This window comes from Staphylococcus sp. GDY8P94P (genome assembly GCF_017892255.1).
In the GTDB taxonomy this organism is placed as follows: Bacteria; Bacillota; Bacilli; order Staphylococcales; family Staphylococcaceae; genus Staphylococcus; species Staphylococcus cohnii.
On the sequence record NZ_JAESKU010000015.1, the window covers coordinates 173,014 to 288,356 of the forward strand.

General features: G+C 32.2%; 116 protein-coding genes, 1 other RNA gene and 3 other annotated features (2 of these 120 only partly in view). Of the genes, 111 read left to right on the forward strand and 6 right to left on the reverse strand.

Annotation, left to right across the window (positions count from 1 at the left end; genetic code table 11):
• The 12 genes from KA926_RS10245 to KA926_RS10300 all read left to right on the forward strand — a co-directional run.
• A protein-coding gene (locus KA926_RS10245) for an NUDIX domain-containing protein (RefSeq protein ID WP_192946651.1) crosses the window boundary here: on the forward strand, nucleotides 1-325 show its 3' portion. The gene continues 287 nt to the left of window position 1, outside the view; the window shows 325 of its 612 coding nt (coding positions 288-612); its start codon lies beyond the left edge, outside the window; the stop codon is at nucleotides 323-325.
• Between the two features lie 12 nt (nucleotides 326-337).
• On the forward strand, nucleotides 338-1,261 hold the full coding sequence (locus KA926_RS10250) for a hypothetical protein (protein ID WP_210144260.1): 924 nt from the start codon (nucleotides 338-340) through the stop codon (nucleotides 1,259-1,261).
• A gap of 183 nt (nucleotides 1,262-1,444) precedes the next feature.
• Nucleotides 1,445-2,755: a trigger factor gene (gene tig, locus KA926_RS10255; RefSeq protein WP_107504912.1), complete on the forward strand. Its 1,311-nt coding sequence runs from the start codon at nucleotides 1,445-1,447 to the stop codon at nucleotides 2,753-2,755.
• 186 nt (nucleotides 2,756-2,941) lie between these two features.
• Entirely contained in the window at nucleotides 2,942-4,204 is a 1,263-nt protein-coding gene (clpX, locus tag KA926_RS10260; protein WP_019468482.1) for an ATP-dependent Clp protease ATP-binding subunit ClpX, read from the forward strand.
• A 271-nt stretch (nucleotides 4,205-4,475) separates the two neighbouring features.
• The gene (gene yihA, locus KA926_RS10265) at nucleotides 4,476-5,063 is read left to right on the forward strand and encodes a ribosome biogenesis GTP-binding protein YihA/YsxC (protein ID WP_107384314.1); all 588 of its coding nucleotides are present in this window, start codon (nucleotides 4,476-4,478) and stop codon (nucleotides 5,061-5,063) included.
• A 149-nt stretch (nucleotides 5,064-5,212) separates the two neighbouring features.
• Nucleotides 5,213-6,547, forward strand: coding sequence for a glutamyl-tRNA reductase (hemA, locus tag KA926_RS10270; protein ID WP_192946653.1), 1,335 nt, complete (start codon nucleotides 5,213-5,215; stop codon nucleotides 6,545-6,547).
• A 21-nt stretch (nucleotides 6,548-6,568) separates the two neighbouring features.
• On the forward strand, nucleotides 6,569-7,408 hold the full coding sequence (gene ccsA / locus KA926_RS10275; RefSeq protein WP_192946654.1) for a cytochrome c biogenesis protein: 840 nt from the start codon (nucleotides 6,569-6,571) through the stop codon (nucleotides 7,406-7,408).
• A gap of 49 nt (nucleotides 7,409-7,457) precedes the next feature.
• Entirely contained in the window at nucleotides 7,458-8,384 is a 927-nt protein-coding gene (gene hemC / locus KA926_RS10280; RefSeq protein ID WP_192946894.1) for a hydroxymethylbilane synthase, read from the forward strand.
• An 18-nt stretch (nucleotides 8,385-8,402) separates the two neighbouring features.
• Nucleotides 8,403-9,089 (forward strand): uroporphyrinogen-III synthase, encoded by a 687-nt coding sequence (locus tag KA926_RS10285; RefSeq protein ID WP_192946655.1) that lies wholly within the window; start codon nucleotides 8,403-8,405, stop codon nucleotides 9,087-9,089.
• Nucleotides 9,079-10,056: a porphobilinogen synthase gene (gene hemB, locus KA926_RS10290; RefSeq protein WP_107384319.1), complete on the forward strand. Its 978-nt coding sequence runs from the start codon at nucleotides 9,079-9,081 to the stop codon at nucleotides 10,054-10,056. Before KA926_RS10285 ends, hemB begins: the two co-directional genes overlap by 11 nt.
• A 14-nt stretch (nucleotides 10,057-10,070) precedes the next feature.
• On the forward strand, nucleotides 10,071-11,354 hold the full coding sequence (hemL, locus tag KA926_RS10295) for a glutamate-1-semialdehyde 2,1-aminomutase (protein ID WP_210144261.1): 1,284 nt from the start codon (nucleotides 10,071-10,073) through the stop codon (nucleotides 11,352-11,354).
• A gap of 225 nt (nucleotides 11,355-11,579) precedes the next feature.
• Nucleotides 11,580-12,662, forward strand: coding sequence for an AbrB family transcriptional regulator (locus tag KA926_RS10300; protein WP_192946657.1), 1,083 nt, complete (start codon nucleotides 11,580-11,582; stop codon nucleotides 12,660-12,662).
• A 440-nt stretch (nucleotides 12,663-13,102) separates the two neighbouring features.
• Here the strand turns inward: KA926_RS10300 and KA926_RS10305 are convergent, their stop codons facing one another.
• Nucleotides 13,103-13,681 carry a DNA-3-methyladenine glycosylase I gene (locus KA926_RS10305; protein WP_210144262.1) on the reverse strand — a complete coding sequence of 193 codons (579 nt, stop codon included), beginning with the start codon at nucleotides 13,679-13,681 and terminating at the stop codon, nucleotides 13,103-13,105.
• Between the two features lie 58 nt (nucleotides 13,682-13,739).
• Nucleotides 13,740-13,981 (forward strand) — a binding site (T-box leader).
• Between the two features lie 40 nt (nucleotides 13,982-14,021).
• On the opposite strand from KA926_RS10305, the gene KA926_RS10310 reads away from it, so the two are divergent.
• The 8 genes from KA926_RS10310 (at nucleotide 14,022) to KA926_RS10345 (ending at nucleotide 22,566) form a co-directional block, all read left to right on the forward strand.
• On the forward strand, nucleotides 14,022-16,652 hold the full coding sequence (locus tag KA926_RS10310) for a valine--tRNA ligase (protein ID WP_210144263.1): 2,631 nt from the start codon (nucleotides 14,022-14,024) through the stop codon (nucleotides 16,650-16,652).
• Between the two features lie 11 nt (nucleotides 16,653-16,663).
• Nucleotides 16,664-17,926: a bifunctional folylpolyglutamate synthase/dihydrofolate synthase gene (locus KA926_RS10315; RefSeq protein WP_210144264.1), complete on the forward strand. Its 1,263-nt coding sequence runs from the start codon at nucleotides 16,664-16,666 to the stop codon at nucleotides 17,924-17,926.
• Between the two features lie 209 nt (nucleotides 17,927-18,135).
• On the forward strand, nucleotides 18,136-18,810 hold the full coding sequence (locus tag KA926_RS14200) for a prepilin peptidase (RefSeq protein ID WP_419109908.1): 675 nt from the start codon (nucleotides 18,136-18,138) through the stop codon (nucleotides 18,808-18,810).
• Between the two features lie 134 nt (nucleotides 18,811-18,944).
• On the forward strand, nucleotides 18,945-19,793 hold the full coding sequence (locus KA926_RS10325) for an aldo/keto reductase (protein ID WP_210144266.1): 849 nt from the start codon (nucleotides 18,945-18,947) through the stop codon (nucleotides 19,791-19,793).
• Nucleotides 19,794-20,029: 236 nt separating this feature from the next.
• Entirely contained in the window at nucleotides 20,030-20,851 is an 822-nt protein-coding gene (locus KA926_RS10330) for a squalene/phytoene synthase family protein (protein ID WP_210123447.1), read from the forward strand.
• A 188-nt stretch (nucleotides 20,852-21,039) separates the two neighbouring features.
• A complete protein-coding gene (locus tag KA926_RS10335) occupies nucleotides 21,040-21,282 on the forward strand; it encodes a hypothetical protein (RefSeq protein ID WP_210144267.1) in 243 nt (80 codons plus the stop codon).
• 228 nt (nucleotides 21,283-21,510) lie between these two features.
• Complete coding sequence (gene radC, locus KA926_RS10340) at nucleotides 21,511-22,188, forward strand: RadC family protein (protein WP_107384772.1); 678 nt, start codon at nucleotides 21,511-21,513, stop codon at nucleotides 22,186-22,188.
• A gap of 105 nt (nucleotides 22,189-22,293) precedes the next feature.
• Entirely contained in the window at nucleotides 22,294-22,566 is a 273-nt protein-coding gene (locus KA926_RS10345; RefSeq protein ID WP_210144268.1) for a hypothetical protein, read from the forward strand.
• Between the two features lie 57 nt (nucleotides 22,567-22,623).
• Here the strand turns inward: KA926_RS10345 and KA926_RS10350 are convergent, their stop codons facing one another.
• Complete coding sequence (locus KA926_RS10350) at nucleotides 22,624-22,803, reverse strand: hypothetical protein (RefSeq protein WP_107384774.1); 180 nt, start codon at nucleotides 22,801-22,803, stop codon at nucleotides 22,624-22,626.
• 146 nt (nucleotides 22,804-22,949) lie between these two features.
• Between KA926_RS10350 and KA926_RS10355 the strand changes: the two genes are divergently transcribed.
• The 24 genes from KA926_RS10355 to KA926_RS10470 all read left to right on the forward strand — a co-directional run bounded on the left by KA926_RS10355 (nucleotide 22,950) and on the right by KA926_RS10470 (nucleotide 46,839).
• Entirely contained in the window at nucleotides 22,950-23,408 is a 459-nt protein-coding gene (locus KA926_RS10355; protein ID WP_210144269.1) for a DUF4930 family protein, read from the forward strand.
• Nucleotides 23,409-23,475: 67 nt separating this feature from the next.
• Nucleotides 23,476-23,634: a hypothetical protein gene (locus tag KA926_RS10360; protein WP_210144270.1), complete on the forward strand. Its 159-nt coding sequence runs from the start codon at nucleotides 23,476-23,478 to the stop codon at nucleotides 23,632-23,634.
• Between the two features lie 463 nt (nucleotides 23,635-24,097).
• Nucleotides 24,098-24,940: a rod shape-determining protein MreC gene (gene mreC, locus KA926_RS10365; RefSeq protein WP_210144271.1), complete on the forward strand. Its 843-nt coding sequence runs from the start codon at nucleotides 24,098-24,100 to the stop codon at nucleotides 24,938-24,940.
• Entirely contained in the window at nucleotides 24,940-25,464 is a 525-nt protein-coding gene (mreD, locus tag KA926_RS10370; protein ID WP_210144272.1) for a rod shape-determining protein MreD, read from the forward strand. Before mreC ends, mreD begins: the two co-directional genes overlap by 1 nt.
• Before the next feature lie 29 nt (nucleotides 25,465-25,493).
• Nucleotides 25,494-25,567, forward strand: a sequence feature (ribosomal protein L21 leader region).
• 12 nt (nucleotides 25,568-25,579) lie between these two features.
• Nucleotides 25,580-25,888, forward strand: coding sequence for a 50S ribosomal protein L21 (gene rplU / locus KA926_RS10375; protein WP_019468505.1), 309 nt, complete (start codon nucleotides 25,580-25,582; stop codon nucleotides 25,886-25,888).
• Nucleotides 25,889-25,890: 2 nt separating this feature from the next.
• Nucleotides 25,891-26,211 carry a ribosomal-processing cysteine protease Prp gene (locus KA926_RS10380; protein ID WP_107384778.1) on the forward strand — a complete coding sequence of 107 codons (321 nt, stop codon included), beginning with the start codon at nucleotides 25,891-25,893 and terminating at the stop codon, nucleotides 26,209-26,211.
• Nucleotides 26,212-26,222: 11 nt separating this feature from the next.
• On the forward strand, nucleotides 26,223-26,507 hold the full coding sequence (rpmA, locus tag KA926_RS10385; RefSeq protein WP_019468507.1) for a 50S ribosomal protein L27: 285 nt from the start codon (nucleotides 26,223-26,225) through the stop codon (nucleotides 26,505-26,507).
• A gap of 130 nt (nucleotides 26,508-26,637) precedes the next feature.
• Nucleotides 26,638-27,930 (forward strand): GTPase ObgE, encoded by a 1,293-nt coding sequence (gene obgE / locus KA926_RS10390; RefSeq protein WP_210144273.1) that lies wholly within the window; start codon nucleotides 26,638-26,640, stop codon nucleotides 27,928-27,930.
• Nucleotides 27,931-27,941: 11 nt separating this feature from the next.
• Nucleotides 27,942-28,397 carry an ACT domain-containing protein gene (locus KA926_RS10395; RefSeq protein ID WP_210144274.1) on the forward strand — a complete coding sequence of 152 codons (456 nt, stop codon included), beginning with the start codon at nucleotides 27,942-27,944 and terminating at the stop codon, nucleotides 28,395-28,397.
• 12 nt (nucleotides 28,398-28,409) lie between these two features.
• Nucleotides 28,410-29,012, forward strand: coding sequence for a Holliday junction branch migration protein RuvA (gene ruvA / locus KA926_RS10400; RefSeq protein ID WP_210144275.1), 603 nt, complete (start codon nucleotides 28,410-28,412; stop codon nucleotides 29,010-29,012).
• A gap of 33 nt (nucleotides 29,013-29,045) precedes the next feature.
• Nucleotides 29,046-30,047, forward strand: coding sequence for a Holliday junction branch migration DNA helicase RuvB (gene ruvB / locus KA926_RS10405; RefSeq protein WP_107384782.1), 1,002 nt, complete (start codon nucleotides 29,046-29,048; stop codon nucleotides 30,045-30,047).
• Between the two features lie 2 nt (nucleotides 30,048-30,049).
• Nucleotides 30,050-31,075, forward strand: coding sequence for a tRNA preQ1(34) S-adenosylmethionine ribosyltransferase-isomerase QueA (queA, locus tag KA926_RS10410; RefSeq protein ID WP_210144276.1), 1,026 nt, complete (start codon nucleotides 30,050-30,052; stop codon nucleotides 31,073-31,075).
• 24 nt (nucleotides 31,076-31,099) lie between these two features.
• Nucleotides 31,100-32,239: a tRNA guanosine(34) transglycosylase Tgt gene (gene tgt, locus KA926_RS10415; protein WP_210137455.1), complete on the forward strand. Its 1,140-nt coding sequence runs from the start codon at nucleotides 31,100-31,102 to the stop codon at nucleotides 32,237-32,239.
• 17 nt (nucleotides 32,240-32,256) lie between these two features.
• Complete coding sequence (gene yajC / locus KA926_RS10420) at nucleotides 32,257-32,517, forward strand: preprotein translocase subunit YajC (RefSeq protein WP_019468514.1); 261 nt, start codon at nucleotides 32,257-32,259, stop codon at nucleotides 32,515-32,517.
• A 319-nt stretch (nucleotides 32,518-32,836) separates the two neighbouring features.
• Nucleotides 32,837-35,113 (forward strand): protein translocase subunit SecDF, encoded by a 2,277-nt coding sequence (secDF, locus tag KA926_RS10425; protein WP_210144277.1) that lies wholly within the window; start codon nucleotides 32,837-32,839, stop codon nucleotides 35,111-35,113.
• A gap of 549 nt (nucleotides 35,114-35,662) precedes the next feature.
• Nucleotides 35,663-37,939, forward strand: a complete 2,277-nt coding sequence (gene recJ / locus KA926_RS10430; protein WP_210144278.1) for a single-stranded-DNA-specific exonuclease RecJ — start codon at nucleotides 35,663-35,665, stop codon at nucleotides 37,937-37,939.
• 15 nt (nucleotides 37,940-37,954) lie between these two features.
• Complete coding sequence (locus tag KA926_RS10435; RefSeq protein WP_107384787.1) at nucleotides 37,955-38,473, forward strand: adenine phosphoribosyltransferase; 519 nt, start codon at nucleotides 37,955-37,957, stop codon at nucleotides 38,471-38,473.
• Between the two features lie 308 nt (nucleotides 38,474-38,781).
• Entirely contained in the window at nucleotides 38,782-40,971 is a 2,190-nt protein-coding gene (locus tag KA926_RS10440) for a RelA/SpoT family protein (RefSeq protein ID WP_181187618.1), read from the forward strand.
• 13 nt (nucleotides 40,972-40,984) lie between these two features.
• On the forward strand, nucleotides 40,985-41,437 hold the full coding sequence (gene dtd, locus KA926_RS10445) for a D-aminoacyl-tRNA deacylase (protein WP_210144279.1): 453 nt from the start codon (nucleotides 40,985-40,987) through the stop codon (nucleotides 41,435-41,437).
• Nucleotides 41,434-42,309: an N-acetylmuramoyl-L-alanine amidase family protein gene (locus tag KA926_RS10450; RefSeq protein ID WP_210144280.1), complete on the forward strand. Its 876-nt coding sequence runs from the start codon at nucleotides 41,434-41,436 to the stop codon at nucleotides 42,307-42,309. Before dtd ends, KA926_RS10450 begins: the two co-directional genes overlap by 4 nt.
• A gap of 341 nt (nucleotides 42,310-42,650) precedes the next feature.
• On the forward strand, nucleotides 42,651-43,913 hold the full coding sequence (hisS, locus tag KA926_RS10455; protein ID WP_210144281.1) for a histidine--tRNA ligase: 1,263 nt from the start codon (nucleotides 42,651-42,653) through the stop codon (nucleotides 43,911-43,913).
• A 12-nt stretch (nucleotides 43,914-43,925) separates the two neighbouring features.
• A complete protein-coding gene (gene aspS, locus KA926_RS10460; protein WP_210144282.1) occupies nucleotides 43,926-45,692 on the forward strand; it encodes an aspartate--tRNA ligase in 1,767 nt (588 codons plus the stop codon).
• Between the two features lie 61 nt (nucleotides 45,693-45,753).
• A non-coding RNA gene (gene ssrS / locus KA926_RS10465) (6S RNA) lies at nucleotides 45,754-45,944 on the forward strand.
• A 127-nt stretch (nucleotides 45,945-46,071) separates the two neighbouring features.
• Complete coding sequence (locus KA926_RS10470) at nucleotides 46,072-46,839, forward strand: tRNA threonylcarbamoyladenosine dehydratase (protein WP_210144283.1); 768 nt, start codon at nucleotides 46,072-46,074, stop codon at nucleotides 46,837-46,839.
• Between the two features lie 75 nt (nucleotides 46,840-46,914).
• Here the strand turns inward: KA926_RS10470 and KA926_RS10475 are convergent, their stop codons facing one another.
• Nucleotides 46,915-48,195 (reverse strand): replication-associated recombination protein A, encoded by a 1,281-nt coding sequence (locus KA926_RS10475; protein ID WP_210144284.1) that lies wholly within the window; start codon nucleotides 48,193-48,195, stop codon nucleotides 46,915-46,917.
• Nucleotides 48,196-48,281: 86 nt separating this feature from the next.
• Here KA926_RS10475 and cymR point away from each other — a divergent pair, with 86 nt between their 5' ends.
• From cymR to KA926_RS10490, 3 genes are all read left to right on the forward strand, one after another.
• Nucleotides 48,282-48,701: a cysteine metabolism transcriptional regulator CymR gene (gene cymR / locus KA926_RS10480; RefSeq protein WP_210144285.1), complete on the forward strand. Its 420-nt coding sequence runs from the start codon at nucleotides 48,282-48,284 to the stop codon at nucleotides 48,699-48,701.
• 131 nt (nucleotides 48,702-48,832) lie between these two features.
• Entirely contained in the window at nucleotides 48,833-49,015 is a 183-nt protein-coding gene (locus tag KA926_RS10485; RefSeq protein ID WP_040030019.1) for a CsbD family protein, read from the forward strand.
• A gap of 35 nt (nucleotides 49,016-49,050) precedes the next feature.
• Nucleotides 49,051-49,212, forward strand: coding sequence for a hypothetical protein (locus KA926_RS10490; RefSeq protein ID WP_019469421.1), 162 nt, complete (start codon nucleotides 49,051-49,053; stop codon nucleotides 49,210-49,212).
• Between the two features lie 79 nt (nucleotides 49,213-49,291).
• On the opposite strand, the gene KA926_RS10495 is transcribed toward KA926_RS10490, so the two are convergent.
• A complete protein-coding gene (locus KA926_RS10495; RefSeq protein ID WP_210144286.1) occupies nucleotides 49,292-50,293 on the reverse strand; it encodes an LLM class flavin-dependent oxidoreductase in 1,002 nt (333 codons plus the stop codon).
• Between the two features lie 286 nt (nucleotides 50,294-50,579).
• On the opposite strand from KA926_RS10495, the gene sal reads away from it, so the two are divergent.
• From sal to holA, 33 genes are all read left to right on the forward strand, one after another.
• On the forward strand, nucleotides 50,580-52,211 hold the full coding sequence (gene sal / locus KA926_RS10500) for a Sal family ABC-F type ribosomal protection protein (RefSeq protein ID WP_210144287.1): 1,632 nt from the start codon (nucleotides 50,580-50,582) through the stop codon (nucleotides 52,209-52,211).
• Nucleotides 52,212-52,271: 60 nt separating this feature from the next.
• The gene (locus KA926_RS10505) at nucleotides 52,272-53,414 is read left to right on the forward strand and encodes a cysteine desulfurase family protein (protein WP_210144288.1); all 1,143 of its coding nucleotides are present in this window, start codon (nucleotides 52,272-52,274) and stop codon (nucleotides 53,412-53,414) included.
• Nucleotides 53,415-54,527 carry a tRNA 2-thiouridine(34) synthase MnmA gene (mnmA, locus tag KA926_RS10510; RefSeq protein ID WP_210144289.1) on the forward strand — a complete coding sequence of 371 codons (1,113 nt, stop codon included), beginning with the start codon at nucleotides 53,415-53,417 and terminating at the stop codon, nucleotides 54,525-54,527.
• A gap of 179 nt (nucleotides 54,528-54,706) precedes the next feature.
• Entirely contained in the window at nucleotides 54,707-55,390 is a 684-nt protein-coding gene (locus tag KA926_RS10515; protein WP_481906364.1) for a tetratricopeptide repeat protein, read from the forward strand.
• A gap of 4 nt (nucleotides 55,391-55,394) precedes the next feature.
• The gene (gene recD2, locus KA926_RS10520) at nucleotides 55,395-57,782 is read left to right on the forward strand and encodes an SF1B family DNA helicase RecD2 (protein WP_210144291.1); all 2,388 of its coding nucleotides are present in this window, start codon (nucleotides 55,395-55,397) and stop codon (nucleotides 57,780-57,782) included.
• A gap of 33 nt (nucleotides 57,783-57,815) precedes the next feature.
• Nucleotides 57,816-58,004: a binding site (T-box leader), on the forward strand.
• Nucleotides 58,005-58,081: 77 nt separating this feature from the next.
• On the forward strand, nucleotides 58,082-60,712 hold the full coding sequence (gene alaS, locus KA926_RS10525) for an alanine--tRNA ligase (protein WP_210144292.1): 2,631 nt from the start codon (nucleotides 58,082-58,084) through the stop codon (nucleotides 60,710-60,712).
• A 67-nt stretch (nucleotides 60,713-60,779) separates the two neighbouring features.
• The gene (locus KA926_RS10530; protein WP_019469413.1) at nucleotides 60,780-61,040 is read left to right on the forward strand and encodes an IreB family regulatory phosphoprotein; all 261 of its coding nucleotides are present in this window, start codon (nucleotides 60,780-60,782) and stop codon (nucleotides 61,038-61,040) included.
• A 3-nt stretch (nucleotides 61,041-61,043) separates the two neighbouring features.
• Nucleotides 61,044-61,472, forward strand: a complete 429-nt coding sequence (gene ruvX / locus KA926_RS10535; protein ID WP_019469412.1) for a Holliday junction resolvase RuvX — start codon at nucleotides 61,044-61,046, stop codon at nucleotides 61,470-61,472.
• 16 nt (nucleotides 61,473-61,488) lie between these two features.
• Nucleotides 61,489-61,815: a DUF1292 domain-containing protein gene (locus KA926_RS10540; protein ID WP_107384957.1), complete on the forward strand. Its 327-nt coding sequence runs from the start codon at nucleotides 61,489-61,491 to the stop codon at nucleotides 61,813-61,815.
• 720 nt (nucleotides 61,816-62,535) lie between these two features.
• On the forward strand, nucleotides 62,536-63,177 hold the full coding sequence (locus KA926_RS10545; RefSeq protein ID WP_210144293.1) for an O-methyltransferase: 642 nt from the start codon (nucleotides 62,536-62,538) through the stop codon (nucleotides 63,175-63,177).
• Nucleotides 63,174-64,097, forward strand: a complete 924-nt coding sequence (locus tag KA926_RS10550; protein ID WP_210144294.1) for a peptidase U32 family protein — start codon at nucleotides 63,174-63,176, stop codon at nucleotides 64,095-64,097. The genes KA926_RS10545 and KA926_RS10550 overlap by 4 nt, the downstream gene beginning before the upstream one ends.
• A 14-nt stretch (nucleotides 64,098-64,111) precedes the next feature.
• Entirely contained in the window at nucleotides 64,112-65,380 is a 1,269-nt protein-coding gene (locus KA926_RS10555; protein WP_210144295.1) for a peptidase U32 family protein, read from the forward strand.
• The gene (udk, locus tag KA926_RS10560) at nucleotides 65,380-66,003 is read left to right on the forward strand and encodes a uridine kinase (RefSeq protein WP_210144296.1); all 624 of its coding nucleotides are present in this window, start codon (nucleotides 65,380-65,382) and stop codon (nucleotides 66,001-66,003) included. The genes KA926_RS10555 and udk overlap by 1 nt, the downstream gene beginning before the upstream one ends.
• A 25-nt stretch (nucleotides 66,004-66,028) precedes the next feature.
• Nucleotides 66,029-66,505, forward strand: a complete 477-nt coding sequence (greA, locus tag KA926_RS10565) for a transcription elongation factor GreA (protein WP_019469406.1) — start codon at nucleotides 66,029-66,031, stop codon at nucleotides 66,503-66,505.
• A 284-nt stretch (nucleotides 66,506-66,789) separates the two neighbouring features.
• On the forward strand, nucleotides 66,790-67,521 hold the full coding sequence (gene pxpB / locus KA926_RS10570) for a 5-oxoprolinase subunit PxpB (RefSeq protein ID WP_210144297.1): 732 nt from the start codon (nucleotides 66,790-66,792) through the stop codon (nucleotides 67,519-67,521).
• Complete coding sequence (locus KA926_RS10575; protein WP_210144298.1) at nucleotides 67,511-68,518, forward strand: 5-oxoprolinase subunit C family protein; 1,008 nt, start codon at nucleotides 67,511-67,513, stop codon at nucleotides 68,516-68,518. Before pxpB ends, KA926_RS10575 begins: the two co-directional genes overlap by 11 nt.
• Entirely contained in the window at nucleotides 68,518-68,952 is a 435-nt protein-coding gene (locus tag KA926_RS10580) for an acetyl-CoA carboxylase biotin carboxyl carrier protein (RefSeq protein ID WP_210144299.1), read from the forward strand. Before KA926_RS10575 ends, KA926_RS10580 begins: the two co-directional genes overlap by 1 nt.
• A 20-nt stretch (nucleotides 68,953-68,972) precedes the next feature.
• On the forward strand, nucleotides 68,973-70,331 hold the full coding sequence (locus KA926_RS10585) for an acetyl-CoA carboxylase biotin carboxylase subunit (protein WP_210144300.1): 1,359 nt from the start codon (nucleotides 68,973-68,975) through the stop codon (nucleotides 70,329-70,331).
• Nucleotides 70,331-71,089 (forward strand): 5-oxoprolinase subunit PxpA, encoded by a 759-nt coding sequence (gene pxpA / locus KA926_RS10590; protein WP_210144301.1) that lies wholly within the window; start codon nucleotides 70,331-70,333, stop codon nucleotides 71,087-71,089. The genes KA926_RS10585 and pxpA overlap by 1 nt, the downstream gene beginning before the upstream one ends.
• A gap of 3 nt (nucleotides 71,090-71,092) precedes the next feature.
• Nucleotides 71,093-72,325 carry an NRAMP family divalent metal transporter gene (locus KA926_RS10595; RefSeq protein ID WP_210144302.1) on the forward strand — a complete coding sequence of 411 codons (1,233 nt, stop codon included), beginning with the start codon at nucleotides 71,093-71,095 and terminating at the stop codon, nucleotides 72,323-72,325.
• 296 nt (nucleotides 72,326-72,621) lie between these two features.
• Entirely contained in the window at nucleotides 72,622-73,308 is a 687-nt protein-coding gene (gene mtnN / locus KA926_RS10600; RefSeq protein ID WP_210144303.1) for a 5'-methylthioadenosine/S-adenosylhomocysteine nucleosidase, read from the forward strand.
• A gap of 18 nt (nucleotides 73,309-73,326) precedes the next feature.
• Nucleotides 73,327-73,854 carry a YqeG family HAD IIIA-type phosphatase gene (locus KA926_RS10605; RefSeq protein WP_210144304.1) on the forward strand — a complete coding sequence of 176 codons (528 nt, stop codon included), beginning with the start codon at nucleotides 73,327-73,329 and terminating at the stop codon, nucleotides 73,852-73,854.
• Nucleotides 73,855-73,863: 9 nt separating this feature from the next.
• Entirely contained in the window at nucleotides 73,864-74,961 is a 1,098-nt protein-coding gene (gene yqeH, locus KA926_RS10610) for a ribosome biogenesis GTPase YqeH (protein ID WP_419109909.1), read from the forward strand.
• Nucleotides 74,962-74,973: 12 nt separating this feature from the next.
• The gene (gene aroE / locus KA926_RS10615) at nucleotides 74,974-75,771 is read left to right on the forward strand and encodes a shikimate dehydrogenase (protein WP_210144306.1); all 798 of its coding nucleotides are present in this window, start codon (nucleotides 74,974-74,976) and stop codon (nucleotides 75,769-75,771) included.
• A gap of 12 nt (nucleotides 75,772-75,783) precedes the next feature.
• Nucleotides 75,784-76,074, forward strand: a complete 291-nt coding sequence (gene yhbY / locus KA926_RS10620) for a ribosome assembly RNA-binding protein YhbY (protein ID WP_210144307.1) — start codon at nucleotides 75,784-75,786, stop codon at nucleotides 76,072-76,074.
• On the forward strand, nucleotides 76,074-76,646 hold the full coding sequence (gene nadD / locus KA926_RS10625; protein WP_210144308.1) for a nicotinate (nicotinamide) nucleotide adenylyltransferase: 573 nt from the start codon (nucleotides 76,074-76,076) through the stop codon (nucleotides 76,644-76,646). The genes yhbY and nadD overlap by 1 nt, the downstream gene beginning before the upstream one ends.
• Nucleotides 76,636-77,220, forward strand: a complete 585-nt coding sequence (gene yqeK, locus KA926_RS10630) for a bis(5'-nucleosyl)-tetraphosphatase (symmetrical) YqeK (protein ID WP_210144309.1) — start codon at nucleotides 76,636-76,638, stop codon at nucleotides 77,218-77,220. The genes nadD and yqeK overlap by 11 nt, the downstream gene beginning before the upstream one ends.
• Nucleotides 77,221-77,574: a ribosome silencing factor gene (gene rsfS, locus KA926_RS10635; protein ID WP_210144310.1), complete on the forward strand. Its 354-nt coding sequence runs from the start codon at nucleotides 77,221-77,223 to the stop codon at nucleotides 77,572-77,574.
• Nucleotides 77,575-77,576: 2 nt separating this feature from the next.
• Nucleotides 77,577-78,302 carry a class I SAM-dependent DNA methyltransferase gene (locus KA926_RS10640; protein ID WP_210144311.1) on the forward strand — a complete coding sequence of 242 codons (726 nt, stop codon included), beginning with the start codon at nucleotides 77,577-77,579 and terminating at the stop codon, nucleotides 78,300-78,302.
• A 49-nt stretch (nucleotides 78,303-78,351) separates the two neighbouring features.
• A complete protein-coding gene (locus KA926_RS10645; RefSeq protein ID WP_210144312.1) occupies nucleotides 78,352-79,068 on the forward strand; it encodes a helix-hairpin-helix domain-containing protein in 717 nt (238 codons plus the stop codon).
• Nucleotides 79,069-79,149: 81 nt separating this feature from the next.
• Nucleotides 79,150-79,611 (forward strand): ComE operon protein 2, encoded by a 462-nt coding sequence (locus KA926_RS10650; RefSeq protein ID WP_210144313.1) that lies wholly within the window; start codon nucleotides 79,150-79,152, stop codon nucleotides 79,609-79,611.
• 2 nt (nucleotides 79,612-79,613) lie between these two features.
• Nucleotides 79,614-81,830, forward strand: coding sequence for a DNA internalization-related competence protein ComEC/Rec2 (locus tag KA926_RS10655; RefSeq protein WP_245335859.1), 2,217 nt, complete (start codon nucleotides 79,614-79,616; stop codon nucleotides 81,828-81,830).
• 75 nt (nucleotides 81,831-81,905) lie between these two features.
• The gene (gene holA, locus KA926_RS10660) at nucleotides 81,906-82,880 is read left to right on the forward strand and encodes a DNA polymerase III subunit delta (RefSeq protein WP_181187603.1); all 975 of its coding nucleotides are present in this window, start codon (nucleotides 81,906-81,908) and stop codon (nucleotides 82,878-82,880) included.
• 225 nt (nucleotides 82,881-83,105) lie between these two features.
• Here the strand turns inward: holA and rpsT are convergent, their stop codons facing one another.
• Complete coding sequence (rpsT, locus tag KA926_RS10665) at nucleotides 83,106-83,357, reverse strand: 30S ribosomal protein S20 (protein ID WP_019469386.1); 252 nt, start codon at nucleotides 83,355-83,357, stop codon at nucleotides 83,106-83,108.
• Nucleotides 83,358-83,677: 320 nt separating this feature from the next.
• On the opposite strand from rpsT, the gene lepA reads away from it, so the two are divergent.
• From lepA to recO, 19 genes are all read left to right on the forward strand, one after another.
• Nucleotides 83,678-85,501 carry a translation elongation factor 4 gene (gene lepA, locus KA926_RS10670; RefSeq protein ID WP_107384904.1) on the forward strand — a complete coding sequence of 608 codons (1,824 nt, stop codon included), beginning with the start codon at nucleotides 83,678-83,680 and terminating at the stop codon, nucleotides 85,499-85,501.
• Nucleotides 85,502-85,605: 104 nt separating this feature from the next.
• Entirely contained in the window at nucleotides 85,606-86,730 is a 1,125-nt protein-coding gene (gene hemW, locus KA926_RS10675) for a radical SAM family heme chaperone HemW (protein ID WP_107384905.1), read from the forward strand.
• Between the two features lie 99 nt (nucleotides 86,731-86,829).
• Entirely contained in the window at nucleotides 86,830-87,810 is a 981-nt protein-coding gene (gene hrcA / locus KA926_RS10680; RefSeq protein ID WP_107384906.1) for a heat-inducible transcriptional repressor HrcA, read from the forward strand.
• A 30-nt stretch (nucleotides 87,811-87,840) separates the two neighbouring features.
• A complete protein-coding gene (gene grpE / locus KA926_RS10685; protein WP_210144314.1) occupies nucleotides 87,841-88,467 on the forward strand; it encodes a nucleotide exchange factor GrpE in 627 nt (208 codons plus the stop codon).
• A gap of 51 nt (nucleotides 88,468-88,518) precedes the next feature.
• On the forward strand, nucleotides 88,519-90,363 hold the full coding sequence (gene dnaK, locus KA926_RS10690) for a molecular chaperone DnaK (RefSeq protein ID WP_019469381.1): 1,845 nt from the start codon (nucleotides 88,519-88,521) through the stop codon (nucleotides 90,361-90,363).
• Nucleotides 90,364-90,500: 137 nt separating this feature from the next.
• A complete protein-coding gene (dnaJ, locus tag KA926_RS10695; RefSeq protein WP_210137418.1) occupies nucleotides 90,501-91,631 on the forward strand; it encodes a molecular chaperone DnaJ in 1,131 nt (376 codons plus the stop codon).
• 3 nt (nucleotides 91,632-91,634) lie between these two features.
• Entirely contained in the window at nucleotides 91,635-92,573 is a 939-nt protein-coding gene (prmA, locus tag KA926_RS10700) for a 50S ribosomal protein L11 methyltransferase (RefSeq protein WP_210144315.1), read from the forward strand.
• 3 nt (nucleotides 92,574-92,576) lie between these two features.
• Nucleotides 92,577-93,329 carry a 16S rRNA (uracil(1498)-N(3))-methyltransferase gene (locus tag KA926_RS10705; RefSeq protein WP_210144316.1) on the forward strand — a complete coding sequence of 251 codons (753 nt, stop codon included), beginning with the start codon at nucleotides 92,577-92,579 and terminating at the stop codon, nucleotides 93,327-93,329.
• Between the two features lie 5 nt (nucleotides 93,330-93,334).
• A complete protein-coding gene (mtaB, locus tag KA926_RS10710) occupies nucleotides 93,335-94,681 on the forward strand; it encodes a tRNA (N(6)-L-threonylcarbamoyladenosine(37)-C(2))-methylthiotransferase MtaB (protein WP_210144317.1) in 1,347 nt (448 codons plus the stop codon).
• A gap of 174 nt (nucleotides 94,682-94,855) precedes the next feature.
• Nucleotides 94,856-95,032, forward strand: coding sequence for a 30S ribosomal protein S21 (rpsU, locus tag KA926_RS10715; RefSeq protein WP_002483157.1), 177 nt, complete (start codon nucleotides 94,856-94,858; stop codon nucleotides 95,030-95,032).
• 364 nt (nucleotides 95,033-95,396) lie between these two features.
• Complete coding sequence (locus tag KA926_RS10720) at nucleotides 95,397-96,098, forward strand: NfeD family protein (RefSeq protein ID WP_210144318.1); 702 nt, start codon at nucleotides 95,397-95,399, stop codon at nucleotides 96,096-96,098.
• 6 nt (nucleotides 96,099-96,104) lie between these two features.
• Nucleotides 96,105-97,091 carry a flotillin-like protein FloA gene (gene floA, locus KA926_RS10725; RefSeq protein WP_026034799.1) on the forward strand — a complete coding sequence of 329 codons (987 nt, stop codon included), beginning with the start codon at nucleotides 96,105-96,107 and terminating at the stop codon, nucleotides 97,089-97,091.
• A 17-nt stretch (nucleotides 97,092-97,108) separates the two neighbouring features.
• The gene (locus KA926_RS10730) at nucleotides 97,109-97,765 is read left to right on the forward strand and encodes a hypothetical protein (protein WP_210144319.1); all 657 of its coding nucleotides are present in this window, start codon (nucleotides 97,109-97,111) and stop codon (nucleotides 97,763-97,765) included.
• Between the two features lie 329 nt (nucleotides 97,766-98,094).
• Nucleotides 98,095-99,042 carry a PhoH family protein gene (locus KA926_RS10735; RefSeq protein ID WP_210137412.1) on the forward strand — a complete coding sequence of 316 codons (948 nt, stop codon included), beginning with the start codon at nucleotides 98,095-98,097 and terminating at the stop codon, nucleotides 99,040-99,042.
• Nucleotides 99,043-99,504 (forward strand): rRNA maturation RNase YbeY, encoded by a 462-nt coding sequence (gene ybeY / locus KA926_RS10740; RefSeq protein WP_210144320.1) that lies wholly within the window; start codon nucleotides 99,043-99,045, stop codon nucleotides 99,502-99,504. It begins immediately after the preceding gene.
• Between the two features lie 8 nt (nucleotides 99,505-99,512).
• Nucleotides 99,513-99,851, forward strand: coding sequence for a diacylglycerol kinase family protein (locus KA926_RS10745; protein WP_210144321.1), 339 nt, complete (start codon nucleotides 99,513-99,515; stop codon nucleotides 99,849-99,851).
• 90 nt (nucleotides 99,852-99,941) lie between these two features.
• Nucleotides 99,942-100,346 (forward strand): cytidine deaminase, encoded by a 405-nt coding sequence (cdd, locus tag KA926_RS10750; RefSeq protein ID WP_210144322.1) that lies wholly within the window; start codon nucleotides 99,942-99,944, stop codon nucleotides 100,344-100,346.
• Nucleotides 100,346-101,245 (forward strand): GTPase Era, encoded by a 900-nt coding sequence (era, locus tag KA926_RS10755; protein ID WP_210144323.1) that lies wholly within the window; start codon nucleotides 100,346-100,348, stop codon nucleotides 101,243-101,245. The genes cdd and era overlap by 1 nt, the downstream gene beginning before the upstream one ends.
• Before the next feature lie 21 nt (nucleotides 101,246-101,266).
• Nucleotides 101,267-102,025 (forward strand): DNA repair protein RecO, encoded by a 759-nt coding sequence (gene recO / locus KA926_RS10760; RefSeq protein WP_210144324.1) that lies wholly within the window; start codon nucleotides 101,267-101,269, stop codon nucleotides 102,023-102,025.
• A gap of 135 nt (nucleotides 102,026-102,160) precedes the next feature.
• On the opposite strand, the gene KA926_RS10765 is transcribed toward recO, so the two are convergent.
• The gene (locus KA926_RS10765) at nucleotides 102,161-103,552 is read right to left on the reverse strand and encodes a glycine--tRNA ligase (RefSeq protein WP_019469368.1); all 1,392 of its coding nucleotides are present in this window, start codon (nucleotides 103,550-103,552) and stop codon (nucleotides 102,161-102,163) included.
• A 342-nt stretch (nucleotides 103,553-103,894) separates the two neighbouring features.
• Here KA926_RS10765 and ccpN point away from each other — a divergent pair, with 342 nt between their 5' ends.
• The 12 genes from ccpN to KA926_RS10825 all read left to right on the forward strand — a co-directional run.
• On the forward strand, nucleotides 103,895-104,518 hold the full coding sequence (ccpN, locus tag KA926_RS10770) for a transcriptional regulator CcpN (RefSeq protein WP_071560292.1): 624 nt from the start codon (nucleotides 103,895-103,897) through the stop codon (nucleotides 104,516-104,518).
• A 14-nt stretch (nucleotides 104,519-104,532) separates the two neighbouring features.
• A complete protein-coding gene (locus KA926_RS10775) occupies nucleotides 104,533-105,354 on the forward strand; it encodes a pyruvate, water dikinase regulatory protein (protein ID WP_019469366.1) in 822 nt (273 codons plus the stop codon).
• Between the two features lie 46 nt (nucleotides 105,355-105,400).
• The gene (gene dnaG, locus KA926_RS10780) at nucleotides 105,401-107,185 is read left to right on the forward strand and encodes a DNA primase (RefSeq protein WP_210144325.1); all 1,785 of its coding nucleotides are present in this window, start codon (nucleotides 105,401-105,403) and stop codon (nucleotides 107,183-107,185) included.
• Nucleotides 107,186-107,323: 138 nt separating this feature from the next.
• Complete coding sequence (gene rpoD, locus KA926_RS10785) at nucleotides 107,324-108,430, forward strand: RNA polymerase sigma factor RpoD (protein ID WP_046208153.1); 1,107 nt, start codon at nucleotides 107,324-107,326, stop codon at nucleotides 108,428-108,430.
• Between the two features lie 66 nt (nucleotides 108,431-108,496).
• On the forward strand, nucleotides 108,497-109,177 hold the full coding sequence (locus KA926_RS10790; protein WP_210144326.1) for a tRNA (adenine(22)-N(1))-methyltransferase: 681 nt from the start codon (nucleotides 108,497-108,499) through the stop codon (nucleotides 109,175-109,177).
• Entirely contained in the window at nucleotides 109,178-110,281 is a 1,104-nt protein-coding gene (locus KA926_RS10795) for a Nif3-like dinuclear metal center hexameric protein (protein WP_210144327.1), read from the forward strand.
• Nucleotides 110,282-110,544: 263 nt separating this feature from the next.
• Nucleotides 110,545-111,879 carry a DEAD/DEAH box helicase gene (locus tag KA926_RS10800; RefSeq protein WP_210144328.1) on the forward strand — a complete coding sequence of 445 codons (1,335 nt, stop codon included), beginning with the start codon at nucleotides 110,545-110,547 and terminating at the stop codon, nucleotides 111,877-111,879.
• A gap of 16 nt (nucleotides 111,880-111,895) precedes the next feature.
• On the forward strand, nucleotides 111,896-112,786 hold the full coding sequence (locus KA926_RS10805) for a deoxyribonuclease IV (RefSeq protein WP_210144329.1): 891 nt from the start codon (nucleotides 111,896-111,898) through the stop codon (nucleotides 112,784-112,786).
• Between the two features lie 174 nt (nucleotides 112,787-112,960).
• Nucleotides 112,961-113,734 (forward strand): metal ABC transporter ATP-binding protein, encoded by a 774-nt coding sequence (locus tag KA926_RS10810; RefSeq protein WP_210144330.1) that lies wholly within the window; start codon nucleotides 112,961-112,963, stop codon nucleotides 113,732-113,734.
• Nucleotides 113,731-114,603, forward strand: a complete 873-nt coding sequence (locus KA926_RS10815; RefSeq protein WP_019469358.1) for a metal ABC transporter permease — start codon at nucleotides 113,731-113,733, stop codon at nucleotides 114,601-114,603. The genes KA926_RS10810 and KA926_RS10815 overlap by 4 nt, the downstream gene beginning before the upstream one ends.
• Nucleotides 114,581-114,994: a Fur family transcriptional regulator gene (locus KA926_RS10820; RefSeq protein ID WP_107386512.1), complete on the forward strand. Its 414-nt coding sequence runs from the start codon at nucleotides 114,581-114,583 to the stop codon at nucleotides 114,992-114,994. Before KA926_RS10815 ends, KA926_RS10820 begins: the two co-directional genes overlap by 23 nt.
• Nucleotides 114,995-115,273: 279 nt before the next feature.
• A protein-coding gene (locus KA926_RS10825) for a superoxide dismutase (protein ID WP_019469356.1) crosses the window boundary here: on the forward strand, nucleotides 115,274-115,343 show its start. Its footprint extends 530 nt past the window's final position; only the first 70 of its 600 coding nucleotides appear in the window; it begins with the start codon at nucleotides 115,274-115,276; its stop codon lies off the right edge, out of view.

The following is a 115,343-nucleotide window of genomic DNA, read 5'->3' on the forward strand; positions in this document are numbered from 1 at the left end:
TGTCGGTGGTCATATGAATGACGTTAAAGGGGCCGAATCTATTAATGAAGTGCTCAGAGTGAATGCTCAGAGAGAATTAAATGAAGAAGTGGGACTTTCTGAAAGTAAATCACAAAATTTAGCATACATAGGCTTTATCAACGATGATACAAATGAAGTCGGTGAAGTTCATTTAGGTGTTGTATTTAAGATAAATGTTAATAGTAATGATGTAGAAGCAAAAGAGACAGACACTTTAAAAATTAAATGGGTCAATCATAATAAGATAGATAATTATGATGACTTTGAAACATGGAGTGCACTCATTTTACAGGCAATACAATAGAGGTGTTGATCAATGTCTGATATCATTCCATTTCCACGATCAAAGGAAAAGTTGATTAGAGAAATTAAGCAAGCTTTTAATGAAAATAATTTAGCGCAAGCCTATGATTTGTTTGAGTCATTAGAAGCTCAATTCGAACTTGATGAACAAATGGCGCTTTTAAAATGTGCGACGCTTTTTAAAATGGAACATTATTTAGAATTACGTGAAGAAGCAATCATTTTATTAAAACAAGGTATGTCAAATTATGATGATTTAATGATTTATTATGTACAAAGTTTAAATGGCTTGGGGCAATATTTTGAAGTCGTCGAAATCATTAACCAAATCATAGATGAGGTTAATGATCATAAAACTAGAATGGAACTGTTTCCAATCAAAGAATTTGCATTAAGCCAAATTGATAAACATAATGAACATGCAGCTCAAATGCTACAAAATTTTGATACATTAACACTTAAAGAACAAGTTAATATTATGTTGACGCTCATAGACCATGGTCAATATCGTTATCAAGAAACAGTCATTCATTTGTTGAATACGTTAGAACTAGCACCAAATGTCGTAAGTATTATGTTGGAATACTTGCGCTTTGCAAAAAATGATCAAACGATTTCTATTCATAAATACGGATATGAAATCAATGTGATTCCACGTAATCTTGAAGGATTAGAACAAACTTTATTCAAAGCTGAAATTATACCTAACGTACTAAAACAACTTGAAGATGGTGCAGCACAACTTGTAGAGGAAGCACTTCATTTGTTGAATAATCATGCCATTTTACTCTATCCATTAAATGTTGAAAAAATTGCAACTAAGCAAACTTGGATAGAAGGTTACACAAATTATTTCAAATCTATGGTCGGTTTAGAAAGTCTTGATGAAACGAATCATGTACTTGCATTCATCGTGTCACTAGATAATGAAAAATAGGTTGTTTTATCATTAACTCATATGAAAAGTGGGTAATGATGTTAAGAGGTAATAAAAAATTAAAATAATTTCAACTTTTTATTTATTATTCATATAAAATTCATAATTTGTGTCGAGCTTTGACGTGTGCTATAATAATGAAGTTGAAAAAATAAAATAGGATAATCATGGAGGTTTTTATACATGACAGCAACTTGGGAAAAAAAGGAAGGTAACGAAGGCGTTTTATCTGTTACTGTTCCAGCAGAAAAAGTAGACAAAGCAATTGATCAAGCTTTCAAAAAAGTGGTTAAACAAATTAATGTGCCAGGATTCCGTAAAGGGAAAGTACCTCGCCAAATTTTTGAACAACGCTTTGGTGTAGAAGCATTGTATCAAGATGCAGTTGATATCTTATTACCAGAAGCATATGGTGAAGCTATTGACGAAACTGGTATTAAACCAGTTGATCAACCAGAAATCAATGTAACATCAATTGAAAAAGGTGAAGACATGACATTTGAAGCAAATGTTGTAGTTGAACCTGAAGTTGAACTTGGTGATTACAAAGGTTTAGAAATTGAAAAACAAGATACTGAATTAACTGAAGAAGAAGTACAAGAATCAATCGATCATCAACTTGGACATTTAGCAGAAATGGTTGTTAAAGAAGATGGTGCAGTTGAAAATGGTGATACTGTAAACATTGATTTTGATGGTTATGTAGACGGGGAACAATTTGAAGGTGGACAAGCTGAAGGCTATGACCTTGAAATTGGTTCAGGATCATTCATTCCAGGTTTTGAAGAACAATTGGTTGGTGTTAAAGCTGGTGAAGAAAAAGATGTTAATGTAACTTTCCCAGAAGAATACCATGCTGAAGAATTAGCTGGTAAAGAAGCAACATTCAAAACAAAAGTTAATGAAATTAAATATAAAGACGTTCCAGAACTAAATGATGAAATTGCAAACGAATTAGATGCAGAAGCTAACTCAGTTGACGAGTATAAAGAAAACGTACGTAAACGTTTAGCTGAACAAAAAGCAACAGACGCTGAAAATACTCAAAAAGAAGAAGCTATCAACAAAGCTACGAATAATACAACAATTGACGTTCCAGAAGCGATGATTAAAACTGAGTTAGACCGCATGGTTCAAGAATTTGGACAACGTATGCAACAACAAGGTCTTAATTTAGAAACTTATTTCCAAATTTCTGGACAAGATGAGTCACAATTAAGAGAACAAATGAAAGATGATGCTGAAGAACGCGTTAAAACAAACTTAACATTAACTGCGATTGCCGATGCTGAAGAAGTTGAAGTATCTGATGCTGACATCGATAAAGAATTAGAAAAAATGAGTGAACAGTTTAATATATCTGTAGAAGATATTAAACAAACGCTTGGCAGTACTGACATCGTTAAAAATGATGTGCGTATCCAAAAAGTTATCGATATGTTAGTAGAAGAAGCGAAATTAGTAGAACCATCTAAAGATGACTCAGAAGCATAATTAAAAATATCTCAAGCATATTGTTTGTAGAAACAAAGAATAGTTGTTTAATATTGTAAACTAGTAGCAGATGCATTCAATTAATGTGTCTGCTACAATGCTTTGTGCAAAAAACTTGAGATTTATTCAAGTTGCATATTAAAATGCTATCTAGTATAGTCTTTAGGGAATAGGGGTGTAAATAGAATGTTCAAATTCAATGAAGATGAAGAAAATTTAAAATGCTCTTTCTGTGGTAAAGATCAAGACCAAGTTAAAAAATTAGTCGCAGGAAGTGGTGTATACATTTGTAATGAATGTATTGAGCTATGCTCAGAAATTGTTGAAGAAGAATTAGCTCAATCAGAATCAGAAGGACTAACAGAATTACCAACTCCTAAAGAAATTATGGACCAATTAAATGATTATGTTATTGGACAAGAAAAAGCTAAAAAATCTTTAGCTGTCGCAGTATATAATCATTATAAACGTGTTCAAAATTTAGGTCCAAATGAAGATGACGTAGAATTACAAAAAAGTAATGTTGCCTTAATTGGTCCAACAGGTAGCGGTAAAACCCTTTTAGCCCAAACTTTAGCTAAAACATTAAACGTACCTTTTGCAATCGCAGACGCTACGAGTTTAACTGAAGCCGGATATGTTGGCGATGACGTTGAAAATATATTGCTTCGTTTAATTCAAGCAGCTGATTTTGATATAGATAAAGCAGAAAAAGGTATTATTTATGTCGATGAAATCGATAAAATCGCTAGAAAATCTGAGAATACATCTATCACAAGAGATGTTTCTGGTGAAGGTGTACAACAAGCGCTATTGAAAATTCTTGAAGGTACGACTGCTAGTGTGCCACCACAAGGCGGACGTAAACATCCAAACCAAGAATTAATTCAAATTGATACTACAAACATCTTATTTGTACTAGGCGGTGCATTTGATGGTATTGATGAAGTGATCAAACGTAGACTTGGTGAAAAAGTAATTGGATTTTCTAGTAGTGAAGCATCTAAATATGATGAAGATGCTATCTTAGAACAAATTAGACCTGAAGATTTACAATCATATGGTCTGATTCCAGAATTTATTGGTCGTGTACCTATTGTTGCTAATTTAGAAACATTAGATGTAGATGCATTAAAAAATATTTTAACGCAACCAAAAAATGCTTTAGTAAAACAATATACAAAAATGTTAGAACTTGATGATGTAGAATTAGAATTTACAGACGAAGCATTGTCTGCAATTAGTAATAAAGCGATTGAGCGTAAAACAGGTGCACGTGGATTACGTTCAATTATTGAAGAAGCATTGATTGATATTATGTACGATGTTCCATCTTCTGATGGTGTTGTGAAAGTAGTAATTACAGAAGAAACAATTAATGAAGAAAAAGATCCTGAACTATACGATAAAGAAGGCAACCTTGTAAATAAGGAACAAACTTCTGCTTAACAAAACAGTTTTGAAATAAGGACTAAAGCCAACGCATCACTTTATGAGTGTTGGTGGTCCTGCAAGGTTTTATTAACGTTGATATAAACTATAATTATCAAAATTTCAAGTACGTCAACGTTAAAAATTCAAACTAAGAGGCTGAGACATTTTTAATATGTCTTAGCCTCTTTCTTTTTAAAAGCAGTATAAATCATATAAAAATACATATAAATATGTGAAATTGTGTAATATAATAATGAAGTGACTTTAATAGAAAAGAGGGTCGGGAATGAAAATAAATCCTAATGAAATTGAATTATTAATAAGTGCGGTAAAGCCTGAACAATATCCAGAAACTGGATTAAGTGAAGTTGGACTTAGTGGTCGCTCTAACGTTGGTAAATCATCCTTTATCAATAGTATGATTGGACGAAAAAATATGGCAAGAACTTCACAACAACCAGGTAAAACGCAAACGCTCAATTTTTATAATATTGATAATCAACTGGTATTTGTAGACGTGCCAGGGTACGGTTATGCAAAAGTAAGTAAAAAGCAACGTGAAGCATTTGGAAAAATGATTGAAAAATATATTTCTCAAAGAACATCTTTAAAACTTGTCATTCAGCTTGTCGATTTGAGACATAATCCGACTGAAGACGATATTTTAATGTATAATTATTTGAAGTATTTTGATATTCCGACATTAGTGATTGCTACAAAAGAGGATAAAATTGCTAAAGGCAAAGTACAGAAACATTTGGCTAATGTCCAACGAAAGCTTGAAATGGAACCTGAGGATGAAATTATAAGTTATTCTTCTATCCAAGCGAATAAACAACAACAAGTCTGGAATATAATTGAAAAATATTTATAAAAAGCTTAAAAGGTCTTTAAATTGTATAAATTATGACAACTATTTGAATGTAAATTAGAATATTTCTAATTTACGTGCGCAAGATGCTTAACTCAAATGATAATTGTGTTATAATTTACTTATTGTAATATGTATGGAGGGCGTTATAAATGCATTTAATTGCGATAAGCATTAATCATCGTACAGCAGATGTAGCACTGAGAGAACAAGTTGCTTTTAAAGATGATGCCATACGTTCAGCTAATGTTGATTTATTTGAAACTAAATCTATTTTAGAAAATGTAATATTATCAACATGTAATCGTACAGAAGTATATGCGGTTGTTGATCAAATTCATACGGGTCGCTATTATATTCAACGTTTTTTAGCGAGAAATTTTGGATTTGATGTAGAAGAGATTAAACAAATAAGTGAAGTAACAGTGGGGGACGCAGCAGTAAAACATTTATTGCAAGTTACTTCGGGATTAGATTCTGTAGTATTAGGAGAAACTCAAATTCTTGGACAAATTAGAGATGCATTCTTTATCGCTCAAGAAGAAGATACAACTGGTACTATATTTAATCATCTATTTAAACAAGCGATTACTTTCGCGAAAAAAGCACATAATGAAACAGATATTGCAGATAATGCAGTGAGTGTTTCATATGCAGCAGTTGAACTTAGTAAGAAAGTATTTGGCAAAATTAATAATAAAAGCGCATTGATAATTGGTGCAGGGGATATGAGTGAGCTGTCACTCTTAAATTTGATTGGTTCAGATGTAACTGATGTGACAATCGTTAATAGGACTGTCAGTAAAGCACAGAAATTAGCAATCTCACATAATGTTAAGTATGAATCTATGGAGGCACTACCACAACTTTTGGCACATGCGGATATTGTGATCAGTTCAACGAGTTCAGATGAGTATATCATTACAAATAGCATGATGGTTTCTATTCAATCACAACGGAAAAATGATTCACTCGTATTGATTGATATTGCGGTCCCAAGAGATATTGAACCAGGCATTGATACACATCAAGATGTCTTTAATTATGATGTTGACGATTTGAAAGGCTTAGTGGATGCTAACTTAAAGCAACGTCAAAATGCGGCTGACGAAATTTTACAAAGAATTCCAGCAGAAATTGAAGCGCATAATGAATGGGTTAATATGTTAGGTGTTGTTCCTGTTATTCGTGCACTTAGAGAAAAAGCGATGGATATTCAAGAAGATACAATGAGTAGTATTGATCGAAAACTTCCTGGTTTAACAGAAAGAGAACGTAAAATAATATCAAAACATACAAAAAGTATCATTAACCAAATGTTAAAAGATCCTATTAAGCAAGCGAAAGAGTTGAGTAGTGACAAAAAAAGTAACGAAAAATTAGAGCTATTTCAAAACATTTTTGACATTGAAGCTGAACAAGCCTATAAACCAAAAAAGAAAAAAAGTAATGTAGCTACGACAAGTCAAATTTTTAGTTTTGAATAAGCAAATGCAAATGGTGATGATATGCAAGAATTTTCGTTCATTAGATTAAATGAACTTATATTATTAATTTATTTATTTAGCATTGCTTGTTATTTTTATGATTTTTTGAAAAAACATCATAGAATTAAAATGATTGGTTTTGTTTCATTAGGGATTGTTTGGATGTTACAAACAGTCTCTTTATCTTTATATGTAAATGTAACGAAGCAAATTCCGTTAGGGAATATATTTGATGTGTTTTTTGCGTTAGCATGGCTTATTATTTCTATTTCCATAGTTATCAATGTGATTAAACAAATAAACTTATCCATATTTTTATTTAATATGATTGGTTTTTTATTCATTGCAATCAACACATTCCAACCTATGCATTATCAAAGTACCGGTGAAAAACTCAATATTATCAATGAATTGCTTATAGTGCATATTAGTTTGGCAGTAATTAGTTACGCATTATTTGCTTTTGCTTTTGTAAATTGTATCTTGTATTTGATGCAATATAATAATTTGAAACAAAAACGATTTGACCAGAAATATTTTAGAATTGGTAGTGTGGCCACACTTGAACAAGTGGTATTCTACAGTAGTTTAATCGGTTTTATTTTCATAATATTAAGCATTGTACTAGGTGCGCAATGGGGATTAAATACTTTAGGTGTAGACATCATTATAGACCCTAAAGTTATTATGTCGTCTGTCATAACATTGCTATATGGAATTTATTTGATTTTTAGAGTTAAAAAAATACTAACTAAGCATAAATTAATTTACTTTAATATCTTATTGTTTTGTCTTAGTATGATTAATTTATTTTTTGCTTCACATATATCTGATTTTCATCAATGGACAGGTATTTATTGAAGTGTAATTAAGTTGAATGAATAGACTTGTTTCTAGGAGGATGCGCATGATGCGTAAATTAGTTGTAGGTTCACGAAGAAGTAAGTTAGCTTTAACCCAAAGTAAACAATTTATTGATAAATTAAAATCAATAGATCCAAGTTTAGAAGTGGAAATAAAGGAAATCGTAACAAAAGGCGATCGAATTATAGATAAACAATTATCTAAAGTGGGTGGCAAAGGTCTGTTTGTTAAAGAAATTCAAAATGCCTTATTTAATGAAGAAATTGATATGGCAATTCATTCCTTAAAAGATGTCCCAAGTGTGATCCCAGATGGATTGACTTTAGGTTGCATACCTGACAGAGAAAATCCATATGATGCATACATTGCTAAAAATCATATTCCACTAGAAGAACTACCAAAGCAAAGTATTGTTGGTACTAGTTCGTTAAGACGTGGTGCGCAAATACTTGCAAAATATCCACATTTACAAATAAAATGGATTCGCGGTAATATTGATACACGCTTGAGTAAATTAAATAATGAAGATTACGATGCCATATTATTAGCTGCAGCTGGGCTAAAACGTATGGGTTGGTCTGATGATATCGTCACTTCATATTTAGACGAGCGTACTTTGATACCTGCAATAGGTCAAGGTGCCTTAGGTATAGAATGTCGTTCTGATGACAAGGAGTTGCTAGAACTTCTTGCTAAAGTCCACAATCAAGATGTTGCAGATTGTGTAACTGCAGAGCGCACGTTTTTAGAACGCATGAATGGTAGCTGCCAAGTACCTATAGGGGGCTATGCTAGTAAAAATAGTGATGGTACAATAGAATTCACAGGACTAATTATGTCACCTGACGGTAAAGAACGTTACGAACAAACAGAACGTGGAACTGATCCTGTAGAACTTGGTGAAAAAGTAACAGAAGTCTTAAATGCACAGGGTGCATATGAAATAATTAAAGCGCTAAACGAAGAACAATAATCGTTCGAGGTGAAAATAATGAGACCAGTTATAGTTATGACACAAACTTCTAAATTTAAACAAAATGACAAGCTTATTCTACACAAACCATTTATAGATGTAGAGCCTTTATCATTTGATTTAAATTTATTAGATGTCGACTATGACTGGCTTATTTTTTCGTCTAAAAATGCAGTGAAATATTTTCAACCATTTTTATCACAAGTGAAAGTTAAAAATTTCGCTGCAATAGGTGCCAAAACTGCAGACTATTGTAAATCATTGGGTTTAGATGTGTTATTTTATCCTTCAGATTACTCGCAAGAAGGATTTCTTAAATGCTTTCAAACTTCAAAAAACAGCAAAATTTTAATACCCTCAAGTGCTGAGGCACGGCCTTTATTGCAAAAAAGTTTAAGTCAACGAGGTTATCAAGTTTGTAAAATTGATTTATATCGCCCAGTACCACATACTAAAAATATTGAAGATGTTAAGCATATGATAAGAAATAATGAGCTAGATGTCATTACATTTGCTAGTTCATCTGCAGTAAGATATTTTTTTGAACAAAGTGAAACACCGCAATTTAATCAGTATTACGTCATAGGACAACAAACCTTAGACACTATAAAGCAATATGGTTATGATGCGGCAATATCAAATATTCAAACATTAGATTCGTTAATAAATAAAGTTGAAGAAAGTTGGGAAAATGATGCAATTTGATAGACACAGAAGATTACGTAGTAGTAAATCTATGAGAGACATGGTTCGTGAAACGCATGTACACAAAGAGGATTTAATTTATCCTATTTTCGTTGTAGAACGAGATAATGTTAAAGAAGAAATAAAATCAATGCCAGGTGTATATCAACTCAGTTTAAACTTGCTTGATGAAGAAATTAAAGAAGCATATGATTTAGGAATTAGAGGAATAATGTTCTTCGGTGTACCCAATGAAAAAGATGCTGTTGGTACAGGTGCTTATGATCATAATGGTATTGTTCAAGAAGCTACTAGAAAAGCCAAAGCAATGTACAGTGACTTACTCGTTGTCGCAGACACTTGTTTATGTGAATATACAGATCATGGTCATTGTGGTGTTATTAATGAAAAAACAAATGATGTAGACAACGATAAATCATTACCATTGCTAGTGAAAACTGCTATCTCACAAGTGGAAGCTGGTGCCGATATCATTGCGCCTAGTAATATGATGGACGGTTTCGTAGCAGAAATTAGAGCAGGATTAGATGATGCTGGTTATTACAATATACCAATCATGAGTTATGGTATTAAATATGCTTCTAGCTTTTTCGGTCCATTCCGTGATGCTGCTGAATCTGCACCACAATTTGGAGATAGAAAAACGTACCAAATGGATCCAGCAAATAGAAGAGAAGCACTAAGAGAGCTTGAAAGTGATTTACATGAAGGTGCAGACATGATGATTGTTAAACCTGCTTTGAGTTTTTTAGACATTATTAGAGATGTTCGTAATACGACAAACGTTCCGGTAATTGCATATAATGTAAGCGGTGAATATAGCATGACGAAAGCAGCTGCACTTAATGGATGGATTGATGAAAAACAAGTTGTGATGGAACAGATGATTTCAATGAAACGTGCAGGAGCGGACATGATTATCACGTATTTCTCTAAAGATATTTGTAGATATATTGATGAACAATAAGGAGGCAATTTTAAATGGGATATAATAATTCTATAGAAGCAATGAAGACAGCTAAAAATCTAATGCCAGGTGGTGTAAATAGTCCAGTTAGAGCATTTAAATCTGTAGATACGCCGGCGATTTTTATGGATCATGGTGAAGGTTCAAAAATATACGATATCGATGGCAATGAATATATTGATTATGTTTTAAGTTGGGGACCATTAATTTTAGGTCATAAAAACAAACAAGTAAATGAAAGCTTACATGAAGCGGTTGATAATGGTACAAGTTTTGGTGCTTCAACTTTAATAGAAAATAAGTTAGCAGAACTCGTTATCGATCGTGTACCTTCCATTGAAAAACTACGCATGGTATCTTCAGGTACAGAAGCGACACTGGATACATTACGTTTAGCGAGAGGTTATACTGGTAGAAATAAAATAGTGAAATTTACAGGATGTTATCATGGTCATAGTGATTCACTTTTAATCAAAGCAGGGTCTGGCGTTGCTACTTTAGGATTACCTGATTCTCCAGGTGTACCAGAAGGTATTGCGAAAAATACAATTTCAGTACCATATAATGACTTAGCGTCAATTAAAGTAGCTTTTGAAGAGTTTGGTGATGACATTGCTGGTGTTATCGTTGAACCTGTAGCGGGTAATATGGGCGTTGTACCACCAGTAGATGGATTCTTACAAGGCTTGAGAGATATCACAAATGAATATGGCTCGTTATTAATATTTGATGAAGTTATGACTGGCTTTAGAGTGGGATATCATTGTGCACAAGGTTACTTTAATGTGATGCCTGATTTAACTTGTCTTGGCAAAGTCATAGGTGGAGGATTACCTGCAGCAGCATTTGGTGGTAAAAAAGAAATCATGGATCATATTGCACCTTCAGGCAATATTTACCAAGCAGGAACATTATCTGGAAATCCGCTAGCTATGACAAGTGGTTATGAAACTTTAAAACAATTAACACCAGAGTCATATGAATACTTCAATAAACTTGGGGATATATTAGAAAATGGCTTAAAAGATATTTTTAAAAAACATAATGTACCCATTACTGTGAATCGTGCAGGATCTATGATAGGGTATTTCTTAAATGAAGGACCGGTAACTAATTTTGAAGAAGCAAATCAAAGTGATTTAGAAATGTTTAGTCAAATGTATAGAGAAATGGCAAAAGAAGGTGTATTTTTACCGCCTTCCCAATTTGAAGGGACATTCCTTTCTACTGCGCATACAGAAGCGGATATAGAAAAAACATTAGCAGCATTTGATACTGCATTGAGCCGTATTGTTTAATGTTAAGCACTTAAAATTTATATTGTTATTTCCAATTAAGTTAAAATAAATTATGTTTTAAAGGGCTCATTAATAACATTTAATTGTACTTACTTTTTAGAGTTCTTTTACCTAAATGGGGCGAGGATTCGAAATCAAATTAAGCATTTTGATTTCTAACTCGCTCCTTTTAATTTAATTAGTCATGTATGTAAATATAACGATACTAAAGAAAGTTGTGAGCGAATGAGTAAGCATTTAAAAAGTAATTTTATCGTATTAATATTAGCGCTTATTTTTAGTTTAGTACTAAATGCAGCTCATGTTTTGCTGCCTTTTATGTTTGGACCAATTATTGCTAGTATCGTTTGTATACGCTATTTACACTTAGATGTTAGATGGCCGTTTTGGTTAAGTCAAATTGGTTTAGTGCTATTAGGAGTTCAAATAGGCTCTACTTTTACAAAAAATGTTATATTTGATATCAAAGATGATTGGCTCACGATTGTTTTGATAACAATTATGTTACTTATATTAGCTTTAATTATTGCTTATTTTTTCAAAAAAATTGCTAATGTTAATACCGAAACGGCAATATTAAGTGTGATTCCCGGTGCTTTGAGTCAAATGTTAATAATGGCAGAGGAAAATAAAAAAGCGAATATAATGGTTGTTAGTTTAACTCAAACATCAAGAATCATATTTGTTGTTATATTAGTTCCATTTATATCGTATTTTTTTCAAGATTCTGGAAATCATTCAACTACTGGACGAACTACACAAGTTTTGACACAGGCTTTAACAATTCCGAATATAGCTTTACTTATTATTGCAATTGCTGTTATTTATTTTGTTATGACAAAAATAAATTTTCCAACCAAACAATTACTTGCTCCTATTCTCGTACTGATAGGATGGAACTTATTTACTGGTGTGACTTTCACACTAGATAATTACATCATTGCTGCAGCACAAATTATATATATGATTCGAATAGGTATACAAATAGCAAAGTTATTAGACCAAATGAAAGGGAGAATTGCAATAGCAATTGCATTCCAAAATATTTTATTAATATTATTAGCATTTGTCATGGTCTTGTTTATCGCAACCGTATCACATCATCAAGTGAACGAATTGTTCCTAGGTGCCGCCCCTGGAGGCATGAGTCAAATTGTTTTAGTTGCTATTGAAACTGGTGCAGATGTCGCGATGATATCTAGTTACCATATCTTTAGAATTTTCTTTATATTATTTTTAATTGCACCGATGTTAAATTATTTTCTTAAATTTAGGGAAAGACAAAGCGAAAGTAATAAAAATGATTAGCGAAATATAGCATTGTAAAATCTATTATTTTTTTACAACGATTTAATATTTATTATATTGAACAACTTATTTTTCTTTGGTATTATATAAGCGAAGTACCTCCAGTACTTCATCCTTTTGACCACTCTGCGGAGTGGTTTTTTTATACATTTAGCGTCATAATTGAAAGCAAACTAAATATACACTTATGACACTGTTTAATTTTAAAAGACTTGAATATGCTTAAAATAAAAAACATGAGCAAAAGCTCATGTCAGACTGTCGATAAACTGGACGATTTTGATAGCAGTTTTTTGTGCATGTTTTCTGTCTATATTAATTATTGATGCAAGTTTAAAAATATTTTTTAGCACACACTTTTTGGAAAAAACAATCCTATTATTCAATAAAATCTAATAAATGAGACAACTGCTCGTTAACTATATTAAAGTGGTTTATTTTTAATGAAAACCTTCGCCATTGTAAATGTTAGGGTTATAAGGGCATGCTTGTAAGTGAGCATTATATAGTCCTGCTGCCTCCAAAAATGAGAAGACAGTGACTGGACCTAAAAACTTAAATCCATACTGCTTTAATTTTTTAGAAAGTTCCGTGGCACGCTCATCTACTGTCATTCGTTCAGTTGACTGACGATAGCCTAAATCGAGTGGTTTATCATCGACATAAGACCATAAAAACGCACTAAAACTGCCATAATCTTTTTCGATTTTAAAATATCCTTCTGCTTGATTGACGATAGCCTCTAATTTTTTTCTATTATGAACAATATTGGGAAACTCCATTAACCTATCAATATCATCTGACGTCATATTTACAATTTTCGTTGGATCGAAGTTATAAAATGCTTGTTCATATGATTCTTTTTTCTTTAAAATAGTTAACCAAGATAGCCCAGCATGTTGGGATTCTAATGCCATCAATTTAAATAGTTTCAAACTATCATATATAGGATGTCCCCAACTTTCATTGTGATAATTAATGTAAACAGGATCTGTAGTGCCAAATGCACATTCATTCATAAATTTCACTCCATTTTATTGACTTATTTTCATATCCATTATACTATAATCAAGTAAAGAAATATTGTCTACTGGGAAGAGTAAATAAGCTGAAATTTAACAGAGAGTACATGGTAGCTGAAAATGTACAATTTAACTTATTGAAGGTAGCCCACATTGAACTTTAGCTGAAACTTGTCAAATCTGAGATAATAAAGTAGGTTAAAGCGTGTTTGAGCGTTAATCATAATTTTAAGTGCTTGAAATTATTATACTAATTTCTTGAATTTAGGTGGTACCACGGTAAAACCCGTCCTATTTTATAGGATGGGTTTTTATTTATTTAAGGAGGATTTTACACATGGAAATGAAACCCAAATATAATCCAAACGAAGTCGAAGCTGGACGTTATGACCAGTGGGTCAATAGCGGCTATTTTAAAGCAGCAGAAGATCATTCAAAAGAAACATATACAATCGTTATTCCACCCCCAAACGTAACTGGAAAATTACATTTAGGTCATGCTTGGGATACAACGTTACAAGACATTATAACAAGAATGAAACGTATGCAAGGGTATGACACACTTTATTTACCAGGTATGGACCATGCTGGTATAGCGACACAAGCTAAAGTAGAAGCGAAACTCAAAGAAGAAGGTTTATCTCGCCATGATTTAGGTAGAGAGAAGTTCTTAGAAAAAGCTTGGGATTGGAAAGAAGAGTATGCTGATTTTATTAGACGACAGTGGGCAAAATTAGGTTTAGGCTTAGATTATAGTAGAGAGCGCTTTACATTAGATGAAGGACTTAGTAAAGCAGTTAAAAAAGTATTTGTAGATATGTATAATAAAGGTCTAATTTATCGTGGTGAATACATCATCAACTGGGATCCAGTTGCACGAACTGCTTTATCTGATATAGAAGTAATTCATGAGGATGTACAAGGTAAGTTTTATCATTTTAAATATCCTTATGCAGATGGTAATGGCTTCATTGAGATAGCTACTACACGTCCTGAGACGATGTTAGGTGATACTGCAATCGTAGTGAATCCGAATGACGATCGTTATAAAGATGTTATAGGTAAAACTGTAATTTTGCCTATAATTGGGAGAGAATTACCAATACTAGCAGATGAATATGTGGATATCGATTTTGGTAGTGGTGCGATGAAAGTTACACCATCACATGATCCAAATGACTTTGAAATTGGTAATCGCCATGATTTAGAACGTATTACAGTTATGGATGAGTCTGGTCATATGAATGCACATGCTGGTAAATATCAAGGTATGGATAGATTTGAATGTCGTGAAGCATTAGTAAAAGACTTATACGAACAGGATTTAGTGATTAAAATTGAAGAACATGAACATTCTGTTGGACATTCAGAACGTTCTGGTGCAGTCGTTGAACCTTATCTATCTACACAATGGTTTGTTAAAATGAAACCATTAGCTGAACAAGCATTAAACAACCAAAAAACAGATAACAGAATCGATTTTGTGCCAAATAGATTTGAAAAAACATTTAATCGTTGGATGGAAGAAATTAGAGATTGGACGATTTCACGACAATTATGGTGGGGGCATCAAATACCTGCTTGGTACCATAATGAAACTGGAGAAATTTATGTCGGTGAAGAGCCACCACAAAATCAAGAAGAATGGACACAAGATGAAGATGTATTAGACACTTGGTTCTCAAGTGCACTTTGGCCATTTTCAACATTAGGTTGGCCAGATACTGAAAATGAAGATTTCCAACGTTATTACCCAACTAATGTACTTGTAACAGGTTATGATATTATATTCTTCTGGGTAGCTAGAATGATATTCCAAGGACTTGAGTTTACAGGACAACGCCCATTTAACGATGTGTTATTACATGGGTTAGTGCGTGCTGAAGATGGACGTAAAATGAGCAAATCATTAGGCAATGGTGTTGATCCAATGGACGTTATTGATGAGTATGGAGCAGATAGTTTAAGATATTTCTTAGCTACTGGTTCATCTCCTGGTCACGATTTACGTTATTCTACAGAAAAAGTTGAATCAATCTGGAATTTTATAAATAAAATATGGAATGCTGCTAGATTTAGTCTGATGAATATTGGTGACGATTTCAAAGTTGAAGATGTAGATTTATCAACTAATTTATCTTTAGCAGATAAATGGATTTTAACACGCTTAAATGAAACAATAGATACAGTTACTGATTTAAGTGAACGTTATGAATTTGGTGAGGTTGGCAGAACTCTATATAACTTTATTTGGGATGAATTCTGTGATTGGTATATAGAAATGAGTAAAATACCTATGAACGGTGAAGATGAAGCTCAAAAACAAGTTACACGTTCTGTATTAACTTATGTGTTAGATAATACAATGAGAATGTTACATCCATTTATGCCATTTGTAACAGAACAAATTTGGCAAAATTTACCACATGAAGGTGAAACGATTGTCAATGCAGCTTGGCCTAAATCAAATAATGAGTTACTATTTGATGAAAGTAAAGAAACGATGCAACAACTTGTTGAAATTATAAAATCCGTAAGACAATCTCGACTAGAAGTAGATACACCATTATCAAAAGCTATCCCAATTTTCATTCAAGCAAAAGATGAAAATATACGAGAAACTTTATTAAATAATTCAAATTATATTGATAGATTCTGTCATCCAAGTGAACTAATTATCCAAACTACAATAGCTATCCCTGAAAAAGCAATGACATCAATTACTTCTGCTGGTGAAGTCATATTACCATTAGAAGGTTTAATCGACATGGATAAAGAAATTGCACGCTTAGAAAACGAACTCGAAAAATGGGAAAAAGAGTTAGATCGTGTCAATAAAAAACTAGCTAATGAAAACTTTGTTAATAAAGCGCCTGAAAAAATTATTAATGAAGAGCGTGAGAAAAAACAAACATATCAAGAAAAATATGATGGTGTACAAGAACGAATTAATCAATTAAAAGCATAGGAGTCCTTAACATGAATTACCTAGACAGCTTATATTGGATACATGAACGAACTAAATTTGGCATTAAACCAGGTGTTAAACGCATGGAGTGGATGCTAGATAAATTAAATAATCCACAATTTAATATCAATGGTATTCATGTCGGTGGTACAAATGGTAAAGGGTCAACAGTTGCCTATTTAAGGTCAGCGCTTGTTGACAATGGATATGAAGTTGGGACCTTTACGTCTCCTTTTATAGAAACATTTAATGAACGTATAAGTTTAAATGGTGTACCAATAAGCGACGATGCCATTGTAGAATTAGTTCAAAAGGTAAAACCAGTAAGTGAAGCATTAGAAATAGAAACAGAACTTGGAACAGCCACAGAGTTTGAAATTATTACAACGATGATGTTTCTATATTTTGGAGAAATTCATCCAGTTGACTTTGTAATAGTAGAAGCAGGCTTAGGTATAAAGAATGATTCTACAAATGTATTTAAACCAATACTTAGCATTTTAACGAGTATTGGTTTAGATCATGTTGATATTTTAGGCGACACATATGTAGATATCGCCAAAGATAAAGGTGCAATTATTAAACCTGAAACGCCTGTCATATATGCTGTGAAGAATGAAGATGCACTTAAAATCATTCGCGATTTTGTAGAACAACAAAATGCAGAAGGTATTGAGTTAGATAGAGATATTAGTGTGATTTCTCAAGGTGAGGAATTTACATATCGCTATAAGAATTATGAACTAGAAACGCTTATTTTGAATATGCTTGGTGAACATCAAAAAGAGAATGCAGCATTGGCAATTACAGCATTAATCGAATTAAATGAATCTGGGTTAGTTGAATTGGATTTTAATAAAATGATTAATGGGATTGAGGCTGTGAATTGGACAGGAAGAATTGAGAAAGTTAAAGATGAACCATTGATGATTATAGATGGTGCCCACAATTTGGAAAGTGTAGAAGCACTCATAACGACGTTAAAAGACTATTATAAATTAGACAATGTCGACGTATTGTATGCGGCTATTAATGGAAAGCCTATTCACGCAATGGTTGATCAATTAAAAACAATTGCTTCTACAATGTATATTACGGATTTTGATTTTCCAAAAGCATGCACAAAAGAAGAAATTTACGATGAAATACGATTTGAACAAAAAGAAACTGTAGATGATTTCGTTCGATTTATTGAAAATTATGAAGGACAGGGCTTAGTTATTACAGGTAGTTTGTATTTCATTAGCGAAGTTAAAGCTAAAGTGAATTTCTAAACATTTAATTTGAATATAATAAAGCTAGTTATTATTTAGCACCTTAACCAAAGTTATATAATGGTTTTGTTAAATGGTAGACTAGCTTTATTTTTTGTATTTTTCTATTATTATTTGAAAAGTGATGTTTTTGTTAAAGTGCTAGACTCGTATTGTTATAATAAGCAAGAGGAGGCGAATCATTGCTTATATTATTTGTTGTTTGTCCTGTGTTATTTAGCTTTCTTTATCAATTATGTTTTGTTGAAACATTTAACTTAAAGTATTTGACAACAAGATCCAAATGTGATTTCTGTAATAAGCAATTGAGCTACAGAGATATCATACCAATATTCAGTTATATTAGACTTTTAGGAAAAACTTCATGTTGTAAACAACCGCTTAGCAGACTTTATATTTTAGGCGAGGTACTGTCATTGCTACCAGCCTTATATTTGATATTTAATCCAAGTGCAAAATCGTTATGCACTTTCTTATGCATATACTTATTTCTTCTTGTTTTTGCTCTCTATGATATACAAACTTTATCTATCCCGTTGCACATATTTTTTGTATTTGCTTTCAGTAGTGCAGTTATTATTGATGGCAACCTCTATTATTTTGTTATTACCACACTCCTACTACATATATTTTATTTTTTATTCAAAAATGCAATTGGATATGGTGATATATTAATTTGTTCGCTTTTATCATATTTAATACCATATTCCATTTTTATCAATATACTCTTTCTAACATGCTTAATAGGTAGTATATTTTCTACGATATTAGTGTTGAAAACAAAAAATCGAAAAATTAAAATACCATTTATTCCATTTATATATATAGCTTTTTGTATAGAGACAGTATTATCACATTTCAGGATTTTCGGAGGAAGTTTATGATATCAATGCTTCATTCACTCATCCATTTAGATTAAAAAAGTTCATATGTGGGTAAAACATATGTGTAATGATTTAAAATCAATTTAAGGTTGATTTGTAACATAATTTGTTAAATATTGAAAGGAAGTTATAAATTGAGTTTAAATGAAAAATTTCTATTAAATGATGGTACAATATTACCTCACATAGCATTAGGCACAGTTAATATTCAAGGTGGCAAGGGTGTTAAAGCATTAGAAAATGCATTGAATTTTGGTTATAGAGTTATTGATACTTCCACAAACTATAACAATGAAGGAATGGTAGGCGAAGCCATTCGTCGTTCTAGTATTCCAAGAGAAGAAATTTATGTTAGTGCTAAACTACCTGGTGCAGCTCATGAATATGATAAAGCAATTAACCTTATACAAGAATCACTATATAGAACGGGATTAGATTATTTTGATAAATATTTAGTTCATTGGCCTAATCCTAAACAAGGTAAATATGTAGAAGCTTGGCAAGCATTAGTTGACGCTCAAAAATATGGATTAATAAAATCGATTGGTGTATCCAATTTCATGCCTGATCATTTAGATGACATCATAGAGGCAACAGGTGTTACACCTGCAACAAATCAAATAGAAATTCATCCATACTTTAATAATAGTGAATTAATCAAAGAAAACGATAAACGTGGTGTTTTATCGGAGGCATGGAGTCCGCTTGGTCGTGAGATTAATGATGTGTTAACCAATAATACAATTAAAGATATAGCAGAAAAATATAATCGTTCTACAGCACAAGTCATTATTAATTGGGTGAATCAGAAACATGTTTTCCCTGTAGTTAAAGCTTCACAATATACTCACCAACGAGATAACTTTAATTATCTTGATTTTAAACTATCAGATGAAGATATAGCTAAAATAGATGCTTTAGATAAAGGTGAAAATGGTCGTGTTGAAGGACAGAATCCTTATGAATATGAAGAATTTGTATAATATAACAAGAGATAAATTCACATTTTAGTTTAAAACACTTTAAAGTATATTTTTTAAATTTCGTGTTTTGCTAATTTCTAAAAGCGGGCAATGGGATCGATTAACAACTGTCGATTTTATTCTCGCTTTTTAATTTATTTTAATAATTAAAGTGTAAAAATGCTATCAGTATAGCATTTGCTATTTTAAAATGTAAAAATATGATAATATCAAGAAAAGGGAGGGGAACTCATAAAATGGCAGAAAAGAAATTCCCAAAAGATGCAATGCGCGTTTTAAAAGAGACAAGCCGTACGTTTTATATTCCAATTACTTTTTTAGAAAAAGAACTAAAACATTCTGTAGCTTGTGCATATTTAGTTATGCGTGCAATTGATGAAATTGAAGATCATGAGGAAATTAACAATGATTTAAAGCATAGTTTGTTAATGCAAATTAGCGAGTTATTAAATACGCCTTTTGATTCTGAAAAATATTTAAAAATTATAGATCCAGTAAAAGATAAATTACCTGAAGTTTCAGTGAGATTAGGAGATTGGTTGGCAGCTTGCCCTGAACATACTCGGGCAATCGTTAGAGAATCTTCTAGTGAAATGGCATATGGTATGGCAAAATGGGCAAAAGCTAACTGGAGAATTAAATCTCGTGAAGATTTAGATGATTATACATATTATGTAGCAGGACTTGTAGGTGTAATGCTATCTAAACTATGGGACGTCTGTGCAAATGTTAAAACAGACAGAGATTTAGCAATAGGTTATGGGAGAGGGCTTCAAGCTGTAAATATTCTGCGAAATGAAGAAGAAGATCTTGAGGAACGTGATGTGAGTTTCGTTCCCGACGACTGGACGCGTGAAGATTTATTTGCATATGCTGAAGAAAATTTAGCAAAAGCGGATGAATATATGAAAGCAATCAATAAAAGGACGATTTTATTGTTCTGTCGTTTACCATTAGCTTTCGCACATAAAACGTTAAAAGCAATGAAAAATGGGCGTGAAAAAATGACACGTGAAGAAGTTGAAAAAACAGTAGAAGAAGTAAAAAAAGAAGAATAGTTCGATTAAAAGCATAGCTATTTTAATTTGTGAAAATTTACATTTTGAAATTTACTATGCTTTTTTAGCCTTGTAATAAAATATAGTTTATTTCATTTTTGAATTTTGACGAACTCTAATATAACTTGAGTACATTATTAAAAGGATGGGTGAAAGGGCTTGAATAAAACAACGGGAATGAATGTTTTATGACATTATCACCAGCAATTATTTATGCTGTATTGTTAGCGGTGCAATATTTTATATCTAAAACAGGAAATAAGCTATTGGGCGCCATTTTACCAACTTTATTTGTGGTTACACTTATTTATTTATATGTTAAAGATGAATTACCTTTGAATATATGGGGAACTGTAATTTTAGGGATTATAGGTCTTTTATTTTTATTTGCACAGTGGGGCAGTGCACAAAAAGGTAAAGAAACATCTTGATATAATTTATAGAACAAGCAAACTTTTATTCTGAGTTAAAACTTTTTGGCTAGAAATAAGCAATTATTAAATTAATGAGAAAATAGTCAACATGACACATCATTCGTAGTAGAATAAATACACCTCGCTTTTGAATGCTTCTTTAAAATTTGTTATTCCAATGACATTACAAAATTATTAATTTTGATACTGAAATACATCTAGATTATTCATAGGAGTTGTTGTTTATTGAGAATAAATGAACTTGCAGATCATCAAAAACCAAGAGAACGTATGTTGTGTCATGGTGCTAGGTATTTATCACATGCTGAATTATTAGCTATTCTCATTAATACAGGAAGAAAAGGCAGTTCAAGTTTAGATATAGCTAATGAATTATTAAAATCAGTAGATAGTTTAAAAGAATTAAAAACGTTATCTATTAATGATTTAAATAAAGTAAAAGGTGTGGGACTATATAAAGCACTTATATTGAAAGCAGCTTTTGAATTGGGTGAACGTATTCATTCCGGAAGTGTTGATGATAAAATTCAAATTACTAGCCCTAAAGATGTGGCAGATTTTATGATGGGTAAGATGGAACATTTGACGCAAGAAAAATTTATTGTGCTGTTCTTAAATTCTAAAAATATCATTATAAAAAAGAAAACAATATTTGTAGGTACGCTAAATTCTTCAATTGTTCATCCAAGAGAAATATTTAGTGAAGCGATTAAATGTGCGAGTAATGCAATTATCGTTTTACATAATCACCCTTCCGGTGATACAACACCTTCAAATGAAGATATTAAAACCACTGCAAGACTTAGAGATTGCGGCCAACTATTAGGTATTGATTTATTAGATCATGTCATTATAGGCGACCATGAATATTTAAGCATGGTAGAAGCGGGTTACTTTGATTAAATAACAGTGATATAAATATAATATTACTAATGATGTTTGATTAAATTGTCATCGTATACTTAACGAGCATATTATATTTGAGGCATCAAATTAGGAGGTTAAAGGATGGAAAGTATACTTTTAGTAGCGCTGTTATTGCCTGTGATTTATTTAATGCAAATGATTAAAATGAAAACTAATATGAGAATGAAACATATTTACAATACTTTATTGATTTCAACGATAGGTGTTACTATTTCCTCAACAGTACTAAGTTTTTTAAAGGATAATAATCATTCGCTTTTTAATGTGGTTTTTAGTGCGATTGTCCTTGGAGTTATTTGGGCGCTGTTATTGTGTGGTTGTTATTATTGTTATCAAGTACTTGCGAAAAAATAATCATTTGATTTATTAAAAAGCGCTTAATGGACTTCAATGTCTATAAGCGCTAAAATTTTAATTTATAAAATTGAAAAATTGATTATAATTTTCCATTAACCAAAGAATGCCTTGGTATCCTAGATAAATACATAATACAATTATGCCAACATAGATTAAAAATCTTAAAATAGATAAACCTACTCTAAATAATAAGATAACTAAGAGTGCAAGCAGGATTATAGATAAAATACTCATTGTCTATTCACTCCTTTTAATATAGTTTAATATTAATGCATGAAACATACATCGGTCTATAGTTAAGATATAAATACACCTATAGTCTGATGATAAACTTTATTAAACATACTATAATTTTGATGAATAAAATAGGAGGATGGTTCATGCGTTTCATATTTAGTATTATAAAGAATATTATAGCTATTATTGCAATTATAGTAATTGTATTTTTCGCACTCAAATATGCGCCCTTTTTGAAAGACCAAGATTGGAACCCAATTCATAATGATGAATCATCCTTAAATAATAGCGCAAATAAAGGTCATCTAACAGGTGGACAAAGCTATTCAGTAGAAGATAACGATATTTTGAATAATGTTCCACTTAGTCAAACCAAAAATATGTTTAATTGGATTGATAAGCGGGAGTTTATGTCAGTAACTGGTATCGAAAGAATGGGGTATAATGACACTTATTTAGCTGGTCAACGTGGAGATGAATTTATTATTTATAAATTTGGTTCTGAATCTATGAGAGTTTATAAAACTGAAATAGAGATGAATCAAGACCTTAATCAATTGGGCGAACATATAGAATTGAAGCCAGCTTCAAATTATGAGTAATGGGTTTGAATTCTTTTAATAAATAAGTTAGCCTTATATAAGTAATATGAAAAGGTTGGTGTTTATAATGAGTGAAAAATCTAATGAAAAAAAAGCAGACGAACAAGCAAAAGCACAAAATTTATTTGCGCGTTGGCGTAAAGAAGAAACGCTTTATAAAGAAGATGAAAAAGAATCTAATAAGTCTAATGACTCTAAAACATCATCAGATGAAGAGCAGAAATAGTATTCGTTTAGTACGAATACAGTAAATTAGTTAAATGTGTATATAAGCTGTAGTTTATGTAGCTTCTAGGTAATTTTTTAGTTCAAAAAATTAATATGATAAATAACCAGGACGAGTATTAAATCAATATGGATATGATTGATTTTAACTCGTTCTTTTTTATGAGATTGGATATTTATCAAAATGAGTAAAGTGTTGTCCTGAAAAGGAATTTTCAATGACTATTTCAAAAATTAAATGGAGCGTTTAAATTAATACTAAATAATACACTATTCTCTAAATTTATTGCTATAATACAAGTTATCACAATGTTTGAATATAAAATATAGTAAACTTATCTTCATATTAAAATTCAGAAATGAATTTTGTTTCATATTCTTTATGTTCGTGCTTTATTTCGTTTAAGTAGTAATATAAAATGATAAGAAGAAGATAAAATAGTTGGTTAATAGAGGTGTTTAGGTTGTCAAAGTTTTTTAGAAACAACAAATTGATTGTTATATTATGTGCAATCATTGTTTTTATCGCCTTGATTGGTGTTTCATTGCGATCCCAATCCCAATCACATGTTGAACAGTATGTTGGGGATACAGTAGCTTTTGGCCAAAAGGCTGTGAGTTATCCAGTCCATTTTATAACTGGATCTATCAATAGTATTTTTACCAGTGGTGATTCAAAAAAACAATCAAGTGAATTGAAACAGTTAGAGGCGGAAAATCAAAGGTTAAAGTCAGAGAATAAAAAGTACAAAAAAGAATTAGATATTGAAGATATATCTAAATTCGATCCAATTTCAAGCACAGTTCTTTCTAGAAACCCTGATCAGTGGATGAATACATTAGTCATTAATCAAGGGTCAAAAGATGGAATCAAAAATAATATGGCAGTAATGACTTCTGATGGTTTAGTTGGTCGAATCTCTAAAGTGAATCAATTTTCTTCACAAGTAGATTTAATATCAACAAACACAAGGGCAAATCGCTTATCTGTCAATATCCAACATGATGATAAAAACGTGTTTGGCCTCATAGACCATTATGATGCAAAAAAGGAAGAGCTAGTAATATCTGATATTAACAATAAAGACAGTGTTAAAAAAGGAGATAAGGTAGTTACAAGTGGATTAGCTGATCAGCTTCCAACTGGGTTATACATAGGTGAAATAGCAAAGGTTGAAAATGATGAGTATGGTTTAGCTAAAGAAGTAAGAGTGAAAACTGGTACTGATTTAGCTGATTTAAGTCATGTTTATGTTGCTAAAAGAGACCCTAATACAGTACCTGATACTGAAAGTGGTGATAATTAATGCGAACTTTTTACTACTTTCTAATAGGTATCATCCTTTTTTATATTGATACCGCAATTGCACTTGTCATACCTATGCAAATTTCTGGTAAAGAGATTATTTTTGTACCTCATTTAACGATTATGTACATCTTAATCATTAGTGTCTATAGAGGTTTTGGTGTAGCTCTGATTTTATCTACAGTATTAGGATTAATTACCGATTTATATTATGGTAGCTTTTACGGATTATATTTATTTGGCTATATTTTATTAGTCGTTATCATGGATTTTTTCTTCAAAGTATTTTATCGAGATCATTCGATGTTATTTACTATCGTATTGTTAAGTACACTCGTGTTAGAAATTTATGTAGCAGTTATTTATAGTGTTTTAGGATTAGTTCAATTTAATCTGTTTGAGTTTGTGATTTTTAGAATGATACCGACATTAATTCTAAATTTAATTTTATTAATTGTTTTGTATCCGCTAATAACTAAATTTCTCAAAAAAATCCAATTGAAGATTGACAGTGAAAGATCATAATGCTAAAATGCAGTAGTTGAGTAGTTTCTAGCTACATACAACCGCTCGGATTCAGGTTTAAGTACAAAGATGTCACCTGAGTTTGGCGTGACTTAAATTATAGGAGGTGCAAAGTATGTTTGCTATTATTGAAACAGGTGGAAAACAAGTAAAAGTTGAAGAAGGACAAGAAATTTTCGTTGAAAAATTAGACGTAAATGAAGGTGATTCTTTCACTTTTGATAAAGTACTATTTGTAGGTGGAGATTCAGTTAAAGTTGGTGCACCAACAGTTGAAGGTGCAACAGTTACTGCTACTGTAAACAAACAAGGTCGCGGTAAAAAAATTACTGTTTTCACTTATAGACGTCGTAAAGACTCTAAACGTAAAAAAGGTCACCGTCAACCATACACTAAATTAACAATCGACAAAATCAACGCGTAATTATGATTAATGTAGATGTTACATTAAATGATTCGGGTCAAGTAACAGACGTTATCATGGATGGTCATGCCGATCATGGTGACTACGGTTACGATATTGTATGTGCAGGAGCATCTGCAGTTATTTTCGGAAGCGTTAATGCTATAATGGGATTAACCTCTGAGAAACCCGACATTGACTACAGTGATGACGGTGGATACTTCCATGTTAGAAGTGTCGATACGAATAACGAAAAAGCGCAATTAATTCTTCAAGCAATGTTAGTCTCTTTGCAGACCATTGAAGAAGAGTACAAAGAAAATATTAGATTAAATTATAAGTGAGGTGCAACCAAATGTTAAAATTAAACTTACAGTTCTTCGCATCTAAAAAAGGGGTAAGTTCTACAAAAAACGGACGTGACTCTGAATCAAAACGTTTAGGTGCTAAACGTGCGGATGGTCAATTCGTTACTGGCGGTTCTATTTTATTCCGTCAACGTGGTACTAAAATTTATCCTGGTGAAAATGTTGGTCGTGGTGGCGACGATACATTATTCGCTAAAATCGACGGCGTTGTAAAATTTGAACGTAAAGGTCGAGACAAAAAACAAGTATCTGTATACGCAGCTGCTGAGTAATTTTTGTTCATGTTAACACCAGAAGTGATGACTTCTGGTGTTTATTTTTTGTCTTTATTTTCTAGTTATATAGAAAATGCTATAATATACAAGATATGTAAATTAAGTTTTATAAAAAAGAGGTGAAATCATGTTTGTTGATCAAGTTAAAATATCACTCAAAGCTGGTGATGGCGGTAATGGCATAACTGCATATAGAAGAGAGAAATATGTACCATTTGGCGGTCCAGCAGGTGGTGATGGTGGTAACGGAGCTTCAATTGTGTTCGAAGTAGATGAAGGTCTAAGAACGTTATTAGATTTCAGATACCAAACACATTTTAAAGCTAAAAGAGGTGAAGGTGGTCAAAGCAGTAATATGCACGGTAAAAATGCTGAGCATTTAGTATTAAAAGTACCACCAGGTACAATTATTAAAAGTGTAGAAACTGAAGAAGTTCTAGCTGATTTAGTAGAGAATGGACAGCGTGCTACAGTTGCAAGAGGTGGTCGTGGAGGACGTGGGAATTCCCGCTTTGCTTCTCCACGAAACCCTGCACCAGATTTTAGTGAAAACGGTGAACCAGGCGAAGAAATTGAGGTTACTTTGGAACTGAAACTACTTGCAGATGTTGGTTTAGTCGGTTTCCCTAGTGTTGGAAAATCTACATTATTATCAACAGTTTCTAAAGCAAAACCAAAGATTGGAGCTTATCACTTCACAACAATTAAACCTAATCTAGGCGTTGTTTCTACCAAAGATCACCGTAGTTTTGTGATGGCAGATTTGCCTGGACTTATACAAGGCGCTTCTGAAGGTGTCGGATTGGGTCACCAATTTTTAAGACACGTTGAGAGAACTAAAGTAATCGTGCATATGATTGATATGAGTGGTTCAGAAGGTCGCGACCCTTACGAAGATTATCAAGTTATTAATGAAGAATTAAAAGCTTATGAACATAGATTAGAAGACCGACCACAAATTGTAGTTGCTAATAAAATGGATATCCCTGATGCAGAAGATAATTTAACCATTTTTAAAGAACAATTAAATGATAAAAGTGTACGCATTATTCCCTTGTCTACAGTAATGCATGATAATATTGATGAATTATTATATGCTATAGCTGATACATTAGAAGAGGTCAAAGATGTAGATTTTAATGAGGAAGAAGAAGATTTAGGTGTTAATAGAGTAGTCTATAAACATACGCCTAGTCAGGATGCATTTACGATTACTAGAGACGATGATGCTGCTTACGTAGTGAGTGGTAAAGCTATAGAAAGAATGTTCAAAATGACTGACTTTAATAGTGATCCAGCAGTTAGACGTTTTGCGCGTCAAATGCGTTCAATGGGTATTGATGATGCATTACGTGAACGTGGTTGTGAAAATGGAGATATTGTAAGAATACTTGGTGGAGAATTTGAATTTGTTGAATAGGAGTGCTTGATATGGACAAAAATGAAAATAAAAAGTTTTATTTAATTCGTGAAGATGTGTTACCTGAATCAGTGGTTAAAACTTTACAAATCAAAGAAGTTTTGAAAAATGACCCATCATTGTCCATATTTGAAGCAGTGAAACAATTCGATTTATCTCGAAGTGCATTTTACAAATATCGTGATACGATATTTCCAGTTGACGAAAAATTAGAAGAAACAAGAGAGTTTACATTGATTTTGTATGTGAACGACATCATAGGTATGTTAGCTGAAGTTTTAAATACACTTTCTAAATTAGATTTGTCAGTGTTGACGATTCATCAAAGTATACCGATGGATGGTAGAGCTACCATTACACTATCATTAGATGGCAAAGGCACAAATTTAGAAATAGATGAAGTCATAAATGCATTAAAAAAGATTGAACATATTTCTAATGTGGAACTCATTAGTATGACGATATAAGGAAGTGTGACTGTGTACGCATATATTAAAGGAACTTTAACCGTTTTAAATCCCACGCATGTAGTTTTAGAGGCTTCAGGCGTAGGTTATGAGATTCAAACTCCAAACTCATATCGATTTCAAAAATATAAAGACCAAGAGATTTTGATTCATACTTCGTTGATTGTAAGAGAAGATGCACAGCTGCTTTATGGCTTTATTAATCAAGAGGAAAAAGATATGTTTTTAAGTTTAATTAAAGTGACAGGCATCGGTCCAAAATCAGCTTTAGCAATTTTAGCTAGTAGTTCACCAAACGAAGTAAAAATTGCAATTGAAAATGAAAATGATGCTTATTTAACAAAATTTCCTGGCATAGGTAAAAAAACAGCGCGTCAAATTGTTTTAGACCTCAAAGGTAAAGTACAAGTAACAGAGGAAGATAGCAGTCAATTGTTTAATGTGGACCAAAATAATCCGCAAGATTCTTCAATTGTAAAAGAAGCGTTACTAGCTTTAGAAGCACTGGGTTATTCTAAGAGAGAGTTAAATAAAGTTGAAAAAACTTTAGACAAGGAATCTTTTGAATCAATAGATGATGCAGTGAAGCGTGGTTTACAGTTGCTTATATCTTAAGTTTACTGAAATTTTTTGAAGGGGGAGATATAAATGGATGATAGAATGGTAGATCAGTCTATGCATGAAGATGAATCATCATTTGAATTATCTTTAAGACCAGAAAGATTACGCCAATATATAGGACAATCAACGATTAAATCAAATTTAGAAGTTTTTATAAAAGCAGCTAAAATTAGGAAAGAACCGTTAGATCATGTACTTTTATTTGGCCCCCCTGGATTAGGTAAAACGACTTTATCCAATATCATTGCTAATGAAATGGAAGTTAATATTAGAACCATTTCTGGACCGTCTATTGAACGACCGGGTGACTTGGCTGCTATTTTGTCTAGTTTACAACCTGGTGATGTATTATTTATTGATGAAATTCACAGATTGAGTAGTGTTGTAGAAGAAGTTTTATATCCAGCAATGGAAGATTTCTTTCTTGATATTGTGATAGGTAAGGGAGAAGAAGCGCGAAGTATACGTATTGACTTGCCTCCTTTTACATTAATAGGTGCTACAACCAGAGCCGGGAGTTTAACTGCGCCTTTACGTGATAGATTTGGTGTTCATCTTAGATTAGAATATTATAAAGAACATGAATTGAAAGAAATTATAATCCGTACCGCAGAAGTATTAGGTACGACTATAGATGATGAAAGTGCCATTGAACTTGCGAAAAGAAGCAGAGGTACGCCGAGAGTGGCGAATAGGCTGTTAAAACGAGTTAGAGATTTTCAACAAGTTAAAGAAGATGAATCGATAAGTATTGAAACTACAAAGCAATCTCTAGCATTATTACAAGTGGATGATGAAGGGTTAGATTATATCGATCATAAGATGATGAACTGTATCTTAGAACAATATAAAGGTGGCCCTGTAGGTTTAGATACAATCGCTGTTTCAATTGGTGAAGAACGTGTCACAATTGAAGATGTTTATGAGCCATTTTTAATACAAAAAGGTTTTATTGAACGTACACCAAGAGGGCGTAAAGCGACAGCGTATGCTTTTGAACATTTTAGTAAGAATGGAAAGAAGGAATAGTTTTGGATATTGAAGCATTTGATTATCATTTGCCAGAATCATTAATCGCTCAAACGCCTCTGAAAAATAGAGATGAGAGTAGATTGCTTGTGCTTGGTAGAAAAACTGGAAATATCGCACATAAACACTTTAAAAATATTATTGATTATATTGAATCAGGAGATACATTAGTACTTAATGACACCAGAGTGATGCCTGCACGTTTATTTGGTTTAAAAGAAGAGACAGGTGCAAAAGTAGAAATGTTGATGCTAACACAACTTGAAGATAATGATTGGGAAGTCTTATTGAAGCCAGCAAAAAGAATTAAAGTAGGCGACAAATTATCTTTTGGTGAAGGCAAAATAGTTGCTGAATGTCTTGAAACATTAGATCAGGGCGGAAGAATCATGCGTTTAAATTATGAAGGTATACTACAAGAACGTTTGGATGAATTGGGTGAAATGCCACTGCCTCCATATATTAAAGAACGCTTAGATGATCCAAATCGTTATCAAACTGTTTATGCAAAAGCATCGGGATCAGCTGCAGCCCCTACAGCAGGACTTCATTTTACTGATGAACTACTTGAACAATTAAGAGCTAAAGGTGTTAATATTGCATTTATTACTTTACATGTCGGGTTAGGTACATTTAGACCTGTGAGTGTTGAAAATATAGATGACCATGAAATGCACAGTGAATATTATCAAATGAATCAAGAAACAGCAGATTTACTAAATGCTACAAAAGCAAATGGGCACCGTATCTTTTCAGTAGGGACAACTTCTACTAGAACTTTGGAAACCATTATGCAAACACGTAACAATTTTGTAGCAGAGAGTGGATGGACCGATATTTTTATTTATCCTGGTTTTGAATTTAAAGCAATAGATGGTTTAATTACAAACTTTCATTTGCCGAAGTCAACGCTAGTGATGTTAGTTTCTGCATTTAGTTCAAGAGATTATATTTTGAACGCTTATCAACAGGCTGTCAAATCTGAATATAGATTTTTTAGTTTCGGTGATGCAATGTTAATTTTTTAGGAATGAAACGAAAGGAGTTTTTGTATGCCAGCTGTAACATATGAACATATAAAAACATGTAAACAATCTGGAGCAAGATTAGGAATCGTGCATACACCACATGGATCGTTTGAAACACCAATGTTTATGCCTGTTGGTACTAAAGCCACAGTTAAAACGATGAGTCCTGAAGAATTGCATCAGATGGAAGCAAAAATAATATTAGGAAATACATATCATTTGTGGTTGCAACCAGGAAATGATATTATCAAAAAGAGTGGGGGATTACATCAGTTCATGAACTGGAATGGTCCAATACTGACAGATTCAGGTGGTTTTCAAGTATTTAGTTTAAGTAATTTAAGAAAAATTACTGAAGAAGGTGTTGAATTCCGTCATCATACTAATGGTTCTAAATTATTCTTGAGTCCTGAAAAATCAATGCAGATTCAAAATGATCTTGGCTCAGATATTATGATGGCATTTGATGAATGTCCACCTATGCCAGCTGAATATCAATATGTAAAAGATTCAATCGAAAGAACAAGTAGATGGGCAGCTAGATGTTTACAAGCACATCAAAGACCTGAAGATCAAGCTTTATTTGGTATCATCCAAGGTGGAGAATATAAAGATTTACGTCAACAAAGCGCTGAAGAATTAGTAGCGTTGGATTTTCCCGGTTATGCTATCGGAGGTTTATCAGTTGGAGAACCGAAGCCAGTAATGTACGATATGGTTTCGCATACACAACAATTTATGCCTAAAGATAAGCCACGTTATTTAATGGGGGTGGGTTCACCAGATGCATTAATAGAATGTAGCATTAGAGGTATGGATATGTTTGATTGTGTATTACCTACACGTATTGCACGTAATGGTACATGTATGACTTCACATGGCCGTGTTACTATAAAAAATGCTAAATATGCTGAAGATTTAGGTCCACTTGATGATAATTGTGACTGCTATACTTGTAAAAATTATAGTAGAGCATACATAAGACATTTAATAAAAGCAGAAGAAACTTTTGGTATCCGTCTTACTACTTATCATAATTTACATTTCTTGCTGAAATTAATGGAAAACATCCGACAAGCTATTCGCGATGATCGTTTACTTGATTTTAAAGAAGAATTCTTTGAACAGTATGGACTAAATGTAGAAAACCCAAAAAACTTTTAAAAGGGAGAAATAACTATATGCAATTTACTTCATTGATATTACCGATATTATTATTAGTATTAATGTGGTTCTTCTTAATTAGACCACAACAAAAAAAGGCTAAAGAGCATCGTGAAATGATTAGCCAAATTTCATCAGGTCAACATGTTACTACTATAGGCGGAATTAAAGGTACTGTACGTAGCGTTGACGAAACTACAGTTGTATTAACTTTAAATGGCAATGGAACAGAAATCACTTTAGAAAAACCAGCTATTAAACAAGTTGATCCTTCATAAATAATCTTATGATTACGAACTGATATATACTATCAGTTCGTTTTTTGTTTAACAAAACCTAAAGATATTGGACTTTAAAGACATAGTTGGTGTTATAATGAAAGATAGATAAAATCAAATTTTTAAATAGCTTAAGTAATCATTACAATTGGTAACACTTACATTTAAAAAGAAGTTACAAATAAGTTAAGTTTGTTTTTACACTACATGTAATGTGTTAAAATATGTAAGGTTATTGAGAAATTTAATCGTTTAGTATATGAGAACGAAGGCGATTGAATTATGAATTTATAACATAAGCTTACAATGAGGTGTTCAAGTGAAGAAAAGTAGTAGAATAGTTGCATTTATATTGCTTGTAGTTCTATTGTTAGGCGGGATAGGACTTACATATAAAAATGTAGTTAAAAACGTCAGCCTCGGATTAGACTTACAAGGTGGCTTTGAAGTCTTATACCAAGTTGATCCCTTACAAAAGGGTGATAAAATTGATGATAAAGCTGTAAAAGCCACAGCAAAAACACTTGAAAACCGTGTGAACGTTTTAGGGGTTTCTGAACCTAAAATTCAAGTGGAAGATAAAAATAGAATTCGTGTACAATTAGCGGGTATCAAAAATCAATCTCAAGCTAGAGAAATTTTATCTTCACAAGCTAATTTAACGATTCGTGATGCTGATGACAATATCAAATTAACGGGTAAAGATATTCAACAAGGTTCAGCGAAACAAGAATTTAAACAAAATACGAATCAACCCGCAGTTACTTTTAAATTAAAAGATAGTGATAAATTTAAAAAAGTAACTGAAGAAATTTCTAAAAAAGATGAAAATGTCATGGTTGTATGGTTAGATCACGAAAAAGGTGATACTTACCATAAAGAAATGAACAAAAAAGATCCAAAATATGTGTCTGCTGCTTCAGTTGACAAACCTATCAATTCAGATAGTGTAGAAATTTCTGGTGGTTTTAAAGGTGAAAAAGGTATTGAAGAAGCAAAACAAATTGCAGATTTATTAAATTCTGGTTCATTACCTGTAGACCTTAATGAAATTTACTCTAATTCTGTAGGTGCACAATTTGGACAAGATGCTTTAGATAAAACAATATTTGCTGCAGCAATTGGTATAGCGGTAATTTATTTATTTATGTTAGGTTTCTATCGTTTACCAGGACTAGTAGCTGTTATTGCACTTACTGTTTATATTTATTTGACATTAGTTGCATTTAATTTCATTTCTGGTGTATTAACATTGCCAGGCCTTGCAGCTTTAGTACTGGGTATCGGTATGGCAGTCGATGCGAATATTATCATGTATGAACGGATTAAAGATGAACTGAAAATTGGACGAACGCTCAAACAAGCCTATAAAAAAGCGAATAAAAGTTCATTCTTAACCATAGTCGATGCGCAGCTTACAACAGTGATTGCTGCTGCTGTATTGTTCTTCTTTGGTGAAAGTTCTGTAAAAGGTTTCGCTACAATGTTGCTACTTGGCATTCTAATGATTTTTGTAACAGCAGTATTTTTATCAAGATGGTTACTTTCACTACTTGTTTCTTCAAATTTCTTCAAAAAATCATCTTGGTTATTTGGTGTCAACAAGCATCATATTGCAGATGTAAATGAAGGTAAAGAAGTTCATGATTTAAAAACACCGTATGAGCGTTGGGATTTCATGAAGCTAGCCAAACCATTATTGTCACTAAGCGTACTAATTTTAATCGTTGGTGCGGTTATACTGTTTATTTTCAAACTTAACTTAGGTATTGATTTTACAAGTGGTACAAGAGTTGATTTTGAATCGAAAGATAAAATATCTGAAGCGAAAGTGACAAAAACACTTGAGAATCAAGATTTTAAACCTACACAAGTTTCTTTAGGTGAAAATGGCAAAAATGCAACAGTACAATTCAAAAATGACTTATCTAAAGATGAAGTGTCAAAAATTAAGTACACGATTGATAAATCATTCGGTAATGATCCAACTGTTAATACCGTTTCACCAGTTATAGGTCAAGAATTAGCTAAAAATGCAATGATGGCGCTATTATATGCAGCTATCGGTATCATTATTTATATCACATTCAGATTCGAATGGCGTATGGGACTGTCCTCAGTGTTAGCACTGTTACACGATGCATTTATGATTGTGGCTGTATTCAGTCTGTTTAGATTGGAAGTTGACATTACATTTATTGCAGCTGTGCTAACTATTATTGGTTACTCAATTAATGATACGATTGTAACGTTTGACAGGGTACGTGAGAACTTGCATAAAGTTAAAGTGATTACGAAACCTGAACAAATCGATGATATTGTTAATAGATCAATTCGTCAGACAATGACGCGTTCGATTAATACAGTGCTGACAGTGATTATTGTCGTAGTTGCACTATTAGCATTCGGTGCACCAAGTATTTTCAATTTCTCATTAGCGTTGTTAATTGGTTTAATATCTGGTGTGTTCTCATCAGTATTTATAGCTGTTCCTTTATGGGGAATTATGAAAAAACGTCAGCTTAAAAAATCAGACGACAATAAACTTATTGTATATAAAGAGAAAAAATCAAATGATGAAAAAATATTAGTATAATTAATATTAAAACATGTACTAAAATAAAATAGGGTGGAGCAAAAGCGCACACTCTAAATGAAAGGCTAATCCATGGAACATGGATTAGCCTTTTTTATTGTTAATATTTGCGATTTTGACCGTGCATGCTTGCCTGGGGATATGGCTCGAGCCAGTAGTCTCTCACTCATATCATTTCCCTGGGCGTCCGCACGTTACAAAATCGTTTGAAATATTTCACAAGATACAAAATAAAAGGTTCATTTAAAACAACTCATTAACCCTAATAAATTGATGAAGTTCTTATTTTATAACCTTAATAACATGAATTAGCTTGAAATAATAAGTGATAAAGATTGGTCCTTTTTATATGGATAACTTACGATTTTGATCGTGCATGCTTGCCTGGGGATATAGCTCGAGCCTGTAGTCTCTCACTCATATCATTTCCCTGGGCGTCCACACGTTACAAAATTGTTTGAAGTTTTAAGTATGGTTGAAATAAAGGTTACCACTTTTTATTTTTCAAATTCTTTTGTATAATTGCTTGTGGAAATGAGGGAGAATAGTATGATTAAATCAAAATATAATTGGGACGTTAAATTACCTGAAGTTGAAATAGCAGAAAATATTGCAACAGATTTAAAGCTAACTCCTATTGTAAAAAAAGTTTTGGAAAGTAAAGGAATAACTGATGAAACTGATATTCGAAATCTTTTAGAAGGGGTTCAAATTACACATGACCCTTGGAAGATGAGTGATATGGATAAGGCTATTGAGCGTATCAATGTAGCGATAGATCAAAACCAAAAGATTTTAGTATATGGAGACTATGATGCGGATGGTGTCACTTCAACGACTATATTGGTTTCTACATTGAAAGAACTTGGTGCTCATGTAGGCTGGTATATACCGAACCGCTTTTCTGAAGGTTACGGGCCAAATGAATTGGCTTTTAAAAATGCTTATGATGAAGGGATATCATTAATTATAACAGTGGATAATGGTATTCAAGGGCATGATGAAATACAAATGGTTCAAGATCTAGGTGTTGATGTTATTGTCACAGACCACCATGAAATTGGTGAATCAATGCCTAATGCATATGCGATTGTCCATCCAATGCATCCTGAGTTTGAATATCCGTTTAAATATCTGTGTGGTGCAGGTGTTGCTTATAAGTTAGCTCAATGTTTATTGGATGAACCACCAGTTCATTTTCTAGGTTTGGTTGCTATTGGAACAATTGCTGATTTAGTATCCTTAACGGATGAGAATAGAACGCTGGTTCAAAATGGTTTAGCCTCATTAAATAAATATTGTCCGCCATCAATAAAAGCTATTTTAAACCAAGCTGGTTATAATGACGAAATAAATGAAGAAACTGTCGGATTTATTATAGGACCAAGGTTAAATGCTGTAGGGCGTTTAGAGGATGCTGCACTTGCTGCAGAGTTATTAATGACTGAAACAGAAGATGAAGCTATGTTTTTAGCTGAACAAGTTGAATTTTTTAATCAAGAGCGAAAAGATATCGTGTCTCAAATTACTGAAGAAGCGCTTGTAATGGCAGAAGAACAAGTACAGCAAGGTTCAAAATTCTTACTGTTAGCTCAAACAGATTGGCATGAAGGCGTACTTGGTATTGTAGCGTCAAGAATTGTTGAAACATACAGTCTTCCAACATTAATATTAAATATTGATGAAGCCCAAAACCACGCAAAAGGTTCAGCTCGAAGCATTGATCAAGTATCAATGTTTGAAATTTTAAGCGATTATTCACAGTTAATAACGAAATTTGGTGGACACCATATGGCAGCTGGGGTCACAATGCCTATAGAAAATGTTCAACAATTACAGAGTAGTTTAAATGAATGGATGGCACAATTAGCAGAAACAACTTCACTTGAACCACGTAAAAAAGTTGATGTAACTATTTCAGAAAGTGATATTACTATACAAAATATTAAAGATATTCAAAGATTGCGACCATTTGGTACAGATTTCACTAGTCCATGCTTCGAATTACAAGACGTCCTTGTTCAACAGGTAAAAGGTATTGGTCAAGAAAAAAAACACTTAAAACTCGTTATTGGCGAAAGTCAATTACAAGCAATCTTTTGGCAAAGCGGTCACTTAGTAAAAGAATTGGGTGTGCAACAACCTATCAATGTAATTGGAACATTACAAATTAATGAATGGAATGGATTTCAATCTCCTCAATTTATGATTGAAGATTTAGCAAGTCATAATTTACAGATTTTAGATTATAGAAGCAAAAACAAAGTAAATGAATTAAATGCAGATGCTGAGAATGTTGCTTACTTGATTCATCAAAGAAGTGAAAAGTTAGGTGAAAATTATCACTATTATGGTGATGAAATTATTAATAAGTATGATAAATACGTCTTTAGAGATTTGCCGACATCCATTAATGATTTAAAAACAACATTAAAAACAGTTGAGATATCCCAAATTTATCTCGTGTTAAATCATGATAGATCGATATACTTTGAAGGTATGCCAAAAATGGAAACATTTAAACAATGTTTTAAAGCACTTGCAGCTAAAAAAGAAACAAATTTAGCTAATGAAGGTGTACAACTAAGTAAATTTTTAAAAATTCAACCACATATACTTAAATTTATCTTGAAAGTTTTCTTGGATTTAGAGTTTATTCAAGTTGAAAATGGTATAATTAAATTAAATAATGTTTCAACAAAACGTGATATTGCTTCAAGTAAATATTATCAAAGTCGTATCGACAGAATTGAAGTTGAAAAGTTATTGCTTTATGAGGATTTTAATCGTTTGAAGCAATGGATAAAGGATGAATTGGTAGAATAATAGGAGGAAGTTTGTATGGATTTAAAACAATATGTATCTGAAGTATCAGACTGGCCACAACCGGGTGTTAACTTCAAAGATATTACAACGATAATGGACAATGGCGAAGCTTATGGTTATGCCACGGATCAAATAGTTAAATATGCAAAACTACGAGACGTTGATGTAGTTGTAGGACCGGAAGCTAGAGGATTCATCATTGGTTGTCCTGTTGCATATTCAATGGGTATCGGCTTTGCACCAGTGAGAAAAGAAGGCAAACTTCCTAGAGAAGTCATTCGTTATGAATATAATTTGGAGTATGGTACAAACGTATTAACTATGCACAAAGATGCAATTAAACCAGGGCAACGTGTGTTAATTACAGACGATTTATTAGCTACTGGCGGTACGATTGAAGCGGCTATTAAGTTAGTTGAACAATTAGGTGGTATTGTTGTAGGTATTGCATTTATTATAGAATTAAAATATTTAAAAGGTATTGAAAAAATTAAAGATTATGACGTAATGAGTTTAATTTCATACGATGAATAATCACATTTATAATTAAAGAAATTTTATAGCCAAATGAAAACATTTAAAATGATTTCATTTGGCTTTTTATATTTATAAATAGTTTTAATAATTCGTTAACTTAAATTATCTTTTATTTGTATTAAAAAATTAAAATTCAGCTACATTTTGCCAATTGTCTTATGTACGCATTTATTTATTTAATAACATGTAGTATTATATAACTATTATACATAATTTGACCTAATAGCGTAAAAATACGTTACAATCGATATAAAATAATACTGGGTATCTAATCGTGATTAATATTTAGTATAGGGGTGTCTTAAGTGAACAATGAATATCCATACAGTGTGGACGAAGTATTATCCAAAGCAAAATCATATTTGTCAAAAGAAGATTATGAATATGTATTGAAGAGTTACCATCTAGCTTATGAGGCACACGAAGGTCAATTTCGTAAAAATGGCTTGCCATATATTATGCATCCCATACAAGTCGCTGGGATTTTAACTGAAATGCATTTAGATGGCCCAACCATTGTTGCAGGTTTTTTACATGACGTGATTGAGGACACACCTTATACGTTTGATGATGTAAAAGGCATGTTTAATGAAGAAATTGCCATAATCGTAGAAGGTGTGACTAAGCTTAAAAAAGTAAAATATCGTTCTAAAGAAGAACAACAAGCAGAAAACCACCGCAAGTTATTTATTGCTATCGCAAAAGATGTGCGTGTTATTCTCGTTAAATTAGCGGATCGATTACATAATATGAGAACACTGAAAGCAATGCCAAGAGAAAAACAAATAAGAATATCAAAAGAAACTTTAGAAATCTATGCACCATTGGCACATAGATTAGGGATCAATACGATTAAATGGGAATTAGAAGATACAGCACTGAGATATATTGATAGTGTACAATATTTCAGAATTGTTAATCTTATGAAGAAAAAGCGAAGTGAGCGAGAAGAATATATACAAAATGCTATTAATCGCATAGATTCAGAAATGGAAAAAATGAATATAATTGGCGACATTAATGGTAGGCCTAAACATATATATAGCATTTATAGAAAAATGGTTAAACAAAAGAAACAATTCGACCAAATATTTGATTTATTAGCTATAAGAATTATCGTTAATTCAATAAATGATTGCTATGCAGTACTAGGTCTTGTGCATACACTATGGAAACCCATGCCAGGTAGATTTAAAGATTATATTGCTATGCCAAAGCAAAACATGTATCAATCTTTACATACAACGGTCGTTGGACCGAATGGCGATCCTTTAGAGATTCAGATAAGAACTTATGAAATGCATGAAATTGCAGAACACGGGGTTGCAGCGCATTGGGCATATAAAGAAGGCAAAAAGGTTACTGAAAAAACACAAAATTTCAATAAAAAATTAAATTGGATTAAAGAACTCGCTGAAACGGATAGCACTACCACCGATGCAGAAGAGTTTATGGAAACACTAAAATTTGATTTACAAAGTGATAAAGTCTATGCTTTTACGCCAGAAAGTGATGTAATAGAATTACCTTATGGTGCTGTACCAATCGATTTTGCATATGCTGTACATAGCGAAGTAGGAAATAAGATGATTGGTGCCAAGGTTAACGGAAAAATTGAGCCGATAGATTACGTGCTCAAAACTGGTGATATCGTTGAAATTAGAACAAGTAAGCACTCTTATGGTCCAAGTCGTGATTGGTTAAAAATTGTTAAATCTTCTAGTGCTAAAAGTAAGATACGTAGTTTCTTTAAAAAACAAGATCGGTCTTCTAATATTGAAAAAGGTAAGTTTATGGTCGAAGCAGAAATAAAAGACCAAGGGTACAGAGTAGATGCAGTTTTAACGGATGATAATATTGAAGTCGTAAAAGATAAATATAATTTTTCGAATGAAGAAGATTTATTTGCCGCAGTAGGGTTTGGTGGTGTAACAGCTTTACAAATTGTTAATAAGTTAACAGAAAAGCAACGCATTCAAGACAAACAAAAAGCATTGAATTCAGTGCAAGAAGTACAAAAATCTGTGCCAATTAAGGACGACATCACAACAGATAGTGGCGTATACGTTGAGGGAATTGAAAATGTACTCATTAAATTATCAAAATGTTGTAATCCAATTCCTGGTGATGATATTGTTGGATATATCACTAAAGGGCATGGTATTAAGGTGCATCGCACGGATTGTCCTAATATCAAAAATGAAAAAGACAGATTAATTAGCGTTGAATGGGTACGCTCTAAAGATGCGACACAACGTTATCAAGTTGACTTAGAAGTTACCGCTTATGACCGAAATGGATTATTAAATGAAGTTTTACAAGCCGTTAATTCCACTAAAAGTAACTTAGTTAAAGTTTCTGGTCGTTCAGATATTGATAAAAATGCAATCATTAATATTGGTGTTATGGTAAAAAATGTAAATGAAGTCTATCAAGTTGTTGATAAGATTAAACAACTTGGAGATGTTTACACAGTAACAAGAGTTTGGAATTAGAGGTGAAATACACATGAGGATTATTGTTCAAAGAGTGAAAGAAGCATCCGTTTCTAATGGTTCAATAGATAATAAAATAAATAAAGGCTTTTGTTTGCTTGTTGGCGTAGGTAAATCGTCTACAGAAGCGGACATTGATACATTAGTAAGAAAAATTGTGAATGCCCGATTGTTTGAAGATGAGAATGGCAAACTTAATTTGAATTTACAGCAAGTACAAGGAGAGATTCTTTCTATCTCACAATTCACACTATATGCAGATGTAAGAAAAGGTAATAGACCTGGTTTTACCAATTCAATGCCGCCCGAAAAAGCAAATGAACTTTATGAAAAATTTAATGAGGCATTACGCACTTATAACATAAATGTATTAACAGGAGAATTTGGCACAGATATGCTTGTTAATATTGCCAACGATGGCCCAGTGACAATTATTTATGAAAGTCAGGATGGCAAAATCGTATGAAAACAATCAATACTTGGCTAGATAAACATAATTTAAAAAATTTCTCTACACTTATTGTTACGTTAGCATTTGTCATATTTATTTTTATGCTCATCGCTTTTTTAAATCACAATGATGAAGATGCGAGTACGATATATATAACGGAAGATACTGATTTGAGAACAGGTCCTAATGCTGTATATCCTACTATTAAACCGGCTAATCAAGGTCAAAGTTATAATAAAATTGGTAAATCCGGCAAATGGATTGAAGTTGAATCAAGTAATCATAAAGATAAAGGTTGGGTGGCTGGTTGGCATACAAATCTAGATATTCAAGCAGATGCTAATGCTAACGATAAACCACTTAAAGATAAAACAATTGTACTTGATCCTGGTCACGGGGGAAGTGACCAGGGAGCTTCAAGTAATACAAAAAAGAAGAGCACTGAAAAAGTTTATACACTGAAAACAGCGAAAGAATTGAAAAGTCTTCTTGAAAAAGAAGGCGCGACTGTAAATATGACGAGAAGTTCAGATAGTTATGTTAGTTTGGACGATCGTAATATTAAAGGTGATGCTTTTATCAGCATACATAATGATTCGCTAAAATCTTCTAAAGCTAATGGAACTACAGTTTATTGGCTTCAAGATAATCAAAAAGCACTTGCAGAAACATTAAATCTTTACATACAAAAAAAAGCGTTACTGACAAATAAAGGCGCTCGACAAGAAAACTTCCAAGTATTGAGACAGACGAATGTCCCCGCTGTTTTATTAGAGTTAGGTTATATTAGTAATCCAACAGATGAAGATATGATAACGAATCAATTACATCGCCACATTGTTGAACAAGCAGTTGTCGATGGTTTACGTGCATATTTTTCAGAATAAAAAGGTTGCATATTAATCAATAACTCGTTATTATTAGATATGAATTCTATATTAAAACCGTTATTATTCTTGACTATGCTAAATGAAACGTCAACATTTTAAATGTGTAGAGACATAATTCGAGGCTGGAAAATTATGCTTAGTAGTTTAGTTATTAAAACACAAGAAGAGGTGCTTTATGAAATTAAAGCCGTGTGACGAACGTTATCCGTATGAAGTGGGTTGATATAGCTTATTGATAAACTATATCTAACCAAATAGGGTGGCAACACGGATATTCGTCCCTTGTATAACTGTATAGTTATGCAAGGGGCTTTTTATTGTATAAAAGGAGAGGTTTTATGATAAATATTCCTAGAGGAACACAAGACATTTTACCAAGCGAAACAAAAAAATGGCGATATATAGAAGCAAAATTAGATGAATTGATGGAATTATATAATTATGAAGAAATTCGTACGCCTATTTTTGAAAGTACTGAATTATTTGCACGTGGCGTTGGTGATTCTACAGATGTCGTTCAAAAAGAAATGTATACATTCAAAGATAAAGGCGACCGCAGTATCACTTTGAGACCTGAGGGTACTGCTGCAGTAGTACGTTCATATATAGAAAATAAAATGCAGGGATTACCTAACCAACCGATTAAATTGTACTACAATGGTCCAATGTTCCGCTATGAACGAAAACAGAAAGGACGTTATCGTCAATTTACACAATTTGGTGTAGAAGCCATAGGAGCAGAAAATCCTAGTATTGATGCTGAAATTTTAGCAATGGTCATGCATATTTATCAGTCATTTGGTCTTAAACATTTAAAATTAGTTATTAATAGTATTGGCGATATTGATTCGCGCAAAGAATACAATGAAGCCTTGGTTAAACATTTTGAACCAGTAATTGGCGATTTTTGTAAGGATTGCCAAGCACGTTTGCATACTAACCCAATGAGAATTTTGGATTGTAAAGTTGATAAAGATAAAGAAGCAGTGAAAACAGCACCGCGCATTACAGAATATTTAAATGATGATTCAAAAGCATATTTTGAGGAAGTAAAACAGCATTTAAACGATTTAGACATCAAATATGAAGAAGATCCTAACTTAGTAAGAGGCTTAGATTATTATACACACACAGCATTTGAACTGATGATTGATAATCCAAATTATGAAGGTGCGATTACGACTTTATGTGGTGGTGGCCGTTATAATGGTCTACTTGAATTGCTAGATGGTCCAAGTCAAACAGGTATTGGTTTTGCACTTAGCATTGAAAGATTGTTAATGGCATTAGAAGAAGAAGGCATTGAATTAGATGTTGACCATGATTTTGATTTATTTATCGTTACTATGGGTGAAGAAGCAGACCGTTATGCAGTAAAATTATTGAATGATTTACGTAAAAATGGCGTTAAAGCGGACAAAGATTATATGGAACGTAAAGTTAAGGGACAAATGAAACAAGCTGATAGACTGAATGCCAAACATACTGTTGTTATTGGTGATCAAGAATTAGAAGAAAAAAATATTAATGTAAAAAATATGGAAACCGGAACATCAGAACGTATTGATTTAAATGAACTTGTTAACTATTTTAGAAATTAAGGAGAAGATATCATGAGTAAACGTACAACATATTGTGGTTTAGTGACTGAATCATTATTAGAACAAGAAGTTATATTAAAAGGTTGGGTACATAATCGTAGAGATTTAGGTGGACTTATCTTTGTAGATTTACGTGACCGTGAAGGTTATGTGCAAATTGTATTTAATCCAGACTTTTCAGAAGAAGCCTTGCGTATAGCTGAAACAATTAGATCTGAGTACGTTGTAGAAGTAAAAGGTATTGTAAAAAAACGTGACCCTCAAACAGTAAATCCCAAAATTGCTACAGGTCAAGTTGAAGTACAAGTTTCAGATATTGAAATTATTAATAAAGCCGAAACACCACCATTTGCATTAAATGAGGATAATCAAAATGTGGATGAAAACATAAGACTAAAATATAGATATTTAGATTTAAGACGTCAAGAATTAGCACAAACTTTTAAGATGAGACATCAAACAACACGTTCAATTAGACAATATTTAGATGGTGAAGGTTTCTATGATATAGAAACACCTGTGCTAACTAAATCAACACCTGAAGGTGCGCGCGATTATTTAGTACCATCCCGTGTTCATGAAGGTGAATTTTATGCATTGCCTCAATCACCACAAATATTTAAACAATTGTTAATGATTAGTGGCTTTGATAAATATTATCAGATTGTTAAATGTTTCCGTGACGAAGATTTACGTGCAGACCGTCAACCAGAATTTACGCAAGTTGATATTGAAATGAGCTTTGTTGATCAAGAAGACGTCATGGATATGGGCGAAGAAATGTTACAAAAAGTTGTAAAAGATGTAAAAGAAGTGGAAGTGCCGCGTCCATTCCCAAGAATGACTTATAATGAAGCAATGGCACGTTTTGGTTCTGATAAACCAGATACACGTTTTGGTATGGAATTAATTAACGTTTCAGAACTTGGTGAAATCATGGACTTTAAAGTCTTCAAAGATGCAGTAAATAACGATGGACAAGTGAAGGCAATTGTAGCTGAAGGTGCATCTGATAATTACACTAGAAAAGATATTGATGCTTTAACTGAATTTGTTAATATATACGGTGCGAAAGGTTTGGCGTGGGTAAAAGTAGTTGAAGAAGGTTTAAACGGCCCTATAGCTAAATTCTTTGAAGCAGACCATGTTGAAAAATTAAAATCGTTGACTGGTGCAAAAGCTGGAGATCTAGTGTTATTTGTAGCTGACAAACCTAATGTTGTTGCTCAAAGTTTAGGTGCGCTAAGATTAAAATTGGCTAAAGAATTAGATTTAATTGATGAAAGTAAATTAAACTTCTTATGGGTAACAGACTGGCCATTGCTTGAATATGATGAAGAGTTAAAACGTTATACTGCTGCGCATCATCCATTTACAGCACCAAAACAAGAAGATATTAATAAATTAGATACTGAACCTGAAAATGCTCAAGCTAATGCATACGATATTGTGTTAAATGGTTATGAACTCGGTGGCGGTTCTATCAGAATTCATAATGAAGGTTTACAATCAAAAATGTTTAAAGTATTAGGATTTACTGAAGGGCAAGCTAGGGAACAGTTTGGTTTCTTATTAGATGCATTTAAATATGGCGCACCACCACATGGTGGAATTGCTTTAGGTCTAGACCGCTTAGTGATGTTGTTAACTGGTCGTACGAATTTACGCGACACAATTGCATTCCCTAAAACGGCATCTGCAACTTGTTTATTAACAAATGCGCCTAGCGAAGTATCAGAAAATCAATTAGAAGAACTATCATTAAGAATTAGACATTAATTTTTACCAAGTCTTTATTCTTGCTAAATTCCAATAATGTGTTATTATACTTGCATAAGGTAGTCATCTGTCGTGTTCGTAAGTTTGCTTCATATTTGGGCCTAACACTCTTTGATCCGGGAGCCCAATAGGTTTTCTTGCAGCGCACACGCCTCTTAAGGAGGACTTGCAAAACAAGAAACAGGGCACCCACCTGTTAATAGCAGGCCGAATGATCAAGCAATTTATAACTACGGCACGCACGGACTCTATCGGTACGCAAGACTTCGGTCTTGCGTATTTTTTATATCGTTATAAATTAACAGAAAATATTGTTTTACAAATAATCAGCAAGCAAAAATGTTATGATAATAGTATTCGCTAAATAAGGAGTTTAAAAATGAAACATCAATTTTCGAGAAATGAATTGGCATACGGCCAAGAAGGTTTAGATTTATTAAAACAAAAAACCGTTGTTGTTTTAGGAGTAGGAGGCGTTGGCTCATTTGCAGCTGAAGCATTAGCTCGTACTAATATAGGCCATATTATATTAATAGATAAAGACGATGTTGATATAACGAACGTTAATCGTCAACTACATGCATTAACATCTACAATTGGTCAAAGTAAAGTAACATTAATGGAAGAGCGCATTAAATTAATCAATCCTGAATGTAAAGTCACATCGCTTCATATGTTTTATACAGAAGAAACATATGAAGACTTGTTTAATAACTATGACATAGATTATTTTTTAGATGCGAGTGATACACTTATTTACAAAGTTCATCTTATGAAAGAATGTCTTAAAAGAGGTATTTCTGTTATTTCAAGTATGGGTGCCGCAAATAAAACAGATCCTACACGTTTCCAAATTGCAGATATTTCTAAAACTTATATGGATCCAATGGCTAAATTGATACGTCGTAAATTGAAAAAGTTAGGTATATACAAAGGGATTCCTGTAGTATTCTCAGATGAAAGTCCAATCGTCATAAGAGAAGACGTCAAAGAAACAGTTGGCGATGCAAATGCCCCAACTAGAAAAGGGCAAATGCCACCATCCTCAAATGCATTTGTACCTAGTGTTGTAGGACTCATATGTGCAAGCTATGTAGTGAATGATATATTAAAAGATATACCCGTAACAAGAATCAAGGATAAATAAAGGAATTAAACAACCGCGTTTAACACAAGCACTCTTTTGTAATGTGTTAACGCGGTTGTTTGATATGGTTGTAAATTAACTTTTATTTTGTTGCGCCTTATTGATGTTGTCAAAAATTGATTTAAGCTGTTGCTCAGTTTTTGATGTTGTTTTAGGCGTATAGTAAATTTTGTTTTTTAATTTGTCTGGCAAATATTGTTGTGGTATAAAACCATTGTCATAATTATGAGGATATTTATAGCCTATTGCTCTACCCAATTCTTTGGCACCTGAGTAATGCCCATCTTTTAAATGATCGGGAATTTGTCCTACATGACCTTTTCGAATATCTGACAGTGCTGCATCGATAGCAGTGATTCCAGAATTAGATTTAGGTGACAGACATAATTCAATTACCGCTTGACTCAAAGGTATTCTTGCTTCTGGAAAGCCGAGTCTTTCAGCAGATTCAATCGCTGCTAAAGTACGTTGTCCAGCACCTGGTGAAGCTAAACCTATATCTTCATAACTAATAACTAATAATCTTCTGACAATAGTAGGTAAGTCTCCAGCTTCTATCAAACGTGCTAAATAATGCAATGCTGCATTAACATCACTGCCTCGAATTGATTTCTGAAATGCACTCATCACATCATAGTGCATATCGCCATCCTTATCACTGACAAAAGCACCTTTTTGCAAGCAATCTTTAGCATCTTCCAATGTAATATGTCTTTGATTATCAACCACCTCAGAACTGAGTACGGCTAATTCTAAAGCATTCAGCGCACTTCTAACATCTCCTTGGCTTTGTGTTGTGAAATAATTCATCGCTTCTTCATCAATGATTGGATTGTATGAAGCTAGACCACGTGTTTCATCGGTTAGCGCTCTTTCTAAGGAAACTTTTATGTCGTTATCATCTAATGGGTATAACTCAAAGATTTGTGCTCTTGATCGAATTGCAGGATTAATCGCATGATATGGGTTTGAAGTTGTAGCACCAATTAATACGATTTTTCCATTTTCAAGATGAGGCAATAAAAAATCTTGCTTCGCTTTATCTAAACGATGAATCTCATCTAATAATAGAATGACTTGTCCAGACATTTTTGCTTCTTCGACAATGAGTTGCATATCTTTTTTAGTATTAGTTACAGCATTTAGTTGGCGGAATTTAAACTGAGTACTGCCTGAAATAGCTTTAGCGATACTCGTTTTGCCAATCCCAGGAGGACCATAAAAAATCATGGACGATAATCGTTTGGTATTGACCATTCTGCGTATAATACCTTTGTCACCAACTAAATGATCCTGTGAAATGATTTCATCAATATTATTTGGTCGCATTCTTGAAGCGAGTGGTTCGTTCGTCACAATCTTTCACACCTTTCTAATATTATCTTAACGTAAAAAATGATAGAATGTTAATATATAGTATTCGAATTAAGTGAGGTTATATAATGAAAATATCAACAAAAGGTAGATATGGCTTAACACTAATGATTTCCTTAGCCAAAAAGCAAGGGCAAGGATGTGTTTCGTTAAAATCTATAGCTGAAGAAAATAATTTAAGTGATCTTTATCTAGAACAACTAGTAGGTCCATTAAGAAATGCTGGTTTAATTCGAAGTGTTCGTGGTGCAAAAGGTGGTTATCAATTGAGAGTCGCAGCTGAAGAAATTACGGCTGGTGACATTATTCGTTTGTTAGAAGGACCAATTACATTCGTAGAAAGCATTGATTCTGAACCTCCTGCACAGAAACAACTTTGGATTAGAATGAGAGACGCAGTAAGAGAAGTATTAGATAATACAACATTGAAATACTTAGCAGATTATAATGAAACTAATAATTTAGATGGATATATGTTCTATATTTAAGATGTGAATAACGTTGTAAATTAAAACATTTCTTTGACTTTAACTGAAAAAATTTAAAAAAATTTGTTTTAAATGTTTATGACTTAAGTATTGTGGTATTTAATTAATACATTGCTAAGGAGGTATTATTTATGGCAGATGAAAATAAATTCGAACAAGCAAAAGGAAACGTTAAAGAAACAGTTGGTAACGTAGCCGACAATAAAGAATTAGAAAAAGAAGGCAAAGAAGATAAAAATTCTGGTAAAGCCAAAGAAGTAGTAGAAAATGCAAAAGATAAAGCAAATGAAGTTATCGATAAATTTAAAAAATAATAATCGTTAACTAATACTAAAAAGGTGGTTATATTATGGCTGATTTCTTAAATAAAGCAAAAGAAACTGCAAAAAACGTTTCTGACAAATTAAAAGATACTGATAACGAAAAAGCAAAACAAGCATCTGAACAAATCGATAATTTCACTGGTGGCAGTGACGATAAAAAAGATGATAAAAAAGACGATAAAAAATAAAATTGTCTTAAAAGTTTAAGTTTTTTCGCTTAAATATTAAAAAGCCCAGTTTCTAATATAGGAACTAGGCTTTTTTTATTTAATTTAGCGTTGTAATCATATTTTTAAGTTTACGATATGATTCAAGTTGTGCTTCTTGATCATAAATGTAGCTAATAGCCATCAATTCATCTATTTCACCGTATTCATCTATAAATGATTGTAATTTTTGTTTGACGGTTTCTTCAGAACCAATAAGTGAACTTTGCATACGTTGTTTTGCTATTTCATACTCAGTAGGCGTGAGTAGACCTTTTAAATCGTCAGTAGGTGGTTGTACAGGTTGCATTCTTCCTCGAGTAATACTTACCATAACCTGAGCCTGTGTTGTTGCCAGATATTCTGCTTGAGCATCTGTATCAGCAACGATTGCATTTAAACAAACAATCACATATGGTTTGCTCAACACGTCTGAGGGTTCAAATAGTTCTTTATAAATTTCAATTGCTTCTTTCATTTGTTGTGGTGCAAAATGCCCTGCAAAGACATAAGGTAATCCTTTGCGTGCAGCTAAGTGTGCTGAATCAGTTGAAGAACCCAAAATATAAAGAGGAACGTTTTTATCAACTGCTGGATATGCACGGACATAAGTTTGTTGATTACCCGGTCCGAAATAAGTTGCAAGTTGTTCTACTTCTTCAGGAAATTCATAAACGCCATTGTGTTGATCTCTACGTAAAGCACTCGCTGTCATCATATCAGTACCTGGCGCACGACCTAAACCTAAATCAACACGATTTGGAAATACAGTTTCCATTGTCCCAAATTGTTCTGCAACAACAAGTGGAGCATGATTAGGTAACATGATACCACCAGAACCTACTCTTATTTTAGAAGTATGTTCCAATGTATGTTGTATTAACAACGCAGTGGCTGAACTGACAAGGTTAGGTGCGTTATGATGTTCTGCAATCCAATATCTCTCATAATCCAGTTCTTCTAAATTTTGTGCTAATTTAACCATATCGCTAATTGCATCTTGATCGGTTTGACCTTCTCTAATAGGAACGAGATTAAGCGCAGATAATTTTAAATCGTTCATTACACGATATCCTCCTTAAATATATTAATATATTGCAGTATAACAGTCTAAATAAAACTTGCGTAAGAAATTGCTCACTGTTATACTGTATGAAATTAAAAAAGTTAGGTGGACTTATTAAGACAATGGATAAATCTCATAAGAACAATCAAAACAATTTATTTAATCAAAAAAGTGATATATGGGATACGATTATGTCTTAAAAAAATGATCAGTAAAATACCTAACATAAATAATGTTCGGATTGTTAAGGCGTATCGTATCTCTTGAAAAAGAGGGAATTGGTATGTCTTTTTATTATGTTCAAAAACCATTTGAAAAATTTGGTAAAAATTTAATTAACTCTGTAGAAATTCAAATTGATAAGGGCGAACATTTTGCAATGATTGGTAACAATGGCGTAGGGAAAACAACATTGTTAGAAGCAATAAAGATGAAATATCAAGATGGAGCTTATTTAATGCATCAAAATATGTCTGTTTATGAACACTTATCAGGATTAGATTATGTAATGGCTATAAATCCTGAGTTGCTGCAGATAAAACAGAAGCTTAAAAGTAATTATAAGTATATTGCTGATTATAGTGCTTTAAATGGCTATGAATTTGAACAGAATATTATCACTCAGGCAAATCAATTAAATTTAACTGAAAGAGATTTAGAAAAACAAATTCAATATTTAAGTGGCGGCCAACAAACGAGAATAGCATTATTAAAAGCATTTATGTCAAACAAGCCATTGATTTTGCTTGATGAACCTACAAATCATTTAGATTTAGAAATGTTAGAACAACTGATTAAAAAAATACAAAAATCAAAATATACAATTATCTTTGTATCACACCAGCGTGATTTTATCGATCAAACAGCGACTCATGTCATTGAAGTAACGTCTGAAAAAACGAATAAATATAATGGTAATTATTCCAAGTACCGTGAAATTAAAGATTTAACGGTACAAACACAACAAAATATGTACGAAAAGCAACAAAAAGAAATAGCAGAACTTAATCGCACGATACAACGAATACAAACATGGCATCATTCAGCACAACAAAAAGCAAGTGTCCCTAGTCCTCTTGAGCAGAAGAAGCTCAGTAAGTTAGCTCAAAGAGCAAAGACGAAAGAAAAGCAAATGACTCAAAAATTAAATGAGAAGACGATAAATCAGCCAGATAATGAACAAAAACATTATCATTTTAATTATCAAAATCGTTTGCGTAAACGCTTTTTAATTCATTTTGAAGACTTCAATGTTGCTATAAATGAACATCATATATTTGAACATGCTCATTTTGAAATGAAACAAAACGAAAATATTTTAATTACTGGGCAAAACGGGAGTGGTAAATCACTTTTAATTGCAATGATCAGGCAAAAGATACTTCCAAATCAAGGAAATATAAAAATCACTCCTTCACTAAAAATCGGATATTTTGATCAGACAAACAAAAACTTAAATGAAGCAGAATCTCCACTTTTGATGTTATTAACTACAAATAAAATATTACGAAGTGAAGCACAAACTATTTTAGCTTCATTTGGTTTTAATGAAGAAAAAATTAATGCGCCAATTGGTCATTTATCTATGGGAGAGAAAAGTAGATTTCAATTTGTGCTACTATATTTCTCTGGTGCTAATTTATTAATTTTAGATGAGCCAACTAATTACTTTGATATTTCAACACAGAACTTAATTTTAAATATGATAAAAAGTTTTAACGGGCAGGTATTAGTTGTGACACATGATGAGTATTTTCAATCTAGATTTAAAGCGACACACTGGGAAATCAAAGATAAAAAATTATACAACTTAACGTTAAATAATACGACAAAATCAAATGTAGACGAAACATTAGCATTGTTAGATGAATATGAAATGATAGATGAAAATGGACATTTTGAAACAGACAACTAGAAAAATTAAATAGATGGTGCTATCATTGGAACATTGATAAATTTGTAAGGAGTGTCAAACATGGAAGTATATGCAGATTACGCTGCTACAACGCCAGTTAAACAGCAAGTAATAGATAAAATGATGGAAGTCTATACAACGCATTACGGTAATCCGTCTTCTATACATAGTATAGGTAGAGATGCACGTAAATATTTAGATGAGTCACGTCGTTTCGTAGCAAAGCAACTCAATGCTAAGCCGAGTGAAGTAATCTTTACAAGTGGTGCAACAGAATCTAATAACACAGCGATTAAAGGTATTGCGTATGCAAATCAAGATAAAGGCAAGCATATTATTACAACTAAAATAGAACATCATTCAGTACTCCATGTTTTTGAACAATTAGAAAAAGAAGGTTTTGATGTAACATACCTTGATGTAGATGTGGAAGGCTTGATATCGTTAGAACAATTAAAAAGTGCATTAACTGATAAGACGATACTCGTTTCAATCATGTTTGTTAATAATGAAATTGGTACAGTACAACCAATGTATGATATTGATGAAATTGTAAGTCATTCAAATGCCATATTTCATGTAGATGCGGTACAAGCAATCGGCCACTTAGACATAGATTTTCATGAATTTGATATCGATGCAATGAGTATTACAGCACATAAATTTGGCGGGCCAAAGGGTATCGGAGTTTTACTAATAAAAACAGGTACAACCATCAAGTTTCCACAATTAGGTGGAGAACAAGAAGTGAAAAGAAGAGCAGGTACAGAAAATGTTCCCCAAATTGTGGGGTTGTCTGAAGCTTTAAAACTAGCAAATCAGTATAGAGATGAAAACAATGTCCATTTGATGAATTTGAAAAACCAATTTCTTGTTTCATTACAAGAACGATCAGTTCCTTTTGAATTAAACGGCTCAATGACAGATACTACAGGTCACATCGTTAATTTGTATTTTCCATTTATTGATGTAGAAACTATGTTAACATTGCTAGATTTAGCCAATATATATGTAGCTTCTGGGTCAGCATGTACTGCAGGTTCCACATCGCCTTCACATGTTTTATTGGCAATGTATGGTGATGATACAATAGCAAATCATTCTGTACGATTTAGCTTTAATGAACAAACGACCGAACAAGAAATAAAATATTTAGTTACTGAAATTCACAAAATTTATCATAAATTCAAGGAGGAAGTTTAGTTGTCAAATAAAGATACACGTGTTGTTGTTGGCATGTCAGGTGGCGTAGATAGTTCAGTTACAGCACATTTATTAAAAGAACAAGGTTATGATGTCATTGGTATTTTTATGAAAAACTGGGATGATACGGATGAAAACGGTGTGTGTACAGCTACGGAAGATTATAACGATGTCATAGCTGTATGTAATCAAATTGGTATACCATATTATGCAGTTAATTTTGAAAAAGAATATTGGGATAAAGTGTTTACTTATTTCTTAGATGAATATAAAAAAGGACGCACACCAAACCCCGATGTGATGTGTAATAAAGAAATTAAATTCAAAGCATTTTTAGAACATGCACTTAAGTTAGGTGCAGATTATGTAGCTACAGGTCATTATGCACGTGTACGTCGCCATGAAGATGGACATGTTGAAATGTTGCGCGGTGTAGACAATAATAAAGATCAAACTTATTTCTTAAATCAATTATCACAATCTCAATTATCAAAAGTAATGTTCCCAATAGGTGATATTGATAAAAAAGAAGTTCGTAGAATTGCTGAAGCACAAGATTTAGCTACGGCTCAGAAAAAAGATTCTACTGGTATTTGTTTTATTGGTGAACGTAATTTCAAAACATTTTTATCTCAATATTTACCTGCACAGTCTGGTGAAATGCAAACATTAGATGGTAAAAAAATAGGCACACACACAGGATTAATGTACTATACTATAGGACAACGTCACGGTCTAGGTATTGGTGGAGATGGTGATCCTTGGTTTGTTGTTGGCAAAAATTTAAATGAAAACGTCTTATATGTAGAACAAGGTTTTCATCATGAAGCCCTTTATAGTGATTATTTGATTGCTTCAGATATTTCATTTGTTAACCCTGTTGATTTAGAAAATGGCTTTGAATGTACAGCAAAATTTAGATATCGTCAAAAAGATACAAAAGTTTTTGTTCAAAGAGAAAATGATGATGCGATTCGCGTAACATTTGATGAACCTGTTCGCGCAATTACTCCAGGTCAATCAGTTGTTTTATATGATAATGATGTATGTCTAGGTGGCGCTACTATAGATGATGTATACAAAACATCAGGTCAATTAAGTTATGTTGTTTAAACAAATTAATTAATTGTCTTAGAAAATAGTAAAATAACAATGATTTATTGTTAATTAAATATAAAGCTTTATAGATGAACATGTTTTGAGGAGTAAGCGTACAATATCAAATTTAAATTTTTGATTTGTCACTTACTCCTTTTTACTGTTTTTTCATTCTTAAATGTTATAATAAGATCTTGAGAGAGAGGGATAGCATGAATCAAGAACAAATTTATACGCTGATAAAACAAGGTAATTTTGAGCAAGCTTTAGCAGCACTATTTGAAAATATAGAAGCAAACCCGAATGAAGTCGAAAACTATATCAATGCAGGTATATTAATAGCTGAAGCGGGTGAAATAGATAAAGCGGAAAAATTTTTCCAAAAAGCACTAACCATTGATCCGGAAAATGGTGCTGTTTATTACAATTTAGCTAATGTCTATTACAATGAGGGACGTTATAAAGAAGCGGTTAAATTATATCAACAATCTTTGCAATATAAAGTAGACGAAATAGATACAAATTACATGATTGGTATGTCTTTTAACCAGTTAGAAGCATTTACAGAAGCACTTCCCTTTTTAATGACTGCCGCTGAAAAAGATAATCGCAATGATGTAGAAGTACAATTTCAGTATGGATTAGTATTGTGCCACTTAGAAATGTATGAACAAGCTGTTTCACAATTAAAATATGTACTCACATTAGATGAAGCCCATACGGATGCTTTATATAACTTAGGTTTAGCAACCTATATGTTAACTGAAGATACAGAAAGTGCCATCGAATATTTTGAACGTGCAGTTTCTATCAACCCAGAACATTTGATGAGTCAACATGCCATCAAAACGTTTAAATCAATCGCAGAGGAGGAGTAATTAAATGGATAACCCTACATTATTTAATAATTCAATGATTAAAGGTACTGTAGATGCTATCTTGTTTCAAAACAAAGACAATTTTTATACTGTTTTAAAAGTAGATACGATAGAATCTAATGAAGCATTTGATTCTATGCCTACAGTTGTAGGGTTTTTTCCAGAAATTGCTGAAGGCGATGTTTATACTTTTAAAGGACAAGTCGTTTCACATCCTAAATATGGTAAACAGTTAAAAGCTGAAACGTTTGAAAAAGAGTTGCCACAAACAAAAGAAGCTATAATTAGCTATTTATCTAGTGATTTATTTAAAGGTATAGGTAAAAAAACAGCCCAAAATATTGTAAATACACTTGGAGAAAATGCAATTTCAGATATTTTAAATGACTCATCTATTTTAGAAAAGGTACCTAGTTTGCCAAAGAAAAAGCAAAAACAAATCGCTGAACAAATTGCGAGTAATCAAGAAACAGAGCAAATCATTATTCGATTACATGATTTAGGGTTTGGGCCTAAACTCGCGATGGCAATCTATCAAGTTTATTTAGGCGATACACTCAATATTGTAGAAAACAAACCTTATCAATTGGTATACGACGTGAAAGGTATCGGATTTAACAAAGCAGATACTTTAGCACGAAATGTAGGTATTCAGTATAACGATGATGAGCGTTTAAAAGCTGGTTTATTATATGTATTAGAAGAAGAATGCATTAAGCAAGGACACACATACTTGCCGACACAAACTGTATTAGAAATGACACAAGAAATGCTGTCTCAACCACCAATTGAAGTGATTGAACATCAACAGTTAGAAAATATGATTCAAGTCCTTGTTGAAGATACAAAATTAGTAAAGCAAGAAAGTGAAATAGCAATTCCTAGTTTATATTATTCGGAACTTAAAAGTGTTCAAAATTTATATCGTAATTACACGTATACGAATAAATTAAAAGAAATAGAACAATCTGAATTACAATTAGAAATTGGTGAAATAGAACAACGTAATCAGGTTACATATGCAAATTCTCAAAGAGATGCGTTACAAACTGCAATCAATACTAAAATTATGCTGTTAACTGGCGGGCCAGGAACAGGAAAGACGACTGTGATTAAAGGTATTGTTGAATTATATGCAGAAATACATGGTTTATCTTTAGATTATGATGATTATCAAAACGATGACTATCCCGTTGTATTAGCAGCCCCGACAGGAAGAGCTTCAAAACGGTTGGCTGAATCTACGGGCTTGGAAGCTATGACTATACATCGGTTAATAGGTTGGAATCAAGACACACAACCAGAGGATATTTTAGATAATGAGATTTCAGCGAAATTAATTATTATAGATGAAATGTCAATGGTCGACACTTGGTTATTTCATCAATTCCTTAGTGCCGTCCCTATAGATGCTCAAGTCATATTAGTAGGTGATGAAGACCAATTACCTTCTGTAGGCCCAGGTCAGGTTTTTAAAGATCTTATTGATTCTAAAGTAATTCCCAGAGTGAATCTAACTGAAGTTTACCGACAACAAGATGGATCCAGTATCATAGAATTAGCACATAGAATGAAATTGGGTGAACCTATCGATATTACACAAAGGTTTCACGATCGTAACTTTATCAACTGTTCAACAGATCAAATACCTTCAGTAGTTGAAAAGGTGGTTTCAAGCGCTGTAAATAAAGGTTATGATATGAGTGATATACAAGTATTAGCTCCGATGTATAAAGGTTCAGCGGGTATAAAAAAATTAAATGCTGTATTGCAAACAATTTTAAACCCTAAAGAGAAAGAAACACGTGAAGTTGAATTCGGGGATGTTGTCTTTAGAAAAGGAGATAAAGTACTACAACTAGTAAATAGACCAAGTGATAATATATTTAATGGTGATATTGGAGTGGTTGTTGGTATATTTTGGGCAAAAGAAAATGCCTTAAATAAAGATGTGATTGTCGTTGATTTTGACGGAAATGAAATTACTTTTGTAAGGCAAGATTTATTGGAATTAACACATGCATATTGTACGTCTATTCACAAATCACAAGGTTCCGAATTTCCAATCGTTATTATGCCTATGGTTAAGCAATATTTTAGAATGTTGCAAAAACCGATATTATATACTGGACTAACAAGAGCTAAGCAATCATTGGTATTTTTGGGGGACCCACAAGCTTTCGAAATCGGTTTAAATACTCATGGTCAAGTGAGAATGACACAGCTTTGTACGTTCTTAAAAACGTATTTTAATAATGATGATCGTAAAGATGAAGATGAAGTTGATGATACGTTTGATTCGACGACTGTTTTAACAGAAGAAAATATATATAAAATTAATCCTATGATTAATATGGGAGATATTTCGCCATATGATTTTGTTCAACATTGACAACGTAGGTTAAAGTAAATACAATATAATTGATTGTGCATAAAGATGAGTAAACTATGGTAGTCGACAAGAGATGTACTGGCTGGTGAAAAGTACAGATAGCATAGTTGAAAGCTACTTTATGTTAAATAATAAATATACTTATTTAAAGTGATAAGCGAAATGAGTAATCATTATTAATGCTTATAACTAGGGTGGTACCGCGAAACGTTCGTCCCTTTTGATAGGATGGACGTTTTTTATTTTCTTTTTTATCAAATAACTGATATAACTTGAGTTGAGATGGAGGAATTTTAAGTATGAAAAACTTAAAAGCAAGTGAAATTAGACAGAATTTTATTGATTACTTTGTTGAACAAGGGCATATGGTTGAACCTTCTGCACCATTAGTACCTATAGATGATGATTCTTTACTATGGATTAACTCTGGTGTTGCGACATTAAAAAAATATTTTGATGGCAGAGAAACACCTAAAAAGCCTCGTATTGTTAATTCTCAAAAAGCGATAAGAACCAATGACATTGAGAATGTCGGCTTTACAGCTAGACATCATACTTTTTTTGAAATGTTAGGTAATTTTTCAATTGGTGATTATTTTAAAAAAGAGGCTATTGAATTTGCTTGGGCATTTTTAACGAATGAAAAATGGATGGCTATGGATCCAAAACGATTGTATGTAACGATACATCCTGAGGACAGAGAAGCCTATAAAATATGGAATGAAGACATAGGTTTAGAAGAGAGTAGAATTATTCGTATAGAAGGAAATTTCTGGGATATCGGAGAAGGACCTTCAGGCCCTAATACTGAGATATTCTATGATCGCGGTGATCAATTTGGACAAGATGATCCTGCTGAAGAAATGTATCCAGGCGGTGAGAATGAAAGATTTTTAGAAGTTTGGAATTTAGTATTTAGTGAATTTAATCATAATAAAGATCATACGTACACACCATTACCAAATAAAAATATTGATACTGGTATGGGGCTTGAAAGAATGGCATCTATAGCGCAAAATGTTCGTACAAATTACGAAACCGATTTGTTTATGCCAATCATTAATGAAGTAGAAAAAGTTTCAGGTAAAAAGTATCTTGAAAAAGATACTTATGATGTAGCATTTAAAGTCATTTCTGACCATATACGCACAATTTCATTTGCAATCGCTGATGGTGCATTACCAGCAAATGAAGGACGAGGTTATGTGTTGCGTAGGCTTTTACGTCGTGCTGTAAGGTTTAGTCAATCATTAGATATTAATGAACCATTTATGTATAAATTGGTTGATATCGTTGCAGATATCATGGAACCTTATTATCCGAACGTTAAAGAAAAAGCTGATTTCATCAAGCGCGTAATCAAATCGGAAGAAGAACGTTTCCATGAAACACTGGAAGAAGGTTTAGCGATATTAAATAATTTAATTGCAAAAGCAAAATCAACGACAAATGAAATCAGTGGTAAGGATGCATTTAAATTATATGACACATATGGTTTTCCAGTTGAACTTACTGAAGAAATTGCAACACAAGAAAACCTTTCTGTTGATATGAATACTTTTGAAGATGAAATGCAAAAACAACGTGATAGAGCTAGACAAGCCCGTCAAAACTCTCAATCTATGCAAGTACAAAGTGACATATTGAAAAAAGTAACAACAGAGAGTCAATTTGTAGGTTATGATGTCATGGATCAAAAAACGTTTATTACCGATATCATTTATAATGGAGATTTCGTAAACGAAGCTGAAGCTGGAGAAATCATTTACTTTATTTTAAAAGAAACACCATTTTATGCAGTGAGTGGTGGACAAGTTGCAGATGAAGGTACAATAAGTAATGAACAGTTCGAAATCAAAGTTACTGAAGTAACCAAAGCACCTAATGGACAAAATTTACACAAAGGTGAAATTCAATTTGGAACTGTTAAAAAGAATGAGGAAGTGCTTGCTAGTGTAAACCATGTTGAACGAAGAGATATTAAAAAGAATCACAGCGCCACACATTTATTACATGCTGCATTAAAAGAAGTACTTGGAGATCATGTCAATCAAGCAGGTTCACTTGTTGAAGCGGAGAGATTAAGATTTGATTTCACGCACTTCGGACCTTTAACTCAAGATGAAATAGATCACGTTGAGCGAAGAGTTAATGAAGAAATTTGGAATAGTATAGATGTGAATATACAAGAAATGCCTATTGCTGAAGCTAAAAAATTAGGTGCGATGGCATTATTTGGTGAAAAATATGGCGATGTCGTTCGAGTTGTCAATATGGCACCTTTCTCCATTGAATTATGTGGAGGTATCCATGTTAATAATACTTCTGAAATAGGTTTGTTTAAAATAGTGAGTGAATCGGGTACAGGTGCTGGTGTGAGACGTATAGAAGCATTTACCGGAAAATCAGCATTTCTATATTTAGAAACAATACAAGAACAATTTAATGCGGTGAAAGCACAAGTTAAAGTGAAATCAGATGATCAAGTTTTAGAAAAAGTTATCCAAATGCAAGCGGATGAAAAAGAATTATCTAAGCAACTTGAACAAAGAAATAAAGAAATCACTACATTGAAAATGGGTGATATTACAAATCAGGTAGAAGAAATTAATGGATTTAATGTACTTGCAACTGAAGTTGAAGTCGCAAACGCAAAAGCGATTCGTGAGACAATGGATGACTTTAAATCTAAGTTGCAAGATGCTATTATAATTTTAATCAGTAACATAGATGGCAAAGTGTCTTTAGTAGCTACAGTACCAAAAGAATTAACAGATAGTGTAAAAGCTGGTGACATTATTAAAAACATGGCACCAATTGTAGGTGGTAAAGGTGGTGGCCGCCCAGATATGGCTCAAGGTGGGGGCACTCAACCTGAAAACATAACAGAATCATTACGTTTCATTAAAGATTACATTAAATCTCTATAAGTTCTACGTTTTGTAATGTAGAATTAACAATAAGTACTTTTTAGTCGATACGAAGGAGTGTTACAAAATGGAAAATTTTGATAAAACAATGAAATTTAATTATGATGAAATTCCAAAAGAAGATGTCAAAACAGTACTTCAAAATGTCTATAACACACTGAATGAACGTGGCTACAATCCTGTAAATCAAATTGTCGGTTATTTATTATCAGGTGATCCTGCTTATATTCCACGTAATAATGAAGCTAGAAACCAAATTCGTCGTATTGATCGCGACGATATCATGGAAGAATTAGTTTCAAATTATTTACAAGAGAACTCAAAGTAATTAATGCTAAAACATAAAATTTTAGGTTTAGATGTAGGAAGTAAAACTGTTGGCATTGCTATAAGTGATCTCATGGGTTGGACAGCTCAGGGATTAGATACACTCCATATAAACGAAGATAAGAATGAACTAGGTATAGACAGACTAGTAACGATCATAGAGAAAGAAAAAGTTGGTACTGTTGTCATAGGTTTGCCAAAGAATATGAATAATTCTATTGGATTTCGAGGCGAAGCTTCGTTACAATACAAGGAGCAACTTCAGGAAGCATTGCCATCTGTAGAGATAATCATGTGGGATGAGCGTTTAAGTACCATGGCTGCAGAACGTTCTTTACTTGAAGCAGATGTTTCTAGACAAAAACGAAAAAAAGTAATAGATAAAATGGCTGCAGTATTTATATTACAAGGCTATTTAGATTCTATACAATAAAAAGGAGCGTTTTATAATGACTGAACACAACCATGAATCTGAATTAGAAATTAACAACCAAGAGGAATTATTAACTTTGTTTGATGAAGATGGAAACGAAGTACTTTATCGAAAAGTATTAGAATTTTTCCATCCTGAATTCAAAAAAGAATATGTGATTCTTGCTGAAGAAGGTGCAGAATCAGATGATGATGATTTAATCGAATTAGTACCAATGATAAATGAGCCTGATGTAGATGGTGAAGGTGGAAAATTCTTACCAGTTGAAACTGATGAAGAATGGGATATGATTGAAGAAGTCGTTAACACTGAAATGGACGACCATGATCATAACCATGAATAATATTTGGACAACACTAAAAATATGCATTGATATTTAAAGTGTGAATCTGAATCACAAAATGATTCAATATTGTTTACGCTTTGTCTTAGGTGACAATGTGTTTTTACCTGTAATTTTACAAAAGCTAATGTGTAAAAAATATGGTCATTATGTGTTAATATCAATCAAGCTGAAATTTAAAAATTTCAGTTAATACTGTCGACAAAGTTTCTGACTTTGTTGGCAGTTTTTTTCTATTCATTATGTCGGCTGCTGACTCATCCTGAAATCTGAGACTAGTGCTTTTTTACTCCAAGAGACAACACAAATCACTACAATATTTTACACAAAAAATTATAATATATAACCATTGCACAATTGTGGTGTTTATTCTGTTGGATAATTTAATCGATATATGAGATGAAAATATAATAATTTCGATTTCTGTATTAGTTTCTTATACGCATTTATTATGTGAAATTGATGTAGTATTCAATATAGCTATATAAACAAGTTGGTTATCACAATTTACACTTATAATATATATGGCTTTGTGGTAAAATATATAAAGTTAAAATTAAATTTATGAGATAATTTCAAAGAATTATATAAAAAGTAGTTCGTAATATAAGAACATATAGCCGTTTTTATTAATTGAAATACAATCAGTCACAATCATTGGCTGATTTATTTTATTTGTCAAAAACACTTTGAAATATTTACATTGAAGGAAGTTTTGAAATGGATAATAATCAATCATATTTATTAGAATTGCACAAAGAGAATGATATTGCTATAGAACAACTTAGACCATATGCTGTGGAACATCATGTTCCAATCGTGGATAGGCTAACTTTAGATATGATTAAACAACTGATCAGAATACATAAACCCAAGCGTATTTTAGAAATAGGCACTGCAATTGGCTATAGTAGTATGCAATTTGCTTCTGTTTCTAAGGAAATAAAAGTGGTTACCATTGAGCGTGATGTCGATATGCAATTAAAAGCCAAAGAAAATTTTGCGAAATTTGGATATCATACGCAAATAGAGTTAATTGAAAAAGATGCTTTAGAAGCTTTTGAAAACATCCAACATGAATCATTTGATATGATATTTATTGATGCTGCGAAAGCACAATCAAAAAAGTTTTTTACTTTGTATGCGCCTTTACTCAAAGAAGGTGGAATAATAGTTACAGATAACGTTTTGTATCATGGTTTTGTTTCAGATATTGCTGTAGTGAGAAGTAGAAATGTCAGACAAATGGTAAAAAAAGTACAAGAGTATAATGAATGGCTGATGGTTCAACCTCGTTTCACAACTAATTTCTTAAATATAGATGATGGTCTAGCTATTTCGATTAAAGGAGAATCAAAATGACAGAATTATTAGTAACGCCAAAATCTGTTAAACATATTGAAGCATTAATTAAAAAAGGTGCAGATGCTTTTGTAATCGGTGAGCAAAAATTTGGTTTAAGATTAGCAGGAGAATTTAAAAAAGAAGCATTGGTGGAAGCAGTGACATTAATACATAATCACGGGAAAAAGGCCTATGTGGCAGTAAATGGTATATTTCACAATTATCATTTAAATGCATTGAAAGCATATATTGACTTTTTACATGAGATAAAAGTTGACCGTATTATATTTGGTGATCCAGCGGTAGTTATGTATGTAAATGAACAAGAAAATCCAATTCCATTAAATTGGGATGCAGAAGCATTAGTCACAAATTATTTCCAATGCAACTATTGGGGAAAAAAGGGGGCGCAACGCGCGCAACTAGCTAGAGAATTAAGTTTAGATGAAATATTAAATATAAAACAACATGCAGATGTAGAGGTTGAAGTACAAGTACATGGTATGACTTGCATGTTCCAATCAAAACGCATGTTATTAGGCAACTATTTTACTTTCCAAGAAAGACAAATAAAAATTCATCGAAACAAAGTAGCTAATGAGTTGTTATTATATGATGAAGAACGAGATAACAAATATCCTGTTTTTGAGGATTACAATGGAACACATATTATGTCGCCCAATGATATATGTTTGATTGAAGAGTTAGATCAACTTTTAGCAGCCAATATTGATGCATTCAAGATTGACGGTGTATTACAAACTGAAGAATATATCAATGTTTGTACAGAACAATATAGAGAAGCTATTGATTTATTCAATGAAGATCCAGAGGCTTATGATGATGAAAAATTTATGCTCGTAGATCCGATCGAAGCTATTCAACCTGAGCATCGTCCGTTTGATGAAGGATTCTTGTATAAGCAAACAGTCTATTAAGGGAGGTTTAAATAATGAAATTATTAGAAAAAGTTGAAGGCAATACTAATAATAAGATTAAAAAACCTGAACTACTCGCTCCAGCAGGTAATTTAGAAAAACTCAAAATCGCAGTACATTATGGTGCAGATGCAGTGTTTTTAGGTGGACAAGCGTATGGTTTAAGGTCCAATGCGGATAATTTTACGATGGAAGAAATTAAAGAAGGTGTGACATTCGCACAGCAATATGGGGCGAAAATTTACGTTACGACTAATATTATTGCACACGATGAAAATATTGCGGGTTTGGATGAATATTTAAAAAATTTAGAGTCAGCCGGTGCCACTGGTATTATTGTTGCGGATCCACTTATCATTGAAACATGTAAGCGCGTAGCACCGAACTTAGAAATTCATTTATCAACACAACAATCACTTTCAAATTATAAAGCTGTAGAATTTTGGAAAAATGAAGGTTTAGATCGTGTAGTATTAGCACGTGAAACAGGTGCTATGGAAATGAAGGAAATGAAAGACAAAGTAGATATTGAAATTGAATCATTTATTCATGGCGCAATGTGTATTGCGTATTCTGGTAGATGTACATTAAGTAATCACATGACAGCTCGAGATTCTAATAGAGGTGGTTGTTGTCAAAGCTGTAGGTGGGATTATGACCTATTGGAAATTGATAAAGATGGTGATTTAGATTTATATTATGATGAAAATGCAGTGACACCTTTCGCAATGAGTCCAAAAGATTTGAAACTTATTGAGTCAATCCCTAAAATGATGGATATTGGTGTGGATTCACTTAAAGTTGAAGGACGCATGAAATCAATACACTACATTGCAACTGTTGTATCTGTATATCGCAAAGTCATCGATGCTTATGCAGAAGATCCTGATGATTTTAAAATTAAGCCAGAATGGTTAGCTGAGCTGGAAAAATGCGCTAACAGAGACACTGCTTCTGCATTTATTGAAGGCACACCTGGTTACGAAGAGCAAATGTTTGGGCAACAAAATAAAAAGAACTCAGCTTATGATTTTTGTGGATTAGTTCTTGGTTATGATGAAAAAACCAAACTCGCTACGATTCAACAACGTAATAAATTTGAGCCTGGGGAAGAAATAGAGTTTTTTGGTCCTGAAATTGATACATTTAGACAAGTTGTTGACACTATTTATGATGAAGAAGGTAACAAACTTGATGCTGCACGACATCCATTGCAAATTGTGCAAATTGAAGTTGATCATCCAATTTATACCAACAACATGATGAGAAAGGAAATTGGATAATGAAACGTACGACTATTATTGGAATCGCTGGTGGTTCTGGTTCAGGTAAAACATCAGTCACAAACGAAATTATGAAAAATTTAGAAGGCCATAGTGTTGCATTATTAGCACAAGACTATTATTATAAGGACCAATCGCATTTAAGTTTCGAAGAACGTTTAGAGACCAATTATGATCATCCTTTTGCTTTTGATAATGACTTATTAATAGAAAATTTAAACGATTTGAGAAATGGTAAACAGATTGAAGTACCAACATATGATTATACAAATCATACTAGAAGCGATGAAACGATTGCATTTGAACCAAAAGATGTTATTATCGTAGAAGGCATATTTGCGCTTGAAAATAAAACGTTAAGAGATTTAATGGATGTCAAAATTTATGTTGATACTGATGCAGACTTACGAATCTTACGTCGCTTACTTCGCGATACAGAAGAAAGAGGTCGTACAATGGATTCTGTTATAAATCAATATCTAAATGTAGTTCGACCAATGCATAATCAATTTATAGAACCTACAAAAAGATATGCAGATATTATCATTCCCGAAGGTGGAAGTAATAAAGTTGCGATCGATATAATGACGACAAAAATTCAGACTTTAGTAAGTAAACAATAGTATTTTAGTAAAGGAAGATGACAATATGGAAAACCAAAAACAATACCCTATGACGCAAGAAGGTTTCGAAAAGCTAGAAAATGAACTAGAAGAGTTAAAGACAGTTAAGAGACCAGAAGTCGTTGAAAAAATAAAAGTAGCTCGTTCATTCGGAGATTTATCTGAGAACTCTGAGTATGATGCTGCTAAAGATGAACAAGGATTCATCGAACAAGACATACAAAGAATTGAGCATATGCTACGTAATGCACTTATAATCGAGGATACAGGTGACAACAATCAAGTACAAATTGGTAAAACTGTGACTTTTGTAGAATTACCAGGTGAAGATGAAGAAGAATATCAAATAGTTGGATCTGCTGAATCTGATGCATTTAATGGTAAAATCTCAAATGAATCACCAATGGCTAAAAGTTTAATTGGTAAAAAATTAAACGAAGAGGTTCGTGTGCCACTACCAAATGGTGCAGAAATCAATGTAAAAATTGTAAATATCAAGTAATATTAAAATCCCCTTAACAACTAATGTTAGGGGGATTTTACACTTTATAAATAAAAATATATACTTCTCTTCAACTATTTGATAAATTTATATCATTGATACAATTATTGAAATATTAAGATAATTTAGGGTTAATTTGTATTAAACAATAGTAGTTTATTATCACCAATTATAACTATTTTTAATTAAACATAGTCTGTCAGTTAATGATACAATTATAATGTTGTACACATATTAATGTTTGAAAAATAGTTTAATGTATATAATACAAAGGGGGAAAAGTGTTGGAATATAAATTAATCAATGAAGAGACAATTATGATTTACTTTAAACAACAAATTGATCCTTCGACATTTAAGGAAGTACAAAAAGTTGAAAAGTACATTAAAGATCAGCAACATGAAGCTATAATTGAAGTGATACCTTCTTATCGTGCAATTATGCTACATATAGATATTACTAAACAAAGTTTAGCGAAAGTTGTTAATGAACTGAAACTAGAACAATTAAGCAAACTGGATTTTGATGAAAATTTAAATAAAGTAAAAACCATTAGTTTACCGGTACTTTATGGTGGGAATTATGGACCAGATATTCAAGAAGTAGCTACACATAATCAATTATCAATAGAAGAAGTAATTAAGTTACATACAGAGAATACATATTTAATTTATATGCTTGGGTTTATGCCAGGTTTTCCATTTTTAGGAGGATTAAATTCAAAATTAGCTACTCCTAGAAGAGAAGAACCAAGAACAAGTATTCCTGCAGGTTCAGTTGGTATTGCGAATAATCAAACAGGATTATATCCAAAGAAATCTCCAGGAGGTTGGCAAATCATCGGTCGTACGCCAATTACGGTATTCGATATTTTAAGAACGCCTATGTGTTTATATGAATCCGGTGACTATATAAAATTCTATTCTATAGATGAATCTACGTTCGAACAGATTGTTGAAGCACAACAAGGTGAATTTGATATTGAGAAATGGGTGAAAATTCAATATGAGTATTAAAATTATTAATCCAGGTTTATTTAGTACGATTCAAGATTTAGGAAGAATCGGCTATCAAGACCAAGGATTTTCTACTGCAGGTGTTTTGGATCAATATGCATATAGAACTGGGCTAGCGTTAATTGGTAATGAAGGGCCAGCGATTGAATGTACAATTATTGGCCCAACGATTGAATTTTTAGAAAATAATACTTTTGTATTAATAGGTGCTGAGTTTAACGCGACCGTTAACGATGCAACTATTGATGAATCTACTGTAATAGCAGTAAAAAAAGGCGACGTTTTGAAAGTTGGACAAGTCACTAATGGGGCAAGAGGATACTTATTATTTGGTAAACCTTTGAAAATTCAAAAAGTTGCAAATAGCTATGCCACTCATACACGAAGCCAAATTGGTGGTTTTAAAGGGCGTTCATTAAAATCTGGTGATGTAATAGAGTGTAAAAATAATCATTCGTATACACGTAACCTTGGTTTGAGTTTACTTACTGATGTTTCAGAGAGTAAAGAAAACACTATTCAAATCATTGAGGGGCCTCAAATTGAAAGCTTTAGCCAAGAAGACCAAGAAAAGCTGGTAGCCAATGAATTTAAAATATCAGAAAAGTCAGACCGCATGGGCTATCGATTACAAGGTGAAACGATTTCACCAAACACATCGGCAGATATAATATCAGAACCTGTTGCCTTAGGCAGTATACAAGTTCCAAATGATGGTAATCCTATTATTTTATTAAATGATAAACAAACAGTAGGTGGCTATACAAAAATAGCAACCGTTTGTGCATCTGATTTACATAAATTAGCTCAAATGCAACCCAATGATACGATTCGTTTTGAATGGACCACAATCGATGAAGCAGTTAAAAAATTAGAACAACAAGAAGAAGCATTTAAAAATACAATCAACAGTATTTATGAGCAACCTATTTTTGATGTTACGCAGTTGAGAGATACATCTATACGCATTAATCATTTATTGAAAGGGGAATTATAATGAATTTTGAAAAAGTAGAACAATTAATTAAAATCGTAAAAGATAACGGGGTTAAAAAATTTAATTATAAAGATTATGAAAATGAAATAACTATTGATTTTACAGATAATACATCTGCATCACCTGCGCAACAACAATTAGCTTCAAATAATGAATCAACTTTAAATGAGCAAGGTATATCAAATGAAGAACAATCAAATCAAGCTGTCAAATCACCTATGGTCGGTACGTTTTATTTACAAGATGAAAAAGAATTAACAAATCCACTCATTCGTGAAGGTGATGAAATTAAAAAAGGAGATACTATTGGTTACATAGAAGCAATGAAAGTAATGAATGAAGTAAAAAGTGATGTGGATGGTGTTGTAGACGCAATACATGTCAATCACGGTTCAAATGTTGAATATGATCAAACGATTATAACTGTGAAATAAGTTTAAAGGGGGTATTTGAATTGTATCGTTGTTTAATTGCAAATAGAGGAGAAATTGCTGTAAGAATTATTCGCGCATGTAGAGAAATGGATATTGAAACTGTGGCTATCTATGCTTTAGGGGATGAGTCAAGTCTACATGTAAGTTTAGCTGATCAAGCGATATGTATTGGAGAAGCCAATGCTTTGGATAGCTATTTAAACCAAGACAGAATTATTAGTGCTGCAAAAATAAGTGGTGCAAATGCAATTCATCCAGGGTATGGTTTTTTATCAGAAAGCACTTCATTTGCTAAAAATGTTGAAGAAAATGGTATTTATTTTATAGGACCAACTGATCAAACCATGGAAATGATGGGTGACAAAATAACAGCACGACAAACAGTTGATCAAGCGAATGTACCAATCATACCTGGTTCTACTTCTGCAGTAGAGACAATCGAAGAAGTTAAAGAAATAGCGCATGACATTGGTTATCCACTTGTATTAAAAGCTGCTAGTGGTGGTGGCGGTAAAGGTATACGAATTGTCAAAGCTGAAGAAGCTTTGGAAAAGTCATTTAAGGAAGCAAAAAGTGAAGGACAAAAATATTTTAATGATGATCGCGTATATGTGGAAGCATTTATACCTGTAGCTAAGCACGTGGAAGTACAGGTGCTAGGAGACGGTAAAGATAATTACATACACTTAGGTGAGCGTGATTGCTCAGTTCAGAGAAAAAATCAAAAATTAATTGAAGAATCACCTTGTGCTGCATTATCCGATAATATGAGAGCCTCTATGTGTAATGATGCTGTAAAAGTGGCTAGAGCATCTAATTATAGAAGTGCAGGTACTATCGAATATTTAGTGACAGAAGATGCTTATTACTTTATTGAAATGAATGCGCGTATTCAAGTTGAACATACAGTAACTGAAATGAGAGCGAATCGTGATTTACTACACGCTCAGCTTTATTTAATGAAGCATGGTTCATTGCCATTCAATCAAGATGAGGTACTATTTGATGGACATGTCATTGAAGCGAGAATCAACGCAGAAAATCCTCTGAAAGGATTTCAACCTTCTCCAGGCAAAGTAAAAGCATTACATTTGCCACAAGGATTTAACGTACGTATCGATAGTTTGCTTTATCATGGTTATACGGTATCACCAAATTATGATTCTCTTGTAGCGAAAGTTATCGTAAAAGCACCTAATAGAGCTTCAGCAATAAACAAATTAAAAGTAACATTGGATGAAATGGTAATTGATGGTTTTACTACAACAGCTGATTTCTTATATGCAGTTTTATCATATCCACAATATGCTAACGGTGATGCAAAAGATGTAGATATTAAATTCTTAGATAGACATCAAATAATTAAGGAGGAAGCATAATGAAAGTTGATTTGAACTGTGATTTAGGTGAAGCTTTTGGAAATTATTCATTCGGTGGAGACGATCAAATTATTCCGTTAATTACGTCAGCAAACATTGCATGTGGTTTTCATGCTGGTGACCAACATGTCATGAATCAAACGGTAGAACTAGCTAAAGCAAATGGTATTGGCATAGGTGCGCATCCTGGTCTTCCAGATTTACAAGGATTTGGCCGTAGAAATATGGACTTGTCACCTAAAGAAATTTATGATATCGTCATTTACCAGCTCGGTGCATTAAGTGGATTCTGTAATGTTCACCAAGTTAGAATAAACCACGTAAAACCGCATGGTGCACTGTATCAAATGGGTGCACGTGATAAAGCAACCGCACATGCGATTGCTCAAGCTGTATATGATTTTGATGAATCATTAATTTATGTTGGATTATCAAATACACTACTTGTTACAGAAGCGCAAGCTGTTGGTTTAACTACTGCTTCAGAAGTGTTTGCAGATAGACGTTATGAAGATGATGGTCAATTAGTGAGTAGAAAAGAAAGTGATGCTTTAATAACTGACACAGAAGAAGCTATTGAACAAGTTGTCAAAATGGTTAAATCACAAAAAGTAATTACGAAAAATAACAAGGAAATTGATATTCAAGCAGATACAATTTGTGTTCATGGAGATGGTGAACATGCACTAGAATTTGTTACAAAAATAAGAGAAAGATTATCGAAAGAAGGCGTTTCTATATCTAAGCTGGGAGGCTAACACATGGGAGAAAAATTAAAAACAGAATCGAAGGATTTTGAATTTACAAAAAATCATAAAAGGTTATTATTAGGTTCTGTATTCTTAATGGCTACATCTGCAATTGGACCTGCATTTTTAACTCAGACAGCAGTATTTACTGCGCAGTTCACTTCAAGTTTTGCTTTTGCAATTTTATTATCAATATTGATTGATATAGGAGCGCAAATTAATATTTGGAGAGTGTTGGTCGTCACAGGTAAACGTGGTCAAGAAGTAGCTAATGAAATATTTAAAGGATTGGGTACTTTTATATCGATATTAATTGCAATAGGTGGACTCGCATTTAATATTGGTAATATTGCAGGTGCTGGATTAGGATTAAATGCAATTTTTGGCTTAGATGTAAATATTGGTGCAGCTATTACAGCAGTATTAGCAATACTTATTTTTGTAAGTAAAAGTGGTCAAAAAATTATGGATGTTGTCACGATGTTTTTAGGTGTTTTAATGATTGTAGTTGTTGCATTTGTAATGTTTAAAGCAAACCCGCCATATGCTGACGCAGCTAAACATCTTGTGATGCCGGAACAACCTCTAGCACTTGTTTTACCTATTATCACATTAGTAGGTGGAACAGTTGGCGGTTATATTACATTTGCTGGTGCACATAGAATATTAGATTCTGGCATCCGTGGTAAACATTATTTGCCATTTGTAAACAAAGCGGCTATTTCAGGTATATTAACAACAGGTGTGCTTAGAGCATTATTATTCTTAGCGGTACTTGGTGTAGTTGTTACGGGCGTAACTTTAAATGATACAAATCCACCAGCTTCAGTATTTGAGCATGTATTAGGACCAATTGGTCGAAATATATTTGGTGTTGTATTATTTGCTGCAGCAATGTCTTCAGTTATTGGATCAGCATATACAAGTGCGACTTTCTTAAAAACATTGCATAAGTCGATCTATAATAAAACTAATATTATTGTAATTTCATTTATAGTCATTTCAACTTTTGTTTTTCTATTCTTAGGAAAACCAGTAACATTATTAATCGTTGCAGGTGCTTTAAATGGACTTATCTTACCTATTATATTAACGACAATACTTATTGCTAGTAAACGAAAATCAATCGTAGGGGATTATCATCATCCAACATGGATGCTTTGGTTTGGTATTTTAGCTGTTTTAGTCACAGTTGTTACAGGTATATATTCACTGCAAGGATTGACACAATTAATAGGTAGTTAACAATGTAATTATAGTTACAAAGTAACCATTCTCTAATTCTTATGCTTATAATAAGGACCTAGAGAATGGTTTGTTTTATAGTTATACTTACATTAAATAAACATTGTCATTTCCTATTAAAATAAAAAGCAATGTATTTACATGTTAAATCAAATTGATAATGCGAAAATTCGCATAAATTTCTTACGATAAATAATGAAATATAAATTTGATATAAATATGATTCAATCGTCGAGCTATCAGTTTAAATGTGGTAGAATAACTAAGGTTAGGATTTTAAATTGAGGTGAATAACAATGATCGGTATTATTGGAGCTATGGACGAAGAAGTAGCAATCTTAAAAAATAAACTTGTGAATTTAGAAGAGATTAATATTGCACATGTATATTTTTACAAAGGTTATATAAATGATAAAGCAGTCGTATTAACTCAAAGTGGCATTGGTAAAGTAAATGTAGCCATTTCAACAACATTATTAATAGAAAAGTTCAAACCTGATTTAATTATTAATACAGGTTCTGCAGGTGCATTGGATAAATCATTAAATGTTGGTGATATTGTAGTAAGCGATATGGTTGCTTATCATGATGCTGATGCTAGAGCATTTGGTTATCAGTTAGGACAAATACCACAAATGCCTGCACAATTCGTAGCAGATAAATCATTGATTGACAAAGCGACACAAGTAATTACAAATCAACAACTCATTGCTAAGGTAGGCTTGATTGTAAGTGGTGACAGTTTTATTGGTACAAAAGACCAACGAATGAAAATTAAAACAAATTTCCCTCAAGCGATGGCTGCAGAAATGGAAGCAACTGCGATTGCACAGACTTGCTATCAATTTAATTTACCATTTATTATCACACGTGCAATATCAGATTTAGCAGATGGAGACGCTGGTATCACATTTGATGAATTTTTAACAAAAGCAGCAAACTCTTCTAGTACAATGGTAGAAAATTTAATTAAAAATATATAAAAAAGGTGAATTGAAATAATGGGTATAATAAAGAAATACTTTATGCCAAATGAATATGTGCAATCTATTTTTCAAATTGATATAGATAAGCTTGCAGAATCTGGCGTAAAAGGTATCATTACTGATCTAGATAATACACTAGTGGGATGGGATGTTGCTGATCCTACAGAAGCAGTTAAAATTTGGTTTGAAGAGGCAAAACAAAAAGGCATTACGATTACAATTGTTTCTAATAATAATGAAAAAAGAGTTGGTAGCTTTTCTAAATCATTAAAAGTAGATTATATTTTTAAAGCAAGAAAACCAAGAGGGCGTGCATTTGATCGTGCAATGCATTCTATGAGTTTAGACCCATCAGAGATAGTGGTAATAGGTGATCAAATGTTAACGGATGTATTTGGTGGTAACAGACGTGGCTTATTTACTATTATGGTAGTACCTGTCAAACAAACAGATGGCTTAATTACTAAATTTAATCGTCTTATTGAACGCAGATTATTACAACATTTTAGAAAAAAAGGATATATAAAATGGGAGGAAAATTGATTGAGTGAAGTGGATGTATTGAAATGCATAGGTTGTGGTGCCCCTTTACAGTCTGAAGATTCTGATGCACCGGGTTATGTTCCAGAACATAACTTATTTCGTGAAGATGTTGTGTGTAAAAGATGTTTTAGACTAAAAAATTATAACGAAGTTCAAGATGTAGGTTTAGATAGCGATGACTTTTTAAATTTACTTAATGGCTTAGCAGATAAAAAAGGCATAATAGTAAATGTTGTGGATGTATTTGATTTTGAGGGTTCATTTATCAATGCAATTAAACGTATCGTCGGCAACAAAAAAATTATTCTTGTAGCGAATAAAATAGATCTTTTGCCAAAACAAATAAATAAACGTCGTGTAAAAGAATGGTTGAAGAAAACAGCTAAAAAATATGGACTTGATGCTGAAGATGTCGTGCTTATTTCTGCAGACAAAAATGAAGGTATTGAAAATCTATTAACTTCTATTAACAATATCAGAAACGATGAAGACGTATATATTGTAGGAACTACAAATGTAGGTAAATCAACTTTAATTAATAAATTAATAGAACGCAGTGTAGGAGAAAAAGATGTTGTTACAACTTCAAGATTTCCTGGCACAACGTTGGACATGATTGATATTCCACTTGATGAAACGACGTTTATGTATGATACACCAGGAATTATTCAAGCGCACCAAATGACACATTTAGTATCTGAACATGAACTAAAAACAATTATGCCTAGAAAAGAAATTAAACAACGTGTTTATCAGCTTAACGAAGGACAAACATTATTTTTCGGTGGACTTGCACGTATAGACTATATTAGTGGCGGAAAAAGACCGTTAGTCTGTTACTTTTCTAATGATTTAAATATTCATAGAACAAAAACAGAAAAAGCTAATGAATTATGGCGAAATCAATTAGGATCTGTATTAGCACCACCTCATAATCCTGAAAATTTTGATTTGAGAAATGTTAAAGCCGTAAGGTTAGAAACTGGTAAAGAAAAACGTGATGTAATGATTTCTGGATTAGGCTTTATTACGATAGACGCAGGTGCAAAAGTCATTGTACGCGTGCCAAAAAATGTTGATGTTATTTTAAGAAATTCAATTATGTAAGGTGTGTAAAATATGAAATATGCAGTAATAGGCCACCCAATTGATCATTCTTTATCTCCAGTGATGCATAATGCTAATTTTGAATCTTTAAATTACAATGCAGCATATGAAGCAATTAATATTCCTGAAGATAAATTCCATCTAATAAGAGAAATTATTTCAGATAAAGCACTTTCTGGTTTTAATGTAACAATTCCGCATAAGGAACGTATTATACCTTTTTTAGATGAAATTGATGAACAATCAGAAACTGTAGGTGCCGTGAATACGGTTAAGATAGAAGATGGTAAATGGATTGGTTATAATACAGATGGTATAGGTTATGTTAAAGGATTGCAACGCGTGTATCCAGATCTAAAACATGCCTATATCTTAATTTTAGGTGCAGGCGGTGCTAGTAAAGGCATTGCGAATGAATTAACAAAATATGTACAACCCAAACTTACTATTGCAAACAGATCTTTAGACAGATTTGAACAATGGAATTTGAATGTAAACAAAATTCGATTATCTGATGCTGAATTAGCATTATCCGAATTCGATATTATCATCAATACGACACCAGCAGGAATGAACACAAATCAAGAAATACCAATTAGTTTGAAGCATCTAGAGTCTGATACGTTAGTGAGTGACATTGTGTACGTACCCTTTAAAACACCAATCTTAGAACAAGCTGAAGTCCAAGGTAACCCAATCTATAATGGCTTGGATATGTTTGTTTATCAAGGTGCAGAAAGTTTTAAAATATGGACAGATATAGAACCGGACGTGCAAGTTATGAAACGCACAGTTTTAAATTATTTATAAAAGGAGCATTTTATGTTAACAGGTAAACAAAAGAGATTTTTGAGAAGTAAAGCACATAATGTTGACCCAACTTTCCAAATCGGAAAATCTGGTGTTGGTGAAAATATGATAGAACAATTAAATGATATTTTAGAAAATAGAGAATTAATAAAAATACATGTATTACAAAATAACTTTGAAGACAAAAATGATTTAGCGCAAACTTTAAGCGATGCAACTCATAGTGAAATTGTTCAAGTAATCGGGTCTATGATTGTCTTGTATAAAGAATCACAAGATAATAAACAAATTCAATTGCCATAATGTCTAAAACGATAGTCTTATATGGTGGGCAGTTTAACCCGATTCATACAGCTCACATGGTTGTTGCTAGCGAAGTGAATCATGTTATTAAACCAGATTTGTTTTACTTTATTCCAAGTTATATGTCACCGCTCAAAGCGCATGATGATTACTTAGATGCGAAATATAGAATTGATATGATCCATTGTGCAATTAATGAACTTGGGTTTGGATCTGTTTATTTAGACGAAGTCGAACGCAAGGGACAAAGTTACACGTATTTTACAATTAAACATATTTTAGAAAAACATCCAAATGCTAAACTATATTTTGTTATAGGCACTGACCAATATATTCAGTTAGAAAAGTGGTATGAGATTGAAAATTTGAAATCAATGGTAACCTTTGTAATTGTGAATCGTGGTAAAACAAAGCAAGAAGTTTCAAATAATATGATAGCAATTAATATTCCACGCATAGATATAAGTTCAACACTCATCAGGGAAAGAGTAAAAGAACATAGTAATATTCAAACGCTGGTGCCTCAAAGTGTAGAGAAATATATCAGAGAGGAAGGATTATATGAAATTTGATGAAGCTGTCTCCCTAGTTAAAGACAAATTACCTGAGAAAAGATATAATCATTCACTAAGAGTAGCAGAAACTGCTGTTAAATTAGCTGAACAGTATGATGGGGATAAAGTCAAGGCAGAACTCGCAGGTATATTACATGATTATAGTAAGTACGATGATTTGGGATCTATGTATCAGATTGTTAGACAAAATGATTTGGATAGTAACTTGTTGAGTTACGGATCAGAAATCTTACACGGTCCAGTCTGTGCTGTTATAATGGAGCAACAATTTGGTGTAAACGATGAAGAAGTGTTACTTGCTATTAAAAATCATACAACTGGTCGTGCTCAAATGACTAAAACAGAAAAATTAGTTTTTATCGCAGATTATATTGAACCTGGTCGTCAAACCCCAGGCGTTGAAGAAATTAGAGATTTAGCATACAATCAAGGTAGCTTAGATAAAACCATTTATGAAATATCTAAGCGAACTGTTTTATATTTAATCACGAAAGATATTACCGTTTATGATGCCACGATTGCTTGCTTGAATTATTACAATTATAGTGACGAAAGAGTAAAGGATGATTAAATGAAATCAGATCAATTATTAAATTTAGCTGTCAATGCAACTGAGAATAAAAAAGCAGAAGATATTATTTCTTTAAATATGCAAGGTATTAGCGATATGACTGACTATTTTATCGTATGCCACGGCAATAATGAAAGACAAGTTCAATCCATCGCACGTGCAGTTAAAGATGCTGCAAATGAAGCGGAAATCGAAGTAAAACGAATGGAAGGCTTTAATGAAGCAAGATGGATTTTAATTGACTTGGTCAACGTAGTAGTACACGTATTCCATAAAGATGAACGTGATTATTACAACTTGGAGAAATTATATCGTGATGCACCATTAGAATCTTATGGACAGGCAGTTTATTAATAATGGCTCAATATGAAGAAATGAGCTATTACTATGATCAATTAACTTTAGATCAGCCATACGAATCATGGCTTGATATTGTAAATTATTATGCTAAAAACAAATCAACTATCTTAGATATTGGTTGTGGTACAGGCAGTTTCACCTCAAAATTAAACGACTTTGATAATATAACGGGTATGGATTTAAGTGTTGATATGCTTTCGATAGCAATGCAAAAATCCAGTGAAGTGAATTGGATAGAAGGTGATATGACAGAATTCGACCTTAACCAACAATATGATGCAATAACCATTTTTTGTGATTCTTTAAATTATTTAACAGAATATGGAGATGTGTTATCTACTTTTCAGCGAGTATATCATCATCTAGAGCCGAATGAGGGTGTATTTATGTTTGATGTCCATACTGAACACAAGATGAATACATTATTCAATAATCAAAGTTATATTGATGAAACAGAAAATGTATTTTTAGCTTGGGAAGCGATTCGTGGCGAAGAACCCTTAAGCGTATGGCATGATATGACATTTTTTATAAAACAAGATGATAACTTATATAAAAGATTTGATGAGTCACATTACCAAAAGACTTATTCAAAAGATGTTTACACTAAAATGTTAGAATCATGTGGTTTTAAACATATAACGACATTTGTTGATTTTGAATTTGAAAACCAGAATGACAATCAAGAAGGAGAGCGCTTGTTCTTCATTGTTAAAAAATAAAAAAGTAAAATCACTCCTTTATACGTGTAAACTATAAAGGAGTGATTTTTTGTTACCATTATGGGAATTGTTTAAAGAAAGATTTAGTCAATTTAATTCTACAATAAAGGTTTGTGTTATGCTATTTATAATAGTGACTGTAGCCTTTACTTTATCATTTTTGATAAACCGTGATAACGAACAAATGAAAAAAAGTAATGATATGACACCAATAGAATTGCCAGAGCATAACCAATCCATACCAAATGAAAAAAGTGAACATTCATCGAATAAAAATGAAACACTAAGCAATGACCATACCAAAGATTCGTTTGTTTATGTTGATATCAAAGGTGCGGTTAAATATCCGAATGTTTATAAAATGAGAAATAATGATCGAGTTAAACAGTTGTTGGATAAAGCTATCGTTTCAGAACATGCTGATTTAACGAACATTAATTTATCGGAACGATTAATAGATCAGAAAATGATATATATTCCTAAAAAAGGGGAGCATGCTCATTTACAAGCTCAGAATCAATTGAATAAAAGTGAAACCGCCACAAATTTTTCAGAAAAAAAAGATGCTGATGGCGCAACTGTAAATTTAAATACTGCAAAAGAAAGCGAGCTTACCAGTATACCGGGAATAGGAAAAGTCAAAGCTAAAGCTATCATTGAATATCGTGAGCAAAACGGTAATTTTAAATCTATTGATCAGTTGAAAGAAATTAATGGATTCGGTACTAAAACAATAGAAAAATTAAGTTCATATTTAACAATCTAAAATTTTGTTGTATTTTTTCGAAAATCGATTTAATCTATAAATATCACATTAAAAATTTACATAAATTGGAGGTTTAGTATCATGGATCGTATTAAATGGGAAGAATACTTTATGGCGCAAAGTCATTTATTAGCGCTGCGTTCTACATGTCAAAGATTGTCTGTAGGAGCAACGATTGTAAAAGATAATAGAATTATAGCCGGAGGGTATAATGGTTCTGTGTCTGGAGAAGTACATTGTATTGATGAAGATTGTCTGCTGGAAGATGGTCATTGCATTCGTACGATACACGCAGAAATGAACGCGTTGCTACAATGCGCAAAACAAGGGGTGTCAACAGAAGGAGCAACGATTTATGTTACACACTTTCCGTGTTTGAATTGCACAAAGTCAATTATTCAAGCTGGTATTAAAACGATTTATTATGCTGAAGACTATCATAATTATCATTATGCTTTAGATTTGTTAAAACAATCAGGTATTGTGTATAAAAAAATTGCATTTAATCAAGAACACGTAGCACAATATTTAATAAATAAATAAAATTGATTTATTATGCTTTAGCTTATTTGGCTGGTAACTTGCTACTATTTAATAAATTTTTATCTTTTATTTTAATACTTGGGCTAGTCATAATAATGAAAAGAAAAAGCTTTAGTTTAATTCATTTTATCATGATAGTTATCATATCTTTAAGTAGTTTTATGATGTTTCAAAATGACTTGAGATCAGAAAAAGAATACCATTCTTCAATGATAAATAAAGTATTTCAAGGAAAAGCTAAGTTAATCACAAAACCCCATTTGGAGCATCGTATACTTAAAGGTAAAGTTAAAATAGATAAAAAGCTTTATACTTACATTTATAATATACATGCATCAAAAAATATAGAAATAAAAAATGTTTCTGATTTTTTGTTCCAAAAAACTTGTGAGGTACACGGACAGTTTAGAACATTAAGAAACGATACAAGACCTAATCTTATTTTTATTATTCAAAATATTCACCTTTCAAGTTGTTACGAAGACACAAGCACTTTTTCTGATACTTTAAATAAACATAAAGCGTTTATTTATGAAAAAATGCAACAATGGAAAATAGCTTTCCCTGAAAAAACAATTGCATTAATTACAGGCGATACATCGCTTATGAAAAAAGATGATTTAGATATAATTAAAAAGATTGGCATTGCGCATCTACTTGCTATTAGTGGAACACATATAGCTATTATTATTGCAATCATATGTTATATCCTTAACAGGATAAAATGTCCATTGTTTTTAACCAAACTAATATTAATCATATTATTACCTATTTATTGCATGTATACAAATATGTCTCCAAGTGCTGTGAGAGCAATATTTATGAGTTTGTTTATAATCATATTTCCAAAATATATTATAAGGAATTCAATGAACATTTTAGGATTTTTATTCATATTTTTAACGTTTTTAAATCCCTCGTTAATTTATCATGTCGGATTTCAACTTTCCTTTTTAATCACTTTTTCAATCCTTTTTGCCAGTCCATTACTAAAGAATTTAGGTATTGTTCGATCTTTGTGCTATATCACGTGGATTGCACAATTAAGCTCATTTATCTTAAGTTGTATCCATTTTCATCAAATTCAATGGATTGGTCTAATATCAAACATCTTTTTTGTTCCATTCTATTCTTTCATATTATTTCCCTTCGTTATTTTTCTTACTTTTATCATACATTTGCCAATAAAACCTTTATTTATAATCAACTTATATAATCAATTAATTGTTTTGCATGATAAAGTGGTCGGATTTTTTGATAAACTTAACCTTTATCAATGGTATATTCCCAACTTAAATAATCTCCAAATAACTATAATATGTCTCATTTCGTTTCTATGTTTAGTTTTATTCGTTCATAAATGCTATAAATTTATGATAATCACTTTAATTACCTTATATATTGTCTCTACAATTCTACCTCAAGTACGCGACTACCAACTTACAATGTTGGATGTAGGACAAGGTGACGCCCTGTTATTTGAAACTAAATTACACGAATCATTATTAATCGATACAGGCGGTAATTTTAATTCGACACAGAACTTTGCGAATCACAGTATTTCAAAATATCATATCTTACCAACATTAAAACGACATAATATAAAAAAGATAGATTACGTTGTGGTTACACATCCACATCTTGATCATATCGGTGAACTAGATTATTTAACAAAAAGTTTAAAAATTAAAAATATCATTATCAATGCAAATAGTTTTAAAATTAAAGAACTAAATCATTTAAAAAATACTTGTTTAAAAAAGGATATCAAGTTAATAGATTTCAAAAATAAACCACAATTTTTTATGAATAAAGCGAAAGTTAATCTATTAGATGCTACAATTTCCAATTCTGATAATTTAAATGAACAATCAATCATTATATTAATACAGTACAAAAGTTATAAAATCTTATTAATGGGAGATGCAACAAATAATAATGAAGAGAATTTAATACATAAATATCATTTATATAATGTTGATATTTTAAAAGTTGGACATCATGGCAGTCGTACGAGTACAAGTAATAATTTATTGAAAGCAATTAGACCTAAAATAGCTCTCATTTCAGTAGGTGAAAAAAATAAGTATAGACTTCCCAATCCTCAAATTATCAATAGATTAAAATCTTTTGACATTAAAATATTTCAAACAAATATCAACGGAGAAGTGAACATATTATTTAAAAACCAAATAGAAATTCACTCACAATTTAATTAAAATTTTTAATTAGTGAGAAGCTATGACGCGTGTTATAATTATAAAACGTGTAATAGAAATGAAAGGGTGCTAAGAATGAGCAGCAATATAATAACGATATATGGTGAAGTACCTGAACTAATTGAAAAAAAAGCTTCTGAAGTCATTGAACAATATTTAGATGCACCAAAAGATGAATTCAATTTCGTTAAATATAACTTATATGAAAATGATTTAGCTCCAATTATTGAAGAAACGCTGACAATGCCTTTTTTCTCTAATAAAAAGGCTGTTCTAGTACAAAATGCATATGTATTTACTGGTGAGAAGCCACCTAAAGAGTTAAATCATAATATTGATCAACTAATAGAATTTATAGAAAAATACGATGGTGACACTTTAATATTATTTGAAGTAAATCATTCTAAACTAGACGAAAGAAAAAAAGTTGTTAAATCTTTGAAAAAACATGCACAAATTAAAAAAATAGAACAAATGTCAGAAGAAGAAATAAAGCATTGGATAAAAAGTCAACTGCATGAAAATTATAAAGATATTAAACAAGATGCACTAGATTTAGTTATTGAATTAACTGGAGTTAATTTTAATATTGTTAAGCAAGAAATAGAAAAACTTATTTTATTTTTAGGTGATAGAACGACAATTAACAAAAATGATGTTCATCAAATTGTTAATAGGAGTTTGGAACAAAATGTTTTTTTGCTCACTGAATATATCCAAAAAAATAAGAAAACAAAAGCTATTCAATTGGTTAAAGACTTAATAGCGATGAAAGAGGAACCTATAAAATTATTAGCTCTAATTACGAGTAATTATCGACTTTTCTATCAAAGTAAAATATTAGGACAAAAGGGTTATAGTGGTCAACAAATTGCTAAAACAATCAATGTTCATCCCTATAGAGTAAAGTTGGCTTTAAATCAAGCAAGACACTACGAATTAGAAAGTTTATTAAATATCATTGATAATTGTGCAGAAACAGATTATAAATTAAAGTCATCTTATATGGATAAACACCTTATACTTGAACTGTTTATTTTATCCTTATAAATTAGGCGTTTTTAGTTTTAACTAACCGTCATACTGCATATAATGTTGTCGATGAATTATAACGTAAGTATCTACAATGTTTAATCTTATAAAACCATATATAGAGAGAAAAAAGCCCAGAAGAGATTTCACTTATTGCAAATCATTTCTGGGCTAAATTTATGAAGCATGAGTTCGATATATTTAAAAAATAAAAAAAGTTCAAGCGTAGGCTTGAACTTTAAATTATTTAGCAGCTGTCATTAAAGATGATTTAATTCTAGCAGCTTTGTTAGAATGTATTAAGTTGCGTTGAGCAGCTTTATCTACTTTTTTCAATGCAAAGCTTACTAATTCAGCTTTATCGTCAGCATTAGTGTCGATTGCTGTATGAGCTCTTTTCACAGCTGTACGCATTGCATTTTTTTGTGAAATATTACGTTCTTCAGTTACATGAGTAGTATTAACACGTTTAATTGCAGATTTAATGTTTGGCATGTCTGTCACCTCCTAAAAGTGTGATCTTCGCTATCAAAAATTAATTTGATTACAACAAGAAATATTTTATCAAAACAACCAGGTTTCTGCAATCATTTATTTATATTAAGACGCGTAAAGTCGCGATAAATGGTACAATAATAATTATAATGACAAAAGGTATACATAAAAATAGTTACATAGACGATAAAATATACACATAACTTTAAAATTTACTATTAATTTTATCAAGTTTGCAATTAGTACATAAAAACGTTATTATATCAAAGAATGTCATACATATTTACGGGCTAGAATTATGAAAGTGAGACTGATAATACATGGATAAAGAAAATCGTTTAAGCAAGCGTGAAAATATAAGAAACTTTTCTATTATTGCACATATTGACCATGGGAAATCTACATTAGCAGATAGAATTTTGGAAAATACTAAATCTGTTGAATCACGTGAGATGCAATCACAGTTATTGGATTCTATGGATTTAGAGAGAGAACGCGGTATAACAATAAAGTTAAATGCTGTGCGTTTAAAATATGATGCAAAAGATGGTGAGACTTATACGTTTCACTTGATCGATACACCTGGACACGTAGATTTTACATATGAAGTTTCTAGATCATTAGCTGCCTGTGAGGGGGCTATATTAGTTGTAGATGCTGCGCAGGGCATAGAGGCTCAAACATTAGCCAATGTTTATTTGGCACTAGATAACGATTTAGAGTTATTACCAGTTGTAAATAAAATTGATTTACCAGCAGCAGAACCTGAACGTGTAAAGCAAGAAGTAGAAGATGTAATAGGGCTAGATAAAGATGATGTCGTATTAGCCAGTGCAAAATCAAATATTGGCATTGAAGATATATTAGAAAAAATTGTAGAAGTGGTACCACCACCGCAAGGAGATCCAGAAGCGCCGTTAAAAGCATTGATTTTTGATTCAGAATATGATCCGTATAGAGGCGTTATTTCTTCAATTCGAATAGTTGAAGGAACTTTGAAAACGGGTGATGAAATTAAAATGATGGCTACAGGAAAATCTTTTGAAGTTACCGAAGTAGGTATCAATACACCTAAACAATTACCAGTTAGTGAGCTAACGGTAGGGGATGTAGGTTATGTCATTGCCAGTATTAAAAATGTAGATGATTCACGTGTCGGAGATACGATTACACATCTAGATCGTCCAGCAGCAGAGCCGTTAAAAGGTTATAAAAAAATGAATCCGATGGTTTTCTGTGGTTTATTCCCTATAGATAATAAAGATTACAATGATTTACGAGAGGCATTAGAAAAGTTGCAATTAAATGATGCTTCATTAGAATTTGAACCTGAGTCATCTCAAGCATTAGGTTTTGGATATAGAACAGGTTTCTTAGGTATGTTGCATATGGAAATTATTCAAGAACGTATTGAACGTGAGTTTGGAATAGAACTAATTGCTACAGCACCATCTGTGATTTATGAATGTATTCTTAAAAATGGTGATGAAATCTCTGTTGATAATCCAGCATATATGCCTGAAAGAGATCAAATTGATACGGTATATGAACCTTTTGTAAGAGCGACAATGATGGTACCAAATGATTATGTCGGTGCAGTTATGGAATTATGTCAACGTAAACGTGGACAATTTATTAATATGGAATATTTAGATGATATTCGTGTCAATATTATTTATGAATTGCCACTTTCTGAAGTTGTATTTGATTTCTTTGATCAGCTTAAATCAAATACAAAAGGCTATGCTTCTTTTGATTATGAATTCATTGATAATAAAGAAAGTGACCTAGTCAAAATGGATATATTACTAAATGGAGAGAAAGTAGATGCACTTAGTTTTATAGTTCATAAAGATTTCGCATATGAAAGAGGAAAAGCGTTAGTTGAAAAGCTAAAAACGCTTATACCTAGACAACAATTCGAAGTACCTGTACAAGCAGCAGTTGGACAAAAAATAGTCGCCCGTACAAATATAAAATCAATGGGTAAAAATGTCTTATCTAAGTGTTATGGTGGAGATATTAGTCGTAAGAGAAAACTATTAGAAAAGCAAAAAGCTGGTAAGGCAAAAATGAAATCAGTTGGTAATGTTGAAATACCACAGGATGCTTTCCTTGCAGTGCTTAAGATGGACGAAGATTAATATTATTACTTAATAAATATTGGGGCCTTAAATCCATTCGATTTATGCCCCGGTTTTTTTGTTATGTTAATCTATTTTATTTAACGAAAGAAGGTCATCTCAAAATGGAAGTGAAAAGTGCTTATATCCATATTCCTTTCTGTGTCAAAATTTGTACTTATTGCGATTTCAATAAATATTTTATACAAAATCAACCAGTGGATCAGTATTTAGATTGCTTAATAAACGAAATGAAACAAAGTAAAGTTAGATCTTTAGAAACAGTTTTTGTCGGTGGTGGCACACCTACTGCTTTATCATATGAGCAACTTGAGAAATTATTGACTGCAATTACAGAAATCTTTGAAATTAAAGGAGAATTTAGTTTTGAAGCGAATCCGGATGAATTAACATTAGAAAAAGTACAATTGTTAAGGGATTATGGTGTAAATAGATTGTCGATGGGCGTTCAAACATTTAAACCTGAATTGTTAGAGATATTAGGACGTTCTCATAAGACTGAAGATATATACAGAGCCGTATCGAATGCAAGACAAGTTGGGATACCTTCTATAAGTTTAGATTTAATGTACCATTTACCACAACAAAGCTTAGAAGATTTCAAAGATAGTTTAGAAAAAGCGTTATCGATGGATATTGATCATATTTCAAGTTATGGCTTGATTTTAGAGCCTAAAACTCAGTTCTATAATATGTATCGTAAAGGGCAGCTAAAAATCCCAAACGAAGATGTCGGAGAAGAAATGTACGAATATTTATTAAAGAGGATGCATGAGACTGAGTTACATCAATATGAAATTTCAAACTTTGGTAAAAAAGGACATGAATCAGAACACAATAAAGTTTACTGGAAAAACGAAGGCTATTATGGATTTGGAGCCGGGGCAAGTGGTTACGTAAATGGCGAACGTTACAATAATGTAAATCCCGTGAATCATTATATAAAAAAGATACAAAATAACGAAAGACCTATTCTTGACGCAGTATATCCAACAGAAAGTGAACAAATGGAAGAAGAGATGTTTCTAGGTTTAAGAATGAACCAAGGTGTAAGTAGAAAACGGTTTAATCAAAAGTTTAATAAAACGATTGATGACGTTTATGACGAAGCGATTAAAGATTTAAAACAGAGAGAATTAATTTATGATACAGGTGACTATATTTCTTTAACAGAGAGAGGTAAAGTAATTGGAAACCTAGTATTTGAAGCGTTTTTACTGAATGTTTAATTTTTTAAAAAAACTGAAGCTTTAACATTGACTTACTTTGACCAATTTGATAAATTATAATTAGCACTTGAAACAAAAGAGTGCTAATGAGGTGAAAACATGATTAGTGATAGACAATTGAGCATTTTAAATGCAATTGTTGAAGATTATGTTGATTTAGGTCAACCAATTGGTTCCAAAACACTGATTGAAAGACATAATTTAAATGTTAGTCCTGCCACTATCAGAAACGAAATGAAACAACTAGAGGAACTTCATTTAATAGAAAAAACACATACTTCATCAGGACGTTCTCCATCAGAGTCAGGCATCAGATATTATGTGAATCAATTATTGCAACAAACATCTCATCAACAACACAAAAAAATACAACGTTTAGGAGATTTACTGGTTGAAAATCATTATGATATTTCCTCAGCTTTGAGTGAATTCGCGAATGAACTTTCAATCGCTTCTCAGTATACAACGTTGGTAATGCGTCCAAATCACAAGAAAGATATTATTAATAACATTCACTTGATTCGAGCAAATGCATATTTAGTAATCATGGTCGTTGTTTTTACATCTGGCCATGTTGAACACTTACATTTAGTATCCAAAGCACGTTTATCGAGTGATGAATTGACAAATATAGCTAATTTTGTGACTGCAAAATATAATGCGTTAAATCAACAACGCTTGGAAAATGAACTAAATGCCTTTGCAAAGTCAGATTTTGAAAAAGATTTTATAAAGGACATGTTAGATACAATAGATGTTCATTTTGATAATCAAAGTAATGGCATTTACATGGGTGGAAAGGTTAAACTAATTGATGCACTAAACGAATCAAACGTTTCTTCTATTCAACCTATATTGCAGTATATTGAATCAAACAAAATTACTCAGCTACTTGATGAAATGTCAAATTCATCAATTAATGTTAAGATTGGACAGGAAATCGAATCAAGCTTGAGCGATATTTCTATTGTCACTACAGAGTATCACATTGACGATAGACTTAAAGGTCAAATTGCGGTTATCGGACCAACGGCAATGAATTATCAGAATGTAATACAATTACTAAATACGATTTGGTAATTAAGAATTGTATTGGATGGAGGGCAGAAAATGACAGAAAAAAATGAATCAGTATTCGATGAAAACGAAAAGACTGAAGATATCAATCAAGAAACACCAAACAATCAAACAACTTCAGTTGAAGATGCTGATGAAATAGCTAACGAATCACAAGATAATCTGCAAGAGGAAAATTCTGAAGATATTGAGGCAGATATCGATCCTAAAGATGAAGAAATTCAACAATTAAAAAATAATGTTCAAGAAGAAGAAGAAAAATATTTAAGATTATATGCTGAATTTGAAAATTATAAGCGTAGAATCCAAAAAGAAAATCAAACGATGAAAGCATATAAAGCTCAAGATGTTTTAAATGACATTTTACCGACTATAGATAATATAGAACGAGCTTTACAAATTGAAGGCGAAGATGAGCAATTTAAATCATTACAAAAAGGTGTAGAAATGGTTTATGAAAGCTTGTTGAACGCATTGAAAAATAACGGTTTAGAAAAAATTGAGGCTGAAGGTCAACAGTTTGATCCAAATGTACATCAAGCTGTAGTACAAGAAGATAATCCTGATTATGAATCAGGTCAAGTTACTCAAGAACTACAAACTGGTTATAAATTGAAGGAACGTGTTTTAAGACCTTCAATGGTTAAAGTAAATCAATAAGTTTATTGATGAAAATACCGAATTTTTTAAACAAACAGGAGGAATTTATTTATGAGTAAAGTAATAGGTATTGACTTAGGTACAACAAATTCATGTGTAGCAATCTTAGAAGGTGACGAACCAAAAGTTGTTCAAAACCCAGAAGGTGCTAGAACAACACCATCTGTTGTAGCATTTAAAAATGGTGAAACTCAAGTAGGTGAAGTTGCTAAGCGTCAAGCAATTACAAACCCTAATACAATTCAATCTATCAAACGTCATATGGGTACTGAGCACAAAGTAGACGTAGAAGGTAAATCATACACACCACAAGAAATATCTGCGATGGTATTACAAAACCTTAAGAGTACTGCAGAAGATTACTTAGGTGAAAAAGTAGAAAAAGCAGTTATCACTGTTCCTGCATATTTTAATGATAGTGAACGTCAAGCTACAAAAGATGCTGGTAAAATTGCAGGCTTAGAAGTTGAACGTATTATTAACGAACCAACAGCAGCAGCATTAGCTTATGGTTTAGATAAAACAGAACAAGATCAAAAAGTCTTAGTATTTGACCTAGGTGGCGGTACATTCGACGTATCTATCCTTGAATTAGGTGACGGTGTATTCGAAGTACTTTCAACTGCAGGTGATAATAAACTAGGTGGGGACGACTTTGACCAAGTTATTATCGATTATTTAGTTGCAGAATTTAAAAAGGAAAATGGCGTAGACCTATCACAAGACAAAATGGCATTACAACGTCTAAAAGACGCAGCTGAAAAAGCTAAAAAAGACTTATCAGGTGTTTCTCAAACACAAATCTCATTACCATTTATTTCTGCAGGTGAAAATGGTCCACTACACTTAGAATTAAGTTTAACACGCTCAAAATTTGAAGAATTAGCTGATTCATTAATCAGAAGAACAATGGAACCAACTCGCCAAGCTATGAAAGATGCAGGTATCAGTAGTTCTGATATCGATGAAGTTATTTTAGTTGGTGGTTCAACAAGAATTCCTGCAGTTCAAGATGCTGTGAAAAAAGAAGTAGGTAAAGATCCTCACAAAGGTGTTAACCCAGACGAAGTAGTAGCAATGGGTGCTGCTATCCAAGGTGGCGTTATCACTGGTGATGTTAAAGATGTAGTATTACTAGACGTAACACCTCTTTCATTAGGTATTGAAATAATGGGTGGACGTATGAATACATTGATTGAAAGAAATACTACTATCCCTACATCTAAATCACAAGTTTATTCAACGGCAGCAGATAATCAACCAGCAGTTGATATTCACGTATTACAAGGTGAACGTCCAATGGCTTCTGACAACAAAACACTTGGCAGATTCCAATTAACTGATATTCCACCAGCTCCACGTGGTGTACCACAAATCGAAGTAACTTTTGATATCGATAAAAATGGTATCGTTAATGTTACTGCAAAAGATTTAGGTACAAATAAAGAACAAAATATTACGATTCAATCAAGTTCTTCACTTTCTGATGATGAAATCGATCGTATGGTGAAAGATGCTGAAGAAAATGCTGAAGCAGATAAACAACGTCGTGAAGAAAGTGATTTAAGAAACGAAGCAGATAGCTTAGTATTCCAAGTTGAAAAAACAATTACTGATTTAGGTGAAAACATCAGTGAAGATGATAAAAATAATGCAGAAGAGAAAAAAGAAGCTTTAAAATCTGCGCTTGAAGGCGAAGATATTGATGACATTAAAGCTAAAAAAGAAGAACTAGAAAAAGTAGTTCAAGACTTATCTGCTAAAGTTTACGAGCAAGCTGCTCAAGCACAACAACAAGCACAAGGTGAACAAGCAAGTGGTTCAGATGATAGCAATGTTGAAGATGCTGATTTCACAGAAGTAAATGATGATGATAACAAAGACGACAAAAAATAAGTTTAGTTATTAATTGCTATTGAAAGCAGAATATGACACAATTGCTTAGCCAAATTAAGTCAAAGTCAATTGAACATTGGCTTTGACTTTTTCCTTTTTAATAAGTAATTTAATCAAACGTAAAAGGAGAGATAAAAGTGGCCAAAAGAGATTATTATGATATCTTAGGCGTCAGTAAAGATGCTTCTAAAGATGAAATAAAAAAGGCTTACCGTAAATTATCAAAAAAATATCATCCTGACATCAATAAAGAAGAAGGTGCAGACGAAAAGTTCAAGGAAATTTCAGAAGCATATGAAACGTTAAGTGATGAAAACAAGCGTGCAAACTATGATCAATTTGGTCATGATGGACCACAAGGTGGATTTGGCGGCCAAGGATTTGGTGGTCAAGACTTTAGCGGTTTCGGCGGCGGTTTCGAAGATATATTCAGTTCATTCTTCGGTGGTGGACGTCAAAGAGATCCGAATGCACCTAGAAAAGGTGATGACCTACAATATACAATGACTGTTACTTTTGAAGAAGCTGTATTCGGTACAAGCAAAGAGATTTCAATACGCAAAGATGTAACTTGTCATACTTGTGATGGTGAAGGTGCAAAACCGGGAACTAAGAAAAAAACGTGTCATTACTGTAATGGTTCAGGACATGTTGCTGTAGAACAGAATACAATATTAGGTAGAGTTAGAACTGAAAAAGTTTGTCCAGTATGTAGTGGTTCTGGTCAAGAATTTGAAGAACCTTGTCCGACATGTCACGGAAAAGGAACCGAAAACAAAACAGTTAAAATTAATGTTACAGTGCCAGAAGGTGTAGATAATGAACAACAAATAAGATTAGCAGGTGAAGGTGCGCCAGGAGAAAATGGTGGACCACAAGGTGATCTATACGTTGTATTTAGAGTTAAACCTTCTGAAACATTCGAAAGGGACGGCGACGATATTTACTTTTCACAAGATATCAGCATCGCACAAGCAACACTTGGTGATGAAATTAAAGTCCCAACTTTAAAAGGTCATGTTATGTTAACAATTCCTGGCGGAACACAATCAGGAAAACAATTTCGTCTTAAAGAAAAAGGTGTAAAAAATGTTCATGGCTATGGCTATGGTGATTTATTTATCAACGTGAAAGTTGTTACACCTACTAAGATAAATGAACGTCAAAAAGAATTGTTAAGAGAATTTGCTGAAATTGATGGTGAATCATTAACTGAGCAACCGTCAAATTTTAAGGATAAAGCAAAAAGATTCTTTAAAGGAGAATAAAATATGAACTGGACTGAAATATCAATCACTGCAAATCATGATGCCATACCAATTATTTCTAATATTTTAGAAGAATTTGGATCAAACGGAGTTGTTATCGAAGATTCATTAGATCTTCGAAATGATTTTGCTGACAAATTTGGTGAAATTTATGAACTAAATCCTGATGATTACTCAGTTAACGGCGTAAGAGTTAAAGCATATTTTAATGAAATAAAATATACTCAGGATTTTAAAAATGATTTGATTCGAAAAATTAAAAGTATTGAATCTTTGGACGCAAAAATATTTGAATATCAACAACAAACAATTCAAGAACATGATTGGGAAAATGAATGGAAAAATTATTTTCATCCGTTTAGAGCTTCTGCTAAATTTACAATTGTTCCAAGTTGGGAAACATATCAAAAAGAAGACGAAAATGAAATGTGTATTGAGTTGGATCCAGGTATGGCTTTTGGTACAGGTGATCATCCAACGACAAGTATGTGCTTGAAAGCTATTGAAACTTTCATGAAGCCAGATGATTCAGTGATTGATGTTGGTACAGGTTCAGGCATACTTAGCATTGCATCATATTTATTAGGAGTAGAACGCATAAAAGCGATTGATGTAGATGAAATGGCCATTAAAGTTGCGAAAGAAAATTTTGAAAAAAACAATTGTGTTAAAGCTATTGAGGCTGCGCCAGGCAATTTACTTACAGAAGAAACTGAAAAGTTTGATGTCGTTATTGCAAATATTTTAGCTCATATTATTGAAGAAATGATTGAAGATGCTTATAATACGTTAAATAAAGATGGTTATTTTATAACTTCTGGTATTATCACAGAGAAACACGAAACAATTTTAGTACAGATGAAGCGTGTAGGGTTTAAAATCATTTCTATTAATCATGAAAACGGTTGGGTATGTATCGTTGGACAGAAAGTGAGCGATTAAGCAATGCAGAGATATTTTATTGACCAAAACGCTGATATAAATCAGCGTTTTTTTATTACAGATCAAAATGATATACATCATATTACAAAGGTAATGCGATATCAAATTGGTGACCAAATTATTATTACTTTTTCAGATCAAAGCGTTTATAAATGTAAAATCGAAAATATAACTATGGCACAAATTGAAATTACTTTAATGAAAAAAATAGATATCGATTCTGAATTACCACAACATATAACAATTTGCAGTGGGTTAATTAAAGCGGATAAGTATGAATGGATGATACAAAAATCCACAGAGTTAGGTGCAAGTCAATTTATCGCTGTTGGTATGCAAAGATCCGTTGTAAAACTAAATGAAAATAAAGTTATCAAGAAGTTAGAACGTTGGCAAAAAATTATAAAAGAAGCTGCTGAACAAAGTTATAGGTTAATTATTCCAGAAATAGAGTATAAGTCGAATTTAAAAGAAATTTATGATATTATAAATGAATATGATTATGTATTGATTGCTTATGAAGAATCTGCTAAGTGTGGGGAAAAAAGTACTTTTAAGGCAGTTGTTCAACAATTTGAACCTGGTGATCGTGTGTTAATCATTTTTGGGCCTGAAGGTGGCTTGTCTGAATCAGAAATTAAGTTATTTGGTAGTTCAGCATACCAAGTCGGTCTAGGGCCTAGGATATTAAGAGCTGAAACTGCACCGTTATATACTTTAAGTGCTGTAAGCTTTCAAAAAGATTTATTGGGGTGATATTTATGTCAACAGTTGCATTTCATACATTAGGATGTAAAGTGAATCATTATGAAACAGAGGCAATTTGGCAATTATTTAAAGAAGCAGATTACAACCGTGTTGATTTTGAAACAAATGCTGATGTGTTTGTTATTAATACGTGTACGGTAACTAATACGGGTGATAAAAAAAGTAGGCAAGTCATTAGACGTGCTATAAGACAAAATCCAGAGGCAGTGGTATGTGTAACTGGTTGTTATGCACAGACATCTCCTGCTGAAATTATGGAAATACCTGGCGTAGATATTGTGGTTGGCACTCAAGATCGGACGAAGTTAATCGGTTATATCAATGAGTTTAAAAAAGAAAGACAACCCATTAATGGTGTGGGAAACATCATGAAAAATCGTACATATGAAGAATTAGAAGTTCCATACTTTACAGATAGAACAAGAGCCTCGTTGAAGATACAAGAAGGGTGCAATAATTTTTGTACTTTCTGTATTATTCCTTGGGCTCGTGGCTTAATGCGATCTAGAGACCCTGAAAAAGTGATAGAACAAGCAACTACACTTGTAAATTCAGGATATAAAGAAATTGTTTTAACTGGGATTCATACAGGTGGATATGGTCAGGATTTAAAAAATTACAATTTAGCACAATTATTACGTGACTTAGAAACTGTAGATGGCTTAGAGCGTATTAGAATTTCATCGATTGAAGCAAGTCAATTAACAGATGAAGTTATTAGTGTAATTGAGCAATCAAACAAAGTTGTACGTCATCTTCATATCCCATTACAATCTGGGTCTGATTCAGTGTTGAAGAGAATGAGAAGAAAATATACTATGGCTCATTTTTCAGAGCGATTGACTCGTTTACATGAAGCACTACCAGGTTTAGCAGTCACAAGTGATGTCATTGTTGGTTTCCCAGGTGAAACTGAAGAAGAATTCCAAGAAACATATGATTTTATTGTTGAACACAAATTTTCAGAATTACATGTATTTCCTTATTCTTCAAGAATTGGCACACCAGCTGCTAGAATGGACGACCAAGTTGATGAAAATATTAAAAATGAGCGTGTACATCGCTTAATTCATTTAAGTGATCAGCTTGCTAAGACGTATGCATCAAAATTTGATCAAGAAGTACTTGAAGTTATTCCAGAAGAAGTTGGCAGTGAGCCAGGGACATTAATAGGTTTTGCTGATAATTATATGAAAGTTCAATTCGCTGGCGATGAATCTCTAATCGGTGAACTCGTAAAGGTAAAAATCACTCAACCTGATTACCCAATCAATCAAGGTGAATTACTAAGAGTGGTACATCATGCTACCAATACAACAGAACATTCTGTTACTGTATAAAATTTAATTGATAATGATTCAATGCAAACACCTCTACATGGTGTAAAATGAATCATGAAATTAAAATTTTACTAATTGACCACATTAATCAGATATATTATACTAATTAATACATGGTAATTACCGTGTAATGATTATAAAGTTTCGTTGATATTTGGAGGGAGGGAAATACACATGTCTAAAACAGTAGTCAAAAAGAACGAATCACTTGAAGATGCGTTACGTCGTTTCAAACGTACAGTTTCTAAAAGCGGTACAATTCAAGAAGTACGTAAACGTGAATTTTACGAAAAACCTAGCGTTAAACGTAAAAAGAAATCAGAAGCTGCACGTAAACGTAAATTCAAATAATTAATTGTTTCGTTGACTCCCTCAACACCAACATTAATTATAAACCATAATAGCCTTAGTTGTTCATACAGCTAAGGCTATTTTTATTTATTAACTTAGATAAATGAACTACACTATATATTCCTATTTATGATTTTCATAAGCATTAGAAAATCTAATACTTAGTTTAAAAATTACCATAATCACGTTAATTAAGCATTAATGTTGTACATCTCGTGCAGCAGGTTGAAATTGATTATTTTTCTGGGAATATCATTTAATAACAAATGAATAATATTATGATTTTTATTGTGTAAACGGTATAATCATATATTTATTTCATGTATAATTAAATTGAGAGTGAGGTGATAAAGTGATTCCTTCGATGAGCAGTATACATATTATCTTTTCAACCAAACTTGTTGAAAACGGAAACTGGATAGACAATGTTTCTAACTTTATTGTTAGTCCAATAGGTGCTTTGATATTAACTTGTATTATCTTCTTAGGTTTTTTGTACCAGTTATATTCAAATAGAATAAATATTGTCGGAATTATATCAACATTAGCATTATTCATTTTCTTTTTAGGATTTTTTGTAAAAGGAGATGTCAACTTTTATTCTGTTGTTTTATTCGCTATTGGTGTGATATTTGTTATCATTGAATTATTTGTAGTGGGTGCAATTATTGGCATTATAGGTATGGCGTTAATCGTTTTTAGTATTGTTACTTTAGGTGATAATCTAGTGTACATGATTGCTAATGTTGTCGTAGCCTTAATATTATCAATCATAGAGTGGGTGATACTTGTGAAATTTTTCAAACGTAAAATACCGTTTTTAGATAAAGTTGTATTGAAGGATTCTACAAATGCAGAAGCAGGTTATACATCACATGAAGATCGCTCTCATTTAGTTGGAGAAGTTGCAACTACATCTACAGATTTGAGACCAGCAGGAATTATTATTTATAACAATGAACGTATCGATGCAGTTTCAGATGGTTCTTTTATATTACGGAATAAACAAGTTACTATTCTGGAAGTTGAAGGTACTCGAGTTGTTGTGAGAGAAATAGAAACATAAAGGAGAATGAGTATGATTGGAATTTTAATTATAGCAGTTATAGTCGTAATTGCATTATTGTTATTATTTTCTTTTGTACCTGTTGGATTGTGGATTTCAGCAATCGCAGCGGGTGTAAAAGTAGGCATTGGTACCCTAGTAGGTATGAGATTACGTAGAGTTTCTCCACGTAAAGTAATATCACCTTTAATTAAAGCTCATAAAGCAGGGTTAAACTTGACAACGAACCAACTTGAATCACATTATTTAGCAGGTGGTAACGTTGACCGTGTTGTTGATGCAAATATCGCTGCACAAAGAGCTGATATTAATTTACCTTTTGAACGTGGTGCAGCTATAGACTTAGCAGGACGTGACGTGTTAGAAGCAGTTCAAATGTCTGTAAATCCAAAAGTAATTGAGACACCATTTATCGCTGGTGTTGCAATGAATGGTATCGAAGTTAAAGCAAAAGCAAGAATCACAGTACGCGCGAATATTGCAAGATTAGTCGGTGGTGCTGGAGAAGAAACGATTATTGCACGTGTTGGTGAAGGTATTGTTTCTACAATTGGTTCTAGTGAGCACCACACACAAGTGCTTGAAAATCCTGATAATATTTCTAAAACGGTTTTAAGTAAAGGTTTAGATTCAGGTACAGCTTTTGAAATTTTATCAATCGATATTGCAGATGTAGACATTAGCAAGAACATTGGTGCAGATTTACAAACTGAACAAGCGCTTGCTGATAAAAATATCGCACAAGCAAAAGCCGAAGAACGACGTGCAATGGCAGTAGCACAAGAACAAGAAATGAAAGCAAAAGTACAAGAAATGCGCTCTAAAGTTGTTGAAGCGGAAGCAGAAGTTCCACTAGCTATGGCTGAAGCATTACGTTCAGGTAATCTTGGAGTGAAAGATTATTATAATCTGAAAAATGTTGAAGCAGATACTGGTATGAGAAATTCTATTAACCAACGTACAAAAAAAGAAGATGATGAATCACCGGAATAATAAATAGGGGTGATTAAATGAATATAGGTATTATTATCTTTGTAGTATCTGTCATTTTTACGATAATTGGTGCTATTAACGATGATAGTCATAAAAAGCGAAAAAAACAACAACCGCCAGCTAATAAACAGCCGAATCAGTCTGAAACACCACCAAAAAAACGTGGTTTCCTTGAAGAAGTTGGAAAAACATTTTCTGAGTTAGAAAAACAATTTAATGATGGTCCTTTTACTCAGGAAGAACATACACCAAAGCAGAATAAACCTGCTGAAACACGAGCTGAAAAGATGGAAACTGAGATGCCTCAACAAGAAACATCAACGGTTCCTAAACATAATGAAACCGAAGCTGAAAAAGTAAAACGTGAACAAAAGCAACAAGATGATACACTTCAAAAAGAGCTTGAAGCTGATTTAATGGGCAAAATGGAAGACGTACGTAATGAAATCGATCGTGAAACTGAGAAAAAAATACAAAGAACTGAGAAAAAAGCACGAGATATCATTTCTGATAAATATTTATCAGAGAGAACTAAGCGCTATCGTTTAAAACAGTTAATGAATGCGCATTCTGTTCAAAGCTCTGGCACAAATGCTCAATATAGATTTGCTGATGATGAAGTTGTTAATGGTATTATTTGGTCTGAAGTATTAGAAAGACCAAAAAAATTATAAATTTATTTAAACTCAACTTATAAAGTTAGATTTTTGACTTTGTAAGTTGAGTTATTTTTAATTTCAAAATATATAGTTAATTTTTATAATATACTTTCTTAATACTCTGGTTTACATAAAAATAACAATTTATGTTAATTTTTAATTCACTTTGAAATAATATGAGAATATTTCATGATATAATAACATTGAAGTTGCAGTATGATTTATTCAAATTGTTAATTTTATAATAATGCTTATTTCATATCATGCATCATGATTATTTTTGTAACTTAAAATCTAATAGGATAAAATAATAGAAACGAATATATTTGTAAAGGAGCAACTATATGCCTGGAATTATTCAAATAGATGACATCAATGAAGCACAAGCACTCATTGGTAATAATGATGAAAATCTTAAATCAATTGAAGAAGGATTTGATGTCATAATACATGCTCGAGGACAAGAAATAGCCGTAAAAGGTGAAAAAGTTGAGCATGTAGAACAAGCAGAATCAGTACTGATTAATTTATTAAAAGTAATACAGCAAGGCGTAACTATATCGCTCAAGGATGTAGAAGCCGCTGTTAAAATGGCAAAAAATGGTACGATTCATTACTTATTAGATTTATATGATGACGAAATTACTAAAGACGCGTTTGGTAAAACGATACGGGCTAAAACTATGGGACAAAGACTTTATGTCAATGCAATGTATCATAATGACTTAGTATTTGGCGTTGGACCAGCAGGTACAGGGAAAACATTTTTAGCCGTCGTTTATGCCGCTAAGCAACTGCGAAAAGGTAATGTCAAACGTATTGTGTTGACAAGACCTGCAGTAGAAGCTGGTGAATCATTAGGGTTTTTACCTGGTGATTTGAAGGAAAAAGTAGATCCTTATTTGCGCCCGTTATATGATGGTTTAAATACTGTTTTAGGAAGAGAACAAACTGCTAGATTTATCGAGCGTGGCGTTATAGAAATAGCACCATTAGCATATATGAGAGGGAGAACGCTTGATGATGCATTTGTTATTTTAGATGAAGCGCAAAACACTACCCATGCTCAGATGAAAATGTTCTTAACAAGGTTAGGTTTTGGTTCGAAAATGGTTGTAACTGGTGATAAGACACAAATTGACTTACCTAAAGGTGTTAAAAGTGGCCTTAAAGAAGCAATAGCAAAGTTACACAATGTTAAAGGGCTAAGTATCCATCATTTAGACCAAAACGACGTTGTTCGTCATCCACTTGTAAGTAAAATAATTGATCGTTATGAGGGAGAAGAATAAATGTTTACAATAGATTTTAATGATCATACTGAATTAGTTGATAACAACTGGTTTAAGCAAATAGACGATCTTCTTACTTTTGCAAAAGAGCAAGAAGGAATAGAAAACGATGCTGAATTATCTGTGACATTTGTAGACAAAGCAGAAATTCAGCAAATTAATAAAATGTATCGAGATAAAGACAAAGTAACAGATGTAATATCCTTTGCTTTAGAAGAAGATGAACCCGAAATTAGTGGTTTAGACATACCTAGAGTACTTGGAGATATTATCATATGCACTGAAGTTGCTCAATCACAAGCAGATGCATATGGACATTCGTTTGAAAGAGAACTTGGCTTCCTCGCCCTTCATGGTTTTTTACATTTATTAGGATATGATCACATGGATGAAGCGGAAGAAAAAGAAATGTTTGGTCGTCAAGATGAAATTTTAAATGCCTACGGGTTGCCAAGAGATTAGAGGTAGTTATGAAACGTTTTAAATATGCTTTTCAAGGCTTAATGGTTCTCTTTAGTAAAGACAAAAAGTTTTTAATCCATATTATTTTTGCAGTTATTGCAATTTTTCTTAGTATTTATTTAAAAATAAATACAGTTGAATGGATTTTAATCCTCATTGCTATAGGATTCGTGTTAACATTTGAAACCATAAATACAGCACTTGAATATGTAGTGGATTTGATTACAGATGAATATCATGACTATGCAAAGAAAGCTAAAGATACAGCAGCTGCTAGTGTTATGCTTGCTTCAATAATTGCGTTGGCAATTGGACTTATCGTTTTTTTACCATATTTTATAAAATAAACAATACGATTTTTAATCTATCTATATTCTAAGCAACAGTTAGTTTGAAATAATAATACAAAATTAAAAATTGAATAGGAGTGTTAAATTATGGCATACCAACCTGATTATTTTAAGGAAGTAAGAAAAGCACAAAGTAATGCTTATGCACCATACAGTAAATTTAAAGTAGGTGCATATTTAATTACAAAAGATGGTAAAACATATCACGGTGCAAATGTAGAAAATGCCGCTTACCCATTAGGTATTTGTGCAGAAAGATCAAGCCTTGTTGCAGCTATTGCTGATGGATGCCGACCTGGCGATTTCGAATCGATTACTGTAACCGTTGATGCAGAATCACCTTCTTCGCCTTGTGGTTCTTGTAGACAAGTGTTAAAAGAGCTTTGTGATGATGAAATGCCTGTATATATGACCAATCATAAGGGTGACATGATTCAATCTACAGTTAGTGATTTATTACCTCTAGGATTTTCTGGAAAGGATTTAAACTAATGACAGCACATAAATCAGGATTTGTAACAATTATTGGTAGACCTAATGTAGGTAAATCTACCTTTGTTAATCGCGTCATCGGACATAAAATTGCTATTATGTCTGATAAAGCACAAACGACAAGAAATAAAATTCAAGGTGTAATGACTCAAGAAGATGCACAAATTATATTTTTAGATACGCCAGGTATACACAAACCTAAACATAAATTAGGTGATTATATGATGCGTGTGGCGACTAACACGTTATCGGAAATTGATGCTATTATGTTTATGGTCAATGTTAATGAAGATATTGGTCGCGGTGATGAATACATTATGGAAATGTTGAAATCAGTTAAAACACCAGTATTTTTAGTGTTAAATAAAATTGACTTAGTACATCCAGATGAACTTATGCCAAGAATAGAAAAATATAAAAAATATATGAACTTCACTGAAATTGTTCCTATATCTGCATTAGAAGGATTAAATGTTGAGCATTTTATCAATGTTATTAAATCTTATTTACCAGAAGGGCCCAAATACTACCCGGATGACCAAATTTCCGATCACCCTGAACAGTTTGTAGTGAGTGAACTTATCCGCGAGAAAATATTACATCTTACAAATGAGGAAATTCCACATGCGATTGGAGTCAATGTTGATCGAATGATTAAAGAAGATGAAGATCGAGTGAGAATAGAAGCTACTATTTTTGTGGAACGCGATTCACAAAAAGGGATAGTTATAGGTAAAGGTGGCAAAAAACTCAAAGAAGTTGGGAAAAGGGCACGCCAAGATATTGAAGGGTTATTAGGCTCTAAAGTGTATTTAGAATTATGGGTAAAAGTTCAAAAAGATTGGCGAAACAAAGTTAACTTTATTCGTCAAATGGGATATTTAGAAGATCAAGATTAATTTGAGAGTCGGTGAGCTAAAATGTTAATCAAACAAAAAGGTATTATTATTAAAACAATTGATTATGGCGAATCCGATAAAATCATCACAATTTTAAATGAATATGGTGCAAAAATTCCACTTATGGTTCGACGCGCCAAAAAGAGTAAGAGTGGTTTGCAAGCTAATACGCAACTATTTGTGTATGGCTTGTTTATTTATTCCAAATGGAAAGGCATGGGAACTTTAAGTTCTGTAGATGTCATCGACCAAAATTACCATTTGCGATTAGATATTTATGAGAGTAGTTACGCTAGTTTATGTACTGAAACGATAGATCGATCCATTGAAAATGATGAACTGTCGCAATTTAGTTACGAGTTATTACACTTTGTATTAGCTAAAATTAAAAGTGGTGTATCTGCTCAATTGATGTCAGTCATCGTATTGATTAAATCAATGTCAAAGTTTGGCTTCAGCGCAATATTTAATCATTGCGTTGTCACAGGTGATGACGACCAATCTAAGCTCATTGGCTATAGTTTTAAATTTGATGGTGCAATTTCAAATCATGCAAATCAACAAGATCCAAATGCGTTGCTACTGTCCAATAAAACACTTTATTTATTAGATGTGTTACAAAACTTACCGATAAGTAAAATGAGCGCTTTAAGTATTCATCAAGATATCGTTGATGAGATGTCGCAATTGATGATAATGTTATATAGTGAATATGCTGGCATGTATTTCAAAAGTCAAAAACTTATTAATCAATTACAAAGATTAGATAATTCAAATTAATTCTATAAATAGGGTCAAGGTCAATCAATCATTAAATTTTATAAATAATAAAAACGTCAATTTCTATACAATTTATAGAAATTGACGTTTTTCATTTAGTTCGACCATTTTTAAGGGTCAATAGATATATTGAAATTAAAATTTAACTTTTTCTGTTAAGAAACTTTCTAATTCAGCAATCGGCATACGTACTTGTTCCATCGTATCTCTGTCACGTACCGTTACTTGCTGGTCTTCTAGTGAATCGAAATCAAATGTTATACAGTATGGTGTGCCGATTTCGTCTTGACGACGGTAACGTTTACCAATTGATTGTGATTCATCAAAGTCAATTGCAAAGTTTGCGCTTAACTGTTCAAATATTTTAATTGCATCACCAGATAATTTTTTACTTAATGGTAAAACAGCAGCTTTATATGGTGCTAATGCAGGATGGAAGTGTAATACAGTTCTTGAATCTTTACTACCTTCAACACCTTCTTCTGCATATGCATCACAAAGGAATGCTAAAGTAACTCGATCCGCACCAAGTGAAGGTTCGATACAATATGGTAGGTATTTTTCACCAGTTTCTTGGTCATGATATTGGAAATCTTCACCAGAATGTTCACTATGTTGTTTTAAATCATAATCTGTTCTACTTGCAATACCCCATAATTCTCCCCAACCAAATGGGAAACGATATTCTATATCAGTTGTTGCATTTGAGTAGTGTGATAACTCGTCTGAATCATGGTCACGTAAACGCGTTGCAGATTCACTTAAATTTAAATCTTTTAACCATTGGCTTGCAAAAGTTTTCCAATAATTTTGCCACTCTATTTCTTCACCAGGCTTACAGAAGAATTCTAATTCCATCTGTTCAAATTCACGTGTTCTAAAGATGAAGTTACCAGGTGTAATTTCATTACGGAATGACTTACCAATTTGGCCAATTCCGAATGGTAATTTTTTACGCATTGTACGTTGAACATTTTTGTAATTGACGAAAATACCTTGTGCAGTCTCAGGACGTAAGAAAATTTCATTTGTTGAATCTTCCGTAACACCTTGGAATGTTTTGAACATCAAATTAAATTGACGAATATCTGTCCAATTTGCAGTGCCACTTACTGGACAAACAATACCTTCTTCATCAATAATACGTTTCATTTCATCGAAACTTAGACCATCAGCAACGAAATTTTCATCGCCTTTTTCATTTGCCATATAATCTTCTATTATTTTATCTGCACGATAACGAATTTTACTGTCTTTATTGTCTATCATTGGATCATTAAAGTTACCTAAATGCCCAGACGCTTCCCATGTTTTTGGGTTCATTAAAATTGCTGCATCGATCCCAACGTTATATGGAGATTGCGTGATAAATTTTTGCCACCAGGCTTTTTTAATATTGTTTTTTAATTCAACACCTAATGGACCATAGTCCCATGTATTTGATAAACCACCATAAATGTCACTACCAGGGAATACAAAACCTCTATGTTTTGCTAACTGAACGATTGTTTCCATATCTTTTGCCAAAAAAACCACTCCTTTTAACATAAAAAACGCCCCAAGACAAAGAAAAAGCCAAAAAACTTAATCATTGTCTTGGGACGAGTTAATTAATTTTAATCACATATAATTTATGTGTTTTTAATAAATTTTAATAACCCGCGGTTCCACCCAATTTAGTGTGTACACTCGCTTTTGAAACTTCATTTGAAATTGTAGCCAATTGTTTTGTTAAGCTTTCACCATCCTTAACTCGCTTTAAATACAATTTTAATGTATTGGTTGATTATTAGCAAGTAAATATATGTATTTGTAGCAATTTATAATTCAATGTATAATTAAATGTAATGAGTAAAGGGGTGAAGTCTTATAGAACTGAGTAAAAGACAACAACAAATTGTTGATATTGTCAAAAATAATGGACCTATTACTGGTGAACATATAGCAGAACATCTTAGTCTTACTAGAGCGACCTTGAGACCAGATTTAGCAATACTCACAATGTCTGGTATTTTAGAAGCTCGTCCACGTGTAGGCTACTACTATTCTGGAAAGCCAAAAAATAAATTAATTGCTGATCAATTAAAACAATATATTGTTAAAGATTACGCATCACACCCTGTAGTAGTAAAAAATGAAATGTCTGTTTATGATGCAATTTGTACGATATTTCTAGAGGATGTTAGTACGTTGTTTGTTATAAATAATGAAGGAGATTTTATAGGCGTTTGTTCTCGAAAGGATTTATTACGTGCGTCAATGATAGGTAAGGATATACATACGATGCCTGTTAATATTATAATGACACGTATGCCTAATTTAAGCTTTGTACTTGAAGACGAGCGTGTAATATTTGCTGCAAATTTAATGATTGAAAAAGAAATAGATTCTTTACCAATTGTGATTAAAAAAGAAAATGGAAAATATGAAGTTAAGGGCCGTATATCTAAAACAACAATTACAAAAATATTTGTCTCTTTACTAAATGAATAGGTGGTATGTATTAAATGGAAAATATTAAAATTATTGTTGCTTCTGACTCAGTAGGTGAAACTGCTGAACTTGTAGCAAGAGCTTGCATTTCACAATTTAACCCAAATCAATGTGAAAGTGAAATAAGTAGGTATCCGTATATTGAAGCTTTAGAAAATGTAGATGAAGTAATCTCAGTTGCAAAAGACACTGAAGCGATAGTTGTTTATACATTAGTGAAGCCAGAAATAAGAAAGTATATGGAAGCGAAAATAAAAGAATTTCAAATTAAATCTGTAGACATTATGGGTCCACTGATGAATATATTATTAGATAAAATTGATGAACAACCTTATTTTGAACCAGGACTTGTGCATCAATTAGATGAAGCATATTTTAAAAAGATTGATGCTATAGAATTTGCAGTAAAATATGATGATGGTAAAGATCCAAAAGGTTTAGATAAAGCTGACATCGTTCTATTAGGCATATCTAGAACTTCAAAAACGCCTCTATCACAATATCTTGCACATAAAAGTTATAAAGTGATGAATATCCCAATTGTGCCAGAAGTAACACCACCAGATAATTTATTTAACGTTGACACTTCAAAATGCATTGCATTAAAGATAAGTGAAGACAAATTAAATCGCATCAGAAAAGAAAGATTAAAACAATTAGGCTTAGGAGATAGTGCAAGATATGCTACAGAGCAACGTATTGTAGAAGAACTAAATTACTTTAATGAATTAGTTGAAAAAATTGGCTGCCCTGTGATAGATGTTACTGATAAAGCGATTGAAGAAACTGCAAATGATATTATTAGTATCATTGAGCAAAATAGTTTCTTAAAATAAGAAATTCTATTATAATATGATAACTACTGTCTAATAGGTGATAATTTTGCGAATTGAACAAGCAACAATTAATGAAATTAAAGAAAAAACGGATATTCTCGATTTAGTAAGTGAATATGTTAAATTAGAAAAAAGAGGACGCAATTACATTGGGTTGTGTCCTTTTCATGATGAAAAAACACCATCGTTTACTGTTTCTGAAGATAAACAAATTTGCCATTGCTTTGGTTGTAAAAAAGGAGGGAACGTCTTTCAATTTACTCAAGAAATTAAAGACGTTTCTTTTACTGAAGCAGTAAAATTATTAGGTGAGCGTGTAAATATTGAAGTTGAAACGCCTCAGACAGCGTCAGATCAACATCCTAATCATCAAATTGCTTCTGAAGATTTGCAAATGATTGAAATGCATGAATTAATGCAAGATTATTATCATTACGCCTTAAAGAAAACTGTTGAAGGTGAAGCAGCGTTAAATTATTTAAAAGAGCGTGGTTTTACTGATGAACTCATAGATAGTCGGAAAATAGGCTATGCGCCTAAAAATGCAAATTTTTGTCATGACTTTTTACAGAAGAAAGGTTATGACATTCAACTAGCATATGAAGCGGGTTTATTGTCTAGAAACGAAGAAAATTTCAGCTATTATGATCGTTTCAGAGATAGAATTATGTTCCCATTAACAAATGCACAAGGACGAACTGTTGGTTATTCAGGGAGAACATATACAAATCAAGAGCCAAAATATCTTAACAGTCCTGAAACACCGATATTTCAAAAAAGAAGATTATTATACAACGTTGATCAAGCCAGAAAAGCGATTCGAAAAAATGATGAAATTATTCTACTCGAAGGTTTTATGGATGTGATAAAAGCCGATTATGCAGGATTACATCAAGTTGTAGCAAGTATGGGAACACAGATTTCACAAGAACATATCGCATTTATGAAAAAACTTACTTCAAATGTGACGCTGATGTTTGACGGAGATTTTGCTGGTAGTGAGGCCACTTTAAAATCTGGACAAATATTGTTACAACAAGGATTTAATGTGTTTGTAGTACAACTTCCGAAAAACATGGATCCAGACGAGTATATTGGAAAACACGGTGCAGATGCGTTTAATTATTTTGTTGAACATGAAAAAAAAGCATTCATTCTTTATAAAGTGCACATGCACCAAGAGGAAATTGAAAATAATGATTTAGCATATGAAAGGTATTTAAAAGAAATCACGAATGATATTTCATTAATGAAGTCCTCGATTTTGCGTAAAAAAATATTGCAAGACGTGTCAGAATTGTTTAAAGTAAGCATGGACAGTTTAAATATTGAAGTAGGACAACGTGAAGATTATTATCAACCACAATCATATCAATTTCCTAGTGTGCCACAATTCACTAATTTAAATAAACTAGAAAAGGCAGAGCGTGCTTTATTAAAACATTTTATGAATGATAAGGATATTTTCTTGAATTATCATAAATTACTTCAATCAGAAGACTTTACAAATCAGTATTTTAAGCGTATATTTAATATTTTACATGAGTTTTATTCTGAGAATGATACGTTTAATATTAGTGATGTTTTACAATATATCGATTCAAATGAAATTAAAGAAGCATTTATATCATTGGATAACTATATGATAAATGAAGAACCTTATGAACATGAAATCGATGATTATTTAAACACACTTTTAACAAATAGAAATGAAGAAACGATTGAATCGCTTAATCATAAGTTACGGGAGGCTTCTAGATTAGGTGATTTAGAGTTGCAGAAATATTACCTAGAAAAAATTGTAGACTTCAATAAAAATAGAATGAATTAAATTAAAAATGAATATATCTGTATATTATTGGGTTTAACAACTTGCATAAATCGTATGAATTATGGGTAGATAATATTAAGATTATCTATCAAATGATATCACGGTTTCAAGTTGATATTATATTCGGGAGGCCTTTTCATGTCTGGAAATAAAGTTACACTTAAAAAGCAAACAATTGACCCATCTCTAACTTTAGAAGATGTAAAAAAACACTTAATTGAAAAAGGTAAAAAAGAAGGGCATCTTAGCCACGAAGAAATTGCAGAGAAATTGCAAAACTTCGAGATGGATTCTGATCAAATGGATGAACTATTTGATCAATTAACAGATAACGATATCAGTTTGGTAAACGAAAAAGATAGTTCTGACAAAGATGCTAAATTAAATCCTAATGATTTAAGTGCTCCTCCAGGTGTTAAAATTAATGACCCTGTACGTATGTATCTTAAAGAAATCGGACGTGTCGATTTATTAAATGCGCAAGAAGAAATAGAATTAGCTAAAAGAATTGAACAAGGTGATGAAGTCGCTAAATCAAGATTAGCTGAAGCAAACTTGCGTTTAGTAGTCAGTATAGCCAAAAGATATGTTGGCCGTGGCATGCTTTTCTTAGATTTAATTCAAGAAGGTAATATGGGCTTAATTAAAGCAGTTGAAAAGTTCGATTTCAATAAAGGATTTAAATTTTCAACATATGCAACTTGGTGGATACGTCAAGCAATTACACGTGCAATTGCAGACCAAGCTCGTACAATACGTATTCCAGTGCATATGGTAGAAACAATCAATAAATTAATCCGTGTACAAAGACAACTATTACAAGATTTAGGTCGTGATCCAGCTCCAGAAGAAATTGGTGAAGAAATGGATTTACCACCTGAAAAAGTAAGAGAAATATTAAAAATAGCTCAGGAACCAGTTTCATTAGAAACACCAATTGGTGAAGAAGACGATAGTCACTTAGGTGATTTTATTGAAGACCAAGAAGCTCAAAGTCCATCTGATCATGCGGCTTATGAATTATTAAAAGAACAACTGGAAGATGTCTTAGATACATTAACTGACAGAGAAGAAAATGTACTACGCTTGCGTTTTGGACTTGACGACGGAAGAACACGTACACTAGAAGAAGTTGGTAAAGTCTTCGGTGTTACAAGAGAGCGTATTCGTCAAATTGAAGCTAAAGCATTGAGAAAATTAAGACATCCGAGTAGAAGTAAACGTCTTAAAGACTTTATGGACTAATTTTTCAGCTCTTTTGTACCTTGTCGTACAAAAGAGCTTTTTACATTTACATAGAGGAGCGCTTTTATGGTTACATTAAATGAAAGATTAAAAAAAGTGAGTACATTTATAATAGGAGATTGCTTAGCAGATATTGGTTCAGATCATGCATATCTTCCGATTTATGCGATTGAAAATAATTTAGTCAAAAATGCAATTGCCGGAGAAGTAATCAAAGGTCCATTCGAAGCTTCGAAAAAGAATGTTGTAGAACATGATTTAGTAAATCATGTTGATGTTAGATTAGGTGATGGATTATCGATAATACAGTCGAATGATCAAATCAATTCCATTACAATTTGTGGTATGGGTGGGCCACTAATAGCTAAAATCCTTGAAGAAGGTAAAAAAAAATTAACCACACATCCGAGGCTTATTTTACAAAGTAACATACAATCTAGCGCGATTAGAAATTTGTTAGAATCCATGCATTATAATATTATTGAAGAAGTAATTTTAGAAGAAAAAGGTCATATCTATGAAATAATCGTAGCAGATTTTTGCGAACAACAACCACAAACACTTACTAAATCGGAATTAAAGTTTGGACCGATTTTATTAAAAAAGAAACATGAATTATTTTTTAAAAAATGGGAAAGAGAACGACAAGCATTGCAAAAAATCAAAAGTCACTTGGACTCTGAAAAACATAGTGAGCGATTAAATGAAATTAACAACGAAATCAATTTAATTAATGAGGTGTTGTAAATGAAAGTTAAAACGTTACTTCAAATAATAAATCAACATGTACCATTTAAAACTGCAGAATCATGGGATAATGTTGGCTTGTTAATCGGAGATGAATCTGCTGAAATTTCAGGTGTTTTAACCGCTTTAGATTGTACGAATGAGGTCGTTGATGAAGCGATAAATCATGATTTTAACACTATTATTTGTCATCATCCACTCATATTTAAAGGTGTTAAAAATATCATTCATCAAGATGGTTATGGCGCTATTTTACGAAAGTTAATTAAAAATGATATAAATTTAATTGCTTTACATACAAATCTAGATGTTTACCCAAAAGGTATTAACGCGATGTTAGCAGAAAAACTTCAATTGAATAATCAACATATCTTGAACCCAGAAATTTTAAAATATTATAAAGTGCAAGTGTTTATACCAGAAACAAATCTTAAATCATTTAAAGATGCTTTGAGTGATGCAGGTTTAGCTGAAGAAGGAAATTATAAATATTGTTTCTTTGAGAGCCCAGGAAATGGGCAATTCAAACCCACTGGTAATGCTCAACCACATATTGGTACATTAGATGAAATTGAAGAAGTTAACGAATTTAAATTAGAATTTATGATTGATGAAAACCAAAAGCATTTAGCAGAACAATTAATTAAAACGAACCATCCATATGAAACGCCAGTTTTTGATTTTATAGAAATGGAAAAAGAAGCAAATTATGGTTTAGGTATGATTGGAGAATTAGAATCTGAGATGGATGCACCTACTTTTGTGAAGCATGTCAAAACACAATTGGAAATGCCAAGTGTTAGATTTATTGGAAATTTAAAGCAAGCGATTAAAAAGGTTGCGATTATAGGTGGTTCGGGTATTGGATTTGAGTATCAAGCGGATCAACAAGGCGCAGACATTTTTATAACTGGTGATATCAAACATCATGATGCCTTAGATGCAAAAATTGCGGGTATTAACTTATTAGATATTAATCATTATAGTGAATATGTAATGAAAGATGGTTTGTGTGACTTATTAATTAATTGGATTAAACCAGATGATATTACTTTTGAAATTAAGGCATCTAAACTCAACACGGATCCGTTTAATTATTTATAATCGTTATTGATATAACTAGAAGAAATAAAATTTCATTAATCCTTCCGACTAAAAATAGTTGAAATTTGGAAAAGATAATTATTTAAAATTTTATTTCAGTCAACGACTACTATTTACTTTAGGCTGAGGCATTACTTTATGTCCCAGCCTCTCTTACTTTCAAACTATATTTACCATCAACGGTTAGAGAAAAAAATAATTAGTTCAAAATCGTTTGTGAATGCTTTATAATAGAAAAGATGAAGATTTAAGGAGGCCAAATCATGGCAAATCACCCATTTGATAAGTTTAATTTAGACCCTAGTTTAATTGACGCGGTACGAAATTTGAACTTTAATCAACCTACAGAAGTACAAAACAGAGTAATTCCAAAAATATTAAAACAAGTAAACTTAATTGGACAATCACAAACAGGCACTGGCAAATCCCACGCCTTTTTATTACCATTAGTACATTTAATAAATGTCGATGTTAAAGAACCACAAGCAATCATTGTTGCACCAACAAGAGAATTAGCACAACAATTATTTGATGTTGCTAGCCATTTAGCTGATTATAAAGGTGGCTTATCTGTTAAACTTTTCATTGGTGGCACTGATATTGAAAAAGATAGACAACGCGCTAAGAACCAACCGCAACTTATTATAGGTACGCCAACACGGATAAACGACCTAGCTAAACATGGGGATTTGCATGTGCACTTAGCTTCTTATTTAGTTGTGGATGAAGCTGACTTAATGATTGATTTAGGATTAATAGAAGAGGTAGACCATATTGCTACACGCTTAGATGAACAATCTCATATAACTGTGTTTAGCGCTACAATCCCTAAATCATTACATCCATTTTTAAATAAATATTTAGAAAATCCTGAATATGTTGAAATTGAAAATGTTCAAAAGAATAACAAAAACATTGAATTCTTTTTAATTCCAACAAAGGGAGAGGCAAAGATAGAAAAAACGATAAAACTCATAGATATTTTAAATCCATATCTATGTATTATATTTTGTAATAGTCGTGATAATGCAAACGAACTTGCAGACCAGTTAAATGCTGCGGGATTAAAATTAGGTATGATTCATGGTGGTTTAACTCCTAGAGAGCGTAAACAACAAATGAAACGTATTCGTAACTTAGAATTTCAATTTGTTATCGCAAGTGATTTAGCTTCACGTGGGATAGATATTGAAGGCGTAAGTCATGTCATTAACTTTGATGTACCAAATGATATTGATTTCTTCACGCATCGTGTTGGACGTACTGGTAGAGGTCAATATAAAGGTGTTGCAATTACCCTATACAGCCCTGAGGAAGAAGAAAACATCGCTTTAATAGAACAAAGAGGTTATCAATTTGAGAATGTTGATATAAAAAACGATGAATTGACACCAATAAAGGCACACAATACACGACAATCACGTAAGAATAAAGATGATCATTTAACAAACGAATTAAAAAACAAAGTGAAGAGAAACAAGAAAAAAGTAAAACCTGGCTATAAGAAAAAATTCCAACGTGATCTAGAACATTTAAAACGTCAAGAGCGTAAAAAATTCAGTAAGAAACAAAATCGTCAAGCCAGAAAAAATAAATAAAGGATTGGTGACTACTATGTTATTAGGATCTCACGTATCTATGAATGGCAAGAAAATGTTAGCAGGTTCAGCTGAAGAAGCACATAAATTCGGTGAATCTACTTTCATGATTTATACAGGTGCACCACAAAACACAAGAAGAAAGCCTATAGAAGAATTAAATATTGATCAAGGTCAAGAATTGATGCAAACTTATGGGCTTTCAAATATTGTAGTGCATGCACCTTATATTATAAATATTGCGAATACTGTTAAACCTCATGTGTTTAATTTAGGTGTTGAATTTCTACAAAGTGAAATTGAAAGAACTCAAGCAATAGGAGCTAAAGATATAGTATTGCATCCAGGTTCACATGTAGGAGAAGGTGCAGATGCTGGTATTAATAAGATCATAGAAGGACTAAATGAAGTACTTACAAATGATAATAATGTACGCATCGCACTTGAAACAATGGCTGGTAAAGGGTCAGAAATTGGAAGAAATTTTGAAGAAATCGCTCGAATTATAGATGGCGTTAAGCATAATGAACGTTTATCTGTGTGTTTCGATACTTGTCATACACATGATGCAGGCTATAACGTAAAAGAAGATTTCGATGGTGTATTAAATGAATTTGATAAGATTATTGGTATCGATAGAATAAAGGTTGTTCATGTAAATGATAGTAAAAATGATATTGGCGCACATAAAGATAGACACGAAAATATAGGCTTTGGTTATATCGGTTTTGATGCTTTAAATTATATCGTTCATCATGATACATTCAAAGATATTCCCAAAATACTTGAAACACCATATGTAGGTGAAGATAAAAAGAATAAAAAACCACCGTATAAATTTGAAATTGAAATGCTTAAACAACAACAATTTGACCCTGAGTTAAAGGATAAAATTTTAATACAATAACACTTTAAAAACTGGATAATAACCAAATAAAGCACTGAATAAAATAATGTTTTGAAGGATGGAATAGTAAACTCAATTTATAATTGGGCTCTATTTCATCCTTTTTGTTAATTCGTAAACATTACTATTTACATAATTGTTAACAAGTTGTATAGTATAGAACGAGGTGAAAAGATGACTACTCCAGTGTTCGAATTAAAAAATATTGATTATTATTTTGAAAACAAAAAAGTATTAGAAAACATAAACATTAAAATTAATAAAGGTCAATTTTTGGCTATAGTTGGACCAAATGGTGCTGGTAAATCAACTTTGCTAAAAATTATATTAGGACTTTTACCTTTGCAAAAAGGTGAAATATTTGTAGATGGCAAAGCATATAATGGAAAGCAATCTTTATATAAAATTAGTTATGTTTCACAAAAAGCCCAAGCATTTAAAGCGGGCTTTCCTGCGAGTGTCAAGGAAGTTGTTATGAGTGGGCTTACAAAACGTAAAAAGTTATTTCAATGGTTCAATAAAAATGATGAACATAAAGTGGTGGCCGTATTAAATCGTTTGAATATAGGTCATTTAATTAATAAAAATATTGCAGAATTATCGGGTGGGCAACAACAACGTGTATTAATAGCGCGAGCTTTGATTAGCAACCCCTCAGTACTTATACTAGATGAACCGACTAACGGTATAGATGCAAAACACGTTAGTGAATTCTATGAAACATTAGAGACATTAAAAAATGAAGGAGTAACAATCATTTTAGTTACCCATGATATAGGTGTTGTAGCAGATACCGCTACAGAAGTAGCATGTTTAAACAAGCATCTACATTTTCATGGCACAACAGAGGATTTTAAGTCGTTAGATGAAGTGGAAATATCTAAAATATATGGTCATCCTATTCAGTTTGTAGATCATCAACATAATAGGGAGTGTTGTTCATCATGATTGAGGCATTATTAAATTTTGATTTTATGAGATACTCTCTGATAAGTGGTATTTTGATTGGCTTTATTGCCCCATTGATCGGTGCATTTATTGTTGTTCGAAGGCTATCTTTAATTGCAGATGCATTAAGTCACGTTACACTTGGCGGTATTTCTTTTGGTATGTTTTTCGTGACGATTGCACCTGCACTTACATTTATTAATCCGATGTGGTTCGGGATATTATTCGCAGTCATTGGCGCATTATTAATCGAAAAGCTCAGGACATCGTATAGTAATTACCAAGAAATCGCGATACCAATTATAATGAGTGCAGGCATAGCATTAAGTGCTATTTTTATTTCATTAGCAGATGGTTTTAATCAAGAAATCGTTGGTTTATTATTTGGTTCTATTAGTGCTGTAACTATCAGTGATTTATCAACCATTATCGCAATCGTTATCATCGTATTAGCATTTATATTGTTATTTTACAAAGAGTTATTCATACTATCATTCGATGAAGAATATAGTAAAGTTATTGGTATTCCGAAATGGATACAGTTTTTATTTATCATTATAGTCGCGATGGTCATATCAGCATCTATGAGAGTAGTAGGTATATTACTAGTAAGTGCATTAATTACATTGCCGATAGCTATCGCAATGCGTATGACGAAAGGTTTCAAACAGCTTATTATATTGAGTGTGTTAATTGGAGAATTTTCAGTTATAGCAGGGCTAGTATTAGCATTTTATATGAATATTTCTCCTGGTGGCGTGATTGTTGTATTACTTGTTCTTTTATTAGCAATAATGATGTCATATCAAAAGTTCAAATTAAAAACTGTGAAAGGGGCTATTAATAATGAAAATAGACGAAGCAATTAATATTCTAAAAGCAGAAGGACACAAATATACAAATAAAAGAAGAGATATGATAAATGTTTTTATAGAAGAAGATAAGTATATTAACGCAAAGCATATACAGCAAAAATTAGATAAAGATTATCCAGGTATTTCATTTGATACGATATATCGAAATTTACATTTATTTAAAGATTTAGGTATCGTTGAGGGTACGGAACTCGATGGTGAAATGAAATTTAGAATTGCATGTACAGATCATCATCACCATCATTTTATTTGTGAATCCTGTGGTGATACAAAAATAATTGATTTTTGTCCAATTGAACAGATAAAAGCGTTTTTACCTAAAGTTGCAATCCACACCCACAAATTAGAAGTTTATGGCGTATGTGAAGCTTGCCAGCATGCTTAAAAATTCCAATGTATCTCTAAATGTAAAATAGCACCAATCGACGCTTATTACAAAAAAGTTTCCTTCTAAACATAGGTCATTAGTCTGAATTATATTGAATTTTTAAAATACTTTGTCTATTATGTTTAAAATCCACTAATATGAGATATAATAGTAAAGGAACTAAAGATAACAAATATAATTTTATGACTTTTGAATAAGTTTGTAAGCATATTCATTGTTGTAATCATTTTTAGTTGTTATGCTTTATTTACAGATTAATTAGGAGGATGATTATTTATGGCTTTTGAATTACCAAACTTACCTTATGGTTCTGACGCATTAGAACCACATATTGATCAACAAACAA

Coding starts and splice junctions, on each gene's coding strand:
- KA926_RS10250 (WP_210144260.1), top strand. CDS start 338: ATGTCTGATATCATTCCATTTCCACGATCAAAGGAAAAGTTGATTAGA.
- tig (WP_107504912.1), top strand. CDS start 1,445: ATGACAGCAACTTGGGAAAAAAAGGAAGGTAACGAAGGCGTTTTATCT.
- clpX (WP_019468482.1), top strand. CDS start 2,942: ATGTTCAAATTCAATGAAGATGAAGAAAATTTAAAATGCTCTTTCTGT.
- yihA (WP_107384314.1), top strand. CDS start 4,476: ATGAAAATAAATCCTAATGAAATTGAATTATTAATAAGTGCGGTAAAG.
- hemA (WP_192946653.1), top strand. CDS start 5,213: ATGCATTTAATTGCGATAAGCATTAATCATCGTACAGCAGATGTAGCA.
- ccsA (WP_192946654.1), top strand. CDS start 6,569: ATGCAAGAATTTTCGTTCATTAGATTAAATGAACTTATATTATTAATT.
- hemC (WP_192946894.1), top strand. CDS start 7,458: ATGCGTAAATTAGTTGTAGGTTCACGAAGAAGTAAGTTAGCTTTAACC.
- KA926_RS10285 (WP_192946655.1), top strand. CDS start 8,403: ATGAGACCAGTTATAGTTATGACACAAACTTCTAAATTTAAACAAAAT.
- hemB (WP_107384319.1), top strand. CDS start 9,079: ATGCAATTTGATAGACACAGAAGATTACGTAGTAGTAAATCTATGAGA.
- hemL (WP_210144261.1), top strand. CDS start 10,071: ATGGGATATAATAATTCTATAGAAGCAATGAAGACAGCTAAAAATCTA.
- KA926_RS10300 (WP_192946657.1), top strand. CDS start 11,580: ATGAGTAAGCATTTAAAAAGTAATTTTATCGTATTAATATTAGCGCTT.
- KA926_RS10305 (WP_210144262.1), bottom strand. CDS start 13,681: ATGAATGAATGTGCATTTGGCACTACAGATCCTGTTTACATTAATTAT.
- KA926_RS10310 (WP_210144263.1), top strand. CDS start 14,022: ATGGAAATGAAACCCAAATATAATCCAAACGAAGTCGAAGCTGGACGT.
- KA926_RS10315 (WP_210144264.1), top strand. CDS start 16,664: ATGAATTACCTAGACAGCTTATATTGGATACATGAACGAACTAAATTT.
- KA926_RS10330 (WP_210123447.1), top strand. CDS start 20,030: ATGGCAGAAAAGAAATTCCCAAAAGATGCAATGCGCGTTTTAAAAGAG.
- KA926_RS10335 (WP_210144267.1), top strand. CDS start 21,040: ATGACATTATCACCAGCAATTATTTATGCTGTATTGTTAGCGGTGCAA.
- KA926_RS10345 (WP_210144268.1), top strand. CDS start 22,294: ATGGAAAGTATACTTTTAGTAGCGCTGTTATTGCCTGTGATTTATTTA.
- KA926_RS10350 (WP_107384774.1), bottom strand. CDS start 22,803: ATGAGTATTTTATCTATAATCCTGCTTGCACTCTTAGTTATCTTATTA.
- KA926_RS10355 (WP_210144269.1), top strand. CDS start 22,950: ATGCGTTTCATATTTAGTATTATAAAGAATATTATAGCTATTATTGCA.
- KA926_RS10360 (WP_210144270.1), top strand. CDS start 23,476: ATGAGTGAAAAATCTAATGAAAAAAAAGCAGACGAACAAGCAAAAGCA.
- mreD (WP_210144272.1), top strand. CDS start 24,940: ATGCGAACTTTTTACTACTTTCTAATAGGTATCATCCTTTTTTATATT.
- rplU (WP_019468505.1), top strand. CDS start 25,580: ATGTTTGCTATTATTGAAACAGGTGGAAAACAAGTAAAAGTTGAAGAA.
- KA926_RS10380 (WP_107384778.1), top strand. CDS start 25,891: ATGATTAATGTAGATGTTACATTAAATGATTCGGGTCAAGTAACAGAC.
- rpmA (WP_019468507.1), top strand. CDS start 26,223: ATGTTAAAATTAAACTTACAGTTCTTCGCATCTAAAAAAGGGGTAAGT.
- obgE (WP_210144273.1), top strand. CDS start 26,638: ATGTTTGTTGATCAAGTTAAAATATCACTCAAAGCTGGTGATGGCGGT.
- KA926_RS10395 (WP_210144274.1), top strand. CDS start 27,942: ATGGACAAAAATGAAAATAAAAAGTTTTATTTAATTCGTGAAGATGTG.
- ruvB (WP_107384782.1), top strand. CDS start 29,046: ATGGATGATAGAATGGTAGATCAGTCTATGCATGAAGATGAATCATCA.
- tgt (WP_210137455.1), top strand. CDS start 31,100: ATGCCAGCTGTAACATATGAACATATAAAAACATGTAAACAATCTGGA.
- yajC (WP_019468514.1), top strand. CDS start 32,257: ATGCAATTTACTTCATTGATATTACCGATATTATTATTAGTATTAATG.
- recJ (WP_210144278.1), top strand. CDS start 35,663: ATGATTAAATCAAAATATAATTGGGACGTTAAATTACCTGAAGTTGAA.
- KA926_RS10435 (WP_107384787.1), top strand. CDS start 37,955: ATGGATTTAAAACAATATGTATCTGAAGTATCAGACTGGCCACAACCG.
- dtd (WP_210144279.1), top strand. CDS start 40,985: ATGAGGATTATTGTTCAAAGAGTGAAAGAAGCATCCGTTTCTAATGGT.
- KA926_RS10450 (WP_210144280.1), top strand. CDS start 41,434: ATGAAAACAATCAATACTTGGCTAGATAAACATAATTTAAAAAATTTC.
- hisS (WP_210144281.1), top strand. CDS start 42,651: ATGATAAATATTCCTAGAGGAACACAAGACATTTTACCAAGCGAAACA.
- aspS (WP_210144282.1), top strand. CDS start 43,926: ATGAGTAAACGTACAACATATTGTGGTTTAGTGACTGAATCATTATTA.
- KA926_RS10470 (WP_210144283.1), top strand. CDS start 46,072: ATGAAACATCAATTTTCGAGAAATGAATTGGCATACGGCCAAGAAGGT.
- cymR (WP_210144285.1), top strand. CDS start 48,282: ATGAAAATATCAACAAAAGGTAGATATGGCTTAACACTAATGATTTCC.
- KA926_RS10485 (WP_040030019.1), top strand. CDS start 48,833: ATGGCAGATGAAAATAAATTCGAACAAGCAAAAGGAAACGTTAAAGAA.
- KA926_RS10490 (WP_019469421.1), top strand. CDS start 49,051: ATGGCTGATTTCTTAAATAAAGCAAAAGAAACTGCAAAAAACGTTTCT.
- KA926_RS10495 (WP_210144286.1), bottom strand. CDS start 50,293: ATGAACGATTTAAAATTATCTGCGCTTAATCTCGTTCCTATTAGAGAA.
- sal (WP_210144287.1), top strand. CDS start 50,580: ATGTCTTTTTATTATGTTCAAAAACCATTTGAAAAATTTGGTAAAAAT.
- KA926_RS10505 (WP_210144288.1), top strand. CDS start 52,272: ATGGAAGTATATGCAGATTACGCTGCTACAACGCCAGTTAAACAGCAA.
- recD2 (WP_210144291.1), top strand. CDS start 55,395: ATGGATAACCCTACATTATTTAATAATTCAATGATTAAAGGTACTGTA.
- alaS (WP_210144292.1), top strand. CDS start 58,082: ATGAAAAACTTAAAAGCAAGTGAAATTAGACAGAATTTTATTGATTAC.
- KA926_RS10530 (WP_019469413.1), top strand. CDS start 60,780: ATGGAAAATTTTGATAAAACAATGAAATTTAATTATGATGAAATTCCA.
- ruvX (WP_019469412.1), top strand. CDS start 61,044: ATGCTAAAACATAAAATTTTAGGTTTAGATGTAGGAAGTAAAACTGTT.
- KA926_RS10540 (WP_107384957.1), top strand. CDS start 61,489: ATGACTGAACACAACCATGAATCTGAATTAGAAATTAACAACCAAGAG.
- KA926_RS10545 (WP_210144293.1), top strand. CDS start 62,536: ATGGATAATAATCAATCATATTTATTAGAATTGCACAAAGAGAATGAT.
- KA926_RS10550 (WP_210144294.1), top strand. CDS start 63,174: ATGACAGAATTATTAGTAACGCCAAAATCTGTTAAACATATTGAAGCA.
- KA926_RS10555 (WP_210144295.1), top strand. CDS start 64,112: ATGAAATTATTAGAAAAAGTTGAAGGCAATACTAATAATAAGATTAAA.
- udk (WP_210144296.1), top strand. CDS start 65,380: ATGAAACGTACGACTATTATTGGAATCGCTGGTGGTTCTGGTTCAGGT.
- greA (WP_019469406.1), top strand. CDS start 66,029: ATGGAAAACCAAAAACAATACCCTATGACGCAAGAAGGTTTCGAAAAG.
- KA926_RS10575 (WP_210144298.1), top strand. CDS start 67,511: ATGAGTATTAAAATTATTAATCCAGGTTTATTTAGTACGATTCAAGAT.
- KA926_RS10580 (WP_210144299.1), top strand. CDS start 68,518: ATGAATTTTGAAAAAGTAGAACAATTAATTAAAATCGTAAAAGATAAC.
- pxpA (WP_210144301.1), top strand. CDS start 70,331: ATGAAAGTTGATTTGAACTGTGATTTAGGTGAAGCTTTTGGAAATTAT.
- KA926_RS10595 (WP_210144302.1), top strand. CDS start 71,093: ATGGGAGAAAAATTAAAAACAGAATCGAAGGATTTTGAATTTACAAAA.
- mtnN (WP_210144303.1), top strand. CDS start 72,622: ATGATCGGTATTATTGGAGCTATGGACGAAGAAGTAGCAATCTTAAAA.
- KA926_RS10605 (WP_210144304.1), top strand. CDS start 73,327: ATGGGTATAATAAAGAAATACTTTATGCCAAATGAATATGTGCAATCT.
- aroE (WP_210144306.1), top strand. CDS start 74,974: ATGAAATATGCAGTAATAGGCCACCCAATTGATCATTCTTTATCTCCA.
- yhbY (WP_210144307.1), top strand. CDS start 75,784: ATGTTAACAGGTAAACAAAAGAGATTTTTGAGAAGTAAAGCACATAAT.
- nadD (WP_210144308.1), top strand. CDS start 76,074: ATGTCTAAAACGATAGTCTTATATGGTGGGCAGTTTAACCCGATTCAT.
- yqeK (WP_210144309.1), top strand. CDS start 76,636: ATGAAATTTGATGAAGCTGTCTCCCTAGTTAAAGACAAATTACCTGAG.
- rsfS (WP_210144310.1), top strand. CDS start 77,221: ATGAAATCAGATCAATTATTAAATTTAGCTGTCAATGCAACTGAGAAT.
- KA926_RS10640 (WP_210144311.1), top strand. CDS start 77,577: ATGGCTCAATATGAAGAAATGAGCTATTACTATGATCAATTAACTTTA.
- KA926_RS10650 (WP_210144313.1), top strand. CDS start 79,150: ATGGATCGTATTAAATGGGAAGAATACTTTATGGCGCAAAGTCATTTA.
- holA (WP_181187603.1), top strand. CDS start 81,906: ATGAGCAGCAATATAATAACGATATATGGTGAAGTACCTGAACTAATT.
- rpsT (WP_019469386.1), bottom strand. CDS start 83,357: ATGCCAAACATTAAATCTGCAATTAAACGTGTTAATACTACTCATGTA.
- lepA (WP_107384904.1), top strand. CDS start 83,678: ATGGATAAAGAAAATCGTTTAAGCAAGCGTGAAAATATAAGAAACTTT.
- hemW (WP_107384905.1), top strand. CDS start 85,606: ATGGAAGTGAAAAGTGCTTATATCCATATTCCTTTCTGTGTCAAAATT.
- hrcA (WP_107384906.1), top strand. CDS start 86,830: ATGATTAGTGATAGACAATTGAGCATTTTAAATGCAATTGTTGAAGAT.
- grpE (WP_210144314.1), top strand. CDS start 87,841: ATGACAGAAAAAAATGAATCAGTATTCGATGAAAACGAAAAGACTGAA.
- dnaK (WP_019469381.1), top strand. CDS start 88,519: ATGAGTAAAGTAATAGGTATTGACTTAGGTACAACAAATTCATGTGTA.
- prmA (WP_210144315.1), top strand. CDS start 91,635: ATGAACTGGACTGAAATATCAATCACTGCAAATCATGATGCCATACCA.
- KA926_RS10705 (WP_210144316.1), top strand. CDS start 92,577: ATGCAGAGATATTTTATTGACCAAAACGCTGATATAAATCAGCGTTTT.
- mtaB (WP_210144317.1), top strand. CDS start 93,335: ATGTCAACAGTTGCATTTCATACATTAGGATGTAAAGTGAATCATTAT.
- rpsU (WP_002483157.1), top strand. CDS start 94,856: ATGTCTAAAACAGTAGTCAAAAAGAACGAATCACTTGAAGATGCGTTA.
- KA926_RS10720 (WP_210144318.1), top strand. CDS start 95,397: ATGAGCAGTATACATATTATCTTTTCAACCAAACTTGTTGAAAACGGA.
- floA (WP_026034799.1), top strand. CDS start 96,105: ATGAGTATGATTGGAATTTTAATTATAGCAGTTATAGTCGTAATTGCA.
- KA926_RS10730 (WP_210144319.1), top strand. CDS start 97,109: ATGAATATAGGTATTATTATCTTTGTAGTATCTGTCATTTTTACGATA.
- KA926_RS10735 (WP_210137412.1), top strand. CDS start 98,095: ATGCCTGGAATTATTCAAATAGATGACATCAATGAAGCACAAGCACTC.
- ybeY (WP_210144320.1), top strand. CDS start 99,043: ATGTTTACAATAGATTTTAATGATCATACTGAATTAGTTGATAACAAC.
- KA926_RS10745 (WP_210144321.1), top strand. CDS start 99,513: ATGAAACGTTTTAAATATGCTTTTCAAGGCTTAATGGTTCTCTTTAGT.
- cdd (WP_210144322.1), top strand. CDS start 99,942: ATGGCATACCAACCTGATTATTTTAAGGAAGTAAGAAAAGCACAAAGT.
- era (WP_210144323.1), top strand. CDS start 100,346: ATGACAGCACATAAATCAGGATTTGTAACAATTATTGGTAGACCTAAT.
- recO (WP_210144324.1), top strand. CDS start 101,267: ATGTTAATCAAACAAAAAGGTATTATTATTAAAACAATTGATTATGGC.
- KA926_RS10775 (WP_019469366.1), top strand. CDS start 104,533: ATGGAAAATATTAAAATTATTGTTGCTTCTGACTCAGTAGGTGAAACT.
- rpoD (WP_046208153.1), top strand. CDS start 107,324: ATGTCTGGAAATAAAGTTACACTTAAAAAGCAAACAATTGACCCATCT.
- KA926_RS10790 (WP_210144326.1), top strand. CDS start 108,497: ATGGTTACATTAAATGAAAGATTAAAAAAAGTGAGTACATTTATAATA.
- KA926_RS10795 (WP_210144327.1), top strand. CDS start 109,178: ATGAAAGTTAAAACGTTACTTCAAATAATAAATCAACATGTACCATTT.
- KA926_RS10800 (WP_210144328.1), top strand. CDS start 110,545: ATGGCAAATCACCCATTTGATAAGTTTAATTTAGACCCTAGTTTAATT.
- KA926_RS10805 (WP_210144329.1), top strand. CDS start 111,896: ATGTTATTAGGATCTCACGTATCTATGAATGGCAAGAAAATGTTAGCA.
- KA926_RS10810 (WP_210144330.1), top strand. CDS start 112,961: ATGACTACTCCAGTGTTCGAATTAAAAAATATTGATTATTATTTTGAA.
- KA926_RS10815 (WP_019469358.1), top strand. CDS start 113,731: ATGATTGAGGCATTATTAAATTTTGATTTTATGAGATACTCTCTGATA.
- KA926_RS10820 (WP_107386512.1), top strand. CDS start 114,581: ATGAAAATAGACGAAGCAATTAATATTCTAAAAGCAGAAGGACACAAA.